Raw genomic sequence first — 115,343 nt, forward strand, 5'->3', positions numbered from 1 at the left:
ATTTCTCTTTTATTGTTTGCGGTTTCTCTTCCCACATTTAAATAGCCTTCGGAATCTGGTAAACTATAGACAATTTCTTCTTCGATTTCATCCAATAGTTTGTATGTCTTTTCATCTGGCAACCCGCCATTATAGCAATCATCAAAAGAAATTCCGATTATAAAAACCCAAGGATGAGATGCTTTTTTATCCCATTCAATAATTGTGGTATTAATCAAGGCCAAAACGATTGAACCATCTTGCTTTTTACCTTCAAAATTAGCATAACTGTCATTCTCCGTATTATGTCGGGTTCCTTCGTATTTCTCCACAAATTCTTTTTCTCTCCAAATCAAATAGTCTTTTAATTTCTCGATTGGTATTAGCTCCTCAGAAGTTTGTTCTGGTCCTGCAACAACTAAATTATCAATTAAGGTAACAGAATGCAGTTCGCCCAAATAATTATCAAGAAAAATATAAACTCCATTGGCTATATTAGATTTTTTCTCTTCAACAAAATGATCATAAACAATTACCAAATCTATTTCGTCTGGATAATCTTCGTGAACACGAGGATAAAATTTTAGGTTTTCTTTACTGAATTCAAAATCCTGATAAGTAATGCCTATATTATTGACATCTGAAGCCGGTTTTAGAGCTGTAAACTTCCAGCCGTCAATTTTAGGAGCGCTAGCAACTAATTCTTCAATCACGTAAATGTTTCTAATTGCTCCGTCTGGCGTCAAAACCAATTCGGCGGTCTGATCGTCAAACATTCCGGTAAGGAAATAAATTCCTTCGTGTATTTCATCCAGCTTTGGAGCTAGTTTATCAAAAAAACCTTGATGTATATTTTCTCCGCTTTGAACCGTTTTAAAAAACGCTTTTTCATTTGCCGAAAACCAATTCCAGAAATCATTATAAGATTGTATTGGAGCTTCTTTTTTGCCCAATATTTTATCGAGAAAACTCATGTACTAAAAAAATAATTTAAATTTTGCGAGAAACAAACTTAAGGAAAAGTCCTTTTAAAATTTAAGAATATTTGTATAAAAATTAGAATGTTTTAAAACGTTCTCATTGCGAATGAGTTAAACTTTAAAATTTATTTCACGCAGATTTAAAGAGATTAAGGCAGGTTTTAACCGATTTTTTTATATAAAAGTCCAAAACTAAATCTGTTACAATCATTTAAAATCTGCGTGCAAATGATTTTTCCATAAAAAAGCCGTTCTGAATAATTTCAGAACAGCTTACTTAATAATTTATAACTTTTAACTTATAACTTCTCCACGAAGTTCAGCTTACTGTTTTTTCTACTGTAAGTAAAGTAAATCAGCAATCCGATGATTAACCAGATTGTAAAATAAATCCAGTTCCAAACGCTTAATTCGGCCATCATATACAAACAGCAGATTAATCCTAAAAGCGGAATCAAAGAAAGGTTTTTTCTGAAAGCCCAAACCGCTAATCCAACCAAAACGAATAAGAATATCCACATTGGAATTTTGTGTTTAAATAACCCAAAACCTGATTCGTATTTTGCAGAATCAGCAATTGGAAGACCTTTTACAACCTCAGCATATTTGGTTTCATCATCCTGATATTGTCCTAATAAATGTTCTAAATCTGAAGTTTCGGCAGTTTTATTGTTGACTTCGATACTTTCCAAATATTTGAAAACTTGTTCCGATTCTGATTTATCTAAAGAAGTCACAATTGAAGTTGCATCATAAATCTGCGGATCATTATTGATAAACGCCATTGTCGCTTTATTATTGAATGCAAAAGCATAATACAATCCAGCAATCATCAAAACTGGCAAAATATATTTTGAATTGATATAAGGCGTTTTGAATTTTCCTCTTGGAATTTCAGGTTTGTTCTGCAATACTAAAACTCCTGCACAAACCAACACAAAGGCAAACAAAGTCCCTATACTGCATAAATCGGTTACCATGGTAAGGTTTAAGAATAATGCTGGAATCGCCACAACAAATCCTGTTACGATTGTAGCAAACGAAGGCGTTTTGAATTTTGGGTGAACAGTTGAGAATTTCTTTGGCAATAAACCATCACGGCTCATACTCATCCAGATACGAGGCTGTCCCATTTGGAAAACCAATAAAACGCTCGCCATTGCTACTACTGCACTAACAGCGATAATTCCAGACATCCATTTTAAGTCTAATTTATCGAATACAAATGCCAAAGGATCTCCGACGTTTAATTCATGATATTTTACCATTCCGGTTAAAACTAGCGCAATGGCAATGTATAAAAGTGTACAAATAATAATGGCCCACATCATACCTCGTGGTAAATCTCGTTGCGGATTTTTACATTCTTCTGCTGTTGTCGAAATAGCATCAAAACCTATGTAAGCGAAGAATACTGCTGAAACTCCTTTTAAAACGCCGCTAACTCCATTTGGCGCAAACGGACTCCAGTTTGCTGTATCTACATAAAATATTCCAACTGCAATAACTAAAAGCACCACGCAAAGTTTTACAACAACCATTAAGTTGCTTGCATTACGAGATTCTTTCATTCCTCTATAAACCAAAGCTGTAATCAAAATAATGATGAATAAAGCTGGTATATCGGTTACAAAATGGAAAGATCCTATTGTTGGTGCTGTGGTCCAAGCTGTGTGTGCTTGCTGTAAAGCAACACTTAGATTTTCGAATGATTTTCCGCCTCGCATTAAAGCTTCGGCATCCTTAAAACCGTTTGATGCAGTTAGGTAATCCATTTGAATCCATTGCGGCAAATGAATTCCTCCACTCTGGAGCAGTCCTGTAAAATAATCGCTCCACGAAATGGCGACGGTTATATTTCCAACGGCATATTCCATGATTAAAGCCCAACCGATAATCCAGGCAATTAATTCTCCAAAAGCTACATACGAGTAAGTGTATGCACTTCCAGAAACTGGAACCATCGAAGCAAATTCTGCGTAAGCAAAAGCGGCAAAACTACATGCCAAAGCAGTAAATAAGAATAAGAAAATTACGGCTGGTCCACCGTCTGCACTGGCTTTTCCAATGGTACTGAAAATTCCCGCTCCAACAATAGCTGCGATTCCAAAAGCCGTTAAATCCTTAGTTGTCAAATGTTTTCCTAAGGCATTATGACCGTCTGTTTCGTTCTGTGCAACCTGCTTCAGAATATCCTGTACTGTTTTCTTTCGGAATAAACTTGAAAATGCCATATAATGTTTTGCTGTTATAAATTAATTTAATTCAGTGCTTTTTGTTTTATTTTGCAAATAATGCAAAAATTATCCTGATTTCAAATATATAAAACGATTTTGTTTTTACAGGTGTTTTTTCTGCCACGAATTCACGAATTATTTTTTCAAATCTTTGTCTATAAATTTTCTCTCGCTCCCGATAGCTATCGGGATTGCGCTCTTTGCGGTTAAATCTATTTCAATCACAAATGTAACATTTCCTCAAATCGGCTTACTAATTAAATAGTATTTAATTTTTAAAGAATCATTTTATGGAAAAAATAACAAGACGTTCTTTTGTAAATAAATTAGGACTTGGTGTTGGAGCTTCGGCTGTAATGATTACGCTTCCTTCTTTTCTAACCGAAACAGAAAAAACACATCAGCCTTATACTGGAAAAAAATTAAATATTGCTTTGTGCGGTTTAGGAAACTATGCTTCATTGCTAGCTGAAGGACTTCAGGTCTCTGAATATTGCCAGCTTGCTGGAATAGTTACCGGAACAACATCAAAAGCTGAAACATGGAAAAAGAAGTATAACATTCCTGAAAAAAATATCTACAACTACGAAAATTTTGATTCAATTGTAAAAAATAAAGACATTGATTTAGTATACGTCGTTACTCCAAATGCATTGCACAAAGAATTTACTGTACGTGCCGCAAAAGCAGGAAAACATGTTATTGTCGAAAAGCCAATGGCCATTACGATTGAGGATTGCGAAGAAATGATCAAAGCCTGTAATGATAATAATGTGCAACTGGCGATGGGATATCGTTTGCATTATGAACCAAACCATTTAGAAGTAAAACGACTTGGGCAAGAAAAAGTTTTGGGACAAGTCCGTTACATCGAAACAGGTCTTGGTTACAGTACGTATGATGTTCGTGATATCAATAAACCTGTCGATCTAAATGCCCGTAACGAATGGCGATTGACTAAAAAATGGGCAGGCGGTGGCGCCTTGATCAATTTGGGAGTGTATTGTATCCAAGTTTCGCGTTATGTTTTAGGTGAAGAACCAATCGCGGTTACGGCACAATTTGGACATATAAACAACAAAAATAGATTTGCACAAGTTGAGGAAAACATAACATGGCAAATGGAATTTCCTAGCGGAGCCGTTGCAAATTGCAGCAGTTCTTATGGTTTTGGCATTGACCGATTTTATGCCGCTGCTGATGAAGGTTTCTTCGAAATGAGTCCCGCTGTGAGTTATGGACCTTTTATTGGCAAAAGATCTGATGGAAAACCATTTAATTTTCCTGTTATCAACCAACAGCAAACCCAAATGGATGAGATTTGTAAAGTGATTTTAGCCAATAAAAAACTCCCAACTCATATTACAGGCGAAGAAGGAATTAAAGACGTTAGAATTATCAATGCTATTTATAAAGCCGCTGAAACTGGTAAAAAAATAAGTTTGAAATAGTTATATTTCTCTCGCAGATTTGGCAGATTCCGCGGATTTTTTATCATACAAAAATAAATCTGCTCAATCTGCCAAATCTGCGAGAAAAAAATCTTTGCGCCCTTTTCGCGTAGTTCCTTACTCCCGATAGCTATCGGGATTGCCATTAAATTATTTCAAGCAATTTCTCAAAATACTAACCGGATGCTGCGCTTCACGCTTTGTTCCATCATAAATTTGATGACGGCAACTTGTTCCGGCAGCAGCAATTTTTACATTTTCCGCTGTATTACGCACTTTTGGAAATAAAATATCTTCTCCCATTTGCATGCTCACCTGATAATGCTCTTTTTCATAACCAAAAGAACCAGCCATTCCGCAGCAGCCCGAATTGTAAATCGTAACCGTGTTATTTTTAGGAAGATTCAGCATGGCAAAAGTAGCTTCAACAGAACTTAAAGATTTCTGGTGGCAATGTCCGTGAATTTTAATTTCTTTAGCTTCTTCAGAAAAAGAATCTGAAGTTATCTTTCCGTCTATGATTTCTTTTTTGAAGAATTCCTCGATTGTAAACGCATTTCTAGACAACTTTTCCGCAGCTTCTTTATCATCTGCTAAACGAAGATATTCGTCTCTAAAAGTCAAAATCGCAGAAGGTTCAATTCCGACCAAAGGCGCATTGGCTAAAACCAAATCTTTAAAAATATTTATGTTATGATTGGCAATTTTCTTCGCTTCTTCCAAAAATCCTTTTGAAAGATAGGTTCTTCCGCTTTCTTCATGATCTACAACCAAAACCTGATAACCTAATTTCGTCAATAATTCGAAAGCATCGATTCCGATATTTACGTCGTAATAATTCGTAAATTCATCTACAAACAGATACAATCTTCCGTTTGGAAAATCGGTTTGTGAAGGTTTATTGTTTTGATACCATTTTCTAAAAGTCTTTTTCGCTAATAATGGAACTTGTCTTTCTGGAGCAATTCCCATTGTTTTTTTTACCAATGACTGATTCGAAATAAAATTCGTTATCGACGGGAATTTACTTCCCATTTTATTCAATTTGGCATTGTTGGCAAAAATTTTATTTCGGGTCGAAAATCCGTTTGCTTTTTGGTATTGGTATAAAAATTCTGCTTTAAGAGTGGCAACGTCAACATTACTCGGACATTCGCTTGCACAGGCTTTACAGCTCACGCACAACTCAAAAACTTCGTATAATTCCTTTTGGTCAAATTTGTTTTCTTTTTCAGAGTACGTCAAATATTCGCGTAAAGCGTTTGCTCTTGCACGAGTCGTTTCTTTCTCATTTCTGGTCGCACGATAACTCGGACACATTGCTCCTCCTGCCGATGGCATTTTTCGACAATCGCCAGAACCGTTGCATTTTTCCGCAGCACGCAAAATCCCTAAACTGTCTGAGAAATCCTGAAATGTTTTAATATCCGGCTCTACTCTGCCCGAAACTACACGATGATTTTCGTCCATTTTCAAAGCGTTGACAATCTTCCCGATATTTAAAACCGAATTCGGGTCGAATGCCAGTTTTAATCTTTTCAGCAATTCGTAATTCTTATCGCCAATCATAAACGGAATAAACTCTCCGCGTACGATTCCGTCACCGTGTTCACCGCTTAACGAACCTCTATATTTTTTAACCAAATGCGCTACTTCTGTCGCAATGGTTCTGAATAATTTTAAGTCAGATGTTTTCTTCAAATTCAAAACAGGACGCAAGTGCAATTCTCCCGCACCCGCATGCGCATAATAAATCGCTTCCTGTCCGTGGCGTAACATCATCGCCGAAAATTCTGCAATATAAGCTGGTAAATCACTTAATTCTACTGCGGTATCTTCAATAGAATCGGCTGCTTTATCATCGCCTACAATACTTCCTAAAAGTCCGAGACCCGCTTTTCGCAATTCGTTTGCTTTTTCAATATCCGGACCGTAAATCTTTACGACCGCATAACCAAAATTGTTTTTTTCTAAATCGGCAATTAAAGCGTTTGCTTGATTTTCGGCATCTTCTAAAGTGTGTGAAGCCACTTCAAAAAGCATAATCGCTTTAGGTTCTCCAACCAAAAAGAAACGATTTTTAATGTGTTCGCGATTGGTTTTCGTACAATCCAAAATCGTGTCGTCGATCATTTCGCAAGTGTACAAATGATGCTTCATTGCCACCACAACAGATTCCAAAGACTCCTGAATCGTATGATAATGCGCCACAACCATAATACTATGAGGTGGCGGTAAATCGTCAACTTTTAAAGTTACTTCGGTTGTGAAGGCCAAAGTTCCTTCGCTTCCGCAAAGTAATTTTCCTAAGTTTATTGTTGGTTCAGTTCCGCCAAACAATTCAGATTTTAGTAGAATATCAACTGCATAACCTGTATTTCGTCTGTGAATTTCCGGTTTTGGAAACTCTTTTATAATTTCTTCCTGATTTTCTTTTACCGAAAGTTCGTCGTAAACGCTTTTGTAAATTTTATTTTCTAAAGAATCGCCTTTGGTTTTCTCAATAAATTCCGCCGAAGTCAATTCGCCAAAAGCAACTTCCGTTCCGTCACTCAAAATCGCTTTTACCTCAGCAATTTTATCGCGCGTCACACCGTATCGAATCGAAGTTGTTCCTGAAGAATTATTTCCCACCATTCCGCCAATCATCGCACGGTTTGATGTTGAAGTAATTGGAGCAAAAAATACACCGTGAGGTTTTAAATATAAATTCAATTCATCGCGAATAACACCTGGCTGAACGGTAACCGTTTTTTTCTCAGCATTATAACCTAATATCTTGGTAAAATGCTTCGAAACATCAACCACAAGTCCGTCACCAACAGCTTGTCCTGCCAATGAAGTTCCTGCAGTTCTTGGCGTAATCGAAATATTATGTTCTGCCGCAAAGCGAATTAACCTGCTGATATCTGCTGTAGATTTAGGCAAAGCCACCGCATTTGGCCGAATCCGATACACCGATGCATCTGTCGAATAAAGTGTTTTATGAAGATCATCGTATAAAAGTGTGCCTTCGAGTTCGCTGGCTAATTGCTCTAAATGAGATTGGGTCAACATGTTAAATGGTGCTTTTTCTTTAAAATAATTCCTCAAAAATTGAGACAACAAATATAAAGATATAGCAGTTTAAAATGTACAAAATGGCAATTTATCTAAACCTCAGCCTCACATTTTTATAAAATTAAAGTCGAATTCTATAAACGCTCACAATATCGAAATCGTAATTTTAAGAATTTACATTTTACGGCTTTATTATCATGGAAAATTTCGTTCAGGACGTCTTTAAACATTTAGAAAACTATTATTACAGCATTGTCGATCTTACGCCAAAATTTATTCTGGCGATTCTGGTCGTTTTAATTTCATGGTTTATTGCGAGCCGTGTTGGCCTTTTTGCTGGAAACCGACTGAAAGCCAAAATGCACGATCGCCTTTTGGCAGTTTTTATCGCCCGATTAATTAAATCGGTTTTAATTATTATCGGGATCTTGTTTATGTTCCGAATCATTGGTCTCGAAGGGGTTGCACAAAGCATGCTTGCTGGCGCTGGAATCTCAGCTTTCGTTATTGGTTTTGCGCTGAAAGATATTGGAGAAAATTTCCTTGCCGGAATTCTTCTCGCTTTCAAACGTCCGTTTTCTATTGGTGATATTATCGAAAGCAACGGCGTAAAAGGCGAAGTCATCAACCTCAACCTGCGCGATACCGAAGTAAAAAGCGATTCTAAAATCATTTATATCCCAAACGCGCTTCTTATAAAAAACACTTTAATTAATTACAATAGCGAAGGTTTTCTGCTCCAGACTTTCACAATCGGACTAGAATATGGCTCTGATTATACACGCGCCATCGAACTCGTAAAAGAAGTTCTAGGCAACAGCGAAGAGGTAACCGAAAAAGACCACGAAAACGCCGCCGTAATTACCGATGTCGCCGCTGCGGGTGTTATTCAGCTGAATGTTCGTTATTGGGTTAAAACTGCATCAACGATTCAAAATTCTGAATGCCGTTCTAAGATTATTGCAGCGGTTTTGAAGAAATTGAAGGAGAATGGGTTTGTGTTGAAATAAAGGTTCTGAGGTTCTGAGATGCTAAGGTTCTAAGTTTTTTTTAAACTGAATTGTCACCCTGAGCGGAGTCGAAGGCTTATGGAAACAAAAATTGACATAACAAATTTCCCCAATCTTGTCATTTCGACGGAAGGAGAAATCTTCGTATGCTGAGCACGCACTGTTGCGGAGTTACTTGCGAAGATTTCTCGTTCCTCGAAATGACAAACTGTATGGAAATCTCACTGAGTTTACCTTTTCTCAAAATATCGTTTTATATTTACTGCGCAGAGATGATTTACTGCGATTAGTTGGTTTTCAAGTAATAAAAAAAATATATTATTTTTCTTACTTTTTTGTTGTTTTTTTGATACTTTTACAATTCTTAAACTACAACATTAAGAAAGAAATAAGATTTGCCCTTGTATTATGTGTGCGGTATCGGAAACGACCGTAAGCGCTGTTGTAGGCGTTAGAAACACTAATCTACAAGGGTTTTTTACTTCTAAAACTACAACATTTATGAGTACCAACACAATTTCAAAACAAACCGAAATCAAGCTTTTGAATTTTTTCAACGACAGAATCGATCCTGTTGAAATGGCTAAAACATTAAGGCAGGTAAATTTTACGCTCGCTTTATGTGTTTTGAGCGAACATGAAACATTTCAAAGCGAAATCATCAAATTAAGAGACAGCTTTTATTGGCTCAATGAATTAGCAGAAACTTTAAATCCTTATTTGGAGGTGGAGTAGAATTTAAAAAGAAAAACCTCGATTTTTTAAGTCGAGGTTTTTTATTTCATTAATTAAGATTACAATTGTAATGGTCTTTCGAGTTATTTCAAACTAGCTTCAGAGAAGCGAAATATTTATAACCATTTTGATTCGTCGTCACAAAAGCTCCAGTGGAGCGACATATTTAAACACTAATATTCCATCTCTATTGATTTTTTGTTAATTCTTGTAAATAGAAACAATAAAATCTCTTTTTTCTAAATTTATACGCAAATAAATCCCATTTTAGCGTTTCCAAATTAATTGCGTTTTTAAGATTACTTGAAATGAATAAAAACATAAAAGCTCTCTACGAAATTGCTCAAAAAGAGACTCGAAAAATATTAGGTTTAATGTCAGGAACTTCTCTTGATGGACTCGATTTGGCTCTTTGTGAAGTTTCGGGCGAAGGCGGAAATACGGTTGTAAAAATACAACAATTTGAAACCATCGATTACGACGACGATATTAAAACCGAAATCAGAAAAGTATTTGCGCAGAAAACAATCGACTTTCAGCATTTGGTCTTATTAAACGAATGGATTGCAGATTTGCACGCTGGAATGATAAACGATTGTCTTGCTAAATGGAATATTCCCGCAAACGAAGTTGATTTGATTGCTTCGCACGGACAAACGGTTCTTCATGCTCCTAAATTTTTACATCAGCAGGAAAAATTTCCAAATGCTACTCTGCAAATTGGTGACGGCGATCATATTGCGGTAAAAACGGGAATTATCACACTTTCTGATTTCAGACAAAAACACGTTGCTGCAGGTGGCGAAGGCGCACCTTTGGCAGTTTACGGAGATTATTTGTTATTCAGCAAAAAAGGAGCAAACCGAATCATGCTCAACATGGGTGGCATCGCAAATTTCACTTATTTGCCTGCTTCACAAAATGCCGAGGAAGTTTTTGTAACCGATACTGGAACGGCCAATACTCTAATCGATATTTTTACCAAACAATTTTTCCCTGAAAAAAGTTTCGACAAAGATGCTGAAATCGCTAAAAGCGGCACTGTAAATCAGGAACTTTTAAGCGAATTAAAAAGTGATGCTTTCTTCCAGAAAAGCTTTCCAAAAACTATTGGTCAGGAATTGTTTAATCATGATTTTGTGAATTCGGCTTTGGTAAAATTAGGATTACAGAATATTTCGGCACCAGATTTGCTGGCCACTTTAACACGTCTGAGCGCAGAAACGATTGCCGAAGCGGTTTTGTTTGTTGTAGAAAATACTAAAACTCCAATCGAAGAGTTTACAGTTTATATGTCTGGCGGTGGCGCGAGAAATCCGTTAATGGTGAAGTGGTTGCAGGAATTATTGCCTTGTAAATTTGAAAAAAGCGACATTCTCGGAATTTCTGGCGATGCAAAAGAAGCGGTTTTATTTGCCGTTTTGGCGAATGAAACGGTTGCTGGCGGCAATTATAATTTTGGTTCACAAAAAGGAATTCCATCGGTAACCATGGGGAAAATTTCTTTCCCAGATTAAAAGATAGCCACGACTCGACCGAAGGGACAGACGAAGTAATTCACGAATTTATTTAAAAATCTATGCGGAAAAAACGTTAATTAATTAAACGAATTGTAATTACTTGGATTATATTTAATCTTTGGAAAAAAATAATTCGTGAATTCGTGGCGGAAAAAAACCAGCGTTATTAATTATAATCAGTTAAAAAAACTATTTTTGGTTTTTTGTTTAAAAAGATTGAAATGCATAAAAATCAGCACTTATTATACTCTATCATATTTTTACTTTTCTTTGGATGGAAATCTGTTTCTCAGGAAAAAATAATGCATCCTAAAAATGAATTTAGAGGTGTCTGGATTGCAACAGTTGTAAATATCGATTGGCCAAAAACAGCAACAGACAACGTAGAAAAAGAGAAAGCTGATTATCTTGAAATTTTAGAAGCCTACAAAAAACTAAATTATAACGCTGTAATTGTTCAGGTTCGAAGTGTGGGTGATGCTATCTATCCATCTGAATTTGCGCCTTGGTCACGCTTCTTGACTGGAAAAGAAGGTTTGGCCCCAAATCCGTATTACGATACTTTAGCTTGGATGATTGAGCAGGCGCACAACCGTGGATTTGAATTTCACGCTTGGTTAAATCCGTATCGTGCCACTTTCGACTTAAATAAAAATCTTCTAAGTCCAAATCATGATCTTTTTAAGCATCCAGAATGGATGATTGAATACGGCGGAAAATATTATTATGATCCTGCTTTGCCTGAAGTTCAGGCACATTTAACAAAAGTGGTGAAAGAAGTCGTTGATAAATATGATATCGACGCGATTCATTTTGACGATTATTTTTATCCGTACGCTGTTCCAGGAAAAGTTTTTAACGATTCTGCATCTTACAAAAAATATGGAGCAGGTTTAAGCCTCTCCGATTGGCGTCGTGCGAATGTGAGCAACTTTGTGCATGCGATTTCCAATACAATCAAAGAAAGCAAACCTTGGGTTCAATTTGGAATTAGTCCGTTTGGGGTTTGGCGAAACAAATATCAAGATCCAAGAGGTTCTGAAACACAATCTACTTCAAATTATGATGATTTGTACGCCGATCCGATGCTTTGGATGGATCAAAAATGGATCGATTATATTCTGCCGCAATTGTATTGGAGCATGAACAATACTAGAGCTTCTTATTCTAAATTGGTAAAATGGTGGTCGGAAAATGCTAATAACACAGCCATTTACATCGGGCATGCTACGTATAAAATTAGAGCTGACGGCGATAAAAACTGGAATTATATGACTGAAATTCCAAATCAGATTGATTTTTTAAGAACCTTTAAAAATGTTTCTGGAAGTGCTTATTTCAGTTCAAAATGGTTTATGGGCAAAAACTTTGATGTGGTTCGCCATTTAGAAGAAAATCAATATAAATATCCTGCACTTCCTGCAGCGGTTCCTAATTTAAAACATGTTATTATCGATACTCCAAAAGTTTTGGAGTACAGTAAAGACAGCATTAAATATAACTTTACATTCCAAAGTCCGCTAAATACAAAGGTTCGCTATATGGTGGTTTATGGAGGCGAACATATTTCGAAAATCGACATTAACGATGCGACAAAAATCATTGAAAAAGTTACCATAAAAGAAGTTGACGGCAAAATCAATTTTGCTATTGCTGCCGGCAAACTAAATCTTTACAAAGCCTGTGCGGTAACTTTTATTGATTATTATGCCAACGAAAGCACACCAACAGCTATAGACCTCAAAAAACCATTTAAAAACTATACACCAAATCAACCTAATGAAAACAGATAACAAACCTTGGTTCTGGATTCCGCTTCTAAACTTTGCATCTGGATTGCCTTATGCCATAATTATTTCGGTTTCGGTAATTATGTACAAAAATCTAGGAATTTCAAATGAAGACATCGGAGTTTATACCAGTTTATTATATCTTCCTTGGGTGGTAAAACCGCTTTGGAGCCCGCTTATTGAATTAATCGGAACCAAGAGAAAATGGTTTTTATGGATGCAGTTAATAATTTCAATTGCCTTTTTATTAGTCGGATTAACGATTCCCACAAACGGTTTCTTCATGATGTCATTAGCCATATTTTGGGTTGCTGCCTTTGCATCGGCTTCGAATGATATTGCGACTGACGGTTTCTATTTATTGGTTTTGCCAGAAGACAAACAATCTTTCTTTATCGGAATCAGAAGCACTTTCTACAGACTTTCTATGCTCGCAGGAAATGGTTTGGTAGTACTTTTTGCAGGATATTTGGAACATAAATATGGCGACAATACAAAAGCTTGGTCTTATACGATGATTTGTGTTGGTTTATTGATGACATTTATTACCGCTTACAATTTCATTTTTACACCAAAAAATGAAATTAATGCCGTTAAAACCGAAAAAGAAACTCCTCATCAAAACTTCGGAACTATATTTATCAGTTTCTTTAAGAAAAAACAAATCGGATTAATTCTGACTTTTATCTTGGTTTTCAGATTAGGAGAATCGCAATTGCTAAAAATGTTAAGTCCGTTTTTGCTTGATAAAAGAGAATTGGGCGGAATGGGATTAGACACCGAAGCTGTTGGAATTATTTATGGCACTTTGGGAATTTTTGCTCTTACCGTTGGGGGAATTTTAGGAGGTATTGCAATCTCTAAACACGGTCTTACGAAATGGATGCTTCCAATGTTTTTGGCAATGCACCTTCCTATACTTGGTTTTATTGGTTTAGCTCATTTTCAGCCACAAGAGCTTTTTCATCTTCATATAAATTTATATTTTTTCGAAATAAATTCTCCATTAAATCTTTATACTTGCATAACGGTTGTTCTTGAACAATTTGGTTATGGTTTTGGATTTACAGGTTTTATGATGTATTTAATACATGTTGCAGAAGGAGAATCAAAAACGGCACATTATGCACTTGCAACTGGTTTTATGGCATTAGGAATGATGCTTCCGGGAATGTTAAGCGGTTATATTCAGAAATTTTTAGGCTATCAAAACTTCTTTGTGTGGGTTTTAATAGCTACAATTCCAGGTCTTATTTTATCACGTTTTTTAATATTCCCAAAAGATTTTGGGAAGAAATCAGAAGAAGTTTAATCCCAAATCAAACTTTAACCTATGGAAATCAATGAGAATTTGCAGAACGAACGAAATCTGAAAGGATCAGAGTTCGAAAAAAACGGAAATCTTGAAAAAGCGATTGAGTTGTATGAAGAAAATGTTGCAGAAGGCTTTAAAGGAAACCATCCTTACGATCGATTAGCAACGATCTATAAAAATGAAAACGATCTGGACAATGAAATCCGGGTTTTAGAAAAAGCAATTGTGGTTTACGAAATCATCACAATTGAAGACCGATTGGAAGGATTGCCAAAACTTTTCCGTTTTAAAAACCGATTAGAAAAAGCTCTCGAAACCAAAAAACAATTGGCTAAACAAAAGAAAGCAAAGTTGAAATAATTTTCACCATTAAGACATTAAGTAATTTAAGCCAAGCTTTATGAACTTTCTTGTTGAAAAGAAGAAAATAAAGTAAAACTAAGGCGCTAAGCTTAATTTTCTTTTACCTCGAATAGATTAAGCAATTTAAGCCATAGCTTTATGAACTTAATGCCTTAATGGTAAAAAACAAGATACCTAAATTTATTTGACATGGTTACTTTAAAACGCACTAATTCAGACGATACCGATTTTATAAATCTGGTTGTTTTGTTAGATCAAGATTTAGCGATTCGAGATGGCGAAGATCATGCGTTTTATAATCAGTTTAATAAAACCGACAAAATAAAACATACAATCGTGTATTATGAAAATGGAATTCCTGTTGGCTGCGGCGCTTTTCGCGAAAAAGAACCAGATACGACAGAAATTAAACGAATGTACGTTCGTCCAGATCATAGAAAAAAAGGAATCGCTTCTGCCATTTTAGCAGCACTTGAAATCTGGGCAAAAGAAGTCGGTTATACTTATACGATTTTAGAAACCGGAAAAAACCAACCGGAAGCCATCAACTTATATCAAAAATTAAATTATAGCATAATTCCTAATTATCCTCCATACGAGAAAATGGATAATAGTGTTTGCATGAAAAAGACTTTATAATAATGAAAATTACCGCCGAAGCATTACGACAAAAAATAGGACAATTTTTCTTTCCAGCAGTATTCATCAATGATACTGAAGAAAATATTCAAGAAACCGAACGCCTTATAAAAGAACATAATATTGGCGGACTGACTTTTTTTCACAGCCGTGCGAGTGCTGCAACCAATTACGAAAGCAAGAAAAAAGTAGTTTTTAATGATGACAGCTATGATAAAATCAAAGCTTTGATCGTTCGTTATCAAAAAGCCGCTTCCACTCCACTTTTAATCAGTATTGATGCGGAATGGGGATTGGCCATGCGAATTGAAAAAACACCGCAATATCCGTATGCAATTACGCTTGGCGCTTTACCAGAAAACAAATCAAATTTAGTTTATGAAACTGGAAAACAAATTGGATTGGATTTAAAAGCAGCCGGAATTCAGTATAATTTATCGCCTTTGGCAGACATCAACAATAATCCAAATAATCCTGTTATTGGATACCGTTCTTTTGGTGAAAACAAACAAAAAGTAGCCGATTTTGCTATCGAATATTTAAAAGGAATGTCAGAAGTTGGCGTTTTAGGCTGTCTAAAACACTTCCCTGGACACGGAAATACTAATGTCGATTCGCATTTAGGATTGCCTGTTTTAAAACAAACTTTGGAAGAATTATTAGATAACGAATTATATCCATTCATTAAAGGAATCGAAAATAATGTTGATTCGATCATGATCGGACATTTATCGGTTCCGAGTTTAAATGACGGAAAAGATATCTCAGCAACCTTGTCAAAAGCAATCATTCAGGGTCTCTTACGTGATAAATTAGGTTATGATGGTTTAGTAATTTCTGACGCTTTAAACATGCACAGCGTTTCTAAATTGTACGAAACCAAAGGACAATTGGAATGGGAAGCTTTTAATGCTGGAAATGATATTTTATGTTTCGCCGAAAATGTTCCGGAAGGAATTGAAGCGATTTATAAAAATGCTTCGCCAGACCGTATTTTTGAAAGCTACAACAGAATTATGAAAGCCAAAGAAAAAGCTGGAGTTCTTTCTGGAAATATTGTTGCTTTGGGCGAATTAGATTTCGAAAAAACATCAAAAATAAACTTAGAAATCGCTCAAAATGCCGTTACTAAAATCATAGACAATTCTAGCGCAGAACTGGCTTTTGAGGCTCAGAAAAACAACAAATTAGTGAAACTGAGTTTATATAAAAATACTGAAAACACATTCTTCAAAACTATAAATACTAAACTCGATTCTCCAGAATTTGCTTTTGAAAATCTAGAAGTATCCAATATTTCATCTATCAAAAAAGAACTAGAAAATTTTGAAACGATTATCATTTCATTATTTGTTCCAAAAGCAAAACCACTGAATAATTTCGAAATTGACAACGAAGTTTTAGAACTGCTTTCTGAATTATTACAGACCAAAAAATGCATCGTTTTTGTTTTTGGAAATCCTTATGCATTGCCTTTAATTCCTAACCTGAAAAAAGCTTCAGGATTAATTCAGGCATATCAAGATTTTGAAGAATTCCAAAAAACAGCGGGAGTTCAATTTTTAGAAAAAAATATTTTCAACGGCGTTTTACCAGTAAATATTGATATTCAATAAGTTAAAATATTAAATAATCAAAATTTATCAACTTATAAATATTTATAATCACATCTTATTGTAAGAACCTGTACTTATGCCCTACTTTTGCACCAAATAAATTTTTAACGTAAAACGAATATTATGTCTTTAGTAGGAAAAAAATTCCCAAGTATTGCAGTAGATGCTATCTCAGAAATGGGTGACAATTTAAAAATCAACATTTTTGAAGAAGCAGTAAACAACAATAAAAAAGTACTTTTATTTTGGTACCCAAAAGATTTTACTTTTGTATGTCCAACTGAATTACACGCCTTTCAAGCTGCATTACCAGAATTCGAAAAAAGAAATACTATCGTAATTGGTGCTTCTTGCGATACTAACGAAGTTCACTTTGCTTGGTTAAATACTCCAAAAAACAATGGTGGAATCGAAGGTGTTACTTACCCAATCTTAGCTGATACAAACCGTAACTTAGCTAACATTTTAGGCATTCTTGATATCGAATCTACAAGCTACAGCGAAGATACAGATTCAGTTATCATCGAAGGTTCAAACGTAACTTACAGAGCTACTTACCTAATTGACGAGACTGGAAAAATTTTCCACGAAAGCGTAAACGATATGCCATTAGGACGTAACGTAAACGAATACTTAAGAATGGTTGACGCTTACACTCACATCCAAACTAAAGGTGAAGTTTGTCCTGCAAACTGGGAAGCTGGTAAAGAAGCTATGACTGCAGATAGATTAAGCACTGCTGAATACTTAAGCGCTAATTAAGCTGCTAAGATACTAAGGTTCTAAGTTGCTAAGTTTTTAAACTTAACTTTTTGAATCTTAAATACAATTCTACAATAAAAGTCAAGAGATTCTAAGATGAATCTTAGATCTTAGAATCTCAATGACTTAAAAAAATCAAAATAAATCCACACAAAGTTATTCGGTTCGAGAGCAAACTTAGCATCTTAGAACCTTAACAACTTAGTGTCTAAAAAATAAACTTATGTTAATCGACTTAAACGAAGATACGTTAGCAGATTTAGTTGCTAAAAACGAAAAAGTAGTAGTGCAATATTCAGCTTCATGGTGTGGAAATTGCCGTATTATGAAACCAAAATTCAAAAAATTAGCCACAGAAAATGAAGCTATCACTTTTGTTTTGGTTGATGCAGAAAATTCTCCTGAATCTAGAAAATTAGCTAATGTGAGCAACTTGCCAACATTTGCAACTTTCGTAAACGGACAATTAGTTGGCGAAACGCAAACTAACAAACAAGAAGTTTTAATCGATCTTGTAAACGCAATTGTTTAATTTTAGATCGTTAGACTAACTTAGATTTTTAGACTTCTTAGAAGTTGTCTACAAACTAAAAAAGGTCTAAGAAGTCTAGAATGTCTAAAAATCTAAGAAGTCTAAACTATGAAATTACCAGTAATTAAGCATTTAACACAATTCATTGAAGAAAACGATCAGGATTATATCATTGAAACGATCGAAGTTCTTGAAGCGATGACCGAAATTCCTTCTCTAAAAGACGAAGAATTAGATGTAATCGGTGAATTGATTTCAAATATGTATGGCGCCCTTGAAGTACAAAAATTAGTTGCTCAAGGAACAGACAAAAAAGAAGCTTTAAATACGTTCATGAAACGTGTTTTAGGTTCAATCGATAAGTAAATCGACCCCTTCCCAAGAATAAATAAAAAAACAAAGCTGAGAAAGCGTTTCTAATTTAGGGACGCTTTTTTTAGTTTACAGTGTTCAGTCGCAGTTTTCAAGCAATCTTTGTCAGGCTGAGCGGAGTCGAAGCCCACGTAAAGCAAATCAAAAATCTACATTCTAAAATTTAAAATAATTTGGGCGAGCCACCATCCCGATAAAAGGGCTAACTCACTTTGCGCATATACGCCCTTTTATCGGGATGGTGTCGGGCTATCCGCGCTACTTCGGTAGCCAGCTCCTATCCCTCTCGCGGATAAAAGGTTTCAAAAACGTTTCGATTTATCTAGATATTAAACACAAATCAATTGCCTCCAGCTTTAGCTGGAGGTAAGCAAACATGCGTTAAAAAGGCTTTAGCCAAACTTAAGCATTTGGCTAAAGCCCTTTACAGTCAATTATAAAACCTCCAGCTAAAGCTGGAGGCAACTAAAAGTTGCAATACTCAACTTAAACACACTTCTTTACTTTGACTTTGCTCAGCCTTACAGACATAATAAATCTAAAATCTATTCTCTAAAATCTAAAATTATTAGATAAATTGATGAATTCGTGGCTATCCAAAATCCATCCTTAATCTCTCCTTAAACCCTTAACAAATACTTTTAGATTCAAATATTAATCCTTACTTTTGAGCCTCATTAATTTTAAACAAAAATCATGGCATCTATCACATTAGGAGGAAATCCAGTTCATACATCAGGCGAATTACCAGCTGTTGGATCGCAATTAGCTGACTTCAAATTAGTACAAAACGATTTATCAGTTGCTTCATTAAGCAATTTCGCTGGTAAAAAATTAGTTTTAAATATTTTCCCAAGTGTTGATACAGGAACTTGTGCAGCATCTGTTAGAAAATTCAACGAAAGCGCTAGCGGATTAGAAAACACTACTGTTTTATGTATTTCTAGAGATTTACCTTTTGCTCAAAAACGTTTCTGCGGTGCTGAAGGCTTAGAAAATGTGGTAAACTTATCAGATTTCCAAACTGGTGCTTTTGGTAAAGCAAATGGATTAGAGATTGTTGACGGACCATTAGCAGGTCTACACTCAAGAGCGATCATTGTTGTTGATGCTAACGGAAAAGTCGTTCACACAGAACAAGTAGCAGAGATTGCAAACGAACCAAATTACGAAGCAGCTTTAGCAGCATTATAATATTTTCCTGTAAATGGAGTTTCAAAAAGATAATACATTTGTTACAGGCCGTTTAAAAAGCATGACTTATGCTTTTAACGGCGCTGTAAAATTAATTAAGACTGAACACAGCATTATGGTTCAATTTTCATTGGGAATCATAGTGACTATTTTAGGCTTTTATTTTCATATTTCACAAACCGAATGGCTTTGTCAAACCTTGGCAATCGGTTTAGTTTTAGCTGTCGAAGGATTAAATACAGCAGTTGAAAAAATTGCCGATTTTATTCATCCTGATTACAGCAAACGAATCGGATTTATTAAAGATATTGCTGCCGGAGCGGTATTTTTTGCCGCAATGACTGCAATTGCAATAGGCTTGATTATTTATATTCCAAAATTTATTTAGGCAAAGGAAAACGCAAGAATGGCAAAAAATAAAAAAGAAACTGTAGATAAAAAAAACGACAAACAAGAAGGAAATAAAAGATCTTTTAAAATATCTAAACAACAAAAATTTGTTTTAGGATGTCTTTTGGTTCTTTTTTCTATTGCACTATTAGTTGCATTTATTTCTTTTTATGTTAATGGACAATGGCAAAACGACCAAAGTGTTGTAGACCAACTTGGAGACCGCACTGAAGTTGCAGAGAACTGGCTCGGAAAATTCGGGGCTTATCTTGCCGATTTAATTATTTACAGAGGCTTCGGACTTGCCTCTTTCATTTTTGTACGTTTATTTTTCCTTACCGGAATGTTTTTAGCGCTAGAGCTTTCGACTCAAAAACTTAAAAACACTTGGTTCTGGGATATCTTTGCTATTATAGTAGTTTCCATCTTATTTGGTTTCTTTGCTACTTCTGCTCCAGAATTAGGAGGAACAATTGGTTATGAATTAAATTTATTCCTTCAAGATTATATCGGGAAAACAGGTACTTTGCTTACACTGCTTTTTGGTTTAATAGTCTATCTGATTTTCAAAATCAAATTATCACCAGAAAAAATTCAGTCGTATTTTGACTCTACTAAAAAAGAATTCAAATCGGAATTAGACACTTTAAAGCCAGCTGTAAATCAGCCAGAAAGTGCTTATAATCTGGAAGAATTTGCTATTGTGGAAGAACAACAAGAAGAAAACGACCCTGAATTAGACAACATCCACATCAAAACTGTCGATTCTCAATTTGAACTTAATAAAGAAGCTTTAAAACCGACAATCTCTCATCCTTCGGAAATTGATTTAAATCCAACTTTAAAACCAATTACTCCAAAACAAGAACTGCCATTAGTTAATCCTGATGAAGCTTTTGTAATTGAGAAGGCAGAAGAAGAGGATATTATTGAAGAAAATTTAGCTTCTCGTCTAGTTGCCGATTTCGGTTTATTTGATCCGACTTTGGATTTATCAAATTACAAATTCCCGACCATCGATTTATTAAAAGAATATTCGACTGGCGGAATTACAATTAATCAGGAAGAATTAGAAGAAAATAAAAACAGGATTGTAGATACGCTTCGTAACTACAAAATTGAAATTGCACAAATTAAGGCAACCGTTGGACCATCGGTTACTTTATATGAAATTGTGCCAGAAGCAGGAATCAGAATTTCTAAAATTAAGAGTTTAGAAGATGATATCGCTTTATCATTATCAGCACTTGGAATTCGTATTATTGCACCAATTCCAGGAAAAGGTACTATCGGTATTGAGGTTCCGAACAAAAACCCAACCATGGTTTCGATGAAAAGTGTTATTGGAGCAGCAAAGTTCCAAGAAGCAGAAATGGAATTGCCAATTGCATTAGGAAAAACCATTTCAAACGAAACTTTTGTTGTCGATCTTGCTAAAATGCCTCACTTACTGATGGCCGGAGCAACTGGACAAGGAAAATCTGTCGGATTAAATGCGGTTTTAACTTCACTTTTATACAAAAAGCATCCAGCAGAAGTAAAATTTGTTTTGGTCGATCCGAAAAAAGTAGAGCTTACGCTTTTCAATAAAATTGAAAGACATTATCTAGCCAAACTTCCCGACACAGAAGATGCTATTATTACTGATAATGCAAAAGTTGTGAACACTTTAAATTCGCTTTGCGTGGAGATGGATAATCGTTATTCTTTGCTAAAAGATGCGATGGTTCGTAATATTAAAGAATACAACGAAAAATTTAAGTCTAGAAAATTAAATCCAGAAGCTGGACATCGATTTTTGCCATACATTGTTTTGGTTGTCGATGAGTTTGCCGATTTGATTATGACCGCGGGAAAAGAAGTCGAAGTTCCGATTGCTCGTTTGGCTCAATTAGCCCGTGCTATTGGTATTCACTTGATTATCGCAACACAAAGACCGTCTGTAAACGTTATTACAGGTTTAATTAAAGCCAATTTCCCTGCCAGAATTGCGTTTAGAGTAACTTCGAAAATTGACTCTAGAACCATTTTGGATACTCAGGGAGCCGATCAGCTTATTGGACGCGGGGATTTATTATACACTAATGGAAACGACGTAATTCGTGTGCAATGTGCTTTCATCGACACTCCTGAAGTGGAAAAAATTACAGATTTTATTGGAGGACAAAAGGCATACGCTACAGCTTATTTGCTTCCAGAGTTTGTTGGAGAAGAAAGTGGCATCAATCTTGATATAGATATTTCCGAAAGAGATACTTTATTTAGAGAAGCGGCAGAGATTATTGTCAATGCACAGCAGGGTTCTGCTTCTTTATTGCAACGAAAATTAAAATTAGGATACAACAGGGCGGGTCGATTGATAGATCAACTTGAGGCAGCAGGTATTGTTGGTCCATTTGAAGGCAGTAAAGCACGTAGTGTGAACATCTTAGATTTAAATGCTCTTGATCAATTTTTTAATAATGAACAAAATTAATCCAATCATGAAAGCAAAAATTCAAGAAATCAACAACAATTCTATCACAAACATGACTAAAAAGTGTTTTCAAATGGCAATTATTTTGCTTTTGAGCTTCACTTCTATTCAGGCTCAAGATAAAAAAGCGAAAGATTTATTGAACGAAGTAACTTCTAAAATAAAAAGCTACGACAATATTGTTATCGATTTTAAATATTCTTTGAATAATGCCAAAGAAAATATCAATCAAGACAGTAAAGGAAACGTAACTATGAAAGGAAATCAATATGTTTTGAATTTCATGGGCGTTACTAAAATCTTTGACGGTCAAAAAACATACACTATTGTTCCTGAAGACGAAGAAGTTACCATTTCTAAAGTAAACGAGAAAGATGATAATGCAATTACTCCTTCAAAAATGCTTACTTTCTTCAATTCTGGCTACAAATACAACATGGACATCGTTCAGAATGTAAAAGGAAGAAAAATTCAATATATCAAATTAGTTCCAACTAGCGGAAAAGACCAAAGAAAAGAAATTTTGTTAGGTATTGACGTTCAGACAAAACACATTTACAATTTGATTGAAACTGGAAAAAACGGAACAAAAACAACTTTAACCGTTAATTCTTTTAAAACCAATCAGCCATTATCAAAAAATCAATTTACCTTTGTAGCGAGTAAATACCCGAAATACTACATCAATAAATTAGATTAATCAGAAGGTTGAAAATTCTAGACAAATACTTATTAAAAACATTCTTACTTACATTTACCACGGTATTTGTAATCTTATTTTTCATATTCATACTGCAAACAGTATGGCTATTTATATCAGAACTAGCAGGAAAAGATCTCGACTTAATTTTGGTCGTGAAATTCCTGCTTTTTTCTATGCCGCGTATTATTCCGTTGGTTTTACCGCTTTCGGTTCTATTAGCATCCATCATGACTTTCGGAAATCTAGCCGAGAACTATGAATTCGCAGCCATGAAATCTTCGGGAATCTCCCTGCAAAGAGCAATGAGAGTATTGATTATTTTTATTTTCGTTTTAAGTATTGTTGCTTTTTGGTTTGCCAACAATGTGATTCCGTATGCCGAATACAAGTTTGTCAACTTTAGAAAAAACATTGCTCAAGCCAAGCCAGCTATGGCTATTGCTGAGGGTCAATTTAATGATGTGGGCACTTACAATATTAAAGTAAACAAAAAATCTGGAGAAAACGGCAATCATTTAACTGGTGTGACGATCCATGAGAAAGCGAATAATATGGGTGAAAATAAAACCGTAATTAAAGCCAAAACTGGTGAACTTGTCAGCAACGAGAAATCTAGCATATTAAAACTAGTTTTGAATGACGGCTACTACTACCAAGATGTCACTCCAAAAAAATATGAGGATCGTGCTAAAATGCCTTTTATAAAAGGAAAATTTAAGACACAGATTATTAATATCGATTTATCTGAATTAAACAAAGTTGATGATAGTAAAGAAAGTATTGCAGGAACAAATGCCATGCTAAATGTTAATGAGCTACGCTACACTTTGGACTCGTTGAGCAAAAATTTAGACAACGAAATTGTTTCTTTTTCTGAAAATATCAATCAGCGAGTTGGAATTAAAAAATTCCCTCAAAATTCTCAAAAAGACATCAAGAAAAAACCGATTCCGAACGATGTTTTATCTATTTACTCTAATAAAGATAAAGTAGATATTTTAAAAATGGCAGGAAGCAATATTACCAGCAATATTTATTCTATCGAAACTACGCAGAAGGATTTAAAAGACAAAGAACGAGAGATCAACAAACATTATAATGCGTTATACGAAAAATTTGTTATTGCTTTTGCTTGTTTCTTAATGTTCTTTATTGGGGCTCCGCTTGGTGCGATTATTAGAAAAGGAGGACTTGGGCTTCCTATTGTATTCGCGGTTTTAATCTTTATTACTTTCCATTTCATCAATACATTCGGAAAAAGATTATCTCAAGAAGGCGGAATGACTCCGTTTATGGGATCGTGGATGTCGTCTTTTATACTCTCTCCTCTAGCAATTTTATTAACCTATCGTGCTACAAACGACAACGGTTTAATTAATTTTGATGCGATTACAACTCCGATTTCACAACTAATTCAGAAAATCTCTGAGCGGTTTTTACCTGCTCAAAAGCAAAAATAATTATGTCAACAACAAAAATACAACTGAATACCATTGAAGAAGCTATAGAAGATATTCGTCAAGGTAAAGTAATCATTGTAGTCGATGATGAAGATCGTGAAAATGAAGGTGATTTTTTGGCTGCTGCCGAAAAAGTAACTCCAGAAATGATCAACTTTATGGCTACCCATGGACGCGGTTTAATTTGTACACCACTTACAGAAAGCCGATGCAAGGAACTGGATCTTCGCGCAATGGTAACCAACAATACAGATCATATGGAAACAGCTTTTACGGTTTCTGTTGATTTGAAAGGACAAGGCGTTACAACTGGAATTTCTGCCGCTGATAGATCAAAAACAGTTCAGTCATTAGTTGATCCAAATACAAAACCTCATGATTTAGCTCGTCCTGGTCATATTTTCCCTTTAATTGCCAAACAAGGCGGAGTTTTGAGAAGAACAGGCCATACTGAAGCTGCAATCGATTTTGCGCGTCTAGCTGGATTTAAACCTGCAGGGGTAATATGCGAAATTTTAAACGAAGATGGAACAATGTCTCGTCTGCCAGAATTAGTTAAAGTAGCTAAAAAATTCGACTTGAAATTAGTTTCTATTGAAGATTTGGTTGCTTATAGAATGCAGCACGATAGCTTAATCGTTAAAAAAGAAGATTTCGACATCGAAACTCGTTTTGGAACTTTTCGTTTAAGAGCTTACGAACAAACAACAAACAAACAAATTCATATCGCTTTAACGAAAGGAACTTGGAATCTTGGCGAACCAATTTTGACCAGAATACACTCTTCTCAAGTGAATAACGATTTATTAGGAACTTTAACTAATAATGCTGAACAGCAGTTAGATGATATGTTTAAAGTGATTAATGAAAACGGAAAAGGCGCTGTTATCTTTATCAATCAAGACATGACGGCTGTTAACCTTTTAAACAGAATTTCTGAGCTAAAGTCATTGCAAGCTAACGGAACTTTAAAAGCTCCTAAGGTTATTATTGACAGTAAAGATTACGGTATCGGAGCTCAAATTCTTCATGATATAGATATTTCTAAAATCAGATTGGTTTCGAACACAGAACAAACAAAACGCGTTGGTATGATTGGATACGGACTTGAAATTACAGAATACGTTAATTACTAATATGGGAACAGTAGAAGAAAGAATTCAAAAATCAGAAACTCGTATTTTTAAAGCCGTTTTTCCTAGTACAACAAATCATTACGATACTTTATTTGGTGGAACTGCTCTTCATTTAATGGATGAAGTTGCTTTTATCTGCGCTACACGTTTTAGCCGTAAAAAAGTAGTTACGATTTCTACAGGCCAAATTGATTTCAAAAAAGCAATTCCCGCAGGAACTTTAATCGAATTAGTAGCAAAAGTGGATAGCGTTGGAAGAACCAGCTGTAAAATTCATGTCGATATTTTTATGGAACAAATGTATACTGAACTTCGAGAAACGGTAGTTTCAGGAACTTTTTCGTTTGTTGCTGTCGACGAACATAAAAAACCAACGCCAATTTTAGACGATTTAGATTAATTTTTTAAAAAATATCACTTTCGGAAATACTGATAATTAGACACTTGAAAATTATCTTAAAAAACTTCAAAAAAAAGTCCGAAAAAAATTTTTATAACCGAAAAACCGTCTTATATTTGCACCCGCAATCAGGTAATGAGAGCGACATACTGGAGAAATGGCAGAGCGGTCGAATGCGGCAGTCTTGAAAACTGTTGACTGTAACAGGTCCGGGGGTTCGAATCCCTCTTTCTCCGCTGACTTTTAAAACCCTTAACTTTGTTAAGGGTTTTTATTTTTTATAGCATATTTTTTTTTAGAAATAGTTCAAAAAAAATTTTCACAATTCAAAAAACAACTTATCTTTGCACTCGCAATCAGAAAATGATAGCGACATACTGGAGAAATGGCAGAGCGGTCGAATGCGGCAGTCTTGAAAACTGTTGACTGTAACAGGTCCGGGGGTTCGAATCCCTCTTTCTCCGCTGAGAGCTTAAAAAGAGACTTTTCAAAGTTTACAAAAAAGACTAAAATTCACGGAAAACCCTGCAAATTAGAAAATTTACAGGGTTTCTTCTTTTATTCCGCTTTTCAATATTTTCAAAACCGCACAGAAATTTCGTGGGAGAATCACGGCACAAAATCGCGATTGAAAAATGAACAAAACCAACGATACTGAACTTTGGTTCGAATCTGCAGTGAGTTCGGAAATATTCAACTCAAAATTTGGTTTATTTCACAAACAAGTTTCGAATAACATACTGATATCCAGAAACTTGAGGTAACAAAATCTAAACAAAATAATTATATTCGCGCCAAAACAGCAACGTCCCTGCCAGTTAAACCCTCTAAATCTTGTTTTTAACATTACCTTTTTCGAATCTAATTATCAATTTTTCGTTTTGGTTATGACAATCCTCATTTAAGCAACGCCATTATCTCTATTTGGAACCAACTTTGCCGTTATATTTATACGATTAAAAAATGGAAAATAAACAGAAAGAAAAAGTTTGGTTCATTACAGGATCTTCAAGAGGTTTTGGAAAAATATGGACAGAAGCCGCCCTGAAACGCGGAGACAAAGTCGCAGCTACAGCACGCAACATCAATAGCATTGCCACATTAAAAGAAATGTATGGCGATCAGGTTTTGGTTCTTGAAGTGGATGTAACCAATGCCTCGCAAGTGCAGAATGCCATCAGTGAGGCCAATAGATATTTTGGAAGATTAGATATTGTGTTCAATAATGCAGGATATTCTCTGGTGGGCACCATCGAAGAGAGCAGCACCGATGAGATAAAGGCCATGTACGAAACCAATATTATGGGAGCTATCCATATAATTCAGGCGGCATTGCCTATACTGCGGGCTCAAGGTTATGGCCATATTTTGGGGACATCCAGCGCCGTTGGCATTTATAGCAATCCTCTTATTGGTTATTACTGTTCTTCAAAATTTGCGTTTGAAGCTATCTATGATAGTTTATCGAAAGAAGTTGCCACATTTGGCATCAAAGTAACGCTGATTGAACCTGGGGCATACAGCACTGAATTTGGCAGTGCCGAATCGCTAAAAATAGCCAGCAAAAAAATAGCGGATTATGATGATTTAAAAAGCAGGTTGATTGAAAATTTACAAAAGCTGGAACGAGGAAATCCTATTGCCACTCCCGAGGCTATATTTGCAGTTGTAGATGCTGAAAATCCACCATTGAGATTGCTTTTGGGTAAAAATGATTTGCCATATATTCAACAAACCTATGCTGAACGTCTTCAGGAATGGGAAACTTGGAAAACTGTTTCAGAAGCAGCTCAAGGCTAATCCCATCTATGATGTTTTTGACGTGCTTTTATTCGCTTTTTTTCTAGGGAAAAAGCGAATATTGCTTAACTTGTATTCTAGAATTTTTATAACATGGTTTCAAAAAAAAAGAATCAATCCATAAAAAGATTCAATACGCTGGCTGACGTAATGGAGACATCTGGTTTTCCGCCTCCAAAGCACCCTTTAATCGTTTTGCTAAACGGAGTGGACAAGCCGCTTAAAGGCCATGCGCCTAAAAAATCGCACGTGTTGAATTATTATAAAATAGCTTTTAAACCAAATGCCGGAGGAGAGTTGATGTACGGCAAGACTAAATTTGATTTTAAAGAGGGAGGTTTGTTTTTTGTAGCTCCACAGCAAATTCTATCTTCAATAGAAGATAATGATAAAGAGGAAACTGCACAACAAAAAATACTTAGTCCGCAGATCACACTGCTTATAGATCCTGATTTTTTACTGCAATACCCATTGGCACAAAAGATCCATCAGTATACCTTTTTCTCTTATGCTGCCAATGAAGCGCTTCACCTTTCGACAAAAGAAAAAGAAACCATTCTATCGCTCTTCAGAAATATTGAAGAAGAGCTTGAAAACCGTATAGACGAAATGAGCCATAATGTGATCATATCTCAAATTGAACTATTACTAAACTATGCACAACGTTTTTATAATAGGCAGTTTCTTACGAGAAAACAAAACTATTCTAGTCTTACCGATCGTATTGATCAGTTGCTGGAGGATTATTTTAATAGTGATAAGGCCTTGAATGCTGGAGTTCCAACCGTTAATTATTTAGCTGATCAGCTGCATATGTCAGCAAGTTATTTAAGTGATCTATTAAGAAAACTTACCGGGCAAAACACCCAACAAATTATTCATGATAAAATGATTTATCGTGCTAAAAATAAGTTATCTGCTACAGCTCTCAGCATTTCTGAAATTGCATTTGAATTAGGTTTTGAACAGCCTCAATCCTTTAGCAGATTATTTAAATTAAAAACCAAACAGAGCCCACAACAATATAGAGCTCAATTCAATTAATTTTTACAATTTGCTCATTTCAGTAATTTTTTTTTAAAGGAGTGTTGTGACAGCGTACGTTTACCGGAAATCTATACTGGCAAAAGCTTTAGGAATTTCCTATCTTCCATTTTTACATATCCAAGATCTTTGTATAATGTACTAGCGGCATTTTTATAAAGCTGTATATTTGATTGGATTGGAATAAATTAAAAACAAACCGAAACAGCCACAATTGGTACCTAGAATCCAATGGAAGATAAATATAATTTGCTAAAAGAACATATAGAGAAAGTCGTTCCCCTTACTGACGAAGAATTTGCATTTGTAAGAGAATGTTTTATTCACAAGAAATATAAAAAATCTGAATGTATTTTTAAGGAGGGTGAAGACGTAAAATATATATACTTTGTTTTGTCCGGTCTTATGAAGTTCTATTATACAGACAAGAATATTAAACAGCATATTGTTTCATTTGCAATGGAAGATTGGTGGGAAACCGATGTTTCGGCCTTTTATATGAGGGGGTATGCTTCATTTACTTTAGAATGTTTGGAAGACACTGAATTACTTTGTCTATCGCTAGAAAATTTTGAAATGTTGTGTAATTATCTACAAAAGATAGAACGCTTTTTCCTTCGTAAATCAATTGCCGGTCATATCGGTTCTCAGCAACGGATTTTATCATTTTTAACTTTGGGGGCAAAAGAAAGATATGAGCAGCTGATAGCCCGAAATCCAGCTTTGGTACAACGAATTCCAAAATTACTGCTTGCTTCTTACCTTGGCGTGTCCAGGGAAACCTTAAGCCGTCTGTTCTCTTGATTTTATTAATTGTGAGGTTTGTCACACGGGTGAATGAAAAAATATCTTGAGCTTTGTCTCATAATATTTTTATAGAAATGGAAAAGAAAGTAATCAATCCTTGGAACTGGCAGGATGCCAGAAATTATGTGCAGGCAGTTGAAGTTAAACATGCAGATGCCACTTTATATGTGTCAGGCCAATGTGCCATTAGTGAAGACGGAATATCGAGCAATTCTGATATGAGGACGCAGATTATCCACACCATTGAAAATCTTGAAAAAGTTATTCGATCAAGTGGATATGAAGCTCGAAATCTCGTTCGTCTCAATATTTATACCATTGATTCTTCTGAATTATTTGAGAACTTCGATGTTATACAGCAGTGGCTCAGCAAAAATCAGGTACAGCAAACTAGTACAGTTTTGGAAGTCAAGTCTCTTTTTGAAACTTTAAAGGTAGAGTTTGAAGCTACTCTTGCCAGATAATTTCGGTAAGAGTTAAAAATGGCAATTATTTCACTATTTGCCATTTTTATTTTTGTGATTTTTTCGCGCCCTTATAAATTAAAAACGCATTTTTTTTCAATCAAACAAAGAACCATAACTAATTAAAAAGCAATACATTACACATTAAAACATCACATTTTAAAGTTAATGGCAGAATCGTTGCGCAATACATTAGAAAAAATTAGAAACAGTATAAATGAGATGGGGAAAATTTGTCCCTTTTTCTCCTAACTTTAAAACCCATAAATCTGGTGAGAGGCTTTTTTTTTAATATTTTCAAGAAATCGAGAAATACAACAATCCCCTTCAAATTAAATAATTTGAAGGGGATTGTCTTTTACACGAATATCCAATATTTACAAAATTTCTCAAAAAGTTTCGCAATTTTTTTTGTGCGCTATTTTATTGCTCTATTAAAGATTATCGAATCACGATTCAAATATAGTAAGGCTTTAAAACTGCATCTTTAATTTTCATAGCTCCTAATCAGGTAGTTATACTTGAAGCCACAAGAATCATTTTAAATAACTTTGTGTAAATCAATATTTTAAACACTAAGAATACAAAAATATTAGCACTCAAAAACAAAACACTATTTCTAACCAATATCACAAAAAAATGGATCAGAAAATTATCAATAACAAATATGGATTTGCCACGTTCCCTTCTGTAAAAATAATGGACTATGTTACAGACAAAAAAGGCAAAACAACATTTAAATGGGTAAAACACTTATTATTTGGAGATTGGATCGGTCTTCTAACAGGACCTGATGGTCTTCCTGTCTACAAAGAACATAATAACAAACAATATGTCAAGGTTAGAGGAAGAAATCAAAGCGGCTGGATCAGACCTGAAGAAATACAGCCCAACAGAATACTAGAGGTTAATTTTGTTGATGTCGGTCAAGGAGACGGCTGTCACGTAGTTACCCCCGAAGATCAGCATTACATTATAGATGCAGGTGCCTCTGATAATATGTTCCGCTTTTTAAAATGGAGATTCAATCTTAACAAACCTGGCAAGTTTCCACCTCCCATGGATGTCATTATTTCACATTCAGATGAAGATCATTATGCTGGTTTCACCAAAATTTTCACGCATGAAAAAGAAGGACGTAAAACCTTTACAATAAAAAAAGTATATCATAACTGCATAATCGAAAAAAGCGGAGAAGATCCATCTTCACTCGGAACATTAATCTCTCATCAAGGTAAAGATTACATTACTGATCTTTGTGAATATAACTCAGACTTTCAAAACAGAGTAAGCTCTCCCACAGGACAAGGGAATTACATTAAAATGCTGTTAAAAACCACGGCAGATAAAATCGGGCTGCGCGCTGGACTACCTGCTCTTGGCAGTCAAAATACAGTTATGGAAATTTTAGGACCTGTTGCGGAAAACATTCAAGGCAAAAGAGCTTTACAGGTTTTTAAAGACAATAAAGGCAAAACTAAAAATGGTCATTCTATTATTCTAAAACTTAAAATAGGCAAAGTCAAACTGCTCCTTGGAGGAGATTTAAATGAACCCGCCGAAGATCATTTGATGAAACATTATACTGGAGCAGATATTCCAGCACTTCGAGCTGCACTTAAATCAGCCACTGCAACTCAAAGACAGAATGCTGAAAATGCTCTTCGTGCCGCAATACTTCAAGCAAGGACAGTTTTTCAAACTGACATAGCCAAATCTTGCCATCATGGTTCATCTGACTTTACTAGCGAGTTTATGGATGCGCTAAACCCTATTGCCACCATTATTTCTAGTGGAGATGAAGAACCGCACTGCCATCCGCGTCCCGATACGCTTGGAACCATTGGAAAGTATAGCCGTGGTTTAAGATCATTGATATTTTCAACAGAGCTTTCCAGATCTACACCAGAATTTTTGCAAAGAACTCAAAACAAAACTTCTTCAGCCATACCAATAGACAAAGAGCGTTTAGTAACAGTTTACGGTATGATTAACGTGCGCACTGACGGTGAGAAAATAATAATTGCTCAAAAATTAGAAGCACCCTCAAACAGGGGCTCATGGGATATCCAAGAAATCTTGTGGAATCAAGCCTTAAATGACTTTGAATATCAATTCTGACAATAGTTTTTATTTGGCTTGTATTCATCCATTAATAATATCAAACTAGGATTTGAAATTATACTTCTTAAAACAAAAAAGGATGAACTAAACCTCATCCTTTTTTGTTTTTAATCACATAGAAAACTGACTGCTCCTAATAAGGCAGCGATTTCATTGTCATTTGAAATGGAAATTTCGATTTTTAAACCAGATTCCTGAATTACTTTATCAAATGAAAACAGAAACAAATCACTTGCATTGGCAATTTTACCGCCAATAATAATATGGTCTGCTGCAAATTTTTTAATCCACGGAATAACAACTTCGGCTAAATCCTCTCCCATTCTTTCAAATACCAAGATTGCTTGCTTATCTCCGTTTTTTGCTAGATTATAAAGTTCTAAGCCATTATTAAGATCTTTATTGCTCAAAGATTTATAATGCAACAAAAGACCTCTAACTGAAACATAATCTTCTGCAATTCCATCCCTGTAAGGCAGGTTGTATATTTCTCCGTCAGTTGGAACAGAATTTCCTGAGCTGATAGATGTTCCTTTATCAATAAAACAAGCTCCTAATCCTGTTCCTAATGTAACTGCCATTACTTTTTTAGAAAGATTTTCTTGTTGTTTGAAAACTTCTCCTTTTCCAAAGCAAACCGCATCATTTTCAAAAAGAACTGGAAAATCTGCAGGAAAACCAAGAGTTTCGAGAAGCAATTCTCTAATATTCAATCCGTAAAAGTGTTCATATTTAGATTGATCTTTAATCCAGCAAATTCCGGTTTTATAATCAAATGGTCCAGGCATGCAAATAGCAATTCCTGTAATGTCTTTAATCTTAGAATTTTCAATTGAGGTGCTGATTACTTTTTTCCAAATGTTCATAACCTCGTCTACTAGCCTATTCGAATCGAAGGATTCTTTACAGAGCGAAAAATCAAGAACTTTCATCTCTGTTTTATTAATAACCGCAGCTGTAATATGCGTTCCTCCTATATCTAGCCCAATGGCGTGTGATGTATTCATTTTTAATTATTAAGCTTTAGTACTAGATATTTTTATCTTTTAGAATTTGAGGATAATGTACACTGGTATGTACAATCATTTCGCCAAATAATGTATTTGCCCAAGCAAACCATTTACGGGTAAATTTATTGACATCGTCTTTATGGAACGATTCGTGCATAAATCCAGTATCTGCATTGGTTTTAATTAAATTACTGATACAAGCTTTAATTTCGTTTTCGTCTACACTCGTAATGGCTCTCAAAACAATACTCATAGGCCAAATGGTATCAACTCCTGTGTGCGGACCTCCGATACCTTCTCCTGCTTTTCCTTTATAGAAAAACGGATTATTTTCAGACAATACCACTTTTCTTGTGTTAAGATATAAAGGATCATTTGGAGCAATCGCACCTAAATATGGCAATGATAATAAAGAAGGTACATTAGCATCGTCCATCATGTGGAAACTGCCGTAACCGTTTACTTCAAAAGCAATGATTTTTCCGAATTTTGGATGATTGATAATTCCGTGTTCTTTTAATCCGTTTTGAACCTCATCTCTTAATTTTGTGGCTTTCGCTACTAAATCATTATCTTTTAAAGCTGGAAGAGAGAAAATTTCAATCAGATAGCCTAATATTTCAATAGCGAACATATTGCTCGGAATCAGGTAACCGAATAAAGTAGAATCGTCGCTTGGTCGGAAAGTCGAAACGATTAATCCGCAAGGTTTTACTGGATAACCATAACCGCCTAACGGAACTCCATCTGTCGCCCAAGCCGTCTGACGCTGAAAACTATAAGGACCGCCCTTGCCATCCATTCGCTGCTGTTCTTTAAAAGTTTGCAGAATCAAAAGCATAGCTTCTTTCCATTTGGCATCAAATAAGCTGATGTCTCCCGTTTCTTTCCAATATCCGTGTGCTAATCGGACTGGATAGCACAAACTGTCTATTTCCCATTTTCTTTCATGGATTCCGGGTTGCATCTTGGTAAGATCGTTTTTCCACTCGCTTTCCTTAGTGAAATCTTTATAAAAAGCATTCGCATACGGATCCAGCAAAATACATTTCGCTTGACGATTAATTACTCCTTTTACCAGTTCTGCCAATTTTGGATCTTCTTTTACAAACGGAATATAAGGCCAGATCTGAGCTGTACTGTCTCTAAGCCACATGGCATCAATATCGCCCGTAATTACATACGTATCTGGTTTTCCGTCAATAATTTCAAAATCTACTGTTGTATCTAATGTGTTTGGAAAACAGTTTTCGAATATCCATGCCAATTCTGGATTGGCAATTTGTTTTTTAATGCGCACGATCGCAGCTTCAATCGCTTTACTTGTAAATTTTCTTTCAGCAACTGGAGGCCTTTTAGAAACAAAATCTTTTAGCGGCAACTGAAAGGCATCTGAATTAAATCCGAAAGCTTCTGTTTGAAGTGCTAATACTCCTGCGGAAAAAATGCCTGCGTTTTTTATAAATTTTCTACGTGACTGCATATCTTTTTATTTTGAATTTGAATACGAATATGGATAGGCTTCTTTTGTTGTACCTCTTTTTAAATTCGGAGAACTTGTCATATCAAAATTTAATTCGCCTCCTTTTAATACATCAAAATGGTTGATGTAATTTTTAGAATGAGAAGCATTATCCCATTTCAATTCGTTTACATATTTGTTGGTTTCTGAATTATTCGGTGCATTGATAATAAGCTGTTTTCCGTTTTCTAACTGTAACGTTGTTTTCTTAAACAAAGGCGCTCCCAAAACATATTCGTCTGTCGCTGGACAAACTGGATAAAACCCCATTGCTGAGAAAATATACCATGCAGAAGTTTGTCCGTTATCTTCGTCTCCGCAATAACCATCTGGAGTTGGTTTGTACAAACGGTTCATCACTTCTCTTGACCAATATTGCGTTTTCCAAGGTTCTCCTGCATAATTATATAAATAAATCATGTGTTGAATTGGCTGATTTCCGTGAGCGTATTGCCCCATGTTCATAATCTGCATTTCACGGATTTCATGAATAACAGCTCCATAATAACTGTCATCAAAAACTGGAGGCATTGTAAATACATCGTCCAATTTTGCAGTGAAATTCTTTTCTCCTCCCATTAAATCAATTAAACCTTGAATGTCGTGAAAAACGCTCCAGCTGTAATGCCAACTGTTTCCTTCTGTAAAAGCGTCTCCCCATTTGAACGGATTAAAATTGGCCGGAAAACTGCCGTCTTTATTGCGTCCGCTCATTAATCCAACAGATGGATTATAGAGATTTTTGTAATTCATCATTCGCTTTTCATACAAACTGATTTCTTTTTTCGGGCGATTTAAAGCTTTTGCCAATTTCCAAATCGCAAAATCATCATAAGCATATTCGAGTGTTCGCGCTGCATTTTCGTTGATCTTCACATCATACGGAACATATCCTAAAGTATTGTAATACTGAACTCCTTTTCTGCCAACAGCATCCATTGGTCCTTCATTATTTGCTCCGTGCTGTAAAGCTTCATACAAAGTATTGATATCATAACCGCGTAATCCTTTCATATAAGCATCAGAAACTACAGAAGCCGAATTGTTTCCTACCATTACATTTCTAAAACCTGGGCTTGACCATTCTGGCAGAAATCCGCCTTCCTTGTAATCATTTATCAATCCTTCTTGCATTTCCTTGTTTATAGAAGGATAAACTAGATTTAACAATGGGTATAAAGCACGGAAAGTATCCCAAAATCCAGTTCCTGCATACATATAACCTGGTAGAACTTTTCCGTTATACGGGCTGTAATGTACTATATCGCCGTCTTTATTGATTTCATATTGTTTTTGAGGAAAACAAACCGTACGGTACAAACAAGAATAAAAGGTTTTTAATTGATCTTCATTGGTATCTTCTACGGCAATTTTTCCTAAAACTTTATTCCATTCTGTTTTAGATTGCGAAACTGTTTCTTCGAATGAAGCATTTCCTAATTCATTTTTTAAGTTTAATTCAGCTTGTTCAAAACTTATAAAAGATGATGCTATTTTTACATTTACTTTTTCACCTTTCTTAGTTTTAAAACCGACTACAGCGCCAGCATGTCCAGCCGTTAATTCTAATTTTCCTTTTTCTAAAGTTTTGTCGTTAAAAGTAGAATTTGCTGTAAATGGCTTATCAAAATAGAGTACAAAATAGTTTTTGAAATTATCTGGAACACCACCACTATTGCGGGTTGTGTATCCTATAATTTTATTTTCTGATGGGATAATTTTAATATATGATCCTTTATTAAAAGCGTCAACGACAATATAAGAGTGTTCGTTTTCTGGAAATGTGATCTGAAAATGTGCAGCTCTTTCTGTTGTTGTAATTTCAGTCGTAACATCATGATCTGCCAGATAAACGCTGTAATAATAGGGTTTTGAAACTTCTGCTTTATGACTGAACCAACTCGCACGTTCGTCTTCGGTGAAAACCAATTTCCCCGTAACAGGCATAATCGAAAACTGACCGTAATCATTCATCCAAGGAGAGGGCTGATGAGTTTGTTTAAATCCTCTGATTTTTTCTGCCGTATAGGTATAAGCCCATCCATCGCCCATTTTCCCCGTTTGAGGCGTCCAGAAATTCATTCCCCAAGGTCTGCAGATGGCGGGATAGGTATTTCCGTTTGAAAGATTATGCAAAGACTGCGTCCCCATTAACGGGTTTACATATTCTACAGGATCTAAAGCTTTTACCTGTGCATTTAGAAAAAGACAGGACTGTACTATTCCTAAAAAAATTAAACTTTTTATTTTCATATTCTGTGTTGCTATCCTAACAGGTTTAAAAACTTGTTAGGTATTTATTTTTTTATAAAATGCCAATTTCTATTATCCAAGCTTTATCAAAGTTTTAAACTTTGACAAAGCGACCATAAATCTTAAACTTAAATCATACCTAACAGATTTCAAAAACCTGTTAGGAAATCTAAAATCAGAACTCTTAAATCTTAAATTATTGAGGTCTATCTTGTTTCTTAACTCCAAATGTTTCTGACGGTTTGCTTCCCATATACAATTTAAGTTCACCGCCTTTTACAATCATATCATTTGTGATGCATGATTTTGTGTACGGCTTCCCATTATATTCTACTTTTTGGATATACATATTTGAAGCACTGTTATTAATTGCACTTATTGTAAATGAAATGCCTTTTTTGTGATGGATAATGGCTGAATTTACCAATGGACTTCCTAAAACATAAATTCCGTTTGCTGGATTAACTGAATAGAATCCCATAGAAGATAAAACATACCAAGCCGACATTTGTCCTAAATCTTCGTTACCGCATAATCCGTCTGGTTTTGTTGAATAGAATTTCTCATCGATTTCTCGAATTAATCTTGCTGTTTTCCAAGGCTGCCCCACATAAGCATACAAATACGGAATATGATGATTTGGCTCATTTCCATGAGCATATTGCCCAATTAAACCGCTGATGTCTGGCGAAACATCCTCCCCTTCTACTTTATCTGTCAGAAGAAAAAGTGAATCCAGTTTTGCGATAAATTTATCTTCGTTTCCAAATAAATCGATCAAACCGTACGGATCTTGAGGAACCAGCCAAGTATATTGCCACGCATTTCCCTCAACATAATCGTCTTTACGGTGTGCAGACGAAAGCGGATTAAATGGTGTTCTCCAATTTCCATTTGCCAATTTACCGCGCATAAAAGTGGTTTCTTTATCAAAATACTCTTTGTATAAATTCGCTCTTTTGGTGAAATAATTATAATCGTCTGTTTTGTTTAAAGCTTTTGCCATTAAAGCGATACAGTAATCATCAATCGCATATTCTAAAGCATTTCCAACAGATTCTAATAATTTATCGGCAGGAATATATTCTAATTTCTGAACATAATCCATTCCGTCGCGGGTCTGCATTGCCGTTTTTTTGATGGCTTCATATGCTAAATTGGTATCATAATCGCGATATCCTTTTAAATACGCATCAACAATAACCGCTATAGAATGGTTTCCGTTCATGGTATTGGTCTCATTGCCCATTAAATGCCAAACCGGCAATCTTCCTTGTTGCTGATAAATCGCTAAAAACGATTTTACAATATCATTGATTTTTTCTGGCTGTGTAATAGTGTATAATGGATGCAGTCCGCGGTACGTATCCCAAAGTGAAAAAGTAGTATAATTGGTAAAATTGGTTTTTTCGTAAACCTTTTTATCTGTTCCTAAGTAATCTCCATTCGCATCATTAAAAATAGAAGGTGCAAACATGGTATGATACAACGAAGTATAGAAAACTTTCATTGTTTTTTCGTCTGCTTTTATCTGGACTTTATTTAGCTCTTTGTTCCATTTTGAATCTGCCAATTTTACGATCGCTTCAAAATCCCAATTCGGAATTTCTGCTTTTATATTGGCAGATGCATTTTCTGTGCTAACTGGAGAAATTCCGACTTTTACCAGAATCTGTTTGCTTTTTAAGTTTTTAAAATCTAAAACCGCTTTTATTTTCAGGCCTTCGCCTTCTGTTCCCTTTACTGTAGCTGTACTATCATAAACCATCATATTTGTAATCGGCTCCGAGAATTCCATTGCAAAATAAATGCGCTGATCGGCAGCCCATCCAGCCGAATAACGGTAACCTTCAATTTTGGTTTCGCTTATTTTTTTAATGAAAGTTTTTACCGGTCTGTCCCAGCCGATTCCGTCAGTAAGATCAATTAAAATGTGTGAATCGTTTGGGCTCTCAAAAGTATATTTATGAAAACCAACTCTTTCGCTGGCTGTTAATTCGGCTTTGATTTTATATTTATCCAATAATACGCTGTAGTATCCTGGTTTTACCACTTCGTTTTTATGAGAGAAATACGAACCGTAACCGTTTATCATATCTTCTTTTGTTCCTTTGGTCAAACCAACTTTTCCGCTGATAGGCAAAACGAGAATATCATTTAAATCCCCAATTCCGGTTCCGCTTAAATGCGTGTGCGTGAAACCTAAAATCGTATTGCTGGCATAATTGTAACCGCTGCACCAATCCCAACCTTCAAAAATATTTACCGGTCCCAACTGTACGGCTCCAAAAGGAACATTTGCACCTACAAATACGTGACCATGCCCCGCCGAACCAATAAGCGGATCTACATATTGTGTATAATTCACATCTGCTTGTTTTGCCTTTTTTTGCTGTGAAATTATCGGATTGGCAAAAAGTAAACTTAAAACCAAAAAGCCGCTAAATACTATTCTCATATATTTTAATTTTTAAATTCTGTGGGTGAGACGCACTGAAGTGCGTTTCTACGAAAAACCTTTGCCCCTTTGCAACTTAGAACCTTAGTACCTCTTTAAAACCTCATACAAGGAATAAATCTTAATCTCTGGCTTCGCTATTTTACCTTCAAACGAAATTGTTTTTTCTTCTCCCGCTTTTAGATCAAAATAATTATCGCTCCATTTTCCGTTATAGCCTTTCATCGAAATGCAAACATATTTTGCCATTTTCTGGGCTTTTACAACTACGTTATTTCCTTTTATTTTCCAGCTGATTTTTGGATCTTCTAATGCCAAATCTTTCGGATGTGTAAAATCGGCTTCTGGTTTTATGTCGTCTCTATAAGCTTCTTTTATGGCATACCAAGCAGCTTTTTGCTGTCGATTATTGTAATCTGTAATGCTCCAACTTGCTACAGGCCAACAGTCATTTAACTGCCAAACTAAAGTCCCCATATTATAAGGCGCTTTAGCACGATGTATGCCAACAATATTTTTTATGGAATAATAATGCAGACACTGGCTCAAATAGGCATAATCTTCCAAATTCATCTTTTTTATTTTAGATTCATCGATAAAATATTTGGCGAGATAGGAATCTAATTTTTCAAAACCTTTGCCTGCTTTTAAATGTACTTTTAGTATATCTGAATATAATTGTCGGTCTTCTGGCGAAGTGAAACTTTCAATTGAATTATAATTTGGCAAAGACAGCATTCCGTATTCGCTCACAAAACGTCCTGTCTTTTTCTGAACAGCTTCAATATCTTCTAATCCCCACCAAATTCCCCAATAATGGCTGTCTCCTTCGGTTATGCTTTTTGCTTTTGACCAATGATATAATGGTGAAGAGCTTAAATACGGGCGTTTTCCATCGACTTCTTTTACCCATTTTGGGATACTGTCATGAAATAAACGCGTGTAATCTTTCCACAAACGGATTGAATCTTGTTTCGAAATTTTAAAACTTTTCATCCAGCCCCAATTTTTAAATGCTTCGTCTGATTCATTATTTCCGCACCATAAAACAATGCTTGGATGATGGCGCAATCTCTTTACCTGATATTGGACTTCTTTTTTTACATTATCAAAAAAAGCGTCGTCTCCAGGAACCATTGTACCTGCGAACATAAAATCCTGCCAAACATTTATACCGTATTTATCGCATAAATCGTAGAAATAATCATCTTCATAAATGCCACCGCCCCAAACGCGAAGCATATTCATATTGGCTTCTTTGGCAGATAAAATTATTTTTTCATATTCTTTTTTGGTCACTCTCGAAAGAAAAGCATCTGACGGAATATAATTGGCTCCTTTCATGTAAACTGGTTTTCCGTCAATCTTAAAATAAAAAGAGCGGCCAAGACTGTCTTTGTCTTGTATCAATTCGATTTTTCGATTTAAAACATACTCTTTCTCAGGCTCTTTTTCATCATAAGCTTCAAATCTTGGCGTTTTCCATATTCCGCAAGTGGTGAATTTTGGTCCCCAATCCCATCCAAAATGGTATTGCGCTTTGCGAACATAGGCACGTGGATTGTCTGGAATTACAAATGGATAATCTTTTTTAGCCAATGAATCGACTACATTTTGTGCTGATTGAAATACGATTCGCAAATCATTATTTCCCGATTTCAAAACTTTTTTAACGTCAACACGCCATTGACGAAACATATTATCAGCTTTTAAAACTAGCTGATTATTTAAGTAAACTGATGCATAAGTATCTAATCCGTCAAAAACTAATTCTGTATTTTTCTTTTTTAGCATATTTGCCGAAACCTGAAAAGCAGTTTTATATTCCCAGTTTTTGCGTTCGATCCATTGCAGTTTTTTCTCGTTATCTCTGTAAAATGGATCTGGAATTAATTTGCTGTTTAGCAAATCGGTATGAATTTCTCCTGGTACAGTAGCCGAATACCATTTTTGTGTTTTTTCTTCACGATACTTCCAATTGTTTTTTAAATCAATTTTCTGTGAAAAGGAAATTGACGTAAAACCAGCCAGAAATAAGGACATTATCCAATGAAGTTGTTTTTGATAATTCATTTACAGAGTACTATTTTAATACCTTCTAAAATTACTAAAAAAGGTAAGTAATTTGGCAGTTTTAGAGAAGGAAAGACTGACCGCACTATTCCTTCTCTTGAAAATTTATTCTTTGTTAGTAACTCTAAAATACAACTAGAAATATTTTCTTTACCACTGCCTTATGTTTTATTTTGATTTTGATATGGATCGTTTTTTTAAATTCAAATAATTGAAATAAACCTTAAGTATACTATTTTGAAATTTTTAAAGTCCAGAAAATAAAATCCATCTTTTTCAGCAGAATCGTATTTGCTTGCTGCGAAAAAAAAGCATTTAAATCTGTAAAATAATTTTTCAATTCCTTACTCTCAGATCAATCAATTAAACGATTTTAAAAATAAGCCGGGTATGCTCAGTACCCGACTTATCTTAACTAACCAACCAATTTAAAAATTATTTATCCCACCAGATTCTTGTGGTCATTAAATCTAAACCTTGACGTTGAATTGCTGCTTTATAATTAGCCTCATTTGTGATAAGTTCTGACTGATCATAAATTAATCTTCTCGGAATTGTTCCTTGTGTTTCTCCTGTTGGATCATTAACAGGAACTAAAACTGGGTAGCCTGTTCTTCTATATTCTGAGAATGCTTCAAAACCGTTGAATAACAATACAATCCATTTTTGAGTGATAATCTGTTCGATTTTTTGCGCTTCTGTTCCTGCAGATTTAAATGGATACGTTGTAATATAAGTGTTGTATTCTGCTGGAGTTACCGCAGGCACTTTATCTCCAAAAATGGTTAAGATATTCATCGCCGCTTTTACTCCGTTTTCATAGTAGGTCTGAGCCGATCCGCCAACATTCCATCCTTTTACTGCTGCTTCTGCCAATAAAAACTGAACCTCAGCATAAGACATAATTAATGTTGGAGCATCTAAACGCAATACTGTAGAAGTATTTGGGTCTGAGAATAATTTTTTGTCTCCTCCTGGAAATTCTTTTGCATCATTTGCCAAACCTTGCTGACTTGCCGGATTATTATCTCCTGTTGCTTCCAATTTTGCATAAATTCTTAAACGTGGATCGTTTGTGTTTTTCAACATATCAATAAACGTTTTACTGAATTTAATGTTAGATTCTCCTCCGTTCAAATCGTTTCTCACCCAAGAAGATGTAATTGGATTGGTTTTAACACCTGCAGGACCTGCATCGTGTTTTAAAACCAAACTGTCATCATTTGAAGTAAAAACTCCTTTTGCATAAGCTTTTTCTACAAATTCTTTTGCTTTTGCAGGATTTACTTTAGATAAACGCATTGCAACTCTCAGCATTAAAGAGTTTGCTAGTTTTTTCCATCTTGCAACATCACTTTGGTAGTACAAATCGGCACTTCCGACAAATGGTTTGCCTGCATCAAGTGCAGTTCCAGCTTCGTCTAATTCTTTTAAAAGATCATTGTAAATAGCCTCTTGTGTATCATACTTTGGAGAAAACACGTTTCCGTTATATCCTTTTCCAGCTTCAAAATAAGGAACTTCACCGTAAGTATCTGTCAATTTTTGGAACAAGAAAACTTTCATGATTCTTAATGCCTGAATCATATTGGTATTTTCTGGCGTATTTTCTACTACAGATAATAATTGGAAAATCTGATTTAATCCTTTTCCGTACGTTTCACCAAAAAGAGCGGCAGAATACTCAGAAGAATACGTGTATTTTGAACCTGGCCCTCCAAGTGAAGAAAACTGCTGTACGATTTGTGCAGCGTATAAATTGTTTCCTCTTGTGTTAGAAAAATCTTGTCCGTCTACATAAATCTCAGCAAGCGTAAACATAGATTTTACAGCTGGATCTGTTAAGGCATTTGGATTCTTATTCATTTCTTCGAATCCTTTATCGCATGAAGCTAATGTCAAAGCACCAACAATTGCGACACAAAATATTTTGATATATCTATTTTTCATCTTTTTTAGAATTAGAATTTGACATTAAGTGCAAAACCATAGTTTCTTGTCAATGGCATAGAAGCTCTCTCCATACCTTGAGCATTACTATTTGAGTAATTTGACTCAGGATCGATGTTTGGAACTTTGTCATAAATAGTCCATAAATTATGAGCTGAAAATGCTAAACTAACAGACTGGAATGGTGTTTTTTGTAAATACGCTTTTGGGAAATTGTAAGCAAATGAGATTGCTCTAAGCTTAACAAAATCAGCATCGTAAACAAAGTTTGACGTTACATCACTGTAGCTTCTCCAGTAATTGTAAGCAGAAACGTTTGTATTAACTGGGTTTCCGTTTACATCTGTTCCGTTTACTTGAACACCATTTTCACGTCCTGGAAGCGTAATTTCAGATAATCCGTAACGTGTTCCTAACTGGTTTGTAGCTGAATAGATTTCTCCTCCAAATTTAGCATCAACAAAAACAGAAAGTGTGAAATTTTTATAAGAGAAATCATTTGAAAGTCCCATTGAAGTTGGTGCAACACCTTGTCCTGCAATGATTAAGTTTCCTCTTAAGAATTTACCATCCGTGCCAAGCACTATATTTCCATTAGCATCTCTTAAATAGTCATACGCTTTAATCACTCCAAATGGCTGTCCTTTTTCTAAAACTACATTAGCTCTTCCATCTCTGTTTCCTTCTAATGTTTTCGTCGTAATTTTATCAGAAAGATTTAAAACTTCACTATCATTGTATGCAAAATTATAAGCTACATTCCAAGAAAAACTTGGCGTCTTGATAGCTTTCACATTAACAGCAAACTCCACCCCTTTGTTTAAAATTTCTCCAACGTTAATTTTTGTTGTTCTGTAACCAGAAGCTTGAGAAACGTCAGCATCTGTAATATCATTTGTAGTTTTTTTGCTGTAGAAAGTCAAATCTGTACTTACTCTGTTATTGAAGAATGTATTTTCGAAACCAAACTCAATTGTACTTACATTATAAGGTTTTAGAGTTCTGTTTGGAATTGTTTCTCCGTTTACACCTAAAATTGGCTGTCCTAATGAATCTGTCTGTCCGTCTGGTGTAGTGTAAGTTAATGCTAAAGCATAAGCTTCTGGCAATGCACCTCCAACATTCCCCCAACCTACTCTAACCTTACCATATGACATCCACTCAGGAAGACCGATAACTTCAGAGTAAATAAAACTTGAACTTACAGAAGGATAGAAAGTACTGTTGTTTGCAGGATCTAATGTTGAAAACCAATCTTCACGACCCGTTAAACTTAAGAATAAGAAATCTTTATACCCGATATCTGCAGAATAGAAAAGAGAGTTTACTTCGCTTTCTGAGAATAATTTTTCTGTTTTATCTGGTTGTGTATTTCCATAGAAATATTTGAACGGAACAATAAAGTTGTTTCCTTTCATTTTGATTCCGCTGTATCTATTATGCTGGCGGTTTGCACCAATAAAAGCATCTAATGAAATATCTTTAGCAATATCTCCCTTGTATCCTAAGAAGCCAGAAGCATTTACTTCAGAACGAGTTTCGATTCTGTTTTCGATAGATCCTCCTGGATTATAGTTTATTCCAGTAGGTTCAATTTCAGTATATTCATAATTAATATCATCAATACCAATAACAGCCTTCGCATAAATTTTATCTGTAATGTTGTAATTTACTTTTGCGGAACCAATAAAACGCTTTCTAAGGTCGTCGTTTAATGGAGATTTCGTAGCAAAATAAGGATTGGTATGATATACGTTTGCTCCTAAAAAGTCTTCTTCGCCGCCATTAGCATCATAAGGATTGCTTAACCATCTAATATCTGAACCTGGAGTCATGAAAGTAGTTGGAAAAGAAGGGTTTCTTGGCGAGTCATTTAAATACGGACGGTTATGGCTTTTCTCTGAAATATATTGAGCATTACTTTCAATGCTAATTCTTTTATTTGGAGCCGAATTTAAGCTCAAAGCCACGTTGTTTCTTCCAAAAGTAGTTTCTGGCATAATCGATTCGTCTTTAGTATTTCCGAAAGACAATCTGAAATTTGTTGATTCATTTCCTCCAGAAATTGCTAAAGTATTGCTGAAAGAATATCCAGTTCTGTAGAAATTCTCCACATTATCTTTTCCATAAGCTTGATAAGGTCTTGTTTTACCGTCAAGTGATAAAGATGGCGTTCCGTCATATTTATCCCCCCATGCAAAATAGTATGAGTCTCTAAGTTCTTGCAAATTGTTAAATCTAGTTGGCACACCACTCGCATTTGGAGCTCCAGCACCATATTGATCTTGCCATTTCAAAAGGCTTGCAGGCGTATTAAAAGAAGAATTTGTGCTGAAATCTACTCCTATTCCTGTTCCGTTTTTACCTTTTTTAGTTGTAATTAAGATAACGCCATTTGAACCTCTATACCCATAAAGAGCAGAAGCGGCACTACCTTTAAGAACCGACATCGAAGCGATATCATCTGGGTTAAAAGATGACATACCGTCTCCTTTATCCGCACCTCCCCACATACCTGCATTTCCTTGCTGTGTATTGTCAATCGGAATTCCATCAACAACATACAACGGCTGATTAAGCCCTGATGCAGAAGTTGCTCCACGAATTACCACACGACTAGAACCTGACGGTCCAGTAACTGGTGCCGAAACGTTTACTCCGGCAATTTTACCTTGAAGCGCGTTTCCTAAGTTAATTTCTTTATTTTTTGTCAGGTCCTCTCCTTTTAGTTCTCCAACTGCGTAACCTAAACTTTTCTTTTGTTTTTTAACTCCAAATGAAGTTACAACAACATCTTTTAGTTCTTGTGTTGTTTCAACTAACGTAACGGCAACTCTTGTATCTTTTTCTTGAACTGCCACTGATTGTGACTGAAACCCTATAGAAGATACATTAAGGGTAACTTTACCTTCGGGAACATTCATTCTAAATCGGCCTTCGGCGTCTGAAATAGCACTAAATGGTTTTCCCTGAACTTCGATTGATGCACCGACAATTCCCTTGTTCTCTGCATCTGTAACTATACCGGTTATTAATCGATTTTGCGCGGCAGCACTCAAACTGCTAAGCAATATCACTCCTAACACTGCTAATATTCGTCTCATAAGCGTTTTTTTGGTTATTGGTTTTGATTTGTTTTGTGTTTTGTTGTTAAGTTGTTTGTTTTTAAATAATTAATAAAAAATTGTACTCTATTTCAATATTACAGCTCGAATAACAAGTAATCTCAATAGCTGTTTTAGTTTTTTAAAGTCTAAGAAAATCCAGAAAAAATCTTACTAAATCGTTTTAGTGAAATGATTAAAAAAAAAGTCACACTTTTTAATTTCTAATTTTCGTTTTTAATTTTCGATTGGTTAAACAGATTCTCTTATTATCAAAGTCCCTTTCTTGAGAACCTTTTCTATTTTGAAATCTTCCAAATTTGTCATCTGGCTCATTAGCAACTGTATCGATTTGACGGCAATTTCTTCAATGGGCTGTGCAATAACTGAGATTGTGGGCGTGTGCAACTTGAAGCTGTCATGATCATCAAAACTTATGACGGAAACATCTTCGGGAATTTTACATTTCAAAATCCTAAAAGCCTGAAGTCCTGCAAGTCCGAGATAGTTGGCTGAAAAAAGAACTGCATCTATTTCTTTATTTTTCTTGAAGAAATTTACAATGGCTTCAATTCTGCTTTGCTCACTTGAATGATAATCCAAATGAAGTGTATACTTTTCGTTATAAATTCCTTCTTCTTTTAAGGCTTCTACATATCCTTTTTCTCTTAGCTTCATCTGAATCATTCCAGACTCATTATTCACAACGGCGATATTCTTTTTTCCTTTGTGGATTAAAAATTTAGTGGCCGAATAAGATGCTTCGTAATTGTCCATTAGAACGTGACTTACTTTTTGGTTGGCAAAATATCGGTCAATCAAAACAACAGGTTTTTGCAATTTTAAAAGCTGTCCGATTGTTTTCTCTAAATTACGAGTCGGCGTAATAATAAAACCCTCCACATTGGCTTGCAAAAGACTCTGCACTAATTCTTCAGAACGGTTATTATCATCACCAGTACTGCAATAAAAAACTCTGTAATCTATATTTTTTGCTTCGTCTTCTATAACTCTAGCCAAATCCGCAAAAAACTGATTGGATATGTCCTCTACAATAAGTCCGATTGATCTTGTTTTTCCAGTTCTCAAACTACTAGCAATCATACTTGGCTTATATTGCAATTTTTGCGCTACATCCTGAACTTTTTTAATTACCGTTGGGCTAATAGCCATTTTTTCGCCCTTTCCGTTGATCACAAAAGACACAGTAGAAATAGAAACTTCTGCCTGTTTCGCAATATCTCTAATTGTAATCTTTTTCATCGGACAAAAAATGTATTGTTGAATATTTTAGTACATCGCAAATATATGCAAGTGAAACTTACAAAAACGTTTTAGTAAAATTTTTTTTCAATAAATCGTTTTTTTAAAGCGAAAATAAAGCGAAAAATTCAGCAAATACTGGTTTTTGATTAGTTATTGTCAGTTTGACTTTTAATATGTATTTTGTAGATTTTGTGCTGTTTTAGCTGATTTTTGATAGTGTTTTTAATGATTAATATAAAAAACACCGATTAGTTTTCTAATCGGCCTTCTTTATATTCACGCAATGATTCGAGGCTTCCCAAAAGTTACGAAAAAATCACTTAACTGATTTCTTTATAAATAAATTCTCTATTTCATCAATAATTCTTAATCCTTCGGCAATTTCTTTGGATGTCTGAGTTTTTTTAACGCTTGTTTGAAGTGACAAAAACTCTATTTTACCTTTATAAAACTCTATTTGCTCTGATAAAAATTCCAGTCTCTCTTTTAAAAGATTATTCTCAGCTTTCAATGTTTTATTAAGCAAATCCTGATCCTGACTAAAAGTTTTTGGATCTTCAATTTCATACATTCCAATTTCAACATTTTCAGAAAGCAGATATTCAAAACTCATTTCAAAAAAGTCATGCAGCTTAACTATAAAATCAAGTTTTGGCATAGTTCCTTTTCTATAATTTCGAATATTTGCCTCACTTGTATTCATTGCCTTTGCAAACGAACTATTGTTTCCTTTGAATTCTTTAACTGCTATATCATTAATCTTTTCATTTATCGTGCTCATCTAAAAAAAGTGTTACGAAATAATACCTCAAAAGATTCGATATTGGTTTCGGATTATTAACAAATTTATAAAAAATAACAGAATATGATTTTTTTTTAAAGAAACCATATTTCCTATTATAAACTAATTCTTTTACATCATTGTATTGATACGGATGCTGGCTTTTATAAGTGCAAGCGCTGAAATCTTTGAAATATGAATATCTTTAGGCTGATGATGAGAATTCTGGCTAACCAATTTAACATACTCAGTTCCTTGATCAGATTTCTGCACATACTTTACAGTAATGTATTCTTCCCAATCATTTAGTTTTACACTCAAAAGATACATTTCGCCAAAAAAGATATTCTCGAATTCAGTTTCCTTATACAATACAATATCTCCTGATTTTAATAATGGATACATACTATCTCCTGTAACCGAAATTGCTCCGTCACACTTTGGCAGATTCGGAATTTTTATAGTATCCAAAACTCTTTGCGGTTCGCCACTATTAAACAACTCTCTTAATCCAGCAACAGCTTCTAAATCATACAATGGAATTTCCTGGTTTACATGAATTGCATCAGCAGTTTTTCTATCATTCTTCATAATCATCACACTTGTGTTATCTTCCTTGATCATAGGCCCATTGCCTGTTAAAAGCCACTCAGAATTTATCTCGGGATAATAGTGTAAAATTTTACACGCCTTATCTGTCCCCATATTACTACTATTATCTAAAAACTTATTTGAAAACCCCAAATCGTTACAAAACTTATACTTAGTAATCCCTTTATAATCAAGATACTCTCTCATCCTATCAGTTGACCCCATAAAAAATCGTATTTTTTTACGTTAAAAATTTGTTTTGATGTATAATTTTACATTATATTTGCAAAGTAAAGAAAAATAAAATTTAAAAACAACAGAAATTTTAACAAATTGACACAGCACATAATTTATAATATTATCATAAAAATATCTCAAACACATAAAAATCAATTAATTAAAACAAAAAAAAGCTCATAAAACAAAACTCACCAACCCACTACACTAAATAAGAATAAAACTACGAATAAAATGTAATATTAATCATGGATCATAAAAATCATCATTTATATAAAAAAACAGAGAAAATGAAAGCAAGTCAAATCAAAGAAAAAATTCAGGAACTGGAAAGCTGGCTTATCGAAAATCCTACTAGTCCTGAAAGAAATTTAATCGAATCAGATATTAAAAAATTAAAAAACTTATTAGATAAAAATTATGAATAAAAATCAAATCGAAGCACGAATCGCTCAATTGTATCTGGCACTTCAATATTGTTCTGAACGAACTAAAACATTTACCGCCGGAGAAAGGATTTGCATCAACCAGGAACGTTTTCAATGGATGCATATTTTGGACGACGAAACCGCTTCTCCCCGTCCCGTTCCAAAAAACATTGAAAACAAATTAAAAGAGGTCTCAAAACTTGCCGTGCAACACAATTTCAAGCCTTATTACGGCGACCCTTTTAAAAACGAAATCATACTATACAATTAATTACTAAAACATTAAAAACCAAATTATTATGGACACTTCTTTAACAAACACAATCAACTCACCTATGGATTTATCTCAGTTTTCGGCTCAGGAATTAAAAGATGCTTTATATCGAATTGAAAACAAGAAAAATGAAGAGAGAGAGACGCTTACAAAAAACTAGTTGCAGAAACTATACCTAAAGCGCTTTCAAGACTACACGAAACATCTGAAATGATGAGAAATGCTAAAACTGAAACTTTTCAATTATTTGAAACTATTCTGGATTTAAAAAATCAGGTTTATGGCTTCAAAGAAAAACAGATGTCACACACTTTTTCTAATGACAAAGAAGAGATTACCATTGGATATCGTATTAATGAAGGTTGGGATGATACCGTAACTATTGGGATTGAAAAGGTACAAAATTACATTTCTTCTCTTTCGACAAGCAAAGAAACAGCATCATTAGTAAAAATTGTCTTTAATCTTTTAAAAAAGGATGCCAAAGGAAATTTAAAAGGATCTAGAGTCTTAGAGCTTCAAAAACTAACGAAAGAATTTAACAATGAAGAATTTACAGATGGTGTCGAAATTATCGCTTCGTCTTTTAAACCTGTACGCTCAAGCTGGTTTATAGAGGCTAGCAGAATAGACGATAACGGAGTTAGAACCAATATTCCGCTCTCCATGTCTTCTGTAGATTTTTTACAAGGATATGCTTTTGATTTCTTTAACCAGCAAAACAACCAAAACCATGCAGCCTAACAATGATATTTATGCATCAGCCTTACTGGCATTATTACTGATAGCAACTAACTTAAAGCATGTTTTAACGTTTCGAGAATGGCTAAGTTTCAAAATAAACACAACTTTCAAACAGTATCAAAACGAGCGCAAAAATAGAATTGCTAACAAATCTTAAATCCCCCATTGATGACGTATCACTTTTCAAAACGTTTATCATAGCAGAATAAACACTTTCATTAAATTACTTTAATTCATTTATTTCAACATTTAATCATTTTACTATGCCTATATCCAATCAAAGAAGCTTGGGAATTCAGAAAAACAAATTACTTCGATATAAACTTATAAAAGAATTATATCAGAAACACAAAACTGAAGACATTCCCACTACGGTAGTCTGGCGCAAATATATCTATCCTATTTACCCTATTTCAAGAACTACATTATACGAAATACTTTGTACTCCTATAACAATCGAACTCAAAAAAATTGAAGAATTAAGCCAGAAGGCTGCTTCATAATTTTATGCACAAGCAAAATTTCCTTTGCTGTACAAGATTGTAAAAACTTCGAACATTAATGTTCAAATACCTTGCATTCTCTTTTATTAAGCATTTAAAGTTCACATCTTTGCCCTCACATTAGATACACAAATTTTTGCAGTAAAAAGAGAAATCAAATTTCCTTAAACAACTTAAAACCCAAAATCTTAAAAAAATACGTTCTCTTGACATTCCAGTATAGAAAAAGCCTGTAGCAATTTATTTCTTACAGGCTTTTTCTTCTAAGAAAATATCACAATTTATTATCTACTAAAATAACAGAATGTTAAATAAATAATAAAGACAGCATAAATATTATGAGAAAAAGTTTCTAATTAAGAATCAATACAATAGTATAAAATTTATATTTTCTTCATAAAAAATATTCCAAAAAGTTCGTTTTATCAAAAATGATAAATTATTGACTCCTTTAAATAGAAATAGACAAAAAAAATGGATTCCATCTCGAATGTTAATTTTTAAGAGAATATTTCGACATACAATTTTCCTGAATATCTCTTTACGTGAAACCTCAAATATAGGATATTGAATATTACGAATTTTACTACTTAACCTATAACAAACATAATCATGATTACCAAAAAACAAGAGTACATAAAATTATTGCGTAGACTATTTTTAGAAGGAAAAATCAGCATTGAAATATTAGAATTATTGCTAATCTGCGAAAAAGAATCTCTTAATTGATTTTACGAAAGAACCAATTTAAAGCCTCAATAATTTTAGCCCGTTCTTAAAAATTCTTTTTGCGATCAGGGCTTTTTTCATACCTCTCGTATATGCTCAGTTTTTCATTTTAATTCAAAAATTTAGCAAAGCCTATGTTTTTTTGAAATTTCCCTTAAAAGTAAATCTTAACAAATCTCTCAATTAAACATCTCCCGAAACATACCACGAAACATCTTTCGAAAACATACAGTTTAATTTACAAACTAATTGATGTAAAACCTAAATTATGCGGTTTAATAATGAAACAAACACAAAATTATTTGCAATAATGAAACCAAAACCATTACAAAACACTAAAAATCAATATCATAAAAATAAATCGAAAAAAGTTTCGTTTTTATTTTGATATTCGAAATAACTTTCGATATTTGTAAGAAATTTAGAAGTGCTTTTTACGAAATAATAACTTTTTACTTATGACTGGACCCATAAAAAATCATTCATCTTAAACTAAATCAAAATGACTATTTCACAAATAATTGAAAAAATACAGGAACTGGAATCCTGGCTCGTTAAGAATCCAAATAGTGCTGAAAGAAATCTTATCGAATATGATTTAAAAAAATTAAAAACCATTTTACAATTACGAAAAAATGAATAATTATCAAATTAAAGAACGCATTGCACAGCTTTACACTGCACTTCAGTTTTGCTCAGAAAAAATAAAAACATTTTCGGCTGGAGAGCGCATCTGCATTAATCAGGAACGTTTTCAATGGATGCATATTCTAGAAAATGCAGAAGCTGAACCAAGGCCCGTCTCACTGGATCTGGAGAGAAAGATAAAAGAGGTGAACAATCTTGCCGTAAAATATGATTTCAAACCTTACTATGAAGATCCATTTGTAGATGAAAATGAATTTAACCTTACAACCGAAAAAAAATAAACTGTGATTTAAATCGTAAAAAATACTCAATTAATACTACCAAAATAACCCATAAACTATAAATCAATGCACCCAAACAATGACATCTACGCTTCTTTACTTTTAGGAGCCTTATTAATTGCTACAAACTTAAAACCCATAATGACTTTTCGTGAATGGATTAATTTTAAAATAAATTCTACTTTTAAGCAATACCAAAATGAGCGTAAAAAAAGACCTCATCACAGATCCTAAAATTAACAGGTTAACAAATCAAATTGTTCGCATAGCATGGACTAAAAATTGGTTTTTGTAAAATATACTTCCTTCATAAAAAAACAAGTATTTTATAGCAATGAAAGATATTGATTAAAATACTTGTTTTAAAATACAAGCCCTCAATAAAACTAGATTACTACCAAGTCCAGATCTGTTATAAAACCATTTTTTAGCCTTATAAAATAAAAAAGGTTCCTGTTTTTCTCAAAAGATTAAGAAAACAGGAACCGAAAAAGCGGGCGCTTACTGCCCTTGTCAAATAACTCAAAACCATTCTTTTTCCCGAGATGTTCCAGTGTTTTTATAATACTGGAGCAGGATTGTTGTGCGGACTCTGCAGACTTAAATCATTAAGTTATTTAGGCAGAATGACTTCAGGACGAAGCTCCGGAACATTTCGGCATTAGAAGAAGAGCAGCCATTGATATATTAGGATCAAATGGTTTTGGCTATCTGTGATATCATTTATAATTACTCGTTGATGCCTCTAAGGCAATATTTTAATCTAAAAAACAATTCATTTAATCATTTTACCTCTTTCATTATGGCAATATCTAACAACAGAAGTCTTGGAATCCAAAAAAATAAACTTTTACGCTACAAGCTAATCAAAGAATTATATCAAAAACATAAAACTGAAGATATTCCTACTACTGTAGTCTGGCGTAAATACATTTATCCGATTTACCCCATTTCGCGTACTACATTGTATGAGATTCTTTGTACTCCTATTACTTCTGAGCTCAAAAAGATTGAAGAACTGCTGCAAAATCAGACCAAAAGCTTATAAACTTATAACTTGTTTGATAAGCAATATTTCATCTGAATTGCTCTGCAAAGATGTGCCTTTTTTTTGAGTAAAAAAGCTCGTTGTCCGTTGACTGAACAACTCTGTAAAGCACCAGAATACAAGTGTTTAAGCACCTTTCATTTGTTTTTTTTACTGCTTTTTTAAGCCAATCTTTGTACCTACAAAAGGAAACAACTGCAGCAATTAAAAACAGAAAAACAGGCCTTATTTCTTCCAAATAACAAAACTCAAAAGCTGTTTCTCCAAAAACAAAATTCAATCCTAACATATATTTATTAAACATTAAATGGAACAGTTTCTATACCCCACTCTTACCGCATTTTTTGCCGCATTTATTACTTGGTTTTTCTCGATGAGAAAATCATTGGCTGAGGACAGAGCAGCCGAACTTGACAATGCCGTGAGCGCCGTAAAATATTACCGCGACTTACTTGATGATCTTACTGCCCGATTGACCAGTGCAACCGAAACCATCAAAAAAATGGAAATACAACATAAAGAACTGATGTTGATTAATCAGCAACTAGTCGATGAACTACAAAAATTTAAACAACTAAACGGAAAACAGCAATGACATTAGCCCAAAAAACCTTAGAAACTGCAATTGCTCAGGTTGGCGTTGAAGAGATGCCGCGAAACAGCAATGCTGGTCCTGAAGTCGAGATTTATTTAAGAAGTGTCGGACTTGCAAAAGGATATCCTTGGTGCATGGCTTTTGTTTACTGGTGTACTCAAAAAGCAGCATTACAATTAGGCGTTAAAAATCCTTTAAAGAAAACAGGCGGCGTACTCGACCAATACAATTCAAGCAAAGCCTTAATTAAAAAAGAACCTCAACCAGGCGATGTCTTCATCATCGATTTTAAAAACGGAACGGGCCATGCCGGAATTGTCGATAAAGTCGCAGGAACGCTGATCTATGCCATTGAAGGAAATACAAACGATATGGGAGGTCGCGAAGGCTATAAAGTAGCCAGAAGAAAAAGAGAAATCAAAAGCATTAAAGGCTTTTTAAGGCTCTAAAAATCAGCAAAAATCAAATTATAACATATGATACATAATTTAAAACGTCTTGTTTTTTTGTTTTTTTTAGGCTTAGTTCTGGTTTCGTGCAAAAGCCCGAAACCGGTTCTAAATGAAGAAAAAGCAAAAACTATTACCATTAAAGAAACGGTACATGATACTGTCTTTAAAATTCAGAAAGACAGCAGCTCTTATAAAGCTTTGCTGGAATGTCAAAACGGAAAAGTAGTTGTTAAGAATGTTACTCAGGCCGAACCAGGGCGTACATTAAAAAGCCCAAAGGTTCGTCTTGAGAGCAACAAACTCAACGTAGACTGCGAACTCAAAGAGCAGGAACTCTACGCCCGCTGGAAATCTCAACAGGTAAAAGAAACCGAAGTAAAAACCATCAACACCACAAAATTTGTCAATTACTTGACTTTCTGGCAAAAAGTACAGATTTGGTTGGGGAGGATTTTTCTTTTGGTGTTGGTTTATTATTTTGTAAGATTTATAAACAAATTCTACCATTTATTTTAGAATCAAGTAACCAATTTTAAACAACAATTCGCTCTAAAATTTTCAATTGAATTTTAGATTTAAAAACTAAACACATGTCGAAAATATATTTTTTTACAAAAGAAAGCTCAATAGAAACCGATCAATTAGCAGAACTAGCTTTTGGACAGCAGCCAGATGTAGGCAATGTTGAAAAATACAATTTGGATAATAATTTTACTGTTTCTGAAGAAGCTCCAGCCTATGCGATTACAAAATCATTAGTATTGGCAATGCCTAGTAATGCAAATTCTTCATTATTAAACTTTGCATTGCTTCCATTGAACACTTATGTTAGCGGTTTCCCTGTAAAAATGTTTATTTACAGAGGAATTAAAAAATCATCATTAGTTGATGCGCTTCAAAACATTCCAGAATCCGATGGAACATGGGATTCAAACAATATTCTTAAAGTCATAAAAGAGGTACAGGATAAACTAAATGCAAAAAATGGAACTGATTTAATTGCTAAACCAGATTGCTTAGGTCTCAACTTTTCAGAACTTCCAGATACTACTTTTATCGAAAAAATATTTTTTGACGATACCGATAGTTTCCATCCGCTTATTGTTGAAGCAGGATGCCAAATTGGAAAATTTGCTGGCGGGTCAACTCTAGCAGGAATTGAAGTTGTCCTTGATATGATTGGCTATGAACCAACATTTAAATTGCTAAAAGCTCCAAACCATACATTAGAAGTCGCTAAACTAGTTATTGACAGCAACGCAACTGAAGCTGATAAACTAAAACTAAAATTTAACAACAGATTTCAAAAAGAAGAAGTCTTAAGTTATCTTGATATTACCGCATTTTATGGTGCTGCAAAAAATCAAGGCTTAAGAATTAAAGGAGCCGATAATGGTGATAACTTCTTACAGAAGTTTTACAATAAAAATACGGTATACATTGACATCAGAGACGATTGGGGCTTTTCATACAATCACTTCTTTAAGTTCAAAGACGAGTTAAGAGTTGGTTTTTACTCAGCAGATAGTGCTGTTAAGGATCCTGTCTATACTGATATGAATTACTATACTACTTGGCCAATCCTTAAAATTACTAATCAAGTTTATAATAATAGCAAAAAGTGGTTTCATATCAAAATTCCTATTGGAATTGGGAGCCCTGAAAATGCAAACTTTTTATCTTCTTATGTTGGCAAAATTTCAACTGAAGTTGATACAACGCAAAAGAAACATTTCATAATTGCTGATGGCAACGGTAGTAATTCGATACAGCTTGAAGAATCTGAAGCTATTAAATTAAAAAACTGGAAATATGATAATAATAAGTTAGGTTCAAATTACTTCCTTCTAAAAAAATCGACAAAAGGTAATGGTAATGAGCAACAAAATATTTCATCTATATGGAATAATTTTTTCTCTCTAAAGATGAATAACATTTTTGGATTTGCTAATTTAATTGATGGCGACTTTAGAGTTTACACTTATTCTTCTATTAACTCTCCTATTATCATTGATTCTGCAAAAGGAGAAGCATATTTACCTACTTCTGGTATTGCGATCGATAAAAATCATGTTACTTTCTTTGCTTACAAAGATGAAGCTGTTTACAGAAGTTTAGATGAGAAAGGGGATTATCCTGTCACTTTAATAGGCAAAGGTAAATTCAATTTAGAATTCAAAGCTAGTGATTATAACTACGAAAACACTGAAAATCCTCACATTGGTTTCTTAAATCAAATTGTAAAAACATCTAAAATTGGAAATTTTGAGTTAAATAAATTTTCAATTCCTAATTCGGACACTACATCTGAGGTTACCAAATTTTTGACTTATTCACAATCTGGCGATTCAAGTATTAATGATCCAGTTTTCAAAACTTTTGAAGCAATAACACTAACACACCAAGAATACAATGTACTAAAAACATTTCAAGAAAATTCAAATATTGATTTTCCAAATCATCCATTGTTTATTAAATACAAAGATTATTCTTTCACAGCATATCAAACATTTAAACTTGAAAACTACACTCTTACTTTAGGAATTCCAAATATTATTGACAACAAGGATCCCGACTTAAATTTCTTAACAATTGTTGATTCTCCAAACGAAATCATTTACGACAATTTACCTATTACTTTAACAAGCATTAATTAAATCTTCAATCGCTTAAATTATGTCCTTACATATATCCAAAAACGCAATTAACAATATACCACTAACAGATGAAAATCTTACTGATGACAGCATCGGAGGAGTTCTACTAAATGAACCACTATCGACTAGTAAATACTTAATAAAATTAGCTAAAAATGATGTCGATTATCAGAAACTTGGGCTTAAATACAAATCTTTTGGACAACATATTACAATTCTAAAAATGGCCCTAACAGCCATTGATGCAATATACGATGAATATACAATTCCAAATGAATTAATCGCAACAGGAATTTTTGATGTCAATCTAGAAAATGCTATTAAAATTTTCCAAGGAACGGCAATTTTTACTGCAAATAAATCTATTGATATTAATGGAATTGTCGATTCAAAAACTTTATTAGCAATTGATGCTGCATTGAGTCAAGATCATATTTTTGACTACGAAAAGAAAAAATATGTTGGAAGAGTAAGCTCGAAATCATCGTTTTATATTGGCAGTGACATATCTAACCCAAATCCCAATTATAAAATTATAATAGAAGGTGGTGATGAAATTACAATTGAAGCCCAACCAGAATTTGGTTTCTCTTATATCAATTCTGGAAATGATGATAAGCACGTATATGGTGTTCCAAATAAAAAATTTCAAACTGAAATAGACAAGCATCCCTTAGTAATTGCAAAAAATTCAAAAAGAGCACTTGAAGGAATTCCCCCCATAAAAAGTATTGGTTTTGCAAAATTGGATTATAATTTGGAATTTGGTAATGCAAGTGTTCCAATGGGAGATATTCAAAACGAATTAAGTAAAACTGCTCCCTTATTATTTGATGATAGCGGCGCAAAACAATACAAAATTAAAGAAGGAGATTCATTATCTCAAATAGTGCTGGAAAACTATTATGGAGGAGTTGGATATGTTATTGTTGACCCTTATAAGAAAGTGCCAATTTTTACTTTACCAGGTAGAACACCATTTTCAGAAGCTAATAGACATGAAGATGCAAGATTTCAATTTTATCATAATCTGCTTTATTATTACAATTCAGAAAAAATCGGAGATAATCCTGTAAAAGAATGGGGTTTTAGAACAAATGGTTATGAAAGATATTCAGTTAATCACTTAGATTTAGTAAATATTTTTGATAATAAATTTATCGATGATGACGAAGAACAAGAAGGCGATCCTAAGACAGCGTTGCCTAATTATTATCGTTTTCTAAAAAGGATGGAAGAATTAAACCCTAATAGTAAAATGGCATTTGATTCACTAGGAAATACTACATCTTTTACAACAATTACAGGAGAAAATATTTGGATTCCCTCAAGAAAATTTGCAGATGCCATGTATTACTTTTTAAATTTTAGACATGATGAAATGCTAGTTGAGGAAGAAGATCCCGATGATGAATCATCTACAATCCTAAATTACATAAAAAATGAAGCTTTAGACAATCTTGTTAATCGTTTAGAATCTGCTATAGGTAAAATTGTAGATATTAGTGAAGAAGTAAAAACTGATGCTGTTGCATTATATCATGAAACTATCGATTTCTTTATTTCTGCATATAATTATGTGACACAAAGTCTGGTAGATTATTGGCCTCGAGGTCTTGGTGGGAAATTTGGTATTGGTGGAAGTCTTGTATGGGGAGCTCCAGTCAAAATCAAATCAGATCTTGAAAAAAGTATATATCGCAAAATGTCTAAAGCCGATGAACTAACCTTAGTTTTTAACAGGGATATGATTGTAGAACTTGGATTGGTACAAACCAATGGATTCAGAATTGGTTTTGGGCAATATTCTGGCCATGGTCATTCAAAAAAACTTATTGGTTTTGGTTATGGCTACTCCCTTGATGGAGGTATAGAATTAACCCAAAGTACTGAATACGAATTTCCTATAAGACAAAATGAAACCGCTTTACTTACTGCGATTATGACGGTTTTTGTAGATGAAGTAGTTCGCAATGTAGTCAAATTTTTTCTTCATCTTGATTTACTAAACGTTGATGCTAGGCAATATTTAACTAAAACGGAATTTAAATTTAACGCAAAAGTTGGGGCTAAAGTCAATGCTTTTGCAGGAGTTTTCCCTACAGACAATAATAACCATAATATTCCTATACGAAGTAATGCAGATGCTCCTGAAGTACAGGAAAGCAATAAAGGTTATGGTTTGATAAACAATATTTTTGAAAAAATACCATCTGTAAGATTAAATACTGCAGGAGATTTTAATGGTGGATTTGCTTATGGCATTGAAGTAAAATACGATAAAAAACCTTTTACTCAGGGAAATAAAGGAAGAGTTTTTAAAGAAATGGAAATTGATTACAAATATTTTATCGGTGCCCAAGTGGACACTACATTTATTAATAATCTATTCAAAACCTTATCTCCAGTTTCTGGGCCAAACATTGGCAGCAATATTGTTTCTTTTTTCAAAAAACTAGCTGAAAATTTATCATCTGAAAAAAAAGGGATAACTTTAGGCAAACATTATAAGCTTACAAGAACAGGCTCTCCTAATTCAGTAACTAATGATGATTTTTTATTTAATGTTGTACATATCAATGAAGATAATAAAACATTAGAATACGAAGGAAAAAATATTAAAAAAGAAGTCTCTTTATATTTTGGAGCCTCTTCAGGTGATCCCGGTTCGCTTGCTGAACCTGGAACTGAAGTAAAATTTAAATTGAATATGCCAACACTTTATGATTTGTGGCTAAGTTCACTTCCAATTGTAGGTCCAACACATGCCATAAAAATATTTAAAGGAATTGAATACCAAAAAAAGGTAGGTCTTTTTAATTTTGATTCTAAAACTGATAAGATTGCTGACAATGGTCTCTGTATTAAAATATTAAAAATCATAAAATCAACCAAATTCTTTGATATTAATAGCGATGAGATAAAACGTCTTAGCCCCTATCTTGAAAAAATGATAAAAAACACTAAATCAGGCCTGTGCCTAAATTTAAAAATGGAGATTGAATTTAGTGAAGTAGTAGAATTGATGCAAAAGGTACTTGAATTCCATTTAAAAAAATTGTATCTAAAATATGTTCTTTTAGCATCAGATTCTGAGAAACAAGACAATGTCGATATATCTCTTGATACTCAAAAAGAAAAAATTCAAAAAATATTAAAGCAAGAAAATGTGGAAGAAGGAAAAGATCATTACACAAAAATGTACAGCAATGAAACTTTCCATAATACAAAAACTAATAAAGATGTCGATGGGCTTTTATTATACATTACAAAGGAAATTGGCAAAAATGGAGACCCTAATGGAGACTACTCCGATGTTATTCCTAAATTTCTAATGGGAGTTATCAATATGGATGCTTATATGAATAATAAAACATTCGAAGGTGAAGAAGATACTGATTATGGAGTTTCAGCATTTCTTGATGTATTTAGTTTTATTGCTGTACTAGGAGGACTTCAAGTCAAATTAGAGAGCAGATTAAGTAAAGGTTACGAGGAGGAGCTTACTCTTGGAGGAGGAGGAGACGTTGTAGGTGAAGCATTAAGAGGTTTTATTGAAGTTAACTTTCAGCCCACATTTTTTGAAAATGGATTACTAACAGATCTTCCATATAATGACCCTTTACGCAAAGCATTTGATGCAATTGATTTTTTATTAGGAAAATTAAACAAGTATAATCGCGTCGGAGCAAAAACCCTCTTTCAGGTATTAAAAAAATAGCTTATTTTTCAACAACTTTAAAAGTGTTTTTTTTATGAAACTATTCTTTAACTTCCTTTTTACGAATATATTATTATTATCAATTACAACTACGGGACAAATTTCAGCTAGTTATGACGCATTACTAGTTCAAAAAAACAACATTTATACCGCACAAAACCTAAAAGATTCTGTAAAAGCAGTTTATCTAAAATTCAGTACTATCAAAAATAGTCTATCCTATTATGAAAAAAAAGATGCCATAATGTACAATGACATTAGAGGTTGTGACTATACATATTTCGATAATTTGCAAAGAATCAAATCGAGTTCTTATTCACATGTTCCAAAATCAGATTATCTAACTTATAATTATGAAGAAGCTGATGATTATGAATATGATGAGAAAGATTTTCTACAAAAAACAAAATACAAAATCACCCTAAAGCATTATTTTCCAGTTTATGATAAGAACCTGTTAGTGAAATTAAATAAAAAAACAATTCCTAAAAAAGATGACGTTTTCGGGGAAGATGGAAAAGTTTGGAAAGATTACAAAGAAAATGTATACGTTTATAATATTGATCAAGCTGGAAGAATCCTTGAAGAATTAACATATTTTGTTAACAGGATAGGCAAAGAAACACAAAATAAAAAGTATCAAAAGAAAGATCTCTTTACAAAAAAAACATTTTTATATAATGAGAAAGGACAAGTCATAAATCAAAAAATTATTGGTGCAGGCCCTTTGGCAAAAAGAATACCTTATACGGATATGGGCACTGAGAGTCCTTTTTGTGAGGATTTACAATTTCAATACTCCTATGACTTATCAGGACGTATTACAAAAGTAACTATGTATGGTTGCGAAAAAATAATCACCAAACAAGAATATACCTATCACCCAACCAAAGATTATGTAGAAACCGTAAATTATTATGTTACAGGACCTGGTCAAATATCTAATCCTACAAGGAGCTTTATAAAGACGTTCAATGAACAAGGCGATGTAATTGAAAAAGAATTTATTCCTAATTATCCTGAACAAACTCTAGCCGTAAAAAAACGCTATTACACCTACGAATACGACAGCCATAACAACTGGATAAAATGCAATATGTTTCTTGAAGGAACACCAGATGGAGAACCAACTTTGGTTGCCGAAAGAAAAATCGAATACTACAATTAGTTTTTTCAAAATACTATCTCAATGCTGCGCTTAAAATAAAGCGCAGCAAAAGATAGCTTTACTTTACTTAATGCACACGCTTTTCAACACATCTTTCCAAAAGATCGTTAAATTCTTATTTCTATTGAGATTTATATCTCTAATTTTCTAAAAAAAGGCTTAATTAAAGCTTGCAATCTCAATTTCTAACAATTGAGAAATTTCCCTTTTCTTTTCATTCAAAGACTAGCTTTTTTACCTTGAAAAAAACTTAGCTGTCCACTTTCTGTACAACTCTGTTAAGTACTACAATACAAGTGTTCAACAACCTTGCAGTTGTTTTTTAAAGCACTTTTTTTTGTAAATCTTTGCAATGTCAAAAAGAAACAAACATCTAATTAAGAGCAACATGCATCAAAAAAACTACTTCAATATTAAGTAGTAAAACAAAATCAAAAAATACTTTTCAAACCCCTTCCTGTCCTCTCTTTCAAGAAAGGAATACAGAATACTTATGCCTTTTTCAAAAGACAAATCATTCTGGCATAATTAGAAGGCAAATTTTGAATTGTAATCGACAAACCATTAACAAAGAAATAAACTTAAAAATATGTCAAATCAAATAATGCATCCGTCATTAAGCCAATTATTACCATTGGACAAGATTCCAAATGAGCTCGAGGCAATTAGAGATGCACTTGCCAGTCTTTTTGATTCTGTATTTGTAAAAAATCTTATTGCCAGTCAAAGCTATGACAACTCTTCTGGTTTTTACAGCATGACATTAACCACGTACAATTCTCTTGGACTTGATATTCCGCTTGCACAAGATTTAAAACTAGTTTTGAATCCAACCGTAGACGGCAATACCGAAATTCCTATCAGTTTTGATTACTCTTGGATTATTCTAAAGTACATCAATGATTTCAATTTTGAATCATTCGACAATACTATTGAATCCGTATTACGTATTCTTTTTGAATTAGCAGAAATCAACGAAAAAACATTTTTAAATGAACTTATTAATACTTTTTATCCTGGTGCTAATGCATTAGTAGATTTTGTTAATCAGTTTAATAGCGTACACACAGACGCTTTAGCAACTTTAAACGACCCGAATGCCTCTTTTGATAATCAGGTAGAACATTTATCACAACAGATAGGAAGTTTGGATATCGACTTGCTAAAATTTGCTTACGATGCTCTTTTGAATGTTGGAAATGAAGGATTAGATCGTTTGAAAAAATTGTTTGCTCGCTATTTCGATAATATCGAAAAAAACATCAAAGAGGCTTTAACGCTTCAGTTTAGAATGGCTATTAATGAAATTAGCGTAGGGCTTCAATTTCCTCACAAATGGTTACGACCAGTTTATACAGGTACCGAAAATGTTACCACTGATATAGTTTTAGATCAACCTTTACCAGATAATTATTTTAGCTACTTAAAATTTGATGTTGGAAGCTTGGAATATTCTTCTAATCGCGGATTTATCTTTAATAATATCTCCAGTTTTAGTTTAAACAGATCTATGATTGGAAACACTGGATTAATCGCAGAGTTTTCAGGATTAAAAGTAGATTTAAGCAGAGATAAAAATATTCCTGAAGCAGATGCTGACGGAAGAGGAGCAGCATTTAGAGGAGTTTACGCTGAAAAAGCGGCTATTAAATTACCCGAAAAATGGTTTAAAAAAGAAAACGATGCTACATTACAAATCGCTGGAAAACAGTTATTAATTGGTACTGAAGGTGGAATTTCTGGAACAATCGGATTAGAATCGCTAATTGTTGGAAATCCTATCAGTGAGACTGATTACATGTGGTTTAATCTAGCCAAAAGTTTCAGAGTTGGTTTTAACAAATTTGATATTTCCTTCAAACAAAATAGAGTTATCTCTTCTAACATAAAGGGTGCATTAGAAATTCCAAAATTTAAGAAAGGTAATATTCCATTTATTGTTGACATTGAAGGCCACTTATACGACGACGGAGACTTTAATCTTACTGCTTCTTTCGATAAAGAAAATGAGCCACAAGCGAATTTATTTGGTCTAGTAGATTTCGATTTTCACAGTTTTGAACTTGGAAAACAAGATGACGATTATTATGTAGGAACATCTTGTTATGTATCCTTCCCCGAAGGGACATTAATGAACAGGTTGGCTAAAGGTCAAGGTTTTGATGTGGAAAAACTTCGCATTTATAGCGATGGAAACATTGAAGTTGAAGGAGGTTCTATCCCAATTCCGATTAATTTATCTGTGAATCTTGGACCGGTTCAGATGGCAGTAAGCAACATCAATTTTGGTTCAACACAAATTAATGGACATAAATATAATTTCTGGGGATTTGATGGTGCTATCAGTGTCAATCCGCTTGGATTAGACGCTCGCGGTGAGGGTATTAAATACTATTACAGCACAGAAGAAGGATTCAAAGATTCTTTCATCAGAATCCAGACTATTGAAGTCGATTTGATGATTCCTGGAACAGCTTCAGAAGAGTCTGCTATGGCTATTATTCATGGTATGATTTCGTTACCTCAACCAGGAGAATCACAAGAATTTATGGGAGAGGTTTCATTAAAACTACCTAAAGCTAAAATTACAGGAAGTGTAGGAATGCGTTTTGCGCCTAAATACCCCGCGTTCTTAGTTGATGCAGGTATTGAATTGCCTACAGGTATTCCGTTAGGATTTCTTTCAATCACAGGTTTCAGAGGTTTATTAGGATTTAGATATGTGGCTACTAAAAAAGCTGCTGGATTAACAGTAGATAATTCTTGGTACGAATATTATAAACATCCAAAAGCGGGAATTAATATTAGAAAATTCAGTGGGCCACCTGATTCTATGCAATATAAAAATCCGTTTTCTATTGGAGCGGGTGCAACCTTTGAATCAACAGGCGGAACCATTTTAAACATGCGAGCCATGTTATTGCTTTCTCTGCCGACTCTATTTTATATTGAAGCAGGATTAAATGTACTTGGTGACAGATTAGGTCCTATTGAAAAAGATCAAAGCACTCCTCCATTCTTTGCAATGGTTGCTTTTGGAGATGATTCACTAGAATTGGCGGCTGGAGCAGATTTCCAAATGCCTAAAGATGGCGGACAAATTATTCAATTGCACGCTTTATTAGAAGCTGGATTTTTCTTCAAAAATCAGAAGCCTTGGTACATCAATCTAGGCTCTAAAAAAGATCCAATTACCGCTAGAATCTTAACCTTATTTACAGCCAAAGCATTTATAATGTTGTCTGCTCAAGGAATTGAAGCTGGAGCAAGATTAGACTTTAAACTCGAGAAAAGCTTCGGACCTGCAAAAGTCAAATTATGGGCTTATTTGGAAATGGGCGGAAAAATTTCATTCAAACGTCCGCAAATGGGTGGTTACATTGCCGCTGGTGGAGGAATTCAAATTAAAATCTGGATCATTAATGTTGAAATTGTCTTAGATACTATTTTCTCTGTCGAATCATTTAAACCATTCTTGATTTATGCAAAATTAGAATTAAGCGTACGCGTTAAGCTTGGTTTCGTAAGAGTTCGTAAAAACTTCTTGATTGAACTTCAATGGGATATCAACAGAATTGTTGACCGTACGCCGTACAGTCCGCTTCCTAAAGGCACATATGGAGACGCTAATGACAACAGAACTGCCGATTCTGTAAAAGGAGTCCACATGCTTACAAACGAAGCTTTCTTGCTTGATTATTTTAATCAGATGCCTAGTCCAACTGCGATTTCTAAAGTGATTCCGCTAGACACTTACATCGATATTAAAATGACGAAAGGAGTATTACCTAACACTAGTCTTTCTAAAATAATTGGTGGATATACGGCAGATGCGAAAAATTACACTGATTTAATGCCTCCTGAAGCAACATCAAAAGCAGGCAGAAAACTTCGTCAGGTGAAACACCAATATTCAATTGAATCGATTGAATTACTTTCTGCAAATGGAAACTCTTGGGAACCTTATCATCCTTTTAAAGCAGTTGTAGATTCAACATCCAGAGATCTTGTAAAAGATTTACCGTGGGCGCAATGGCAAAAAGTAATCGATCAGTATGATAGCATTCGTGTATTGGCAACTAATCCATTTTCATACCTAAGCGCAGGAGAACCTGGCTGGCATGTTCCAGAACAATTCGGAATCACACCTTCTAAGTTATTCTGTGTCTCTGATAAAATTGAAGCAGAATATGTCAACTTTAAAAATAAAAAAATAGGAAAACGTTATTATGTACCTACTCAATATGAAGCAGATAGAATCAATGGTCTGTTCTTTAAACTCGTTGGTGAAACTCCTGAAATCGTGGATGGCAAGCTTTCTGGCGGGGATTTTATGAGCATTTCTGGAGAAAGCAACCCTCATGGTTTTAGAAGATCGCTTTCATTCAAAAATTATGATCAAGTCGAAATTATTTTCCCTGAATCTGCTATTGAACCAACTTTAAAACTTACAACTCAAGCCAAAACAGTCAATATTAGAGCCTATAGTTCAGTCTTTGAAAACGGAGATAAACTTGCAAAATATGTTCCTGTTAAAATTAGAAAAACTGCAGATTCAACAGCTCTTGAAGAAGTAAGCTATACTAAAGCAGAGCTGAGATCTCCAATAACTTTATTTGATGAAAACGGTGCTATTTTATCGAAGAATAAAATTGATAGAATTGTTATTAGTCCTGTGGCTGCAAATGCTAATGCCATTTTAGAAGTTAGAAATAAAATTGCTGCGCTATTTAATGCTACTTACACTTCAGCTGATGGAGAGTTTGTTGTATCTGAACCAAGCGATATAGTAGAATACGATCGCTTAATGGCTCTATTAGCAGAATTAAAAGCAGAGGCAGGTAACGATAACCCAACCGGAACTTCTGCTCCATTAACATTTACTCGTTTTTATGGATATAACGAAAAAGCCCTTTTTGCCTTTGATAAAGTTTTCAAATACAATGATACTTATTTAATTTCATTTCATCCGACACCGAAAACTACTGTTATCGCACAAATAGATGCAAAAGGAAATCTGTTAAGAGAGCGTTTATTGAATGGCTTGGTAACATCAATGCAAGTGGTAAATACTAATTTATTAATCACTCAAGCTTTAGATGCAACACAGTGCAAAGGAATTGGAGAAGCAATTGTTGATGATACTTTTATTGTGGGTTGCGTAGCTCCTACTGCAACAACTGCTATTGTTGAACTTGATTCTGAGTTAAACAGAAATTCTGGAATGCAGTATATGAATACGTATTCTGAAGGTTTCAACAAGCTGATTTCATTGCCCAATAATGAACTGCTTTGGATTAATACTTTGTCAGATGGAACTCAAATTAACTGGGTAAATGGTACCGACCGTTCTCTAGTTCGCCGTATAAAAGTAGATGAGGTCGCAATTAAAGTTCTTCAGCATAATAATACTGATTTCAGTTTGATTACTAAAAACAAAAAAATCATTCATTTCAGTATCGATGCAAGTGCTAAAACGATTACAGTAACAGATACAAAATTAGTTTCAGAACCATCCATTTCTGAAATTACCGATGCAGTAATTGCCAATGGCAAAGTATTGCTGACGGTTAAATTGACAAACGGAAAATTCGGATTGGCTCAAATTAATGGAACTGCTATTACAGTTGTGAAAAACGATGTCATTTTTGATTCCGCGGTTTATTTATCGAATAACACTCTGTCTGACAATTCTGTTATTGCTTATAATGAGAAATACCTATTTGTATTTAATACTTCATTAAGCCTTACGAGATTAATCGAAAGAGGAAGTGCAAATGAAAAAGCCTCTATTATTAACATTCAAAATGAACCTTCGGAGAATGAGATTCTAATGCTTTCTTCGAAACAAAATGAAAAAGGAATTTATTTCTCTCTATTTAATGATCAATTTGATAACTGTTCTTTATATCCAAAAGAAACTGTTTCAGTTATTTCTTCTGCATCTGCTTTGACAGAATCAGATACGTCTTTTGCGGACTTAGGTGGCACTGCTAAAGCGGTTTATACAAGAGAAACAAAATCTTCAAATTTATTGACAATTAATGCTCTTATTTGTTCTGCTGGGGGAGATTCTGATGATGATAACGAAGTAAACTACTCTACTTCTATTCAAGAAATTGGATGGTTAACTAAGGAAAGCGCGATGCACAATCTAACTATTCCTGGTTCTATCGCTGTTGCTGAAGATAATCAAGCAATGGAAGCTGCAATTCAAAATACGGTTCAGCCGATTTGGAGACCAAATTCAACTTATTGCTTAAAATTCACTTTGGCAGATAGAGTAGATGATAAAGACACTACTAGATTCGATTACTATTATGGTTTCAAAACATTAGGACCTGTTGGGCACTATCCTGTTCTAGATCCTGTGGTTCCTGCTGGACAAACAGTTGTTAAAAATGAATTGACTGATTTATCAAAATCACCATTGACTTCATTGAGACAGTATTTAGATTACAACCGTTCTTATCCAAATGCCGATGGAAGTTTATTATTATCTAAACCTTCATTCTATGGAAATGAGCAATGTAAAGTGTCATTGTTCTTTAAAAATCCTTATGTGTATCATATGCTTAAAGATTGGGATGCTTACGACAGCAGAGCAAAAATTGATGGTGCTTTAAATCTTATTATTAAAGATCCTTTGAATGATGTACTTATTCAATATCCGTTACCAGTACAAACCGTAGAAAATCCTACTACGTATCCGCGTGCAGAAAAAGAAAACACAAAATGGGTTGACGATAACGATCCTAGAATTCCTCTAAACATCCAAATGTTGCAAAACATGATTAAAGGAAGTACTGGTAAAATAAAATGTGACATTACAATTGGAGATGCCTTAAAACCAAAATCGTATGGATATGAGGTCAAATTAACCGATTTAAAACCTTCGAAATTATATACTGTTTTAGCGAAAAACTATTTCGATAAAAATCAAAATAATCAAATCGAAGACTCGGAAAATGTATTGGTGCACCAATTTGGTTTCCAAACTTCTCGATACAGAGATTTTGCAGAGCAAATTAATAGTTATGAACTAGATGAAGCTACAGGACGTAAAGCTTTATTTGATATACCATTAAGCTTAAGTGAGGATCAGATTACATCTTTAAACAATGTTATTTTTGGAATTGATGACACTCTAAGTAATTCAATTGCTTTAAAATATCAACATCTATTTGATCGCGCTATCGAGGGAATCTTAAAAATGTCTCCTGTTGATCCTGCTCAATCTACAGAAGTAAACCGAATTGTAAATACTAACACTGGTGATGTTGTGGCCCTTTTAGTTCGTAATCCAGAGCCATTCAATATTCCTAAAATTCCATTAGAAGAAATTCAAAAAACTATTGCTGTAGTTGACGATGCTGGCGTAGCAAAAACAAACTATCAAGTGTTGCATTCTAAAGATTATGCGCAGGTATTAATTATGAATAACAGTAAAAAAATTACTGATTCAAATTTAAATATCAAGTTCGAATATAGGATGTGGAATAATAACGGATCTACTGCACAGTATTCAACACCATTAACAGTTCGTGCTGCCGAGCCAGTAACCTTAACTATAGAAAATATAAATCTTTAAAAAACAATAAAAATGAGTTCTATAAATCTTCAAGAAAGCCAATCCTCAGGTTGCGAAACATACATCGCTATCGTTGTCGATGAGTCGGGTTCGATAAATGGCAATGAAGCGCAGCAAATACGAGATGGGCTGACTTCATTTATCAATTCTCAATCTCAAAGCAAAATTACACTTTCGTTAATCGGAATGTCTGGCAGCGACAGCAATTCAAGATCAGAGCACGTTATTCAAAAAAGAATTTCGGGAAATGCTTCCAGTTTTTTAAGTTGGATTAACGGTTTTGGTTCAAGATCAGCCGACACTCAATCAGATCACTGGGCTTCTGGTTTAGAAGTTGTGAATAACTTGACCGTAATTCCAGACGTTGTCGTAGTTGTTACAGATGGTTTGCAGGTCAATGATACCGATTTACTGAAAAATTTATATCAAAATCTGGATGATAAATCACATATTTTTGTTTACGGTGTTACAAGCACCGTAAACAATGCTACCGAGTTGGTAACACCGATTACTAACTTTTTAGGAAAAATGCCTGTACTAAAAAGCAACGGTCTTTCTATTCTAAATACAGACTATATAAGAGTTCCTGATTTTAGCACCCTAGGAGCAGAATTAAATCAGTTAAGCAGCGATCTGTCAGGCGCACAGATTGGATGCCTACCGAATGTGAGCATCATTCAAAATAAATTAGTTTATCCTGTTTTAAAGAAAGGTCTTGCCGTACACGAAAGTGCTGGTACTTTGGTTCTTAGAAACAAAAGTCGTGTTCCTCTTACTTTGCCCGCAGGAGTAAGAATCCATAATGCAAGCAGTCTAGGCGGATTGGTTTTGAGACTTCAGGATACTGTTGTTATACCTGGTTTGGCTAGTGTAGAAGTTGCCATTCGAATTGACGGAACACCTTCTGTAATGGATAGCTATAATGCTCTAATTGTTTTACCAAATGTTTCTAATCCTAGCAATTTTAAAATCAGTTTTACTGTAAGCAAAGAGATTTATATTGTTGATATTAATTCTAGCAAAACTGCTTTGCAATCTACAAGTTTACAGATCGCAGCAGCGGGTTCTAAAGGTATAGATAGTACAAAAGGAATTCATCTTCGTTGGCTTCTGGCTGGAGAATTGGGAGCAAACCACCTTCCGAAAGGAGATTTATATACAGGGGGCATTTCTAATTATAACAAACCTGATGATTTCGTAAAACTGTATAGAGCACCTTATTCTAAAGTTATCTATAACTTAGATTTAACAAAAAAACCTCAGTCTGTAGACAACAATAAAGCATTATGGGTTTATAAAACTCCTGCTCTGCAAAGATCAATCTATGTTTATTTTAAAAATAAGGCAAAATATCTTTTAACAAGAGCCAACATCAACCCAATGACAAATCCATCTGGTTTTATTGAAGCTTATGGAAATGAGATTATTGAGGTCGAAAATAAAAGTGAATTATTTTTTGCTGCCGAACTTAAGTTTAGTTCTGCGGATAGCTCTAGCACTGTTAAATTAGAAACGTTATCTGTTGCTGAAAACAGCATTGTTGCATCTAAAAGAGTTACAAATCGTAAAACCTATTCTTCTGCGCAGATTAATGCCATTCGTGTCATAGCCGAAAATGGAAGAAGCATTCGTTTTAAAGCAAATAAATGTTTATTAAGCGAAATCAATTTTGAATTTTATGGTGATTTTATTCAAAATGCAAATATGAATGGCAACTGGGATTTAAAAGGAAGATATGCTTTAACTACTAGTGACAGTAAAGCATTTGAACAATTAGAACCAAAGCTAAATGCTGTTCACGGAAAATGGTTAAAATTTAATGATGGAGAATATGTCAACATAAACAACTATAAAGACAAATGGAAACGTACAACAGCTGAAGGGGATAAAAACATCAAAGAGGTTGTTGAAAGTTACATCGATCTAAGTCTTGACGGTACAAATCCAACTGCAATAGAAACTGTCGAATTTAAAGACAATGTTCCTACTAATGAACCTCAAAATGGAGAAACGGCAGAATTTGCCCATAATACAACCGAAATATCTAATCTAGATTTATTGAACATTGCTGCAAATGATTATCATATTGCCAGAATGTTAGGTTTAGGATGCATTGACATTGATCAAGCAGTTCTTTCCGGAGAATATATCTATCTAACGGAATATGTTACGTTTAAGAATTTAGAAGGCGGAACAGCAGCTAAAGAAGTACAGCACCTTTCTATGAGTATTCCAACTTCTGTAAACACAGAGCGTTTGCCTATTCCTGTACAATTGAGTAAATTTTTACCAGGCCTTAACGCAGGTTCTGATGAAGATGATCAATCTGCAAAAATTACAGATCCAAATGGATATAGTTTTGATGGAAAGAAAAGATATGTGAGTTTGTTTATGAATGACATCGCCGATTACAGTGTAAATACTGCTTTCTTCGATTCTACTGATGAATTTGACGGAAGCTCTTTTACATTCCCAATCTATGCAGGAGTCGATTATAAATTTAAAGGTGAGTTGAATTGGCAAAAACCAGAATTAGCTTGTGACACAGCATATTCTAACGTTACCAAAGACTTAGCCACAGCTTCTTTTGAACCTTCGCCTATTATTATTCCTGAGTCGGGAAAATCATTTTTGAATGTTCGCCAAGAAAAAACAGGTTTACAAACCTATATATATCAAGGTTATGGCATTAATATTTTCTCGAGAGCAGCATCTGGAAGACAATTAGAGATTACTTCCGAAATTAAGCCAAATAATACGCTATTGCCTCCATCTGGAATTAATTCTTTACTGATTACAGAAGAAAATCCGTTGATGTTTACTTCGATGAGTGAACAGATTAAACTGAAAACACTTTTAGATAATGAGTCAATAACTGATAAGACTTATATCCGTCTTCTTTTTGAGTATTATTCTGCTCAGGAATTATTAAGTTATAGCATTCCAGATGGAATGACTAAAGAAGATGCTTTACTTTCTGATAAAATTTATCCGGATAATGAAGAGGTGTTTACCGATTATTTTAAACTTTATTTCAGAGATAGTCTTCCTCAAATTGAACATGCAAAAATTGCAGCTATTACTGATAGCTCTTCAAATGAACTAACCTCAATTATTAGAATTAACGAATACAAAATTCTAAGTAGCGGAGAAGACATTAAAATTAACTTAACCAATGTCAATAAGGATCGATTTATCGGAGGTATTTTAACGGTTGGTGAAGAAAACTATATAATTCAGAACATTAATGTTGTTACCACAGCAGGAAAATTTGATTATGCAGATGTCGAAGTCCTTAAAAAAGAAGTAGGCCAAAGCCTTTCTGACGGGAATGCAACAATCGATTCCGAACAGATTAAGCAAATCAAAAAACCAGTTAACGAATTATGTTCATTAGTTGAAAATATGCTAACGCCTGCAAACTGGCGCCAGCCAAGTCCGATTGGTTTTCATGTGCAAGTGCCACAAGCCTTAAAAACTGTTAATAGAGAAATTGTTTCACAAAAAGACAGTCAAGGAAATGATACTTTGCAGGTAGAAAAAACTCGAGGTATTTGGAGTGAAAAAGTAGTTGTTGAAAAAGTTCTGGAACAAGCTTTTCAAGTAGATGCAAACGGAGAATACGTATTAAATAACGACGGAAATCCAATTCCGCTCCCAACGACAGAGAAAAAACATTTTGGTTTATATCAGCTTACTTTCAAAGGATTAAAATTAGCTCAGCATCCACAATTCAATAATGGCAATCAACATTCTGTTGAATGGATGAACGGTACAGTTCGTTTATTTACGAAAAGCTGTTTTGAAGGCTCTACTCCGATTCCAGTAAAATCGAGAAAAGAATTTAAAGTTATACGTGCAGACAATATCGGAACAGACCAAGATTTAGTATTAACGATCAATGATCCAAATTTTAAAATTAAAAAAGACGGAACCCAAGAAATGGATCCGACTTATGATCATATTATTCTTGAAGTGGATGCGAACAACAGCCCAAAAGAGCAAAAAGTAAATTATTATCCAAGTTATAAAGTATATCTTTTTGCAGATTCTTCAAACGGAATTACAAAAGAAAGTATTCAGCCAAGAGAAGGAGAAAATACGCATTATTCAATTTTTGGAATTAGCAGCCATTCGAATGCTTATAATTATGATTCTAAAATTAGTGCTCCAACTCCAATGTATGCGGTTAGAATTGAAAAGCCTATTAAACCTGAAGATGTAAAAGGGCCATTGTATGCAACTAGACCTGACTTTTTTAACAGATCTACATACACCTTTACAACCAGATATACTCACAAACCTTATGGAATGCTACATTACAGAGCAAATGACCAAGCTTTATTAAGCGCTTTATACGAAACAGCAACAATTGCTGCAATTCGTGAAAAACTTAGTAAACTTGGAGGAAATAATGAAGCGTATTTTACTAATAGATGGCAAAATTTCTTAGACTTTAACGGACTTCAAAATGCCATTAATTATGAAACTTATCCTCCTGCAAGTGCTTCTGAAGAAAATTATCATTTCCCAATTCCTGATAGTGAGTTATTAAAAGCTGAGATTAATGAATTTATCAAATGGCATAATACAACACAAAATCAAAGTGTCCCTAACATAACCTCTTTAACTGCTCTTAATCAAATCATTATTCCGAAGACAGCGGGAATTGAAGAAGATTTATTAGCGATACATTTTATAGAACAAGTCATTCATGCCACTTTTGTGCCGCTTACTGAAGTTCCTGTTATTTACGAATATATTAATGGTAACGATTATGTACCGGTTAATAAAAAGCAGACGATTAAAGACAAGAACGGAAATATTCTAAAATATCCGCATCCTGATTTAGACATTGCACCAATGATGAAAATCACAGATACCACTCAGTTTAGAACTCAGTTTACAGATTTTAATCTAGACGGAAATTCACAAAACATTTATTTCTACGGTGTTCGTGAAATGGATATTAAAATGAATTTCAGTGAATTTAGCACTTTCTTGGGACCTGTAAAATTAGTTCCTTCTAGTCCGCCACAAACACCAGAGATTAAGAGAATTATGCCTGTTTTAGAAAATCAGGTTCTAGGAATCAAGCCTTCTGTTCAAATTGAATTAAATGCTTATAAACCAGAATACAACATCAGAAAAATAAATATCTATCGTGCAAAAAATATGCTTGATGCACAATCAATTAGAACGATGACTCCTGTTAAAGAAATTTTGATTAATGAGGACACTTTGTCTATTGATTTTAATAGTGTTTGGACAGTTTATGATGAATTTGAAGATTTAGAAAGTGTTCCTTTTGGTGATGGTCTTTTCTATAGAGTTACGGTTTCAAGAGAAATTGAATATGCTGATCCGAGTTCGACTGATCTTAACCCAATTATTAATATTGATTACACGCCATCTCAGCCATCAAAAATTACAGCTACAATAATTGCTGATAATATCGCTCCAGAATCTCCAGAATTAACAGCAACTGGCGCTCCAACTGGAGAAAATGAATCTGTATTGAAACCAGTTGTCTTTAGTTGGGAGAAAACGGTTCATAATGGTAAATATCATTTGTATAAAATGAATAATCAAGGAAACTGGGACAAAATTCAAGAGAAAACCTCTAATGACAATATTGTGACATTGGCATTACTTGAAACTAAACTAGAAACAGACGAATTGGCTACTAAAAATAGTGATGATGAAAGAATCTACCATCATTTCAAAGTGCTTGCTGAAAATTCTTCAGGCATGTTTAGTAGTGAAGAAAAAATTCTAACCCTATAAATTCTAAAATGAATCCCAACGAAATTGTTTGTTGGGATTCAAAATCAAGCTAATCAAAAATAATATTTACAGAAAGAAAATAAATTTCAAACAACATGGCAACAGACAGAACTAACATTGGCTACAAATTCGAAAACGGCGATATTCCGACAGGGGCAGATTTCCAAGAGGTGTTTAAAAGTTTCGTTCATATTGACGAGGATAAAGCCGATTTTCAAATGGTCGAAACAGGAACCGATGACCAGCATTATGTAACTCCTGCCCTTTTGCGCGCAGGTTTACAAAATATCGGTATCATTACAGGAAATAGCTACATGCCTCTTAAAGAGCATTTTGACTCTTTTGTTGGCAATACGATTACGCTACAATATTCGCCAATCAATTTCAGTGTTAAAGTATTTAAAAACGGACAATTATTACTCGAAAGAGAAGGCGAAGGAAATGATGGAGATTACATCATCAATTATGAAATGGCCAAAATTACTTTTTCGGGGAACATTGATAATAGAAATATTGAAGTCGATTATTGGTATAAAAATTTAACTCCAAATCCAGGAGGCGGTGGTTCTGGCGAACAAATTGACTTTACGAGTTTTTTACATACTTCAGGAAATGAAACTAAAAACGGAATCCTGACTTTCAACAACACAACTCCTACCTCAACAAGCGGAATTGTATTAACAAACAGTGGCGATGTTGCCTCAAAAGTATTGGATGTAACAGTTAGCGGTGCCGGAAGTGGTATTGCGGTTCAAAATACAGCAGCAGGAACTGGTATTAAGGTATCAAACACTGGAGCTGGAGCAGGCTTACAAGTAAACTCTTCTTCGACGGCAACAGGAAATCCTTTGCAAGTATCGAAAGATAATATTGTAAAAGCTAAAATTGATGCTGAGGGAATTGTTACAGCGAAAAGATTTGTTAGCGAAGGCGGAACAGCTGAAAAATTTGTAAAAGGAGATGGATCTTTTGATGATAAAGTTTACGCTGAAGACACAAAAGTAATTCATACTTCTGGTAATGAAACTAAAGACGGAGCTTTAAAATTAACGCACAATACTTCGGTAGATGATGTTTTAACAATTGAGAAAAATAATAGTGCAAACTGCTTAAAATTAGTTCAAAACTCTAGCTCTAGTGCGACTACTTCTACTTTTGACACTAGTACTGAAAATGTTAACAGAAAAGCGATTAGTGTTCAAAAAATACAAGTCGAAAAAGCCTTTATCACACACGACGGAAACGTATCGGGAACTTCATTTACAACCTTAAACGAAAAAGCAGATATTACAGATGGCTTTTTAACATTAGCAGCTTCTGATTCTGCAACTGCAATGGCTGGTCATGCAAAATTATACGCCAAAACAGACGGGACTACCGATTTGTATGTTATGGGTAGTGATGGGGTTGAGAAGAAGATTGGTGAAAATGGCGGTGATTTATCTGCTTACGCAAAAATTGATTCACCATCATTTATTGGGGTACCAACTGCTCCAACTGCTGCGGTTGGAACTAATACGAATCAATTGGCAACTACAGCTTTTGTTCTAGCGAATGCATCTCCTAGCATACCACATTTAGAATATGATAATAGTAATAAAACGGTTTGGAATAATGGTCAAGGAAATATTAGCACTAATTTAGCTTTCGGAGAAAATGTTTTATCTTCAAATACAACAGGAAATGTCAATACTGGAATTGGTCAACAGAGTTTGTTGAACAATACTACTGGATTATCAAATACAGCTGTAGGGTGGTCGTCTCTTAGAAATGTAGAATCAGGAAGTGAAAATACTGCAATTGGTTCTAACTCTCTTTCACAATGTAAAGGCAACAAGAACACTGCCATTGGTAAAGCGGCTGGAACGTACTTATCAACCGGTAGCGACAATATTTTCATAGGAAGAGAAACTGGTTCTGGGATAACTACAGGATCTGGAAACGTGATAATTGGATATACGGCTACTAATGCTACAGATCTAACTAATAACATAATTATTGCAAATGGTGTAGGCCAACAAAAAGCAAGACACGATGGAACAAATTGGACTTTATCAGGTAATGTGACAGGTAATAGTTTTATTAAGACAGGTGGTACAGCTTCGCAATTTTTAAAAGCTGATGGAAGTCTAGATAGTAATTCTTACATTAGTGCAGCTTCACCTGCTTTAACAGGAGTTCCAACAGCTCCTACTGCTGCGTTAGGAACAAATACTACTCAAATTGCTACGACAGCATTTGTAAAAAATGAAATCTCAAATGGAACATATACTCCTACAGTAACAAACGGACCAAATGTTACTGAAGCATTATTAACTAGAGCTTCTTATACACGAGTAGGAAATACCATTACCGTTTCGATTTCTGCATCAGCAACCTATAACGGAAATAATTCATTTGGTAATATTGTAGTTACACTACCTCAAAACAGGGCAACCGCACAAATTTTGGATGTTGGATCAGGCGTTGCATCTGAAATTGGAACAGTTTCCAGTTATCTACCTGTTTATTGCCAGTCTCAAAATAATAATTCTGTAAATCTTGTTTTTAAACCTGGTTCAGTAGTTACATCAAAATTTCAAATTGCAGCTGTTTTTCAATACTCAATTTTAGAGTAAAAAAAAATAATCTTAAACAATACATTAAAACAAATAAAAAAAATGGAAAATACAAAAATCAACAAAGAAGAAGCAAACACAATCAACGCAGAACAATTAAAGAAATTACAAGATTTTAATGTCTTTATGGATAAGGCGAGATTATCGTTGGGAGAATTGTCTATTCAATATGAGTTTCAAAAAGCAGATATTTTAAGTCAGATTGCCGTTCAGCAACAAAACTTCAATGAATTGGAAAAAGCCATTAAAGAAGAATACGGAGATATTCGTGTGAACATTGAAACTGGCGAAATCGTAAAGCAAGAACAAGAATAATTCTTGATCATAATTTTTAGATAGTTATTTAGGAACCACAAATTTATAGCCTGTCTGGCGTGGTTCCTATTAACTTTTATTAGAGCTTTTAAAGCCATTATTTGTACAAATTAAGTGCAAACTTCCATCATATTCTTCGTCTATTTACTTCAAAGACAATCTGCTTCATTTCAATTATTGCTTCCGATAAAACTTCAAGTTACAGCAATAAATTATAGCATTTCAAAAAAGTGAAATCAAAAAGCATCTAAAAATAGCTTTTCACTTCATCAAACTTAGTCGTTGCTCATAGCAATTCTTCTCTAAGTTGAGACAAATCATAATCAATTATAAACAAAGTATGGAATATTACAATATAGCCAAGTCATTGACTGCGGCAAAAAATGATTGCGCTGCCGGAGTCATGGGAACTTCCGTTACACTTACTGCAAATGCAAATCAATTTGTATCGACAATAAGTGTTGAAGATGCCAATGCAAAAGCAGATGCATGGTTAGCGGCAAATGTTCAGGCCTATGCCAATAATGTAGGTTCGTGCAGAATTACAGCCTGGAGAGGAGTAAATCCGTCTTGTGTTGTTGAACCTGATGTAAACTTATCACCTTTTAACTACATGGTTATTAGATACAAATGGGCATTAGGAGCAGGACAAGATTTCGACACTTATACCGGAATTATTAATTCTGGAACCACCTTAGATAATAAATGGATGGGATGGGGTCACGGATTTAATAACGAAATTCCAATAAATGCACAAGCTGCAGATTCTTACATCATGTGGGCTGGCGACAATACACAAGCAAATGGTGTAGAAAGCTGTCTTGTGAATTTTAGCAAAATAACCAGAGACTACCCAACCTTAAATACTGTTCAGATAAGAATGGCTGGCTCATGGTATAGAACTGTCGGAACAGGAAATATAGATGTAGAAATAGTTACGTATCTCGGCGGTACAATGCAAAAATCAGGCTATGACATCATTAATGTTGGCGGAACTCTGGTTGATCGAAAGAACTTTTCTAAAAAAGTACCTATCCAAGGAACCAATTTGGCTAAAAACATTGAAGCCGTTACTAATCTCGGATACATTACCTACATCAAAGACTCGTCTACAGGAAAAATCGTAATTAAATATTAAAAAACAAAAAGTATGGGAAATACAGGATACAAATCTTTTGGAGCACTCGAATTATATTATGTTGATGACGGAAGCCCAACAGGACAGCCAACTAAACCAAATGTAGTTACAGATCCTGATTATATCGCACCCGTTTTAGATACTACAACATGTGCTCCTAGCATCAGATATTATAGTGTAGAAAAAAGATTAAGCGCGAAAAAAAACAATTGTGGATCGGGATACAGTGGAAGCACCGTTACACTTACAGCTCTTGCAAATCAATTTGTTTCTACCATAAGCCTTGCAGATGCCAATGCGCAAGCAGATGCGTGGTTGGCGGCAAACGTACAGTCTCATGCAAATATCGCAGGAACGTGTGAGGTCACACCAACTGGTGGCGGAGGCGGAGGGTGTTTTGTTGAAGGAACGCTAATCACATTACCAGACGGAACAAGAAAAACGATTGAAGAACTTACAATTAATGAACTATTGCTTTCTGCCGAAATTGAAACATTGAAGGATACCAATATTGCTAATGAATTGTATAAATGGTCGTGCGAGTGTTTATCTGAAAATAGAATCATATCGCCTATTACAAAAATTACAAAACAAGTTGCTGACAAAACAATTATAGTTAATAATGGTTTATTGGAAGCCACTCCAACTCACTTACAATTAATTCAGCGCAATGGTTATTGGAGATTCATTCCTTTAGGAGATATTGCAGTTGGAGATAATTTATATACGATAGACCGCGAAATTATTACTGTTACTACTGTAACTGCGAATTTAGAAAAACGAAACATCTATCCAATGACTTTGAATCCATTTCACACCTATTTTGCAAATGGAATTTTAACTCACAACTATAAAGAAGCAAATCATAATGATAATTAAAGCAAAACGTCATCTTAATGAATAAAAATAATTTCTTCTTTTAAAAACTCTACAAGTATTTAATCCAAATTCTACCTAAAATTCTTTTTGAAATTGACCTTGAAATAATCTTTAGTCAAAAAAAGAATGTAGAATTTGGATTTACGCATATATCATTTCCAAAGAAAGATTTTAAATACATGCAATTATCAATAAACAAAAATGGATACAAATCATAACAGAATAAAAGTCTCCGACTTAGAAAAAAATGAACAAAACAAAATTTTAATAACCAATAGCAATGGTGAATTAGAATTTAGCGACATAAACGAAATCAGTTACAACTCCCTTGATTATATTGTTCCAGGCAAGGCTTTGGATGCAAGACAAGGAAAAGTTTTAAAAGATTTAATTGGTGATGTAAACGAGTTGCTTGCTTCAGATAATATCGATTTAAATACACTTCAAAAAGTAGGAGACGCAATTGAAGTGGTTCGTAATTCTTTAAGTACAATATTAGTAAACGATTTAAGTTCTGGCGGCACAACAAAAGCTTTATCGGCTGAAATGGGAAAAACTTTGCAAACCAACAAGGTTGATAAAGTTACAGGCAAAAGCCTTCTTTCTGATTCCGAAATTGCACGTCTTGCAACACTTTCAAATTATATTCATCCAACTACTCACGCTCCAAATATTATTGCCCAAGATTCAGAAAATCGATTTGTTTCTGATGCTGAAAAAGCGAATTGGAATGCAAAACAGTCTTCTTTAGGATTTACTCCTGAAAATTCTTCAAATAAAAATACTGCCAATGGCTATGCCGGTTTAGGAGCAGACGGAAAATTAATCTCTTCTCAGCTTCCTGCCATTACAGTAAATGATACTTTCGTTGTAGCTTCAGAAGCTACAATGTTAGCATTAATTGCCGAAACAGGAGATATTGCAGTAAGAACCGATTTAAGTAAATCGTTTATTTTAAAAGGCTCAAATTCAGCCATTTTAACCGATTGGCAGGAGTTATTATCTCCTACTAGTGAGGTTACAAAAGTTTTTGGAAGAAATGGTGCGGTTACAGCTCAAGCTGGTGATTACAATGCAGACCAAATTACTGAAACAGCATCAAGAAAATTTCAATCTGCAACTCAGCAAGCATTTAATGATGCGACAAGTTCAATTCAAACACAATTAAATTCCAAAGCTTCTACAACTGGTTCAGGAGCTTCAGGCACTTGGAGTATTAATGTAACAGGAAATGCAAATACTGCAGGTGGATTAGCCGTTCATTCGTCAACAAATAATGAACCAAACAAAATTGTAAGAACAGATGGCAATGGTTATATTCAGGCAGGATGGATCAATACCGTTTCTGGTGATAACGGAACTACTCCAATCAATAGAATTTATGCATCTGATGATCAGTATTTAAGATATTATACGCCGGCAAATTTTATTAATACTTTAGGATTAGCTACTACTGCAACAAATAGATGGTATGACGGTTGGGTTAATGCTCCTGGCTACGATGCTAATACTATTGGAGAGAATAAATCTGGATTCTCATATGCAAACAATTGTCCTTTAAACGGGCAATTAATACACTTTGGTTCGGGAGGATATAGCTTACAATTAAATTCTAATTATGGATCAGGAGTAGCAGATGTTAGATTTAGAACACATAATGGAGATGTTAATGTTTGGGGAGCTTGGGGAAGGTTTCTATCCGATGCTAATTATGCATCATACTCAGCATTTTCTGGGATTGTTAGTTCAGGAAGTGGCTTCCAAACTGCCAATTACGCTACTAATACGAGAAATAGAATTTGGTCTTTTGGTAACGCTGACGAATATGGCCTAAGTTACTTTCAAGGATCAGCTGGCCAAAATGGTGCAGATTCAATTGGAATCCATTTCGGAAATGCAACAAATGCAGGTTCTAAATTTATTTTTGCGACTAATGGCAATTTCTTAACATCAGGAACGACAACAAGTACTGCGTTAGGTATAGCTCAAACAACGGGAGAAGGGCAAGGCCTTTCTCTTTATGCCGGTGCCATAAACGGAAAACCCTCATATGGCTTAATGTTTGCTACAACATCAAACTATGGAGGGCATGGATCGGTAAGTGGAGATTGGGCAACCTATTTTACCATGGAGGGCGCTTCAAATCGAGGATGGGTTTTTCGTTTGGCAAATGCAAATATTGCCAGCATTAGCGCTAATGGTGTTTTTACAGGATCAAACTTTGTTGGTCCGTTATCTGGAAATGCTAGTACCGCAACAATAGCCAACCAAATGAACTGGAATAATTATGGCACTGGTCATACTATTTTTGATGCTTCAGCATCAGTATCTCCTTCAGGCACTTCTGTAAACAATGCCAATGCCCAAATACCTTGGTCTTCTACATATCCTTCTCTTATGGGCTGGAATGGCGCTAATACTTTTGGCCTTAGAGTTGACTCTTCAAGGGTTTCGGATCGAACAGATCGGGCAAATGGTAACCTTTACATTGATGACAATTATGGAAATGGTGTTGTTGGAGTCTATTCTTCAACTCGCTATCAAGGAATTTATGCTATGGGCGACGCTTATAAATTATCTGCAGATGGAACTGCTACTAATAATTGTTACGGATTAGCTTGGACACATTCTAATGTCGGTGGTCAGTCAATAGCTGGCCTTAGCCATCAATTATTGATAATGGAGGCAGGAACTACTAAAACAGCAATCGGTTCAGGAATTTGGACTTCGGGAGCTGTCACTGGATCAAGATTTGCTGCTGGATTTGATGCTGGAGTTGCCAACTCATTTTCGTGCGATGGATGGTTTAGATCTGGAGGTTCCTCAGGTTGGTATAATTCTACTTTCGGCGGAGGAATTTGGATGCAGAATACTACAAACGTAGAAATTTATGGAAATAAGCAACTTTTAGTTAATAACAATATTACCGCAACTGGAGATGTAGTAGCCTACTATTCCGATGAAAGATTAAAAACCAAGAAAGGCAATATTACCAATGCTATTGATAAGATTAAAACTTTAAATGGTTTTTATTATAAAAACAATAGTTTGGCAAAAAGTTTTGGCTATAAATCTACCGATCTGCAAATTGGTCTTTCTGCGCAAGAAGTAAAAGCAATTTTGCCAGAAGTAGTGACTACAGCACCATTTGATAGAAAAATTACAGAAGACGGAAATGAAATTTCTAAATCTGGTGAAAACTACTTAACTGTCAATTATGCTAAACTAGTGCCTTTATTAGTTGAAGCTATAAAAGAACAGCAAGCTCAGATAGATTTTTTATTAGCCAAAATTAATTAATGGCTTTAAATTCTTCTTTATCCTTCATTATTTACTGCTTATAATTCATAGGGAAGCTTATCTAAAACTACCTACTACTACTTTCAATGTGAAAGTTTCAACCTTTTCTATTTTTTCTAAAACCAGTAAAACTAAATAATTTAATCAATTGATATGAATACAAATCATAATAGGATAAAAGTATCCGACCTAGAAACAAACAGTCCTGATAAAATTTTAATTACAAATTCCAGTGGCGAATTAGAATTTAGCAACATTAACAACATCAGTTACAATGCATTGGATTACGCCCTTGAAGGCAAAGCTCTTGATGCTAGGCAAGGTAAAATCTTAAAAGGTTTTATTGACAATATTAATACTTTACTTGCTTCTGATAATGCCAACTTAAATACCATTCAGGAATTAGTAAATGCTATCGAAGCAATCCAAGCGTCGCTAAATACTATTTTGGTAAATGACCTTACAACTGGAGGAGCTACAAAAGCATTATCTGCGGAAATGGGTAAAGTATTGCAAAACAACAAAGTTGACAAAGTAACAGGAAAAAGCCTCCTTTCAGATTCAGAAATTGCACGTCTGGCAACACTAGCAAATTATACACATCCAACAACTCATTCACCAAATATAATTGCGCAGGATACGAGTAATCGTTTTGTTTCTGATACTGAAAAAGCCACTTGGAATGCAAAACAATCTGCTCTCGGATTTACCCCTGAAAATATTGCAAACAAAAATGCAGTTAATGGCTATGCAGGACTAGGTGCAGATGGAAAAATTATCGGGGCTCAATTACCTTCAATTGCAATTAAAAATACTTTCGTAGCTACTTCACAAACTGCTATGTTAGCATTAATTGCAGAAACAGGAGATCTGGCTATTAGAAGTGATGTGAATAAGTCTTATGTCTTAAAAGGAAACAATCCAGCATTAATAAGCGATTGGCAAGAATTGTTGACTCCGCCTGATGCTGTCACTACTGTTTTTGGCCGTAACGGAGCTGTTGTCTCTCAAACAGGAGATTATACAGCCGATCAAATTAGTGAAACTGCATCGAGAAAATTTCAAACGGCCAATCAAAATACTTTTAATGATGCAACATCTAGTATTCAGACACAGTTAAACTCAAAACAAGCAAACATCGCCGCAGGCAATACAAATCAGTATTTTAGAGGTGATAAAAGCTGGCAGACGCTAGACAAAACTGCTGTAGGTTTGGCGAATGCAGATAATACTTCTGATGCCGCTAAGAATGTTTTATCTGCAACTAAACTGACAACCGCCAGAACTATCAATGGAGTTGCTTTTGACGGTTCTGCAAATATTACAATCAATGCTGTAGATTCAACTGCAAGAATTGCTTCTAGCGAAAAAGGTGCTGCTAATGGAGTAGCTACACTTGATGCCAGCGGCATTATTTTAATATCACAGCTACCAAGCTATGTAGATGATGTTTTGGAATTTACCAATCTAGCTGGTTTTCCGGCAACTGGCGAGACTGGAAAAATTTATATTGCTAAAGACACTAACAAGACTTATCGTTGGGGGGGATCAGCATATGTCTACATTACAAGCGGTGCAGTAGACAGCGTTGCAGGAAAATCTGGTGTGGTAACATTGGCTAAAACTGATGTTGGTCTTGGAAGTGTAGACAATACTGCTGATGCTGCTAAAAATGTTTTGTCAGCTACGAAATTAACAACTCCAAGAACAATCAATGGGGTCTCTTTTGATGGTTCTACAAACATTACGATCGCTGATTCTACAAAAGAAAATAGCATTGTTGCGGGTACAACTTCTCAATACTGGAGAGGAGATAAAACTTGGCAAGCTCTAACTACAGCAAATGTTCCTGAATCTGGAAACTTATATTTTTCAAATGCAAGATCGATTGCTTCTGTTTTAACTGGATATAATTCTTCAGCTGGAACAATTTCAGCCTCTGATACTATTTTAACAGCTATTAATAAATTAAATGGAAATGATGCTTTAAAGGCTCCTCTTGCTTCTCCTACATTTACAGGAACAGTTACTGCGCCAATATTTTCTGGAGCTTTAACAGGAAATGCAGCTACAGCCACTGTTCTTCAAACCGCTAGAACAATTAATGGAGTATCTTTTAATGGTTCTGCAAATATTACTATTGCTGATTCGACAAAATTGCCTCTAGCTGGTGGAACAATGAGCGGAGATATTGTTTTTCCCGGAACTGATCGTTCAGAAGGCATTTTTGGAACTTACGATTCTACAAAAACGCAATCAATTTGGTCTATAGGAACAGCTTATAGAAGCTCTATCGATGGCTCAAATTTTGGCACTCTTTATGGTCTTGCTTACAAACATACCAATAATACATCAGGAGGAACTATGGCTGGCGGACATCAAATGGTGTGGTGTAATAATGGTTCTCCTAAATCTGCCATTGGTGATGGAATCTGGACAGCAGGTACAATTACAGGTGACGGCTCAGGTTTAACCGGTATCTCGCAAACGTTCAGTATCGGAGGAAATGCTGCTACAGCAACCAGATTACAAACGCCTAGGACAATTAATGGCGTATCATTTGATGGTTCTGCAAATATTACAATTCCGACAAATGATATTGATAAAGTTCCTCATCAAGACGGAACTAGATCAGATCTTAATTACAATAGCGCAGTTATAGCATCAGGTTTTTACAATGTTAATTCTACAGGAACTAATGGCCCAGGTACGTCTTACAACAACCTAATTGTTGCTAAAGGAATTGATACTGGATTGCAAATAGCAGGAGGCCATAATAATGATTCATTATGTTTTAGAGGATGGAGCTCGAATGGAACAACTTTTACGCCATGGAGACGAGTATTGCATGACGGTAATTATAATTCATATTCTCCAACCTTAACAGGAACAGGAGCCAATGGAAATTGGGGCATAAATATTACAGGAAGCGCTGGCGGTTCTTCAAGATATGTCGATCTGTTAGCTAATAGAACCGATGTCACCGCTTATCCAATTCTTTGGGGGGTTAACCAAGGAACAAATCCAATAACTGGTAATGCCTCGACTTACGCATTTTCATGCGATGCTGTCAAAATCCAATCAAGTACAGGAACAGTAATTGCGAATAACTTTAGCGGAAGCGGAACAGGTCTAACTGGAACTGCTGGTTCATTAAATATTGGAGGAAATGCAGGCACTGCAACTTCTGCACAAAGAATATCATTCAATGATGGTCCTCGAACATTAAGCGATCGTTTGCCAAATACATTTGCCAGAACAGTTAGTTTTGATTTTGTCAATGCTGCAACTGTTGGCGGTTCTGGAAATTATGGAGGTGTTATGACATTTTTTCCGTGGGATGGTCTTACATCTTCTACTGGAGACTCTTCTTATCAACTTGCTTTTAGAAATGAAAGCGGTATAAACGGTTCTGGATTGCCAGGCCTAAGGCTTCGTAAAGGAATTGATACAACATGGGGAGGATGGTACGATATTTTACATTCTGGCAATTATTCCTCTTACTCTGCATTCTCTGGAGCAATCACAGGAGCTTCCTTAACCGTTACAGGAGATGTTACTGCTTTTTCTGATGCCAGAGTGAAAGAAAACATTAGACCAATTGATAATGTAATCGAAAGAATTCAAGCCTCAAGAGGAGTTCTCTATGATCGAATTGATAACGATCAAAAAAACAATATCGGATTTATCGCTCAAGAACTTGAAGAAAATTTCCCTGAATTGGTACTGACAAGAGAAAACGGGACAAAAGCTGTTAAATATCAAAATGCTGTTGCTGTAATATTTGAGGCTGTTAAAAAACAACAGACACAAATTGAAGAACAGAATCGAAAAATGAAATTTATTCTTGAACAATTAAACCTAAAATTATAATGGCACTTTCAACAACTGGTCCTCTTTCTTTAGGAGACATAAATGCAGAATTAGGCAGAACCAGAACAGCATCCATATCTTTGGATGCTGCTGAAAATGGCTCTTATGGCACAATTAACCAAAATAGCCCCTTTAGACCTTCTAGCTCTAATCCAGCCTCAGTAAGCGAATGGCGTGGTTATAATCATGCCGCAACTGCGCCTTCAATAACTATCACAAGTTACAGCTCTGGTAATTTATATTTTACGATTGCTGGCACTGGTTATTCTCCTTCCACATTAACGGTGAAAGCTAGTACTACCTCTGCAACGGGACCTTGGGCTAACAGTACTGCTGGATCCAATTCACCTAGAGGAGTTTCTATTCCAACTGTAACTACTTGGTATATGATTGAAGATGCACTTAATACTTCTATATTCTCTAATGTATATCAATTTGTGGTTGCTAATGATACTACACCTCCGAGTATTCCAACTGGTTTATATTGTAACGACGGAGACGGAGAAAGCACAACATCCATCTTTATTGGATGGAATGCTTCAACAGATAACAAAGGTGTTGAAGGTTATAACTTACAGCGAAAAGCAGGCGCTAATGGAACGTGGGTTACTAGATACTCAGGTCCAAATACATTCTATTATGATACTGGAAGTTATAATACCTTATACTATTTTCAAGTCAGAGCTTATGATGCAGCAGGAAATTACTCCAATTTTTCTTCGTCAGCAAGCTGGAGAACGGGTGAAATTGTTTGTTTTGTTGAAGGCACCTTAATTACATTACCAGATGGTTCACAAAAACCTATAGAAAAATTAAAAATTAATGATTTATTGCTTTCTGCCGAAATTGAAACTCTAAACGACACTAATGAAGTAGCTAAACTGTATAAATGGTCTTGTGATTACGTAGCAGAAAACAGAATTATAGCACCTATAACTAACATTGAGCCAAAAATTGCCTACAAAACAATCATTTTAAATAACGGATTGTTAGAAGCTACGCCTTTTCACTCGCAATTAATCCAGAGAGAAGGCATTTGGAAATTTATTCCAATCGGTGAAGTTGTCGTGGGAGATAAATTATATGGTTTATCTAAAGAAATCATTCCTATAACCTCAGTATCTGTCAATTTCGAAGAAAGAAAAATTTATCCGTTAACCCTAAGCCCTTCTCATACTTATTTTGCAAATGGTGTTTTAACACACAATATTAAACCACCAGATCCGGTCTAAATGAAGTATAAAATCAATACAGAAGATTTAACCAATATTAAAATAACTGCTATTCAAGATATTCTTCCTTATGAATCAATTGGTATTTGGGTAATAGATAAACCTATGAGTGACAATTCACGATACTTATTTCAAAACCAGATGCAAAAAAAATGGTGGGAAACTGATGATTTAGGAAGATATTGCAATCATTCCTTAACACCTAACACTATTGTATGTCTTCAAAATGATAGAGTAGAATTAATAGCAAAAATACCTATTCAAAAAGAGACAGAAATACTGGTAGATTACCGAACAATAACAGAATGCATTGGTTACATTCCAAATTTAAATTTTTAAAAACATAAACACAACTATAATCGCACTTTCAAAACTGATCTTGACAACTGCAAAAGCATGACAAGGGCTCATGGGCATTGGGTAAAATAAAAGCTTACAGCATCCAGCATAATTTTAGTGAATATGTGAAAAAGAATACCCTCATTATTATCAATCGATTGAAGAAGTTTTAAAAAATAAGGCATAAATAAATTATTTCAATAGCCTGACTAAAGCCAGCTAAAGAAGACTTTTGTCTTCCGAGGTTGGCTTTAATTTATTTTAACCATAATTAATTCACTTCATGACTTCCATTCTAAATTATTTTGCAAAAAATCGTAAACTTGATGATAATTCTTTCTGCATTAACCAATCAATAAAATCACTATTTTTAAACAAACCTTCATTCTTTGCATTATGAACGATAAATCTCAGCTTTTAGGTTCCATTTTCAGACATCTTGACGGATTAGTTACAGCACCTGTAGCAATAGCATTCGAAAACAAATCGGTTTTAGAATTTATATTAAGCAAAGAAAAGCTCACTTTATCTGAGCTTACAGCCGCTTTTAAAGCCAACGAAGGTTATCTGAATGTCGCTTTGCGAGTTTTGGCTTCTCAGGGTTTTCTGGATTATGAAGTTGATAATAAAAAACAGGAAATCACGATTTCTGTAAACCAAAAAACAAAAACAGCTTTTTCACTGTTTTATCTCTATGAAGATGTGGTGAATTTGCTACAATTATCGATTCAGTTTCATCCGCGTTTGTTTGAAGATGTTCCTTTTGAAAAGCTCAATACTATTTTTGAAAAATATAAAAAAAGATATGGAATTGAACCTTCAGATGATCCGCTGAAAAACAGTATCCAGGAGCAAATTTTAAAACATATTGAAGGTTATCTGATTGGTCCGACAATTGTACGTCTGGCAATGAACGGAATGTTTCATAAGTATTTTATGGAAACTTCTTTCAGACCCGAAGAATTTCATAAATCACCAGAAAATTTTAAAAAGATATTAGACTTTTTTGTTCATTTGGGTTGGTTTCTAGAAAAAAATGGCAATTATCAATTTACCGAAGCTGGTTTGTTTTTTGCTAAAAGAGCCAGCGCTTATGGCGTTACGGTTTCTTACTTGCCAACTTTTGCCAAAATCGAAGAATTAATTTTTGGCAATCCAGATATTTTGAGAACGGCTGAAGGTGAAAACGAACTTCATGTAGATCGCGAAATGAACGTTTGGGGAAGCGGCGGCGCTCACGACACTTATTTTAAAGTAGTTGACGAAATTCTGATCAAACTTTTCAATCTCCCTATTGACGAACAGCCAAAAGGAATCCTAGATATGGGTTGCGGAAATGGCGCTTTTCTACAGCACATTTTTGAAGTAATTGACAGACAAACTTTAAGGGGAAAAATGCTCGACGAATATCCGCTGTTTCTAGTTGGTGCCGATTACAATCAAACCGCTTTGAAAGTAACCAGAGCCAATCTAATCAATGCAGATATTTGGGCAAAAGTAATCTGGGGCGATATCGGACGTCCTGATTTACTGGCCAACGATTTGAAAGAAAATTATAATATTGACTTGAAAGATCTTCTGAATGTGAGGACATTTCTAGATCATAATCGAATTTGGCAAGATCCGAAACAGATTAATGAAAATAGAGTCAGTACCTCAACGGGTGCATTTGCATATCGAGGAAAAAGAATTAGCAATAATCTAGTTGAAGATAATCTTTTGGAACATTTACAAAAATGGTCACCTTATGTACACAAATTTGGTTTGCTTCTGATTGAACTTCATACCATAAATCCTAAATTGACAGCCAATAATCTAGGCAGAACTCCTGCAACAGCTTATGATGCCACACATGGTTTTTCTGACCAGTATATTGTTGAAATTGATGTTTTTAATTCGATTGCGGCTGAAGCAGGTTTATTTCCGGATAAATCCATTTTCAAGCGATTTCCAGATGCTGATACGGCAACTGTTAGCATCAATTTATTGAAAGGAAAATAAATAAAATGTAACGTTTAAAATTAACCGAAATACTATATTTCACCCCGCTGGGGCTCTTTCTTAAACCGCAATTCTATTTCTATAAATATTTCGTCCCTCTGGGACTTTCCTAAGACACATTGTAAAGCTAATATATTGTTTCATTGGGATTTGAAAAACGTTTTCAAGCTCTGGAAGAGCAAAAACATTTATAGAAAAAAATTCAAAGACAACGATTAAAAAGCTACAGCGGAGCGATATATTTCTGAAATCAAAAAGGAGCTGTCTTTTCAGGCGCTCCTTTTTGAATTTTATATCAATTGAAAACAAATCATTTCCCACCAATCAACTCCATAATTTTGTCATAAATTGCTGTATTCTGATAAACTCCCATGAATTTTTCAGATCCTGGCCCATAAGCAAAAACTGGAACAGGAATTGCCGTGTGATCGTTCGTGCTAAAACTTCCGTGAACGTATCCTTTTTCAATGCTTCCGTCAATTAGAGATAATCCGCCCGTTTCGTGATCTGCAGTTACGATTAGCAAAGTTTGCGGATTTTTATCTACAAATTCCATTGCCTGGCCAACCAATTTGTCAAAATCCAACATTTCTCTCACCACATATTCTACATTGTTTTGGTGTCCGCCGTAATCGATTTGAGCGCCTTCAGCCATTATAAAAAACGGATTTTTGGTTTTTGAAAAAGTAGTTGTCGCTTTCGCTAAAGATTTGGTTAGAAAATCTCCTCTTCCGTTTTTCATAGAAACCACCGCTGCATCTTCTAAAACTACAAATTTGTTATTTTTAATCGTATCCAAACTCGCAAATTTATCTGAGAAAGTATAACCCTTTTCAATTAAGATTTTAGACAAATCTTTTCCATCTTTTCTGGAAATAAATTCTTTCTGCCCTCCTCCTATTAAAATATCTGACGGATTTGAAAGAAAATCATTTGCAATTGGCTCGCTTAAACTTCTTTCTGGCTGATGTGCATAAAACGCCGCTGGAGTTGCATCGGTAATATTTCCAGCAGAAATAATGGCCGTTTTATAGTTTTTCTTTGCCAATTGCTGTGTAATCAATTCAAGAGGTCTTCTGTTTTCATCAACACTTATAAAACGGTTATTGGTTTTATGTCCCGTAGCCATTGCCGTTGCGCCTGCAGCAGAATCTGTGATATAACTATCCGAAGCTTTTGTGATTGAAAATCCTTGAGTCGGAATATTAAATAAATTCAACTGTCCTTTGTTTGCCGTGTAACCAGAATAGATTTGCGCTAATCCCATTCCGTCTCCAATTAAGAGAATAACGTTTTTTGGACGCTTATTCTTGAAAACATTTTTAGGAACATAAGCTTGATGAAATTCTGTATTCTGGTAAAATGTCGTTTTAATATTATTTATAAATTCAGTCAGTTCGGCTACTTTATCCGTTCCGATAAAGTCAACTTTTAAATTCATCAAAGTCATATATGTATTCACGTTGTCTTGAGTGGCCCAGAATCTTATCTTTTTGTTTTGATCGTGGACTTTTTTGATAATGGCCTGAATTTTTTCAGAATCGGGCTGCGTCAAAACACCTTTTCCGTTCCAAACTGTGATTTGATGTAAATCTTCACTGATCATCTCAACTCTCGCTAATTGATCTGGAGTATAATTTTCATTCAGCCTTCCGTCAAAATAAATAAAATCTGGATATGCCGCCCATAGTGACGGTAAAGGTCTATTTCCAGAAATAACCACTTTTATGTTTTTATTCGAAATAATATCTGGAAAAATCTTTAACTGCTGCGTAATTGCTTTTAGAGTCGAATCGGCATCCGACTTTATATCAATCATTAAAATCAATGGCTTATTACTTGGATATGCTTTTCCTCCCAACGTTTTTAATTTATTAGAAAGCGGTTCTAAATACAGACTTTTTAATGTATTGTGAGTAGCAATTTCCTTAGAAGTGTGTGCGACAAATAATTCATTATTTACTAAAAAGACATCGGCTTCTATAACGCCTGTTTCGTTAGAATAGGCACCATAAAATGGCAATTTGCTTTCGTAATCGTTATGAGAATGAATGTTAGAAGAGGTGTATTCTTGCGCTTGAGCAAACAAGCAAAATTGAAGGCATAAAAGGGTGATTATTTTTTTCATCGAAAATAAATTAAACAGCAAAAAGTCGTAGGTTACTCCTTGCTATATTGAAACAAAAAATGTCTTATTATTTTTTTACAACTGCAGTCTCCTGACTAAGACTGCAGCGTAAAAAACTAAAAAAACACAACACAATTTTTTATTACCAGCCTTGGTTTTGAGTCAAAGCTCCTTTACTCACTGCAATTTCATCTGGCGGTATTGGCCACACATGATGAATTGAAGGATTGAAATTACGAGCAGGATAAATAACGCTTCCGTTATAATGGTGCAATGGTTTTGCGTAAGTTTCCTTTGCATCTCCCCAACGCACTAAATCAAAATGACGGTCTGTCCACTCGCCTGCCAGTTCGCATCTTCTTTCTCTTTTTAAATCGACCATTGTAGCTCCAGAAATATCTGCAAGACCTGCACGGTGACGAATCATATTGATTTCTGTATCTGCATTTTGACCTTTCATTAATTTCGCTTCCGCTAACATTAAAATCACATCAGCATAACGTAAAAGAGGCACATTTAAAGCTGTTGAAGGCTTGTCTCCATTCGCATTTACATAACGGATATCAACTCCACCCGATGTTGTTTTTGGATAACTGAATGGCTCCATATATTTTTTAAACTGATACCCCGTTCTGTTACTTGAACTTACTACGTGGTTTCCTTCATTAAAAGTTACGGTTTCTCCGAAATAAACAAATTTGTCTCCTTTTTGTAAAATCGTAGCACTGCGTCTTTTATCGTTTGGATCATAAGCATCAAATAATTCTTTTGTCGGATAAAAATTTCCCCAGCCGTTGTAAACTCCCCAACCTTTATCTTCTAGACAAACTCCAGGAAAAATAGAACCTAAAGAAGTATTTTCTGCACTTGAAGTTACAGACCAGATATACTCTGAAGACCAATTGTTGCTGATTTTAAATACATCTTCAAAATTGTCCAATAATTTGTGCTTTCCGCTAGCCACAATCATATTGGCATATTTAATGGCATTGTCCCAATCTTTTGCATACAAATACGTACGTACTAAATATGCCCAAGCCGCAGTTTTGTGAGCGCGTCCGCGATTGTCTGGTGTAAGCTGATCGAAATAAGGCAATAAATCTGCTGCTTTGATTAAATCTGCTGCAATGTAAGCGTAATTTTCGGCTACATTTTTAGCACGAGGCACATAAACATTTGTCGGGTTTGCTCTGTCTTGAATTGGAATTCCTGCACGATCGTCTCCGTAATGATAGGCCAATTCTAAATGCATTACAGCGTGATTAAAATAAGCTTCTCCCAACATTCCGTTTCTTGTTTTTTCATCCAAAGCAATATTTGGAATGTTACGAATCACGTCATTACAACGTTTCATAATTTCGTAGTGAATTCTCCAGATATCTTTAGTATCCGATTCTGATCCGTCTACAATAAAGTTTTTGATTCTTTCTGCATTTTGCCTTGGTTTTGTACCAATATCATCGCTGGCATTATTTAGCCAAAAGAAACCGCGACCGTACATATTATCATCAGAATACAAAGCATAAATTGCATTTACTCCTGCTTTTGCATCTGCTGGTGTTTTCCAGAAATTCCCGCTCGAAGGAGCTCCTTGCGGCACAACATCAAGTTCGCTTTCGCAAGCCGAAGTACTTATCAAAAGAACAAAACTCAATAATAAAAGACTTATTTTTTTCATTTTAATTGTTTTTTATTTTTTAAAAAGTTGCGTTAACACCTGTCATGTAAATACGAGAAAGCGGATAACGTCCTAAATCCATTCCGAAGTTTTTAAGCCCAACTTCAGGATCCATTCCAGAATAATTGGTAATCGTAAATAAGTTTTGTCCTGAGATGAAGAATCTCAATTTTGCTTTTCCATTCAGCCAGCTTTCTTTTATTGTATAACCAAGCGAAACGTTTTTCAATCTTAAGAAAGAAGCATCTTCGATGTATAAATCAGAAATACGTCCGAAGTTGTTGTTATTGTCTGTTGACGAAAGAATTGGAACATTTGTATTGGTATTTGTTGGAGACCAAGCATCTTTTGAATCTGCCAATAAATTGTAACCTGGAAAAGAAGCATTTAGACCTGTATATCTTACGGCATTGAAAACACTATTTCCTGCAGCTCCAGTGAAGAAAATATTCATATCAAATCCTTTGTACTTGAAATTGGCATTTAAGCTATACGTTGTTTTAGGAAAAGGACTTCCTAAAACTACTCTATCGCTATTATTGATTACACCGTCGCCGTTTTCATCTTTAAATTTAATATCTCCAGCAACCGCATTTGGCTGATACATCACACCATTTTTGTTTACATACGCTTTCACCTCATCATTGCTTTGGAACAATCCGTCAGAAGCATATCCGTAGAAAGCTCCAACTGGACTTCCAACTTGGTAAATATTCGCTAAAGGCAAACTACGAACTCTGCTTAATCCTAGAGGTTCTAACGAGTTTAAATCGTCTTTGATAGAAACAATTCTATTGCTTAAAAAGCCACCATTTGCCGTAACATCAAATTTAAATTCTCCACGAGTTTTTTGATACGTTAAACTCACCTCGATTCCTTTATTTTCTACATCTCCCGAGTTTACAATTCTTCCTTGCGGAGTTCCAGAAACTCCAGGCAATTGGTCACGAACCAACATGTCTTTGTTTTTCTTGACGTAGGCATCAACAGATCCTACTAAAGTGTTATTTAACATGGTAAAATCTAAACCAATATTAGTCTGTTCAGAACTTTCCCATTTTAAATTCGGATTTGATAATTCGCTTTCAGCATAACCATAATTGATTGATGGCACAGCGCCAATTAAAGCTTGAGTCTGAACTAATGGCACACTAAATTGGTATGGTCCAAGATTTCCTAAATTCCCAATTTGTCCCCAGCTTGCACGAAGTTTCAAATTGCTGATGATTGGCTCAATACCTTTCATGAAATTTTCTTCAGAAATTAACCAACCTGCAGAAACTGAAGGATATACTTTCCAGCGATTATTTTCTAATAATTTTGAAGTCCCATCACGACGAACAATTCCGGAGATTAAATATTTCTGATTGAAATCGTAATTAATTCTTCCCACATAAGAAGAAATAATTTCATCTGATCTTCCTGCTGCCGTCTGCTGAATTAATTTTGCATTCAATAAATAACGCTGTGATGGATCTTCGTTGTCAAAACCAGTTCCCTCAACGGTATAAAAATCTCTTTTCGTTTCTTGATACGTATATCCAGCCAAAGCTTTTAAATTGTGCTTTCCGAATGATTTCTCATAAGAAATGGTTTGCTCGCTCAATAAATCGGTAACTGTTGAGTTTTTCAACGTCAATCTGTTGAAATCGAATATTTTTCCTGGTTCAGTAACCTTTACTGTAAAATCTGTTGCATTATCTTGAATTCTAGTATACCCCCAGTTAGATTTTACTTTTAAACCCGGAACAATTTCCCATTCAGCATACGGATTGATCAAAATGGTAGAAATCGGATTTTTATTGTCTAATCTTTTCAAATACGCCACCGGATTGATAACGTCTCCATAAGAACCAACATATTTTTCTGGAACACCACCAAACTGCCCTGAACCATCTTCTCTGTAAATTGTTGCATTTGGCGGGTACAAAATTGCTGCTTGAATGGCTCCTGTGTACGAGCTTGAAGTGTTAGCAGTCTGACCATCAGTTAAAGAGTACGAAATATTTTCTCCGATGGTGAAATTATCAGCCAATTTAAAAGAAGAATTTGCTCTTACAGTATAACGTTCTCCATAAGTATTTAACAAAATACCTTCGTTTTTTCTGTAGCTTCCAGAAAGAAAGAAATTAGATTTTTCTGTTTTTCCGTTTACGGAAAGAGACAAATCTTGAATTTCTCCTGTACGGAAAATTTCATCCATCCAGTTTGTTTTTGTTGTTCTTGCAGTTGGTTCAAATGTCGGATCGAAAGCAGGAATTCTCGGCAAACCTGCATTATCTCTCGCAAGATTCATAGCATCAGCATATTCTGCAGCATTTAAAACCTCTAATTTTTTCGCTACATTCTGAAAACCACCTTGGTAATTTACATTAACATTAATTTTATCTGAAACTCCCTTTTTAGACGTAATTAAAATTACTCCCCCAGAAGCTCTTGCTCCATAAATTGCCGCAGAAGCCGCATCTTTTAAAACGTTTATCGAAGCAATATCATTTGGATTTATCGTATTCAATGATCCGCTGTAAATGATTCCGTCCAAAACAATTAGAGGCGTTTCAGCGTTCAAAGATCCAATACCGCGAATGTTGATTGTTGGCGATGCAGTAGGGTCACCACCATCGTTGATTACGGTAACTCCAGCAACTGTTCCTTGCAATAATTCGGCAGCATTATTATATGTTCTGCTTGAAGTTTCTTTCATAGAAACAGAACCAACTGCGCCTAAAACTTCATTCTTTTTTACACTTCCGTATCCCATTACCACAACTTCTTGAAGCTGTTTTACGTCAGCTGCCAATTTTACAGTAATATTTTGTGAACTCGTTACTTTTACTTCTTGCGTAACATATCCCACATAAGAAAAAATAAGCGTGGCTTCAGAAACATTTACTTCCAATTTAAATGTTCCGTCAAAGTCTGTCGCTGTTGCTGCGTCCGAACCTTTATCTTTAATTCCGACACCTGGTAAAGGCATATTATCGTCTCCTCCAAAAACAGTTCCTGAAACAATAATTTTATTCTGATCTGCAGAAGCAACTTTCTGATTTTTCTTGATTACGATATTGTTGCTCACAATCTCATATCGAAGCGCATTGCCGCAAATTTTATCCAACGCTTGTTCTAGCGTTACGTTATTCAATTTTAAGCTTAATTTCTGATTGGCGTTTACTTGGCTGCTTTCGTACATAAAATGCACATCAACCTGATTTTCAATTTTTTGAAATATATTTTTTATACTCTCATTATCAACTTTTAAAGTGACTCTTTTGTTAATGTCAACATTCCCGGCTTGTACTGTTAGTGCGGCAAAAAACAAAGTCATAAATAGGAATAATTTTGTTCCCATTGTCCTTATGCTCTGACATTTTGCGGCATACCGCATTTGTTTTTCATTCATAGTTTTTAGATTTAGTGTAATTGTTTTGTTTATTAGTTTGCTACGTAGTTTTATTTTTATTGCTTAAAGAATTATTCGATTTTATAAACCCCAGAATCCATTTTGTATTGAGCGTTGATGATGTTGCACACCAATCCAATCACCTGATCGGCAGGCAGTTCTTTAAAATAGGCGCTAATCTTTAAATCGTTTAAACTCTTGTTTTTGACTTCGATCGAAACGTTATAATTACGATTGATTGTGGCCACAACTTCAGAAAGAGGTGTTTCTTCAAAAAGCATAATATTTTTTCGCCATAGCGAAATGGTATTTACTGGAATATCTTTAAAAGCTTTAAGTTTGTTATCCTTAGATTTAAAGACCACTTTCTGACCTGGCGTTACAAAGACATTTTCATCTGTAACAGTCGATTTCACGTTTACTCTTCCTGTTGCAACTGAAACTTCTTGCGTCTTTTGATCCGGATAAGCTTGAACATTAAAGCTGGTTCCTAAAACCTTTGTATCCATTTTATTGGTATGAATGATAAAGGGATGTTTCTTATCTTTTGCTACATCAAAAAAAGCTTCCCCACTTAAGTACACTTCTCTTGTATCTCCTTTAAACTCTTTTGGATATTTAAGAACACTTCCTGCATTTAGCCAGATTTGTGTTCCGTCACTTAATTTTATATGAGCATGTTCTCCTAGTTTTACTGCAAACTGCTTGTTTTCTATAGCATTTGATGTTGAATAAAAAAACACCGATAATCCGATTAAGAAAACTAATGAAGCTGCAACAGCCCAGCTTTTGTATGAAAGAGCAATAACTTTATTGGTATTCTTTATTTGTCTTAATTCCTTTTTCAGTTTTGAACGGTCCGATTGAACCGTTTCCATATTATCAAAAAAATCATCTGTACGATCGTACCATTTATTCCACATTTCTTGTCCTTTTGGGGAATACTTTCCTTCTAAAAAATTTTTGATTTCGTTATTTGAATTTTCAGGCATTATAATTTCTTTATGTCTATACTAGTATGTCTTGGGAATTGTAATTTTAGGTAGGCACAAAAGGTTACGCTTCTGTTAAGAAAAAAATTGGATTCTTAATCTGAAGTTTACTTTTAATTGAATTCGCCCAAATAAGTGCGCATGAATTTCAGCGAATAGGTAATATGGTATTTTACTGTTTCGATGGAAACATTCAATTCTTCGGCGATTTCTTTATTGGTGTACTGTTTTACTCGACTGAGAATAAAAACCTCTTTTGATTTTTTAGGAAGTAATGATGCCGCTTCGTCAACCGCTTTTTGCAATTCATCATAATAAATAGAATCTTCGATTGCATTATAACTGGTTTGCGAAACAGTGTTTTTTTCTAAAACTTCTTGAATGTATTGATCGGTAACTTCATGCGATTTTATATAGTCTAAAGTCATGTAGCGAACCGAAGTGTAGATGTAGGCAGCAAAACTTTTCTGAATCACAATTGTTTTGCGTCGTTCCCAAATAGAGGTAAAAACTTCCTGCACAATTTCTTCTGAAATGGCGATAGATTTCATTCGGAGGTACACAAACCGAACAAGCAGATCTCGATATCTAAAATAAAGTTCATCAAAAGCTTTATCCTTGCCTGATTTTAATAATTCGACAAGTTCTTCGTCTGTAAACTTCTTATACATGATCCATTATTTTATGATTAATCAAATGAAAAGCGTGAACTAAAACACTTTTTTTGATTGTGTCTAGATAATGATCGTGCTGTTTTAAAATTGGCATATACAAAGTATTGGTTTCTTCTTATATGTCTCCAAAATTAAAGCTGAGGATAGGTCGATTAGGTTACGTTTACATTAATAAAACCCTTCTAAAACGAAACATATTATTAACATTTGAAGTCAAAAGCCAACTGAAAAATAAGGGTTTGTAATATTTCGTGTAAAAATTGAAATACTTTGTTTGGTATAACAATCTTTCTCTTACAAAAAGCAGAAAAAGTACTTAACAAATAATTAATGGGAATGCATTAAGATGATTTTATTCTTTTCAAAATTCTTTCAAAAAAAAATAAAAATCAAAAATTAGTTGACAAAAGCAACCAATTTAATATATTTGTAACCTCAACAATACAATATTAAAAATCATGACTACTACAACTTCAAAAATCAGAAGTTTCAACCGATTTTATACGGCACATTTAGATATCTTAAGTCAACATTATTTAGATAGCGAATATTCTTTAACAGAAATACGAATCTTGTATGAAATCAGCGAAAGTAAAACGATAACAGCACAGAAAATCACAGAAATTTTAAATCTGGACAAAGGATATTTAAGCCGAATTTTGAAGCGTTTTATAAAAGAAAACTTAATTGAAAGAATTGCTTCAGAAGAAGATAAACGCGCTTTTGACATTAAACTGACAGATTCTGGAAATGAATTATTAAGCATTTTAAATGATAAATCTGAAAACAAGATTGAAGGTAAAATTGAAAAACTAAACAATTCTGAAAAAGAAATTTTAGTCGATTCAATGAATACGGTTAGAAATCTGCTGACAGAAAATAAAATAGCTAGAGAAGATATCACGTATCGCCATGAAATCACGTCAGGAGATATTGGCTACATTATTCATCTGCATGGTGCTATTTATGGCAAAGAATATAATTTTTCGACTGATTTTGAGAAATATGTGATCAAGACTTTTTACGATTTCTTAGAAAAATATTCTCCAGAAAATGACCGAATTTGGATGGCAGAATACAATAATAAAATTGTGGGATGTGTTGCCATTGTGCATCAGCCAAACGAAGAAGCCCAACTGAGGTGGTTTCTTCTGGATTCTGCTTTTAGAGGTCTTGGAATTGGCAAAAGATTATTGACTGAAGCTGTAGATTTTTGCAAAGAGAAAAAGTTTAAAAATGTGTTTCTGCTTACGACAAGCATGCAGGACAAAGCCCTTCAAATGTATAAAATGATGGGATTTGAACTTACGAAGTCTGAAGAAGTTCAGGAATGGGGGAAGGTGTTTCATGAGGAAAGATATGATTTGAAGCTTAAATAGTAAAAAAGAACCTCCAAAATCAAAATTGATTTTGGAGATTTTATAAATATCATCTTAAAAATATCTACTTCTTAAAATTCCCAATTCCACTTTGCAGCCAATTATAATACTCCTCAATATTCGGATTATAAGCTGACGGTTCTGTCAAGTTTACACTTTTATGATCTACAATCACATAAAACGGCTGCGCATTTGCTTTATAGGTTTTAATCTGTAAATCGCTCCATTTATTTCCAATTGTTTTAATCTTTTTTCCAGTTGTTTCAGAAACATATTGTTCATTCTCTGGCAATTCTTTTTTGTCATCAACATACAGGGAAATCAGAACAACATCATTGTTTAAAACTCCTAAAACTTTTGGATCTGACCAAACTAATTCTTCCATTTTTCGGCAGTTGACGCAGGCATATCCTGTGAAATCTAATAAAACGGGTTTTCCAACTTTTTTAGCATATTCCATTCCTTTATCATAATCATGAAAAGTAATGATGTTTTGCGGGCCATGCTCTGCTCCTTCTGGCAGCGAACCTGTAATTTTTAATTCAGCATTACCCGAAACTCCCAGTCCATTTGGAGATTCGCTGTATTGCATTGGTGGAGGAAATCCGCTGATTAATTTAAGTGGCGCTCCCCAAAGTCCAGGAATTAAATAAATCGTAAAACTTAAAACCAGTAATCCGAAGCCTAATCGTCCGACAGAAATATGATTTAGCGGCGAATCGTGCGGCAACATAATTTTTCCGAACAGATAAAAAGCCAGCATTCCGAAAACAGCAATCCAAATAGCTAGGAAAATTTCTCGTTCCAGCCAATGCAGTTGTAAAACTAAATCGGCATTTGATAAAAATTTAAAAGCTAAAGCCAGTTCCAAAAATCCTAAAACCACTTTTACCGTATTCAACCATCCACCTGATTTTGGCAAAGCGTTTAACCAACCTGGAAAAGCGGCAAATAATGAAAACGGAAGTGCAATCGCAATTGAGAAACCTAACATTCCAACGATTGGAGCAATTCCGCCTTTTGACGCTGCTTCAACCAATAATGTTCCAACAATTGGTCCTGTACAAGAAAATGAAACAATGGCTAAAGCCAAAGCCATAAAGAAAATCCCGATTAGCCCTCCTCTATCGGCTTGCGAATCGACTTTGTTGGCTAATGCATTTGGAAGTATGATTTCGAAAGCACCTAAAAACGAGCAAGCAAAAACAACCAATAGAATGAAGAAAATCAGATTGAACCAAACATTGGTTGAAAGCGCATTTAATGAATCTGCACCAAAAACAGCAGTTACAATCGAACCTAATAAAACGTAAATAATTACAATTGAAAAACCATAAATCATAGCGTTTCTAATTCCTGCCGCTTTGGTTTTACTTTGTTTGGTAAAATAACTCACCGTCATCGGAATCATCGGGAAAACGCAAGGTGTCAATAAAGCCGCAAATCCTGATAAAAAAGCTAAAATAAAAATCGTCAGCAATCCTCTTGATTCTGTTTTCTTTGGTGAATCAACAATTGGTTTTATTGCCTTTTCTTCTGTCTGAACAACCGTTTTTTCTCCTGTTTTAGCTGAAACAGAATCTTCTTTAACCGCTACAGTTTCTTCGGAAGAAGCCAATTTCTTTTCATTCGGAATTTTAAAAGACAATTCTTCTGTTGTTGGCGGTAAGCAATTGCTGTCATCGCAAACCATAAATTCGACTTCTCCCTCAATGCTAGAAATGCCTTCTGGAGTCAGTTTTATTTTCTGTGTAAAAAGCGCCTTGTCTTCAAAATATTTAATTTTCATGTCGAAGATTTTGTCTACGACTTCATGTCCTTTTTCTTCGGTTGTTTTTCCGATTAGCTCGAACTTTTTGTTGGCATTTTTGAAGATAAAAGCAGTTCTCGAAGGGCCTCCTTCTTCAATATATTGTCCGTACAAATGCCAGCCTGATTGTATTACAGCTTTGGCTTTTAAAACATATTCTTTATCGGACACTTTCTCAACTGACGTTGACCACTTTACGGGATTATACATTTGTCCAAATATGCTTCCCGAAAGCAGTAAAAGGAATAATATTAAGATGTTTTTCATTGTTTTTTAATTTGATGTTTAAAAAAAGAGCTGTCGGCAAAAACAGCTCTTTTTGTCTTTCACAGAAAATGGCTTACTAATTCAGATTCTAAAATGAAATAATGAAAGACGACTATTAAAAATTTTAGATTGCAGATTTTAGATTCAGTCGCAGTCGTAAACTTTGTCAAAGTTTTAAACTTTGACAAAGTTGAATTATAGAGGTTGAAAAATGAAAACTACTTCAAAGGATTCCCATCTTTATCTAGAGAACCCGATTTTATGATGATCATTTTATCCAATTGAATGTATTTCTTAATGGCATCGTTTACCTGCTGTAAAGTGGATTTTTCGATATCTTTTGGGTATTGGTCGATATAGTTTGGCTCTAAACCTCTTTCAATAAAACTTAAAATAGTTCTCGCCATTCCGTTTGTAGTAGACATTCCGACCTTAAAACTTCCGATGAGGTTGGTTTTCTTGTTTTCCAATTCTTCGGCTGTAATACCGTTTTTCACCCATTTGTCAACCTGAACGATTGTCGCATCAAGACCTTTTTGAAATAAATTCGGATTGAAAGATGCGTTTACAAACCAGTAACCACCAGTTTCTATGTTTCCGCCAATTCCAGACGAAATGCTATAGGTTAAACCATCGTTATCTCGAACAGTCTGCATTAAACGTCCTGCAAAACCTGCTCCCAAAGTATAGTTGCCAATGTAAAACGGAATATAATCGGCATCGGCTCTTTTTAAACCTGTAAACTGTCCGATAAATAGTTCCGCACTTGGTTTTTCTGGAATGGTTACTACTTCTGTTTTTGCGGCAGCTTTTGATGCTTCTTCAAATTTTAATTTTTCAGTAACTCCTCCATTCCAATTTTTGAAAGATTTTTTTAGAGAAGCATTTAAGTTTGCCCCATCGGTATCTCCTACAATTACCAAACGCATAGAAGCTGTTCCGAAATATTTTTTGTGGAAAGCTTTTACCTCATCCAAAGTCGCATTTTTGATATTTTCAATATTTTCTTCTACACTTAAACTATAATTTGGATTTTCTTTCGGATAAATAGCCTGAGATAAAGCAATGCTTCCTCTTTCGCCTGGATCATTTAAATCCTGCTTTGTATTTCCGATAAACTGTTGTTTTAAATTTTCAAATTCTTTAGCATCAAACAACGGATTTCTCAGTTCTTCTGCCAGTAAAGCAATTACTTGATCTAAGTCTTTTTTCAAACATTTAAATCCAATGCTAACTTTAAAAGCTGAAGCATTTACATTTAATGAAACTCCCAGTTTCTGCAATTTTTCTGAAAATTTAAACTTATCATTTAAAGTCGTTCCTTTTGACAGCATCGAAGCCGTTAGCACCGGAATCATATTATTTTTAGTCTCACTGGCATAATTTCCTAACGAAATACTTGCTGCAACGGTTACGAAATCTTTTGCTGAGGTTTTTACCGAAACAACATCAATTCCTGATACTTTTTCTCTTTTGAAAGCCGATGCCGATTTTTCAATTAAACTTGATTCAGAAATTATTTCTTCTCCTGTATTTTTAACTAAAGTTGGAACAGATGAAACTTCTTCATGAATATGACCTTCTTCGGAATGTCTGTAATAAAACGGACCGTTTTCTGGCATATAATTACTAGCTTTCGCCGTATCCTGATTTTGAGCACCAGCTTGTTTCGGAATAAAATATCCTGTTGTGCTTTGATCTTCAACCAAATATTTTTGAGCTACACGTAAAACATCTGCTGGAGTTACTTTTTTCAGTCGGTCAACTCCTGTAATATAATCTGTCCAGTCGCCAGAAGCAATCGCTTCATTTAATGCCGAAGCAATTACTCCAGAACCATCGCGAGCTAGAATAGTTTGTGCACTAATTTTCGCTACAACACGATTTACCTCATCTTGAGTTACGCCTTCTTTCTGAATTTTAGCCACAACTTCACCAATTTTCGCATCGATATCTTCTTGTTTTGAGGTCGTTGGAAAACCAACGCCAATTGTAAAAAGTCCGACTTCTTTAAAATTTGTTGCGCTGGCATATGCATAAATTCCTAAACGCGTATCAACGAAAGTTTTATTTAAAATCGCAGACGGTCCAACACCAATAATCTGAGCCAAAATATTCAACGCAGGAAGATCTTCGTGCAAAGCTCCCGGAATTTTATAAGCTTTGCTTACAACTCCCATTTCTCCTGGCTTTTTCACGGTAATTTTACGCGCGCCATATTGATGAGGTTCTTGCGTATAAGGCTGTGGCATTGCATGTGGCGCTTTTGTAATTTTCCCGAAATACTTTTCGATCAATTCAAAAACATTCTCCTTTTTGAAATCTCCAATAATGGTTAAAGTGGCATTATCTGGCCAATAATAAGTATTGTAGAAATTCTTTAAAACTTCAATTGGCGCATTTTCAATATCCGATTTCCAGCCAATTGTAGAATGATGATACGGATGTGCGATATATGCCGAAGCCCATATTTCCTTATCCAATAAACTATTTGGATTGTTTTCGCCACGTTCGAACTCATTGCGAACAACAGTCATTTCAGCTTCTTTGTCTTCTTTCAGCAATAAAGAATTACGCATTCTGTCGGCTTCAATCTGGATAGCCAACTCGATTTTATCACTTGGCAATGTTTCAAAATAATTAGTGCGGTCGTACCAAGTTGTAGCATTCAATTGCGCTCCTGTATTCTGAAGTACGTCCGTAATTGTATTACCATTTTTTTTATTGAAAGTGGGAGTTCCTTTAAACATTAAATGTTCTAAAAGGTGTGTCGATCCTGTGTTTCCTAAAACTTCGTGTTTAGAACCAACACGATATACAATTTGTACAGTTGCAACTGGCGAAGCATTGTCTTGCAAAAGCAAAACATTCATTCCGTTTGGCTGATATAAATATTCTTCAATTCCTCCTAACTCTTTTATTTTCTTAAAGTTAATCGATTTATTTTGCGCTGAAACAAGTGCGCAGAAAGCTAATGAGCAATAGCCCAGAAAGATGTATTTTTTCATTTTTATGTGATATTTTTTCTTAATTTTCGATTTTCAGTCGCAGTTTACAATTTTCACTGAGACTGCGACTACTAACTTTATGATTTACTGAAAATTTCTTTTAGTTTAGATTGCAATTCAGCTTCTCTGAGGTTCTTAGCCACGATTTTTCCGTCAGGGCCAATTAAGTAGTTTGTGGGAACCATTTTTACGCCATATAAAACAGCTGCTTCATTTTGCCATCCTTTTAAATCAGAAACGTGTGTCCAAGTTAAACCGTCTTTTTCGATTGCTTTTTCCCAAAGTTTCTTTTTATCGTCTAGAGAAACTCCCAAAACATCAAATCCTTTATCGTGGTAGGTTTTGTAAGCCGCAACTACATTTGGATTTTCTTTTCGGCACGGACCGCACCAAGAAGCCCAGAAATCAATCAAAACATATTTTCCTTTATAATCTGATAATTTCACCACTTTTCCGTTGATGTCTGTTTGAGAAAATTCTGGCGCTGCAACTCCAATTGCTGTTTTTTCATTAAGATCGATTGATGCTTTTAATTTTTTTCCGTAGAACGATTTCTGAACTTCTGGAGATAAAATACCGTAATATTCTTTTACTTTTTCGGGAGTTCCATAAGAAACGATTCTATCCTCGATTACTAATGCTCCTCCTAAATTGTCTTTATTTTTTCTGATGAATTTATCTGTCAAATCATCCGCGAAAGCGCCAAGATCTTTCCATTTTTTATCCATCATGGCTTGTTGCTCTGGAGTCAATTTTACTTTTCCACTTTGTGTCAACGAATCAGATAATTTGTAAATCGGACCTGCAATTGCCTGTATTTTTTTGAATTCGTTATCGTAGTACGATTTGTAAAATCCGTTTTGAGTTGCTCCAGTTACTTTCGCTTTAAAAACAGAATCTTTTTTGGCTTCGATGGTAATATCTTCATTGTCTAAAAGAAACATTGCTCCGTATTCTTGTCCTTTAATTTTAAGCGTATGAAATAACGGTTCTCCTGTTTTTCCTGTAAAAGAAAATACTCCTTCTTTTACCTCAGCAGAATCAATTATTTTCTTATCTCCTTTTTCATCTGCATATTCGAGATAAACCATTCCTTTATCTAGTCCTGCAATTGTACCTTTTATGGTATATCCTTCTTTTTTGCCACAAGAAGCGATTAATGTCGTGAGCGCCAATGCAAAAAACGATGATTTTAAGATTGTACTTTTCATGTTGATATTTTTTGTTTGTTATTTTTTCAATTTTTATTCAGAGTAATTCAACTTTGTCAAAGTTTGAAACTGAGACTTAATTAAGATTTTAAAAGCTCTTTCAGTTTTGCTTCTAATTCTGCAGCTCTTAAATTGTCGCCAATAATTACACCTTTAGCGTCTACTAAATAAGTTGCCGGAATTGTTTTTACATTAAATGCTTTACTTACTTTATCATCATCCAGAAGATTATGCCACTGCATGTTTTCTTGCCCCAATGCTTTTTGCCAAGCTTTTTCGTCTTTATCAATTGAGATGCTTAAAATTTCAAAACCTTTAGGTCCATATTCAGCATAAGCAGTTTTAAGATTTGGAATTTCTTTACGACAAGGTCCGCACCATGAAGCCCAAAAGTCTACCAAAATGTATTTTTTTCCCGTAACAATATCCTTGGCATTATATGGTTTTCCGTCTTTATCTTTCAAATTGAAATTAGCTATGCTAGTTCCGATTAAAGATTTCGGATTCAAATCTTTATCTAAAATCTGTCCATAATAACTTTTCTTTGCTGCATCAGAAAACTGATCGTACAAAGGCTTTTGATCCGGCGTGAAATAACTAAAATTAGTCATCATAAAAAATGGCCCCCACCAAGTCGTTTTATGTTTTGCAATAAGATCTAAGGTTGTTTTTTCTACTTTGGTAAAAAAGGCCTTTTCTGCTGCTTCAAAAGTTTTCCATTGCTCAGTACTGTACAGAGAATCTAAAACTTTTTTGTTTCCCTCTTTTCTTGCTTTTCCAACCTTATTACTTAAATCCTCTATTCCTACATGATAATCTTTATAATCTTTGTCTAGCTCCTCTTTAAAAGCAGTTTCTTTTTTATAATAATCATGAGCTTTGGAACCAGTTATGACTACGTCTTTAAAACTAATTCGTTCTCCTTCTTGATCTGAAACCGTACCAGCCGCCGATATTTTTATTTTTGAATTTTCGACCATTACAGAAATATTTCCTTTGTTTTTACCAAAGACAACATAGAAAAAACGAGGTTCATTTAATTTTCCCGTGAAAGAAAATTTTCCTTCTTTTAGTGTTGTTTCGGCAACTGGCAGTTCAGAAGAATGTGTTGCGCCAGGAACTAATTTTACAGCTGTTCCATCGACCAATCCTGTAATACTTCCTTCTATAAAATAGGAAGCTACTGCTGGAGAAGCCGTTTTTTTCTTTTGTGCCTCACTATTGTTTGAAATCATAAACAAGCAAGTGCACAATCCTAATATTTTATATTTAATTGCTTTCATTTTTGATTGATATTTTAGAAAAGCTTCCCTTTCGGGAATTCCTATTCAGGAAGCTTTGATTGTTATTTAGCTACATTTTGTGTAATAGTTCCATTCCCAGGATTTTCTGTTGCTCCTTGCGGGAAAGGCATTGTCCATAAATGAGAATCTGATTTTAATGTGTATGTAGTTCCGTTTGCCGTTTTTGTAAAACTAACTTTATATACACCTTCTGCATTTAAACGACGTGCATCTGCAAAAGGAATAAGTGTATTAACAAGTTCGTTGCTTTTTGTTCTATAAATAGCATTCAGAGCGATTGTTTTATCTGTAGTCGAAATATCCTGATAAAATGACGGAAGAATACGGGTTTTACGAACGGTATTTAAAACCCCCAATGCTTCGCCAATTTTATTATCACGGGCCAGACATTCGGCTTTAATCAAATAAACTTCCACAGTTGTGATTCCACCAAAATTAAAAGCACCAGATAAAGTTCTTCTATAATAGGTTTCTGCACCAACTGTATAAATTTTCCAACGAGAAATAAAACGGGCATCTCCAGCTTCAAAACGTTGTGCACGCTCTACTGGAATACTATTTTCTGTTGTTAAACTATTATAAGTACCATGACGATATGTATAATTTTCTACATAATTGTATCCCATTGGCGATGTTGTAGTCGTATATGAATTTGGAACATCAATAATTGCTTTGTTTGCATTGTAGTACCCAATCCAATCGTATAATTTATTGTTTTCTGCCAATGCTAAATCTGCATATTTTAAAGCTTCTGCATAGTTATTCATTTGTAGATAAACTCTGGAATAAAATGCATAACCTGCACCTAAATTGGGATGTAATGGTGTTTGCGAAACTTTTGGCAAATAAGGCAAAGCATCTTTAACATCGCTCAAGATAAAATCATACATTTCCTGAATAGTCACCTGTTTACTTGGCGCATTTATGTTTGCACTTGTAATTAACGGAACTGACAATTTTGTAGCGGCTGTAGAAGCGACATAAGTGTCTGCATAGAAATTAACCAGATTAAAATAATTCATGGCGCGCAGTACTTTTGCTTCTGCCCAAACCACTCTTTTTTCGGCTTCAGTCGCTTTAGTAGTATTTAATGCATTTTCTATAATCAAATTGAAAGTTGAAATTCCGGCATAACTAGAATAATACGTCGTCTCATCTGAGACTTTCAATGCAATTCGGTCTGCACTTTCGTCCCACATGTAAAGGGCATTATACAATCTGTTACTTGATAAAGTCGCTACAGTCACATATTGATCATTTAATAATTGCGAAGCTCCTGTAATATCAACTCTATGGTTGGTATATTCGTCACGCAAAAAAGCTTCATAATCTGCTAAAGTTGTTGGTGATTTTGATCCTTTTGGAATATCATCCAAATAGTTTTCGCAAGAAGCAAGAGTCAATCCTAAAGCTAATAAACACGCTACTTTTTTATATATATTTTTCATCGTCTAGTCTTTATAATAAATTAGAAATTAACATTTACTCCAAAAACAAAACTTGGAGATGTGAAACCGCCTAACATAAATTTAGCATCTCTGCTTTTAGCAAAAGTGTAAACGTTTTCGGCATTTAAATTGAAGCGTATTCCGTCTAATTTTACTTTTTTGATAATAGAACTTGGCATTTGATACGCTAACGAAATGTTGCTTAATCTTACATTTGAGGCATCTAAAATATTAATGTCAGCGTATGAATAAATTGTTCGTGAATCTGAATTAAATTCTGATTCGTATTCGTAAACGGCTCTCGGAACATTTGTAAATGCTTCGTCTCCTGGTTTCATCCAACGATCAGCTATATGATTGTTTACAACTGTGATATCTGTAACATACCCTCCCATTGCGCCATTATAATTGTTGGCTAACATTGGCAGAAAAGTATTTCTTACCTTATGTCCTAACTCATAAATGAAAAGTGCCGAAAGAGAGAAGTTTTTATAATTAGCAGCTGTGTGAAAAGATCCGCTATGTATAGGAACTGTTGAGCCATAATCTTTGATTGCATCTAATTGCCCCGGATTATATTTAACCGCAGTTCCCGAAGCATCATAAACCTGAGGTACTCCCGTACTGCTTAGTCCTGCCCATTTATAACCATAAATTGAATTAAAGTTGGTGCCAACTCTTGGAAAAGCTTGTGCCTGATCTAACTGTAGATAATATACTGGAGCTTTGACATTTATGTAATCTACCTTATTCTTGTTGTTTGCATACAAAACTGTTGCATCCCAAGAGAAGGAAGGTGTTTTTACGATTGTTCCTTTCAAAGTAACCTCAATTCCTTTGTTGGTCATTGCACCATTATTGATGGTATAAGTAGAATATCCCCAACCCTCTGTTGGAATTCCTTGACTGCTTGCTAATAGATCTTCTCCCTTTTTGTTATAAAAATCAAGGCTTCCGCTTAATCTGCTTTCAAAAAGCGAAAAATCTAAACCAATATTGGTTGTTGTTGTTTTTTCCCAAGATAATTCTGGATTTGGTCTCGATCTCACAGTTCCCTGAGTTCCTCCAACATTCGAATTAGAGTTATAATATGCTGTTAAATAAGGTGCTGTATCTTTAGAAATATTTCCTAAAATACCATAAGAAGCACGTACTTTAAGCGCATCTACCCATGAAACTTTAAAGAAAGATTCTTTATCAACATTCCATCCCGCGCCAGCTGACCAAGTTGGTTTATTCTGATATTTACTGTCTGTTCCCCAAAGATTAGAGCGATCCATACGCAAACTTCCAGAAACAGTATATCTTCCGTCATAAGTATATCCGCCTGTTGAGTAAACAGACACAAAACGGTTTAACATCTCTTTTTCTAATGAAAAATCATCTTGAACCATGTAGCCTCCAAAAACTCCTCCATATACTTTAAGTAAATCTGCCTGATTTATTGGCGTAAAACCTAAAGTCTGAGAGTCATAACCGTAACGTGTATTATTGCCAAATTCTAATTTTGTATGACGAATCTCCATACCTGCAATGGCAGAAAAATCATGTTTCTCAGCAAAAGTCTGATTGAAGTTTAATTGCTGACGGAAATTGTAAGCATTTGTAAACTGATTGGTTTCTTTTATAATATCGCCATAAGGAAGATTGTAAACTGCTTTATTATTTACAATAGTAACCAGTTCGTTTACTCTCTTTCTTACATAATAAGAATCTTTTCCATAAAGCTGTTCTGCGCGATCTGCACCATACTCATACTGAAACATTGCATTGTATGTGAAGGCTTTGCTGAATTTAACATTAAACTTTGCGTAAGTTCTGTTTAGGAAGTTTTTGTTTTCAATAAGGTTTCTTCCAAATTCATCCATTGGAGTAATATCCATATTATACAGTCCGTAATTCTGTAAAGACTGAAGCGTAAAATTATTGTAACGAGACGCGGCTGTCGAAACAAAATTTGTCCCATCATTATTTACCAATTGATTGTACGGCTGAAATTTAAATCCAGGACCTGATGCAAAATAACTTTGCGTGTCGCCTATTCCGTAGTTTAAATAAGTTCCTAAATCTAAAGATAACCAGCTGTTAATTTGAGTAGAGTTTTTTAAATTGATTCCCACCGATTGGTTTTCAGAATATCGATCTTCAAGCTGATTGTCTTTATAAGTAATCGATGCATTAAAAGTATTATTTTCAGAAGCTTTACCTAAACTAAGGTTGTGCTGCATAAAATACTGATCCCGTTTTGCATATTTTGCAATATCATCATAATATTTATAACCTTGTGCGCCAAGTGCATTCAAACGGTTATTCATTTCTGTTTGAGAAATTTTGCCTGCATAACCATTTAATAAAGTATTCATTCCTAAACTTGTGAATACTGCATTATTCAATAATGATTGTGCATAAGTACCTGCATTTGCTCCCTGTAAATTTGGGTTTCCAGCTGCCCATCCTTTTTCCAAGCCAATAATATCAGCAGAATCCGTAAGGTTTCCAGTGTAATTTCTATAAGGTGTAACCGTTAAATTACTTGAAAACGAAATATTTGTTTTTCCAGCTTTTGCTTTTTTGGTTGTAATAACCACAACTCCATTTGCTGCGCGAGACCCATAAATAGAAGCGGCCGCTGCATCTTTTAGAACTGTAATTGTCTCTATATCTTCTAAATTCAGATTCGGCACATTTTCTTCTATAGTGGCATAAGGCGTCAGTTTTGTGCTTTCTACAGGAAATCCGTCAATAACATACAAAGGATACACGACACCTCTCATTGTTGTTGTCCCACGAATTTTACCATCCTGATATCCAACAATACGTCCTTCTAAAATTTTATCCATACTGCTTAAACGCTGTTCTTGAAACTCTTGCGCTTTCAGATTTGAGAAAGAACCTGTTATTTTTTCAGCCGAAATATTTTGGTAACCAGTTGTTAAAACCAAACCTTCCAATTGCTGTACGTCTTCTTTTAAAACAACATTGATAATGCTTCTGCCTTCAACTTTTATTTCCTGTCTTACATATCCTAAATAAGAATAGGCCAAAGTAGTTTGGCTGCTTACAGCAATAATCTGATATTCACCATTAAAATCAGTAATTACGCCTCTTCCAGAACCATTATCAGCAACGGCTGCACCAACTAAAGGCATTCCTTTTTCGTCAGTAACTTTACCCTTTACAATAAAATCAGCCACTTCTTTTTTGGCTTCAGCTGGTTTTTCGGCAGAAATTTTTTTTGGCATCAAAATAATATGGTTTCCAGATACTTTAAAATCGGTGCTGGTATTATCAAAAATTTTGTTCAGAATAGTCTCTATTGAGGCTTCGTATGCATTTACGTCGATTATTCTGTTTAAATCGACAGATCTCACATTGTAAACAAATCTGTAGTCTGTAGTATATTCAAGTCTTTCAATCACTTTAGCAACGGTCATATTGCTGGCATTAAAAGAAATCTTGGTTCTTTGAGAATAAGTGGTTCCGGCGTGCATTACAGTTAAGGCAGTTAGCAGAAATAATGTAGTCAATTTCATTTTCAAATCAAATTTCAAAAAAGGCTTATCAAACCTGATTCTGTTCAAGAGTTTTTTCATACTTTTAAAATGTTTTTTAATGTTGGTTGGTTAATTAACTGACCGCATATACTCTACCGGGAAATGTTGGCGCATTTTCCGGTTTTTTTATAACGATCCTTTTCATTTTTGGATTTTTGTTACATAGGCCTCATTATTTTAGATTTTAAATTTCTGATTGTTGATTGTAGATTTCCCAATCTTGCTTCTTATCTTTTTTCGTGTTTCTTCTTGTCTTTTTCTTCTTTTCAACTCTATTTAATCGTAATTCTGTCGCGATCAATATCATAATCAATCTTATAGCTGTCGCTGAAATATTTTAATACCACTTCAATTGGTTCGTTATCAAAACGGGCGTTGAAAATTTCTTTTCCAAGCGTTTTATTTCTATTGATGAAAGTAACATTGTAGCGGCGCTCCAGCTTTTTGATAATTTCGTCAAACGAAGCATTTTTAAAAACCAGACTTCCCTTTACCCAAGCGGTATAATATTCTGTATTAACCTGTTCTGTCGTAATTTTTGACTGTCCTCTTTCATTTGAGCCTT

Annotated in this window: 75 protein-coding genes and 2 tRNA genes (2 of these 77 cut by a window edge); 52 read left to right on the forward strand and 25 right to left on the reverse strand. The window is 34.6% G+C overall.

Translation table 11 applies throughout. The annotated features are described in order from the left end of the window. A protein-coding gene (locus BB050_RS02495) for a DUF695 domain-containing protein (protein WP_066032486.1) crosses the window boundary here: on the reverse strand, nt 1-953 show its 5' portion. 142 nt of this gene lie to the left of the window's left edge; 953 of the gene's 1,095 nt are visible here — the first part of the coding sequence; it begins with the start codon at nt 951-953; its stop codon lies beyond the left edge, outside the window. A 305-nt stretch (nt 954-1,258) separates the two neighbouring features. Beyond that, nucleotides 1,259-3,193, reverse strand: a complete 1,935-nt coding sequence (locus BB050_RS02500; protein WP_066032487.1) for an amino acid permease — start codon at nt 3,191-3,193, stop codon at nt 1,259-1,261. A 293-nt stretch (nt 3,194-3,486) separates the two neighbouring features. Between BB050_RS02500 and BB050_RS02505 the strand changes: the two genes are divergently transcribed. Then, entirely contained in the window at nt 3,487-4,647 is a 1,161-nt protein-coding gene (locus tag BB050_RS02505) for a Gfo/Idh/MocA family protein (protein WP_066032488.1), read from the forward strand. 150 nt (nt 4,648-4,797) lie between these two features. Here the strand turns inward: BB050_RS02505 and BB050_RS02510 are convergent, their stop codons facing one another. Further along, on the reverse strand, nt 4,798-7,704 hold the full coding sequence (locus BB050_RS02510; RefSeq protein ID WP_066032489.1) for an FAD-binding and (Fe-S)-binding domain-containing protein: 2,907 nt from the start codon (nt 7,702-7,704) through the stop codon (nt 4,798-4,800). Nucleotides 7,705-7,904: 200 nt separating this feature from the next. Here BB050_RS02510 and BB050_RS02515 point away from each other — a divergent pair, with 200 nt between their 5' ends. From BB050_RS02515 to BB050_RS02635, 25 genes are all read left to right on the forward strand, one after another. Then, entirely contained in the window at nt 7,905-8,717 is an 813-nt protein-coding gene (locus BB050_RS02515; protein WP_066032490.1) for a mechanosensitive ion channel family protein, read from the forward strand. Nucleotides 8,718-9,218: 501 nt separating this feature from the next. Then, nucleotides 9,219-9,452, forward strand: coding sequence for a hypothetical protein (locus BB050_RS02520; protein WP_066035086.1), 234 nt, complete (start codon nt 9,219-9,221; stop codon nt 9,450-9,452). Between the two features lie 308 nt (nt 9,453-9,760). Beyond that, a complete protein-coding gene (locus tag BB050_RS02525; RefSeq protein ID WP_066032491.1) occupies nt 9,761-10,969 on the forward strand; it encodes an anhydro-N-acetylmuramic acid kinase in 1,209 nt (402 codons plus the stop codon). Between the two features lie 224 nt (nt 10,970-11,193). After that, nucleotides 11,194-12,765: a glycoside hydrolase family 10-like protein gene (locus BB050_RS02530; RefSeq protein ID WP_066032492.1), complete on the forward strand. Its 1,572-nt coding sequence runs from the start codon at nt 11,194-11,196 to the stop codon at nt 12,763-12,765. Further along, nucleotides 12,752-14,074, forward strand: a complete 1,323-nt coding sequence (locus tag BB050_RS02535) for an MFS transporter (protein WP_008462038.1) — start codon at nt 12,752-12,754, stop codon at nt 14,072-14,074. Before BB050_RS02530 ends, BB050_RS02535 begins: the two co-directional genes overlap by 14 nt. Before the next feature lie 21 nt (nt 14,075-14,095). Further along, complete coding sequence (locus BB050_RS02540; RefSeq protein ID WP_008462036.1) at nt 14,096-14,437, forward strand: tetratricopeptide repeat protein; 342 nt, start codon at nt 14,096-14,098, stop codon at nt 14,435-14,437. A gap of 192 nt (nt 14,438-14,629) precedes the next feature. After that, on the forward strand, nt 14,630-15,079 hold the full coding sequence (locus BB050_RS02545; protein ID WP_066032493.1) for a GNAT family N-acetyltransferase: 450 nt from the start codon (nt 14,630-14,632) through the stop codon (nt 15,077-15,079). 2 nt (nt 15,080-15,081) lie between these two features. Then, complete coding sequence (locus BB050_RS02550; protein WP_066032494.1) at nt 15,082-16,695, forward strand: glycoside hydrolase family 3 protein; 1,614 nt, start codon at nt 15,082-15,084, stop codon at nt 16,693-16,695. 123 nt (nt 16,696-16,818) lie between these two features. Continuing rightward, a complete protein-coding gene (locus tag BB050_RS02555; RefSeq protein ID WP_008462031.1) occupies nt 16,819-17,457 on the forward strand; it encodes a peroxiredoxin in 639 nt (212 codons plus the stop codon). 223 nt (nt 17,458-17,680) lie between these two features. Further along, entirely contained in the window at nt 17,681-17,989 is a 309-nt protein-coding gene (locus BB050_RS02560; protein WP_008462030.1) for a thioredoxin family protein, read from the forward strand. Nucleotides 17,990-18,097: 108 nt separating this feature from the next. Continuing rightward, nucleotides 18,098-18,355, forward strand: a complete 258-nt coding sequence (locus BB050_RS02565; RefSeq protein ID WP_008462029.1) for a DUF6952 family protein — start codon at nt 18,098-18,100, stop codon at nt 18,353-18,355. Nucleotides 18,356-19,057: 702 nt separating this feature from the next. Beyond that, a complete protein-coding gene (gene tpx, locus BB050_RS02570; protein WP_066032495.1) occupies nt 19,058-19,555 on the forward strand; it encodes a thiol peroxidase in 498 nt (165 codons plus the stop codon). Nucleotides 19,556-19,568: 13 nt separating this feature from the next. Continuing rightward, complete coding sequence (locus BB050_RS02575; protein WP_008462024.1) at nt 19,569-19,943, forward strand: diacylglycerol kinase family protein; 375 nt, start codon at nt 19,569-19,571, stop codon at nt 19,941-19,943. 18 nt (nt 19,944-19,961) lie between these two features. Continuing rightward, nucleotides 19,962-22,421: a DNA translocase FtsK gene (locus BB050_RS02580; protein WP_066032496.1), complete on the forward strand. Its 2,460-nt coding sequence runs from the start codon at nt 19,962-19,964 to the stop codon at nt 22,419-22,421. Nucleotides 22,422-22,494: 73 nt separating this feature from the next. Beyond that, nucleotides 22,495-23,121 (forward strand): outer membrane lipoprotein periplasmic chaperone LolA1, encoded by a 627-nt coding sequence (gene lolA1, locus BB050_RS02585; protein ID WP_472342905.1) that lies wholly within the window; start codon nt 22,495-22,497, stop codon nt 23,119-23,121. Between the two features lie 8 nt (nt 23,122-23,129). Then, entirely contained in the window at nt 23,130-24,584 is a 1,455-nt protein-coding gene (locus tag BB050_RS02590) for an LptF/LptG family permease (RefSeq protein ID WP_066032497.1), read from the forward strand. A gap of 2 nt (nt 24,585-24,586) precedes the next feature. Then, nucleotides 24,587-25,720, forward strand: coding sequence for a 3,4-dihydroxy-2-butanone-4-phosphate synthase (gene ribB / locus BB050_RS02595; RefSeq protein ID WP_008462014.1), 1,134 nt, complete (start codon nt 24,587-24,589; stop codon nt 25,718-25,720). Nucleotide 25,721: 1 nt separating this feature from the next. After that, the gene (locus BB050_RS02600; protein ID WP_008462012.1) at nt 25,722-26,120 is read left to right on the forward strand and encodes an acyl-CoA thioesterase; all 399 of its coding nucleotides are present in this window, start codon (nt 25,722-25,724) and stop codon (nt 26,118-26,120) included. A 151-nt stretch (nt 26,121-26,271) separates the two neighbouring features. Beyond that, nucleotides 26,272-26,356 (forward strand) — tRNA-Ser (locus BB050_RS02605). 143 nt (nt 26,357-26,499) lie between these two features. Then, nucleotides 26,500-26,584, forward strand: a tRNA-Ser gene (locus BB050_RS02610). Between the two features lie 499 nt (nt 26,585-27,083). Then, complete coding sequence (locus BB050_RS02615) at nt 27,084-27,920, forward strand: SDR family NAD(P)-dependent oxidoreductase (protein ID WP_008462003.1); 837 nt, start codon at nt 27,084-27,086, stop codon at nt 27,918-27,920. Between the two features lie 93 nt (nt 27,921-28,013). Further along, entirely contained in the window at nt 28,014-28,964 is a 951-nt protein-coding gene (locus BB050_RS02620) for a helix-turn-helix domain-containing protein (protein WP_066032498.1), read from the forward strand. Nucleotides 28,965-29,195: 231 nt separating this feature from the next. Further along, a complete protein-coding gene (locus tag BB050_RS02625) occupies nt 29,196-29,768 on the forward strand; it encodes a Crp/Fnr family transcriptional regulator (RefSeq protein ID WP_066032499.1) in 573 nt (190 codons plus the stop codon). 53 nt (nt 29,769-29,821) lie between these two features. Next, complete coding sequence (locus tag BB050_RS02630; RefSeq protein ID WP_335583310.1) at nt 29,822-30,235, forward strand: RidA family protein; 414 nt, start codon at nt 29,822-29,824, stop codon at nt 30,233-30,235. Nucleotides 30,236-30,874: 639 nt separating this feature from the next. After that, nucleotides 30,875-32,356 (forward strand): ComEC/Rec2 family competence protein, encoded by a 1,482-nt coding sequence (locus tag BB050_RS02635; RefSeq protein WP_066032500.1) that lies wholly within the window; start codon nt 30,875-30,877, stop codon nt 32,354-32,356. 110 nt (nt 32,357-32,466) lie between these two features. Here BB050_RS02635 and BB050_RS02640 read toward each other — a convergent pair whose 3' ends face one another. The 10 genes from BB050_RS02640 to BB050_RS02685 all read right to left on the reverse strand — a co-directional run bounded on the left by BB050_RS02640 (nt 32,467) and on the right by BB050_RS02685 (nt 49,400). Beyond that, nucleotides 32,467-33,366 carry an ROK family protein gene (locus BB050_RS02640; protein ID WP_066032501.1) on the reverse strand — a complete coding sequence of 300 codons (900 nt, stop codon included), beginning with the start codon at nt 33,364-33,366 and terminating at the stop codon, nt 32,467-32,469. A 22-nt stretch (nt 33,367-33,388) separates the two neighbouring features. After that, the gene (locus BB050_RS02645; protein ID WP_008461997.1) at nt 33,389-34,852 is read right to left on the reverse strand and encodes a glycoside hydrolase family 125 protein; all 1,464 of its coding nucleotides are present in this window, start codon (nt 34,850-34,852) and stop codon (nt 33,389-33,391) included. Between the two features lie 6 nt (nt 34,853-34,858). Then, on the reverse strand, nt 34,859-37,144 hold the full coding sequence (locus BB050_RS02650; RefSeq protein WP_066032502.1) for a GH92 family glycosyl hydrolase: 2,286 nt from the start codon (nt 37,142-37,144) through the stop codon (nt 34,859-34,861). A gap of 196 nt (nt 37,145-37,340) precedes the next feature. After that, nucleotides 37,341-39,602 (reverse strand): GH92 family glycosyl hydrolase, encoded by a 2,262-nt coding sequence (locus tag BB050_RS02655; protein ID WP_066032503.1) that lies wholly within the window; start codon nt 39,600-39,602, stop codon nt 37,341-37,343. A gap of 84 nt (nt 39,603-39,686) precedes the next feature. Next, nucleotides 39,687-41,675, reverse strand: a complete 1,989-nt coding sequence (locus tag BB050_RS02660; RefSeq protein ID WP_236940408.1) for a beta-mannosidase — start codon at nt 41,673-41,675, stop codon at nt 39,687-39,689. 435 nt (nt 41,676-42,110) lie between these two features. Further along, complete coding sequence (locus tag BB050_RS02665) at nt 42,111-43,625, reverse strand: SusD/RagB family nutrient-binding outer membrane lipoprotein (protein ID WP_008461989.1); 1,515 nt, start codon at nt 43,623-43,625, stop codon at nt 42,111-42,113. Between the two features lie 11 nt (nt 43,626-43,636). After that, entirely contained in the window at nt 43,637-46,729 is a 3,093-nt protein-coding gene (locus BB050_RS02670; RefSeq protein WP_066032505.1) for a SusC/RagA family TonB-linked outer membrane protein, read from the reverse strand. A 252-nt stretch (nt 46,730-46,981) separates the two neighbouring features. Next, nucleotides 46,982-47,992, reverse strand: coding sequence for a LacI family DNA-binding transcriptional regulator (locus BB050_RS02675; protein ID WP_008461987.1), 1,011 nt, complete (start codon nt 47,990-47,992; stop codon nt 46,982-46,984). Between the two features lie 319 nt (nt 47,993-48,311). Then, complete coding sequence (locus BB050_RS02680) at nt 48,312-48,776, reverse strand: transcriptional regulator (protein ID WP_066032506.1); 465 nt, start codon at nt 48,774-48,776, stop codon at nt 48,312-48,314. Between the two features lie 132 nt (nt 48,777-48,908). Then, the gene (locus BB050_RS02685) at nt 48,909-49,400 is read right to left on the reverse strand and encodes a S24 family peptidase (protein WP_236940409.1); all 492 of its coding nucleotides are present in this window, start codon (nt 49,398-49,400) and stop codon (nt 48,909-48,911) included. 452 nt (nt 49,401-49,852) lie between these two features. Between BB050_RS02685 and BB050_RS21715 the strand changes: the two genes are divergently transcribed. From BB050_RS21715 to BB050_RS02800, 25 genes are all read left to right on the forward strand, one after another. Then, nucleotides 49,853-50,032 (forward strand): hypothetical protein, encoded by a 180-nt coding sequence (locus BB050_RS21715; protein WP_123906984.1) that lies wholly within the window; start codon nt 49,853-49,855, stop codon nt 50,030-50,032. After that, nucleotides 50,025-50,303 (forward strand): hypothetical protein, encoded by a 279-nt coding sequence (locus tag BB050_RS02690; RefSeq protein ID WP_066032508.1) that lies wholly within the window; start codon nt 50,025-50,027, stop codon nt 50,301-50,303. The genes BB050_RS21715 and BB050_RS02690 overlap by 8 nt, the downstream gene beginning before the upstream one ends. A 28-nt stretch (nt 50,304-50,331) precedes the next feature. Beyond that, nucleotides 50,332-50,466, forward strand: coding sequence for a hypothetical protein (locus tag BB050_RS22205; RefSeq protein ID WP_257784747.1), 135 nt, complete (start codon nt 50,332-50,334; stop codon nt 50,464-50,466). A 50-nt stretch (nt 50,467-50,516) separates the two neighbouring features. Next, on the forward strand, nt 50,517-51,050 hold the full coding sequence (locus tag BB050_RS02695; protein WP_236940410.1) for a DUF3164 family protein: 534 nt from the start codon (nt 50,517-50,519) through the stop codon (nt 51,048-51,050). A 263-nt stretch (nt 51,051-51,313) separates the two neighbouring features. After that, complete coding sequence (locus BB050_RS02700) at nt 51,314-51,553, forward strand: hypothetical protein (protein WP_066032510.1); 240 nt, start codon at nt 51,314-51,316, stop codon at nt 51,551-51,553. A 1,364-nt stretch (nt 51,554-52,917) separates the two neighbouring features. Next, on the forward strand, nt 52,918-53,211 hold the full coding sequence (locus tag BB050_RS02705) for a hypothetical protein (protein ID WP_066032511.1): 294 nt from the start codon (nt 52,918-52,920) through the stop codon (nt 53,209-53,211). 66 nt (nt 53,212-53,277) lie between these two features. Beyond that, nucleotides 53,278-53,445 (forward strand): hypothetical protein, encoded by a 168-nt coding sequence (locus BB050_RS21805; RefSeq protein ID WP_164085575.1) that lies wholly within the window; start codon nt 53,278-53,280, stop codon nt 53,443-53,445. 568 nt (nt 53,446-54,013) lie between these two features. Further along, a complete protein-coding gene (locus BB050_RS02710; protein WP_066032512.1) occupies nt 54,014-54,259 on the forward strand; it encodes a hypothetical protein in 246 nt (81 codons plus the stop codon). A 307-nt stretch (nt 54,260-54,566) separates the two neighbouring features. Continuing rightward, complete coding sequence (locus BB050_RS02720) at nt 54,567-54,854, forward strand: methyl-accepting chemotaxis protein (protein WP_083219804.1); 288 nt, start codon at nt 54,567-54,569, stop codon at nt 54,852-54,854. Next, entirely contained in the window at nt 54,851-55,303 is a 453-nt protein-coding gene (locus BB050_RS02725; protein WP_066032515.1) for a CHAP domain-containing protein, read from the forward strand. The genes BB050_RS02720 and BB050_RS02725 overlap by 4 nt, the downstream gene beginning before the upstream one ends. Nucleotides 55,304-55,330: 27 nt before the next feature. Beyond that, nucleotides 55,331-55,822: a hypothetical protein gene (locus BB050_RS02730; protein WP_066032516.1), complete on the forward strand. Its 492-nt coding sequence runs from the start codon at nt 55,331-55,333 to the stop codon at nt 55,820-55,822. 74 nt (nt 55,823-55,896) lie between these two features. Beyond that, a complete protein-coding gene (locus BB050_RS02735) occupies nt 55,897-57,963 on the forward strand; it encodes a hypothetical protein (protein ID WP_066032517.1) in 2,067 nt (688 codons plus the stop codon). 19 nt (nt 57,964-57,982) lie between these two features. Next, nucleotides 57,983-61,684, forward strand: coding sequence for a hypothetical protein (locus BB050_RS02740; RefSeq protein WP_066032518.1), 3,702 nt, complete (start codon nt 57,983-57,985; stop codon nt 61,682-61,684). 34 nt (nt 61,685-61,718) lie between these two features. After that, entirely contained in the window at nt 61,719-62,852 is a 1,134-nt protein-coding gene (locus BB050_RS02745) for a hypothetical protein (RefSeq protein ID WP_066032519.1), read from the forward strand. Between the two features lie 589 nt (nt 62,853-63,441). Beyond that, nucleotides 63,442-70,443: a hypothetical protein gene (locus tag BB050_RS02750; protein WP_066032520.1), complete on the forward strand. Its 7,002-nt coding sequence runs from the start codon at nt 63,442-63,444 to the stop codon at nt 70,441-70,443. Nucleotides 70,444-70,455: 12 nt separating this feature from the next. Then, nucleotides 70,456-76,230, forward strand: coding sequence for a VWA domain-containing protein (locus BB050_RS02755; protein ID WP_066032521.1), 5,775 nt, complete (start codon nt 70,456-70,458; stop codon nt 76,228-76,230). 95 nt (nt 76,231-76,325) lie between these two features. Next, complete coding sequence (locus tag BB050_RS02760; RefSeq protein ID WP_066032522.1) at nt 76,326-78,848, forward strand: hypothetical protein; 2,523 nt, start codon at nt 76,326-76,328, stop codon at nt 78,846-78,848. Between the two features lie 42 nt (nt 78,849-78,890). Then, nucleotides 78,891-79,163, forward strand: a complete 273-nt coding sequence (locus BB050_RS02765; RefSeq protein ID WP_066032523.1) for a hypothetical protein — start codon at nt 78,891-78,893, stop codon at nt 79,161-79,163. Between the two features lie 340 nt (nt 79,164-79,503). Then, nucleotides 79,504-80,301: a DUF5977 domain-containing protein gene (locus BB050_RS02770; protein ID WP_066032524.1), complete on the forward strand. Its 798-nt coding sequence runs from the start codon at nt 79,504-79,506 to the stop codon at nt 80,299-80,301. 12 nt (nt 80,302-80,313) lie between these two features. Next, nucleotides 80,314-81,180 carry a DUF5977 domain-containing protein gene (locus tag BB050_RS02775; RefSeq protein WP_066032525.1) on the forward strand — a complete coding sequence of 289 codons (867 nt, stop codon included), beginning with the start codon at nt 80,314-80,316 and terminating at the stop codon, nt 81,178-81,180. Between the two features lie 201 nt (nt 81,181-81,381). Continuing rightward, the gene (locus BB050_RS02780; protein ID WP_066032526.1) at nt 81,382-84,480 is read left to right on the forward strand and encodes a tail fiber domain-containing protein; all 3,099 of its coding nucleotides are present in this window, start codon (nt 81,382-81,384) and stop codon (nt 84,478-84,480) included. A gap of 153 nt (nt 84,481-84,633) precedes the next feature. Then, complete coding sequence (locus BB050_RS02785; protein WP_066032527.1) at nt 84,634-88,353, forward strand: tail fiber domain-containing protein; 3,720 nt, start codon at nt 84,634-84,636, stop codon at nt 88,351-88,353. Further along, nucleotides 88,353-89,585, forward strand: a complete 1,233-nt coding sequence (locus tag BB050_RS02790) for a hypothetical protein (protein ID WP_066032528.1) — start codon at nt 88,353-88,355, stop codon at nt 89,583-89,585. Before BB050_RS02785 ends, BB050_RS02790 begins: the two co-directional genes overlap by 1 nt. Then, nucleotides 89,586-89,924: an SET domain-containing protein-lysine N-methyltransferase gene (locus BB050_RS02795; protein WP_066032529.1), complete on the forward strand. Its 339-nt coding sequence runs from the start codon at nt 89,586-89,588 to the stop codon at nt 89,922-89,924. Nucleotides 89,925-90,320: 396 nt separating this feature from the next. Beyond that, entirely contained in the window at nt 90,321-91,925 is a 1,605-nt protein-coding gene (locus tag BB050_RS02800) for a class I SAM-dependent methyltransferase (RefSeq protein ID WP_066032530.1), read from the forward strand. Nucleotides 91,926-92,235: 310 nt separating this feature from the next. Here the strand turns inward: BB050_RS02800 and BB050_RS02805 are convergent, their stop codons facing one another. From BB050_RS02805 to BB050_RS02825, 5 genes are all read right to left on the reverse strand, one after another. Then, nucleotides 92,236-94,053 carry an alkaline phosphatase gene (locus BB050_RS02805; protein WP_066032531.1) on the reverse strand — a complete coding sequence of 606 codons (1,818 nt, stop codon included), beginning with the start codon at nt 94,051-94,053 and terminating at the stop codon, nt 92,236-92,238. A 142-nt stretch (nt 94,054-94,195) separates the two neighbouring features. Next, nucleotides 94,196-95,731 (reverse strand): RagB/SusD family nutrient uptake outer membrane protein, encoded by a 1,536-nt coding sequence (locus BB050_RS02810; protein WP_066032532.1) that lies wholly within the window; start codon nt 95,729-95,731, stop codon nt 94,196-94,198. Between the two features lie 19 nt (nt 95,732-95,750). After that, a complete protein-coding gene (locus BB050_RS02815; protein ID WP_066032533.1) occupies nt 95,751-99,131 on the reverse strand; it encodes a TonB-dependent receptor in 3,381 nt (1,126 codons plus the stop codon). A 71-nt stretch (nt 99,132-99,202) separates the two neighbouring features. Then, nucleotides 99,203-100,123 (reverse strand): FecR family protein, encoded by a 921-nt coding sequence (locus BB050_RS02820; protein WP_066032534.1) that lies wholly within the window; start codon nt 100,121-100,123, stop codon nt 99,203-99,205. Between the two features lie 113 nt (nt 100,124-100,236). Next, entirely contained in the window at nt 100,237-100,794 is a 558-nt protein-coding gene (locus BB050_RS02825; RefSeq protein WP_066032535.1) for an RNA polymerase sigma-70 factor, read from the reverse strand. A gap of 461 nt (nt 100,795-101,255) precedes the next feature. Here BB050_RS02825 and BB050_RS02830 point away from each other — a divergent pair, with 461 nt between their 5' ends. Further along, nucleotides 101,256-102,176: a bifunctional helix-turn-helix transcriptional regulator/GNAT family N-acetyltransferase gene (locus tag BB050_RS02830; RefSeq protein ID WP_066032536.1), complete on the forward strand. Its 921-nt coding sequence runs from the start codon at nt 101,256-101,258 to the stop codon at nt 102,174-102,176. 64 nt (nt 102,177-102,240) lie between these two features. Here BB050_RS02830 and BB050_RS02835 read toward each other — a convergent pair whose 3' ends face one another. From BB050_RS02835 to BB050_RS02865, 7 genes are all read right to left on the reverse strand, one after another. Beyond that, nucleotides 102,241-104,253 carry a protein-disulfide reductase DsbD family protein gene (locus BB050_RS02835; RefSeq protein ID WP_066032537.1) on the reverse strand — a complete coding sequence of 671 codons (2,013 nt, stop codon included), beginning with the start codon at nt 104,251-104,253 and terminating at the stop codon, nt 102,241-102,243. A gap of 218 nt (nt 104,254-104,471) precedes the next feature. Continuing rightward, nucleotides 104,472-107,261, reverse strand: a complete 2,790-nt coding sequence (locus BB050_RS02840) for a M16 family metallopeptidase (protein WP_066032538.1) — start codon at nt 107,259-107,261, stop codon at nt 104,472-104,474. A gap of 77 nt (nt 107,262-107,338) precedes the next feature. Continuing rightward, entirely contained in the window at nt 107,339-108,472 is a 1,134-nt protein-coding gene (locus BB050_RS02845) for a TlpA disulfide reductase family protein (RefSeq protein ID WP_066032539.1), read from the reverse strand. An 80-nt stretch (nt 108,473-108,552) separates the two neighbouring features. Continuing rightward, nucleotides 108,553-109,755 carry a TlpA disulfide reductase family protein gene (locus BB050_RS02850; RefSeq protein ID WP_066032540.1) on the reverse strand — a complete coding sequence of 401 codons (1,203 nt, stop codon included), beginning with the start codon at nt 109,753-109,755 and terminating at the stop codon, nt 108,553-108,555. Between the two features lie 62 nt (nt 109,756-109,817). Beyond that, nucleotides 109,818-111,224: a RagB/SusD family nutrient uptake outer membrane protein gene (locus tag BB050_RS02855; RefSeq protein ID WP_066032541.1), complete on the reverse strand. Its 1,407-nt coding sequence runs from the start codon at nt 111,222-111,224 to the stop codon at nt 109,818-109,820. 20 nt (nt 111,225-111,244) lie between these two features. Continuing rightward, nucleotides 111,245-114,817 (reverse strand): SusC/RagA family TonB-linked outer membrane protein, encoded by a 3,573-nt coding sequence (locus BB050_RS02860; protein ID WP_066032542.1) that lies wholly within the window; start codon nt 114,815-114,817, stop codon nt 111,245-111,247. A 233-nt stretch (nt 114,818-115,050) separates the two neighbouring features. Then, on the reverse strand, nt 115,051-115,343 hold the final stretch of the coding sequence (locus BB050_RS02865) for a FecR family protein (protein WP_066032543.1). It continues 856 nt past the right edge of the window; the window shows 293 of its 1,149 coding nt (coding positions 857-1,149); its start codon lies beyond the right edge, outside the window; its stop codon occupies nt 115,051-115,053.

The organism is Flavobacterium anhuiense, from assembly GCF_001705175.1.
In the GTDB taxonomy this organism is placed as follows: Bacteria; Bacteroidota; Bacteroidia; order Flavobacteriales; family Flavobacteriaceae; genus Flavobacterium; species Flavobacterium anhuiense.

Coding starts and splice junctions, on each gene's coding strand:
- BB050_RS02795 (WP_066032529.1), top strand. CDS start 89,586: ATGAAGTATAAAATCAATACAGAAGATTTAACCAATATTAAAATAACT.
- BB050_RS02670 (WP_066032505.1), bottom strand. CDS start 46,729: ATGAGACGAATATTAGCAGTGTTAGGAGTGATATTGCTTAGCAGTTTG.
- ribB (WP_008462014.1), top strand. CDS start 24,587: ATGTCAACAACAAAAATACAACTGAATACCATTGAAGAAGCTATAGAA.
- BB050_RS02735 (WP_066032517.1), top strand. CDS start 55,897: ATGTCGAAAATATATTTTTTTACAAAAGAAAGCTCAATAGAAACCGAT.
- BB050_RS02850 (WP_066032540.1), bottom strand. CDS start 109,755: ATGAAAGCAATTAAATATAAAATATTAGGATTGTGCACTTGCTTGTTT.
- BB050_RS02510 (WP_066032489.1), bottom strand. CDS start 7,704: ATGTTGACCCAATCTCATTTAGAGCAATTAGCCAGCGAACTCGAAGGC.
- BB050_RS02720 (WP_083219804.1), top strand. CDS start 54,567: ATGGAACAGTTTCTATACCCCACTCTTACCGCATTTTTTGCCGCATTT.
- BB050_RS02565 (WP_008462029.1), top strand. CDS start 18,098: ATGAAATTACCAGTAATTAAGCATTTAACACAATTCATTGAAGAAAAC.
- BB050_RS02845 (WP_066032539.1), bottom strand. CDS start 108,472: ATGAAAAGTACAATCTTAAAATCATCGTTTTTTGCATTGGCGCTCACG.
- BB050_RS02710 (WP_066032512.1), top strand. CDS start 54,014: ATGGCAATATCTAACAACAGAAGTCTTGGAATCCAAAAAAATAAACTT.
- BB050_RS02820 (WP_066032534.1), bottom strand. CDS start 100,123: ATGCCTGAAAATTCAAATAACGAAATCAAAAATTTTTTAGAAGGAAAG.
- BB050_RS02815 (WP_066032533.1), bottom strand. CDS start 99,131: ATGAATGAAAAACAAATGCGGTATGCCGCAAAATGTCAGAGCATAAGG.
- BB050_RS02660 (WP_236940408.1), bottom strand. CDS start 41,675: ATGAATTATCAAAAACAACTTCATTGGATAATGTCCTTATTTCTGGCT.
- BB050_RS02680 (WP_066032506.1), bottom strand. CDS start 48,776: ATGAGCACGATAAATGAAAAGATTAATGATATAGCAGTTAAAGAATTC.
- BB050_RS02645 (WP_008461997.1), bottom strand. CDS start 34,852: ATGCAGTCACGTAGAAAATTTATAAAAAACGCAGGCATTTTTTCCGCA.
- BB050_RS02760 (WP_066032522.1), top strand. CDS start 76,326: ATGGCAACAGACAGAACTAACATTGGCTACAAATTCGAAAACGGCGAT.
- BB050_RS02840 (WP_066032538.1), bottom strand. CDS start 107,261: ATGAAAAAATACATCTTTCTGGGCTATTGCTCATTAGCTTTCTGCGCA.
- BB050_RS02575 (WP_008462024.1), top strand. CDS start 19,569: ATGGAGTTTCAAAAAGATAATACATTTGTTACAGGCCGTTTAAAAAGC.
- BB050_RS02685 (WP_236940409.1), bottom strand. CDS start 49,400: ATGATCAAGGAAGATAACACAAGTGTGATGATTATGAAGAATGATAGA.
- BB050_RS02535 (WP_008462038.1), top strand. CDS start 12,752: ATGAAAACAGATAACAAACCTTGGTTCTGGATTCCGCTTCTAAACTTT.
- BB050_RS02790 (WP_066032528.1), top strand. CDS start 88,353: ATGGCACTTTCAACAACTGGTCCTCTTTCTTTAGGAGACATAAATGCA.
- tpx (WP_066032495.1), top strand. CDS start 19,058: ATGGCATCTATCACATTAGGAGGAAATCCAGTTCATACATCAGGCGAA.
- BB050_RS02855 (WP_066032541.1), bottom strand. CDS start 111,224: ATGAAAAATATATATAAAAAAGTAGCGTGTTTATTAGCTTTAGGATTG.
- BB050_RS02635 (WP_066032500.1), top strand. CDS start 30,875: ATGGATCAGAAAATTATCAATAACAAATATGGATTTGCCACGTTCCCT.
- BB050_RS02515 (WP_066032490.1), top strand. CDS start 7,905: ATGGAAAATTTCGTTCAGGACGTCTTTAAACATTTAGAAAACTATTAT.
- BB050_RS02615 (WP_008462003.1), top strand. CDS start 27,084: ATGGAAAATAAACAGAAAGAAAAAGTTTGGTTCATTACAGGATCTTCA.
- BB050_RS02705 (WP_066032511.1), top strand. CDS start 52,918: ATGAATAATTATCAAATTAAAGAACGCATTGCACAGCTTTACACTGCA.
- BB050_RS02805 (WP_066032531.1), bottom strand. CDS start 94,053: ATGAAAAAAATAATCACCCTTTTATGCCTTCAATTTTGCTTGTTTGCT.
- BB050_RS02740 (WP_066032518.1), top strand. CDS start 57,983: ATGTCCTTACATATATCCAAAAACGCAATTAACAATATACCACTAACA.
- BB050_RS02625 (WP_066032499.1), top strand. CDS start 29,196: ATGGAAGATAAATATAATTTGCTAAAAGAACATATAGAGAAAGTCGTT.
- BB050_RS22205 (WP_257784747.1), top strand. CDS start 50,332: ATGGACACTTCTTTAACAAACACAATCAACTCACCTATGGATTTATCT.
- lolA1 (WP_472342905.1), top strand. CDS start 22,495: ATGGCAATTATTTTGCTTTTGAGCTTCACTTCTATTCAGGCTCAAGAT.
- BB050_RS02755 (WP_066032521.1), top strand. CDS start 70,456: ATGAGTTCTATAAATCTTCAAGAAAGCCAATCCTCAGGTTGCGAAACA.
- BB050_RS02745 (WP_066032519.1), top strand. CDS start 61,719: ATGAAACTATTCTTTAACTTCCTTTTTACGAATATATTATTATTATCA.
- BB050_RS02505 (WP_066032488.1), top strand. CDS start 3,487: ATGGAAAAAATAACAAGACGTTCTTTTGTAAATAAATTAGGACTTGGT.
- BB050_RS02785 (WP_066032527.1), top strand. CDS start 84,634: ATGAATACAAATCATAATAGGATAAAAGTATCCGACCTAGAAACAAAC.
- BB050_RS02550 (WP_066032494.1), top strand. CDS start 15,082: ATGAAAATTACCGCCGAAGCATTACGACAAAAAATAGGACAATTTTTC.
- BB050_RS02700 (WP_066032510.1), top strand. CDS start 51,314: ATGCCTATATCCAATCAAAGAAGCTTGGGAATTCAGAAAAACAAATTA.
- BB050_RS02620 (WP_066032498.1), top strand. CDS start 28,014: ATGGTTTCAAAAAAAAAGAATCAATCCATAAAAAGATTCAATACGCTG.
- BB050_RS02560 (WP_008462030.1), top strand. CDS start 17,681: ATGTTAATCGACTTAAACGAAGATACGTTAGCAGATTTAGTTGCTAAA.
- BB050_RS02750 (WP_066032520.1), top strand. CDS start 63,442: ATGTCAAATCAAATAATGCATCCGTCATTAAGCCAATTATTACCATTG.
- BB050_RS02545 (WP_066032493.1), top strand. CDS start 14,630: ATGGTTACTTTAAAACGCACTAATTCAGACGATACCGATTTTATAAAT.
- BB050_RS02765 (WP_066032523.1), top strand. CDS start 78,891: ATGGAAAATACAAAAATCAACAAAGAAGAAGCAAACACAATCAACGCA.
- BB050_RS02600 (WP_008462012.1), top strand. CDS start 25,722: ATGGGAACAGTAGAAGAAAGAATTCAAAAATCAGAAACTCGTATTTTT.
- BB050_RS02860 (WP_066032542.1), bottom strand. CDS start 114,817: ATGAAAAAACTCTTGAACAGAATCAGGTTTGATAAGCCTTTTTTGAAA.
- BB050_RS02520 (WP_066035086.1), top strand. CDS start 9,219: ATGAGTACCAACACAATTTCAAAACAAACCGAAATCAAGCTTTTGAAT.
- BB050_RS02690 (WP_066032508.1), top strand. CDS start 50,025: ATGAATAAAAATCAAATCGAAGCACGAATCGCTCAATTGTATCTGGCA.
- BB050_RS02530 (WP_066032492.1), top strand. CDS start 11,194: ATGCATAAAAATCAGCACTTATTATACTCTATCATATTTTTACTTTTC.
- BB050_RS21805 (WP_164085575.1), top strand. CDS start 53,278: ATGCACCCAAACAATGACATCTACGCTTCTTTACTTTTAGGAGCCTTA.
- BB050_RS02730 (WP_066032516.1), top strand. CDS start 55,331: ATGATACATAATTTAAAACGTCTTGTTTTTTTGTTTTTTTTAGGCTTA.
- BB050_RS02770 (WP_066032524.1), top strand. CDS start 79,504: ATGGAATATTACAATATAGCCAAGTCATTGACTGCGGCAAAAAATGAT.
- BB050_RS02640 (WP_066032501.1), bottom strand. CDS start 33,366: ATGAATACATCACACGCCATTGGGCTAGATATAGGAGGAACGCATATT.
- BB050_RS02500 (WP_066032487.1), bottom strand. CDS start 3,193: ATGGCATTTTCAAGTTTATTCCGAAAGAAAACAGTACAGGATATTCTG.
- BB050_RS21715 (WP_123906984.1), top strand. CDS start 49,853: ATGGATCATAAAAATCATCATTTATATAAAAAAACAGAGAAAATGAAA.
- BB050_RS02775 (WP_066032525.1), top strand. CDS start 80,314: ATGGGAAATACAGGATACAAATCTTTTGGAGCACTCGAATTATATTAT.
- BB050_RS02655 (WP_066032503.1), bottom strand. CDS start 39,602: ATGAGAATAGTATTTAGCGGCTTTTTGGTTTTAAGTTTACTTTTTGCC.
- BB050_RS02825 (WP_066032535.1), bottom strand. CDS start 100,794: ATGTATAAGAAGTTTACAGACGAAGAACTTGTCGAATTATTAAAATCA.
- BB050_RS02675 (WP_008461987.1), bottom strand. CDS start 47,992: ATGAAAAAGATTACAATTAGAGATATTGCGAAACAGGCAGAAGTTTCT.
- BB050_RS02525 (WP_066032491.1), top strand. CDS start 9,761: ATGAATAAAAACATAAAAGCTCTCTACGAAATTGCTCAAAAAGAGACT.
- BB050_RS02725 (WP_066032515.1), top strand. CDS start 54,851: ATGACATTAGCCCAAAAAACCTTAGAAACTGCAATTGCTCAGGTTGGC.
- BB050_RS02665 (WP_008461989.1), bottom strand. CDS start 43,625: ATGAAAAATAGATATATCAAAATATTTTGTGTCGCAATTGTTGGTGCT.
- BB050_RS02810 (WP_066032532.1), bottom strand. CDS start 95,731: ATGAAAAAAATAAGTCTTTTATTATTGAGTTTTGTTCTTTTGATAAGT.
- BB050_RS02835 (WP_066032537.1), bottom strand. CDS start 104,253: ATGAAAAACATCTTAATATTATTCCTTTTACTGCTTTCGGGAAGCATA.
- BB050_RS02555 (WP_008462031.1), top strand. CDS start 16,819: ATGTCTTTAGTAGGAAAAAAATTCCCAAGTATTGCAGTAGATGCTATC.
- BB050_RS02780 (WP_066032526.1), top strand. CDS start 81,382: ATGGATACAAATCATAACAGAATAAAAGTCTCCGACTTAGAAAAAAAT.
- BB050_RS02800 (WP_066032530.1), top strand. CDS start 90,321: ATGAACGATAAATCTCAGCTTTTAGGTTCCATTTTCAGACATCTTGAC.
- BB050_RS02650 (WP_066032502.1), bottom strand. CDS start 37,144: ATGAAAATAAAAAGTTTAATTTTTTTAGGAATAGTACAGTCCTGTCTT.
- BB050_RS02695 (WP_236940410.1), top strand. CDS start 50,517: ATGATGAGAAATGCTAAAACTGAAACTTTTCAATTATTTGAAACTATT.
- BB050_RS02830 (WP_066032536.1), top strand. CDS start 101,256: ATGACTACTACAACTTCAAAAATCAGAAGTTTCAACCGATTTTATACG.
- BB050_RS02540 (WP_008462036.1), top strand. CDS start 14,096: ATGGAAATCAATGAGAATTTGCAGAACGAACGAAATCTGAAAGGATCA.
- BB050_RS02580 (WP_066032496.1), top strand. CDS start 19,962: ATGGCAAAAAATAAAAAAGAAACTGTAGATAAAAAAAACGACAAACAA.